General features: G+C 67.9%; 110 protein-coding genes and 1 pseudogene (2 of these 111 running past the window's edge). 69 read left to right on the plus strand and 42 right to left on the minus strand.

Annotated features, from left to right (window positions below):
- Nucleotides 1-7, plus strand: partial view of a hypothetical protein gene (locus ACWDTD_RS09550; protein WP_449746855.1) — the final stretch only. Its footprint begins 524 nt before the window's first position; the window shows 7 of its 531 coding nt (coding positions 525-531); its start codon lies beyond the left edge, outside the window; it ends in the stop codon at nt 5-7.
- 20 nt (nt 8-27) lie between these two features.
- Here ACWDTD_RS09550 and ACWDTD_RS09555 read toward each other — a convergent pair whose 3' ends face one another.
- The 4 genes from ACWDTD_RS09555 to ACWDTD_RS09570 all read right to left on the minus strand — a co-directional run bounded on the left by ACWDTD_RS09555 (nt 28) and on the right by ACWDTD_RS09570 (nt 3,691).
- Nucleotides 28-1,122: an NAD(P)H-dependent flavin oxidoreductase gene (locus ACWDTD_RS09555; RefSeq protein ID WP_449746856.1), complete on the minus strand. Its 1,095-nt coding sequence runs from the start codon at nt 1,120-1,122 to the stop codon at nt 28-30.
- On the minus strand, nt 1,119-1,913 hold the full coding sequence (locus ACWDTD_RS09560) for a CoA-transferase subunit beta (RefSeq protein WP_449746857.1): 795 nt from the start codon (nt 1,911-1,913) through the stop codon (nt 1,119-1,121). The genes ACWDTD_RS09555 and ACWDTD_RS09560 overlap by 4 nt, the downstream gene beginning before the upstream one ends.
- Before the next feature lie 67 nt (nt 1,914-1,980).
- On the minus strand, nt 1,981-2,919 hold the full coding sequence (locus tag ACWDTD_RS09565) for a CoA transferase subunit A (protein ID WP_449746858.1): 939 nt from the start codon (nt 2,917-2,919) through the stop codon (nt 1,981-1,983).
- 1 nt (nt 2,920) lies between these two features.
- Nucleotides 2,921-3,691 (minus strand): enoyl-CoA hydratase family protein, encoded by a 771-nt coding sequence (locus tag ACWDTD_RS09570; protein ID WP_449746859.1) that lies wholly within the window; start codon nt 3,689-3,691, stop codon nt 2,921-2,923.
- An 87-nt stretch (nt 3,692-3,778) separates the two neighbouring features.
- Between ACWDTD_RS09570 and ACWDTD_RS09575 the strand changes: the two genes are divergently transcribed.
- The 3 genes from ACWDTD_RS09575 to ACWDTD_RS09585 all read left to right on the plus strand — a co-directional run bounded on the left by ACWDTD_RS09575 (nt 3,779) and on the right by ACWDTD_RS09585 (nt 5,992).
- A complete protein-coding gene (locus ACWDTD_RS09575; protein ID WP_449746860.1) occupies nt 3,779-4,570 on the plus strand; it encodes an SDR family oxidoreductase in 792 nt (263 codons plus the stop codon).
- Nucleotides 4,571-4,666: 96 nt separating this feature from the next.
- The gene (locus tag ACWDTD_RS09580) at nt 4,667-5,572 is read left to right on the plus strand and encodes an SDR family oxidoreductase (protein ID WP_449747003.1); all 906 of its coding nucleotides are present in this window, start codon (nt 4,667-4,669) and stop codon (nt 5,570-5,572) included.
- A gap of 42 nt (nt 5,573-5,614) precedes the next feature.
- A complete protein-coding gene (locus ACWDTD_RS09585) occupies nt 5,615-5,992 on the plus strand; it encodes a hypothetical protein (protein ID WP_449746861.1) in 378 nt (125 codons plus the stop codon).
- A 13-nt stretch (nt 5,993-6,005) separates the two neighbouring features.
- Here ACWDTD_RS09585 and ACWDTD_RS09590 read toward each other — a convergent pair whose 3' ends face one another.
- Complete coding sequence (locus ACWDTD_RS09590; RefSeq protein ID WP_449746862.1) at nt 6,006-6,662, minus strand: GNAT family N-acetyltransferase; 657 nt, start codon at nt 6,660-6,662, stop codon at nt 6,006-6,008.
- Nucleotides 6,663-6,811: 149 nt separating this feature from the next.
- Here ACWDTD_RS09590 and fadD8 point away from each other — a divergent pair, with 149 nt between their 5' ends.
- Complete coding sequence (fadD8, locus tag ACWDTD_RS09595; RefSeq protein WP_449746863.1) at nt 6,812-8,449, plus strand: fatty-acid--CoA ligase FadD8; 1,638 nt, start codon at nt 6,812-6,814, stop codon at nt 8,447-8,449.
- Here the strand turns inward: fadD8 and ACWDTD_RS09600 are convergent.
- Nucleotides 8,405-9,616: an MFS transporter gene (locus ACWDTD_RS09600; RefSeq protein WP_449746864.1), complete on the minus strand. Its 1,212-nt coding sequence runs from the start codon at nt 9,614-9,616 to the stop codon at nt 8,405-8,407. The genes fadD8 and ACWDTD_RS09600 overlap by 45 nt on opposite strands.
- A 116-nt stretch (nt 9,617-9,732) precedes the next feature.
- Nucleotides 9,733-10,990: pseudogene (locus ACWDTD_RS09605) on the minus strand (cytochrome P450).
- Nucleotides 10,991-11,136: 146 nt separating this feature from the next.
- Between ACWDTD_RS09605 and ACWDTD_RS09610 the strand changes: the two are divergent.
- Nucleotides 11,137-11,751, plus strand: a complete 615-nt coding sequence (locus ACWDTD_RS09610) for a TetR/AcrR family transcriptional regulator (RefSeq protein WP_449746865.1) — start codon at nt 11,137-11,139, stop codon at nt 11,749-11,751.
- Here the strand turns inward: ACWDTD_RS09610 and ACWDTD_RS09615 are convergent.
- Together ACWDTD_RS09615 and ACWDTD_RS09620 are read right to left on the minus strand one after the other, a co-directional pair.
- Nucleotides 11,732-12,157: a nitroreductase family deazaflavin-dependent oxidoreductase gene (locus tag ACWDTD_RS09615; protein WP_449747004.1), complete on the minus strand. Its 426-nt coding sequence runs from the start codon at nt 12,155-12,157 to the stop codon at nt 11,732-11,734. The genes ACWDTD_RS09610 and ACWDTD_RS09615 overlap by 20 nt on opposite strands.
- 58 nt (nt 12,158-12,215) lie before the next feature.
- Nucleotides 12,216-13,379, minus strand: coding sequence for a steroid 3-ketoacyl-CoA thiolase (locus ACWDTD_RS09620; RefSeq protein ID WP_449746866.1), 1,164 nt, complete (start codon nt 13,377-13,379; stop codon nt 12,216-12,218).
- A 221-nt stretch (nt 13,380-13,600) separates the two neighbouring features.
- Here ACWDTD_RS09620 and ACWDTD_RS09625 point away from each other — a divergent pair, with 221 nt between their 5' ends.
- Nucleotides 13,601-14,824, plus strand: coding sequence for a cytochrome P450 (locus ACWDTD_RS09625; protein WP_449747005.1), 1,224 nt, complete (start codon nt 13,601-13,603; stop codon nt 14,822-14,824).
- Between the two features lie 21 nt (nt 14,825-14,845).
- On the plus strand, nt 14,846-15,295 hold the full coding sequence (locus ACWDTD_RS09630; RefSeq protein WP_449747006.1) for a nuclear transport factor 2 family protein: 450 nt from the start codon (nt 14,846-14,848) through the stop codon (nt 15,293-15,295).
- 150 nt (nt 15,296-15,445) lie between these two features.
- Here ACWDTD_RS09630 and ACWDTD_RS09635 read toward each other — a convergent pair whose 3' ends face one another.
- From ACWDTD_RS09635 to ACWDTD_RS09650, 4 genes are all read right to left on the minus strand, one after another.
- Nucleotides 15,446-16,438, minus strand: coding sequence for a hypothetical protein (locus tag ACWDTD_RS09635; RefSeq protein WP_449746867.1), 993 nt, complete (start codon nt 16,436-16,438; stop codon nt 15,446-15,448).
- 226 nt (nt 16,439-16,664) lie between these two features.
- Entirely contained in the window at nt 16,665-17,843 is a 1,179-nt protein-coding gene (locus ACWDTD_RS09640; protein WP_449746868.1) for a thiolase domain-containing protein, read from the minus strand.
- Entirely contained in the window at nt 17,843-18,898 is a 1,056-nt protein-coding gene (locus tag ACWDTD_RS09645) for a thiolase domain-containing protein (RefSeq protein WP_449746869.1), read from the minus strand. Before ACWDTD_RS09645 ends, ACWDTD_RS09640 begins: the two co-directional genes overlap by 1 nt.
- A gap of 50 nt (nt 18,899-18,948) precedes the next feature.
- A complete protein-coding gene (locus ACWDTD_RS09650; RefSeq protein WP_449746870.1) occupies nt 18,949-20,016 on the minus strand; it encodes a Zn-ribbon domain-containing OB-fold protein in 1,068 nt (355 codons plus the stop codon).
- A gap of 87 nt (nt 20,017-20,103) precedes the next feature.
- Between ACWDTD_RS09650 and ACWDTD_RS09655 the strand changes: the two genes are divergently transcribed.
- Entirely contained in the window at nt 20,104-21,141 is a 1,038-nt protein-coding gene (locus tag ACWDTD_RS09655; RefSeq protein ID WP_449746871.1) for an LLM class F420-dependent oxidoreductase, read from the plus strand.
- Between the two features lie 54 nt (nt 21,142-21,195).
- Here the strand turns inward: ACWDTD_RS09655 and ACWDTD_RS09660 are convergent, their stop codons facing one another.
- From ACWDTD_RS09660 to ACWDTD_RS09685, 6 genes are all read right to left on the minus strand, one after another.
- Nucleotides 21,196-22,338, minus strand: coding sequence for a glutamate--cysteine ligase (locus ACWDTD_RS09660; RefSeq protein WP_449746872.1), 1,143 nt, complete (start codon nt 22,336-22,338; stop codon nt 21,196-21,198).
- Nucleotides 22,339-22,342: 4 nt separating this feature from the next.
- Complete coding sequence (locus ACWDTD_RS09665; protein ID WP_449746873.1) at nt 22,343-23,005, minus strand: methionine ABC transporter permease; 663 nt, start codon at nt 23,003-23,005, stop codon at nt 22,343-22,345.
- On the minus strand, nt 23,002-24,033 hold the full coding sequence (locus ACWDTD_RS09670; RefSeq protein ID WP_449746874.1) for a methionine ABC transporter ATP-binding protein: 1,032 nt from the start codon (nt 24,031-24,033) through the stop codon (nt 23,002-23,004). Before ACWDTD_RS09670 ends, ACWDTD_RS09665 begins: the two co-directional genes overlap by 4 nt.
- 39 nt (nt 24,034-24,072) lie before the next feature.
- Complete coding sequence (locus ACWDTD_RS09675) at nt 24,073-25,044, minus strand: MetQ/NlpA family ABC transporter substrate-binding protein (RefSeq protein ID WP_449746875.1); 972 nt, start codon at nt 25,042-25,044, stop codon at nt 24,073-24,075.
- 131 nt (nt 25,045-25,175) lie between these two features.
- Nucleotides 25,176-26,627 (minus strand): cytochrome P450, encoded by a 1,452-nt coding sequence (locus ACWDTD_RS09680; RefSeq protein ID WP_449746876.1) that lies wholly within the window; start codon nt 26,625-26,627, stop codon nt 25,176-25,178.
- Nucleotides 26,628-26,680: 53 nt separating this feature from the next.
- Nucleotides 26,681-27,463: a crotonase/enoyl-CoA hydratase family protein gene (locus ACWDTD_RS09685; RefSeq protein WP_449746877.1), complete on the minus strand. Its 783-nt coding sequence runs from the start codon at nt 27,461-27,463 to the stop codon at nt 26,681-26,683.
- Nucleotides 27,464-27,533: 70 nt separating this feature from the next.
- Here ACWDTD_RS09685 and ACWDTD_RS09690 point away from each other — a divergent pair, with 70 nt between their 5' ends.
- Complete coding sequence (locus ACWDTD_RS09690; protein WP_449746878.1) at nt 27,534-29,180, plus strand: acyl-CoA synthetase; 1,647 nt, start codon at nt 27,534-27,536, stop codon at nt 29,178-29,180.
- 4 nt (nt 29,181-29,184) lie between these two features.
- A complete protein-coding gene (locus tag ACWDTD_RS09695) occupies nt 29,185-30,330 on the plus strand; it encodes an NAD(P)H-dependent flavin oxidoreductase (protein WP_449746879.1) in 1,146 nt (381 codons plus the stop codon).
- Nucleotides 30,331-30,573: 243 nt separating this feature from the next.
- On the opposite strand, the gene ACWDTD_RS09700 is transcribed toward ACWDTD_RS09695, so the two are convergent.
- Both ACWDTD_RS09700 and ACWDTD_RS09705 read right to left on the minus strand, forming a co-directional pair.
- Nucleotides 30,574-31,707, minus strand: coding sequence for an acyl-CoA dehydrogenase family protein (locus ACWDTD_RS09700; RefSeq protein WP_449746880.1), 1,134 nt, complete (start codon nt 31,705-31,707; stop codon nt 30,574-30,576).
- Between the two features lie 33 nt (nt 31,708-31,740).
- Nucleotides 31,741-32,943, minus strand: coding sequence for an acyl-CoA dehydrogenase family protein (locus tag ACWDTD_RS09705; protein ID WP_449746881.1), 1,203 nt, complete (start codon nt 32,941-32,943; stop codon nt 31,741-31,743).
- Between the two features lie 107 nt (nt 32,944-33,050).
- On the opposite strand from ACWDTD_RS09705, the gene ACWDTD_RS09710 reads away from it, so the two are divergent.
- From ACWDTD_RS09710 to ACWDTD_RS09765, 12 genes are all read left to right on the plus strand, one after another.
- A complete protein-coding gene (locus tag ACWDTD_RS09710; RefSeq protein WP_449746882.1) occupies nt 33,051-33,239 on the plus strand; it encodes a ferredoxin in 189 nt (62 codons plus the stop codon).
- Nucleotides 33,240-33,327: 88 nt separating this feature from the next.
- The gene (locus tag ACWDTD_RS09715) at nt 33,328-34,218 is read left to right on the plus strand and encodes a 3-oxoacyl-ACP reductase (protein WP_449746883.1); all 891 of its coding nucleotides are present in this window, start codon (nt 33,328-33,330) and stop codon (nt 34,216-34,218) included.
- 61 nt (nt 34,219-34,279) lie between these two features.
- A complete protein-coding gene (locus ACWDTD_RS09720; protein WP_449747007.1) occupies nt 34,280-35,044 on the plus strand; it encodes an MlaE family ABC transporter permease in 765 nt (254 codons plus the stop codon).
- Nucleotides 35,045-35,047: 3 nt separating this feature from the next.
- On the plus strand, nt 35,048-35,899 hold the full coding sequence (locus ACWDTD_RS09725) for an MlaE family ABC transporter permease (protein ID WP_449746884.1): 852 nt from the start codon (nt 35,048-35,050) through the stop codon (nt 35,897-35,899).
- Between the two features lie 2 nt (nt 35,900-35,901).
- Nucleotides 35,902-37,080 carry an MCE family protein gene (locus ACWDTD_RS09730; protein ID WP_449746885.1) on the plus strand — a complete coding sequence of 393 codons (1,179 nt, stop codon included), beginning with the start codon at nt 35,902-35,904 and terminating at the stop codon, nt 37,078-37,080.
- Nucleotides 37,073-38,137, plus strand: a complete 1,065-nt coding sequence (locus tag ACWDTD_RS09735; RefSeq protein WP_449746886.1) for an MCE family protein — start codon at nt 37,073-37,075, stop codon at nt 38,135-38,137. Before ACWDTD_RS09730 ends, ACWDTD_RS09735 begins: the two co-directional genes overlap by 8 nt.
- Nucleotides 38,134-39,279 carry an MCE family protein gene (locus ACWDTD_RS09740; protein ID WP_449746887.1) on the plus strand — a complete coding sequence of 382 codons (1,146 nt, stop codon included), beginning with the start codon at nt 38,134-38,136 and terminating at the stop codon, nt 39,277-39,279. The genes ACWDTD_RS09735 and ACWDTD_RS09740 overlap by 4 nt, the downstream gene beginning before the upstream one ends.
- A gap of 1 nt (nt 39,280) precedes the next feature.
- Nucleotides 39,281-40,552, plus strand: coding sequence for an MCE family protein (locus tag ACWDTD_RS09745; protein ID WP_449746888.1), 1,272 nt, complete (start codon nt 39,281-39,283; stop codon nt 40,550-40,552).
- Nucleotides 40,552-41,784 (plus strand): MCE family protein, encoded by a 1,233-nt coding sequence (locus ACWDTD_RS09750; RefSeq protein ID WP_449746889.1) that lies wholly within the window; start codon nt 40,552-40,554, stop codon nt 41,782-41,784. The genes ACWDTD_RS09745 and ACWDTD_RS09750 overlap by 1 nt, the downstream gene beginning before the upstream one ends.
- Complete coding sequence (locus tag ACWDTD_RS09755) at nt 41,781-43,205, plus strand: MCE family protein (RefSeq protein ID WP_449746890.1); 1,425 nt, start codon at nt 41,781-41,783, stop codon at nt 43,203-43,205. Before ACWDTD_RS09750 ends, ACWDTD_RS09755 begins: the two co-directional genes overlap by 4 nt.
- Complete coding sequence (locus tag ACWDTD_RS09760) at nt 43,202-44,014, plus strand: hypothetical protein (RefSeq protein WP_449746891.1); 813 nt, start codon at nt 43,202-43,204, stop codon at nt 44,012-44,014. The genes ACWDTD_RS09755 and ACWDTD_RS09760 overlap by 4 nt, the downstream gene beginning before the upstream one ends.
- Nucleotides 44,014-44,700, plus strand: coding sequence for a hypothetical protein (locus ACWDTD_RS09765; protein WP_449746892.1), 687 nt, complete (start codon nt 44,014-44,016; stop codon nt 44,698-44,700). The genes ACWDTD_RS09760 and ACWDTD_RS09765 overlap by 1 nt, the downstream gene beginning before the upstream one ends.
- A 33-nt stretch (nt 44,701-44,733) precedes the next feature.
- On the opposite strand, the gene ACWDTD_RS09770 is transcribed toward ACWDTD_RS09765, so the two are convergent.
- From ACWDTD_RS09770 to mhuD, 3 genes are all read right to left on the minus strand, one after another.
- Nucleotides 44,734-46,236 (minus strand): aldehyde dehydrogenase, encoded by a 1,503-nt coding sequence (locus tag ACWDTD_RS09770; RefSeq protein WP_449746893.1) that lies wholly within the window; start codon nt 46,234-46,236, stop codon nt 44,734-44,736.
- Nucleotides 46,237-46,330: 94 nt separating this feature from the next.
- Nucleotides 46,331-46,948, minus strand: coding sequence for an LON peptidase substrate-binding domain-containing protein (locus ACWDTD_RS09775; RefSeq protein ID WP_449747008.1), 618 nt, complete (start codon nt 46,946-46,948; stop codon nt 46,331-46,333).
- 52 nt (nt 46,949-47,000) lie between these two features.
- Nucleotides 47,001-47,309, minus strand: coding sequence for a mycobilin-forming heme oxygenase MhuD (mhuD, locus tag ACWDTD_RS09780; RefSeq protein ID WP_449746894.1), 309 nt, complete (start codon nt 47,307-47,309; stop codon nt 47,001-47,003).
- A gap of 68 nt (nt 47,310-47,377) precedes the next feature.
- Here mhuD and ACWDTD_RS09785 point away from each other — a divergent pair, with 68 nt between their 5' ends.
- The gene (locus tag ACWDTD_RS09785) at nt 47,378-48,235 is read left to right on the plus strand and encodes an alpha/beta fold hydrolase (RefSeq protein ID WP_449747009.1); all 858 of its coding nucleotides are present in this window, start codon (nt 47,378-47,380) and stop codon (nt 48,233-48,235) included.
- A 34-nt stretch (nt 48,236-48,269) separates the two neighbouring features.
- Here ACWDTD_RS09785 and ACWDTD_RS09790 read toward each other — a convergent pair whose 3' ends face one another.
- Together ACWDTD_RS09790 and ACWDTD_RS09795 are read right to left on the minus strand one after the other, a co-directional pair.
- Complete coding sequence (locus ACWDTD_RS09790) at nt 48,270-49,478, minus strand: hypothetical protein (protein WP_449746895.1); 1,209 nt, start codon at nt 49,476-49,478, stop codon at nt 48,270-48,272.
- Nucleotides 49,479-49,565: 87 nt separating this feature from the next.
- A complete protein-coding gene (locus tag ACWDTD_RS09795; RefSeq protein WP_449746896.1) occupies nt 49,566-50,477 on the minus strand; it encodes an A/G-specific adenine glycosylase in 912 nt (303 codons plus the stop codon).
- Between ACWDTD_RS09795 and ACWDTD_RS09800 the strand changes: the two genes are divergently transcribed.
- Nucleotides 50,476-51,168: a carbonic anhydrase gene (locus ACWDTD_RS09800; RefSeq protein ID WP_449746897.1), complete on the plus strand. Its 693-nt coding sequence runs from the start codon at nt 50,476-50,478 to the stop codon at nt 51,166-51,168. The genes ACWDTD_RS09795 and ACWDTD_RS09800 overlap by 2 nt on opposite strands.
- Nucleotides 51,169-51,311: 143 nt before the next feature.
- Nucleotides 51,312-52,043: a hypothetical protein gene (locus ACWDTD_RS09805; RefSeq protein ID WP_449746898.1), complete on the plus strand. Its 732-nt coding sequence runs from the start codon at nt 51,312-51,314 to the stop codon at nt 52,041-52,043.
- Nucleotides 52,044-52,047: 4 nt separating this feature from the next.
- On the opposite strand, the gene disA is transcribed toward ACWDTD_RS09805, so the two are convergent.
- Nucleotides 52,048-53,148: a DNA integrity scanning diadenylate cyclase DisA gene (gene disA, locus ACWDTD_RS09810; protein WP_449746899.1), complete on the minus strand. Its 1,101-nt coding sequence runs from the start codon at nt 53,146-53,148 to the stop codon at nt 52,048-52,050.
- Nucleotides 53,149-53,167: 19 nt separating this feature from the next.
- Between disA and ACWDTD_RS09815 the strand changes: the two genes are divergently transcribed.
- The gene (locus ACWDTD_RS09815) at nt 53,168-53,773 is read left to right on the plus strand and encodes a PaaI family thioesterase (protein ID WP_449746900.1); all 606 of its coding nucleotides are present in this window, start codon (nt 53,168-53,170) and stop codon (nt 53,771-53,773) included.
- A 9-nt stretch (nt 53,774-53,782) separates the two neighbouring features.
- Here the strand turns inward: ACWDTD_RS09815 and radA are convergent, their stop codons facing one another.
- Both radA and ACWDTD_RS09825 read right to left on the minus strand, forming a co-directional pair.
- The gene (gene radA, locus ACWDTD_RS09820) at nt 53,783-55,162 is read right to left on the minus strand and encodes a DNA repair protein RadA (protein ID WP_449746901.1); all 1,380 of its coding nucleotides are present in this window, start codon (nt 55,160-55,162) and stop codon (nt 53,783-53,785) included.
- 66 nt (nt 55,163-55,228) lie between these two features.
- The gene (locus tag ACWDTD_RS09825) at nt 55,229-55,909 is read right to left on the minus strand and encodes a hypothetical protein (RefSeq protein ID WP_449746902.1); all 681 of its coding nucleotides are present in this window, start codon (nt 55,907-55,909) and stop codon (nt 55,229-55,231) included.
- Nucleotides 55,910-56,237: 328 nt separating this feature from the next.
- Here ACWDTD_RS09825 and ACWDTD_RS09830 point away from each other — a divergent pair, with 328 nt between their 5' ends.
- The 5 genes from ACWDTD_RS09830 to rlmB are packed head-to-tail and all read left to right on the plus strand — an operon-like array spanning nt 56,238 to nt 60,296.
- Nucleotides 56,238-56,726, plus strand: coding sequence for a CarD family transcriptional regulator (locus ACWDTD_RS09830; RefSeq protein ID WP_419222544.1), 489 nt, complete (start codon nt 56,238-56,240; stop codon nt 56,724-56,726).
- Nucleotides 56,727-56,738: 12 nt separating this feature from the next.
- On the plus strand, nt 56,739-57,467 hold the full coding sequence (gene ispD / locus ACWDTD_RS09835; RefSeq protein ID WP_449746903.1) for a 2-C-methyl-D-erythritol 4-phosphate cytidylyltransferase: 729 nt from the start codon (nt 56,739-56,741) through the stop codon (nt 57,465-57,467).
- Nucleotides 57,464-57,928 carry a 2-C-methyl-D-erythritol 2,4-cyclodiphosphate synthase gene (gene ispF / locus ACWDTD_RS09840; protein ID WP_449746904.1) on the plus strand — a complete coding sequence of 155 codons (465 nt, stop codon included), beginning with the start codon at nt 57,464-57,466 and terminating at the stop codon, nt 57,926-57,928. Before ispD ends, ispF begins: the two co-directional genes overlap by 4 nt.
- An 11-nt stretch (nt 57,929-57,939) precedes the next feature.
- Nucleotides 57,940-59,328, plus strand: a complete 1,389-nt coding sequence (gene cysS, locus ACWDTD_RS09845; protein WP_449746905.1) for a cysteine--tRNA ligase — start codon at nt 57,940-57,942, stop codon at nt 59,326-59,328.
- A 14-nt stretch (nt 59,329-59,342) separates the two neighbouring features.
- Nucleotides 59,343-60,296 (plus strand): 23S rRNA (guanosine(2251)-2'-O)-methyltransferase RlmB, encoded by a 954-nt coding sequence (gene rlmB / locus ACWDTD_RS09850; protein ID WP_449746906.1) that lies wholly within the window; start codon nt 59,343-59,345, stop codon nt 60,294-60,296.
- A 25-nt stretch (nt 60,297-60,321) separates the two neighbouring features.
- Here the strand turns inward: rlmB and ACWDTD_RS09855 are convergent, their stop codons facing one another.
- On the minus strand, nt 60,322-61,092 hold the full coding sequence (locus tag ACWDTD_RS09855; RefSeq protein ID WP_449746907.1) for a LamB/YcsF family protein: 771 nt from the start codon (nt 61,090-61,092) through the stop codon (nt 60,322-60,324).
- 51 nt (nt 61,093-61,143) lie between these two features.
- On the opposite strand from ACWDTD_RS09855, the gene ACWDTD_RS09860 reads away from it, so the two are divergent.
- A complete protein-coding gene (locus ACWDTD_RS09860; RefSeq protein WP_449746908.1) occupies nt 61,144-62,781 on the plus strand; it encodes a carboxylesterase/lipase family protein in 1,638 nt (545 codons plus the stop codon).
- On the opposite strand, the gene ACWDTD_RS09865 is transcribed toward ACWDTD_RS09860, so the two are convergent.
- Nucleotides 62,723-63,550: an alpha/beta fold hydrolase gene (locus ACWDTD_RS09865; protein WP_449746909.1), complete on the minus strand. Its 828-nt coding sequence runs from the start codon at nt 63,548-63,550 to the stop codon at nt 62,723-62,725. The genes ACWDTD_RS09860 and ACWDTD_RS09865 overlap by 59 nt on opposite strands.
- 440 nt (nt 63,551-63,990) lie before the next feature.
- Between ACWDTD_RS09865 and ACWDTD_RS09870 the strand changes: the two genes are divergently transcribed.
- From ACWDTD_RS09870 to ACWDTD_RS09885, 4 genes are read left to right on the plus strand one after another with little or no spacing between them, the layout of a single operon-like run.
- Nucleotides 63,991-65,958, plus strand: coding sequence for a hypothetical protein (locus tag ACWDTD_RS09870; protein ID WP_449746910.1), 1,968 nt, complete (start codon nt 63,991-63,993; stop codon nt 65,956-65,958).
- Nucleotides 65,958-67,496, plus strand: a complete 1,539-nt coding sequence (locus tag ACWDTD_RS09875; protein WP_449746911.1) for a hypothetical protein — start codon at nt 65,958-65,960, stop codon at nt 67,494-67,496. The genes ACWDTD_RS09870 and ACWDTD_RS09875 overlap by 1 nt, the downstream gene beginning before the upstream one ends.
- Nucleotides 67,493-69,001 (plus strand): glycosyltransferase, encoded by a 1,509-nt coding sequence (locus ACWDTD_RS09880; protein WP_449746912.1) that lies wholly within the window; start codon nt 67,493-67,495, stop codon nt 68,999-69,001. The genes ACWDTD_RS09875 and ACWDTD_RS09880 overlap by 4 nt, the downstream gene beginning before the upstream one ends.
- Nucleotides 68,998-70,686 (plus strand): ArnT family glycosyltransferase, encoded by a 1,689-nt coding sequence (locus tag ACWDTD_RS09885; RefSeq protein WP_449746913.1) that lies wholly within the window; start codon nt 68,998-69,000, stop codon nt 70,684-70,686. Before ACWDTD_RS09880 ends, ACWDTD_RS09885 begins: the two co-directional genes overlap by 4 nt.
- 202 nt (nt 70,687-70,888) lie before the next feature.
- On the opposite strand, the gene ACWDTD_RS09890 is transcribed toward ACWDTD_RS09885, so the two are convergent.
- Nucleotides 70,889-72,022: a beta-mannosidase gene (locus ACWDTD_RS09890; protein ID WP_449746914.1), complete on the minus strand. Its 1,134-nt coding sequence runs from the start codon at nt 72,020-72,022 to the stop codon at nt 70,889-70,891.
- A gap of 41 nt (nt 72,023-72,063) precedes the next feature.
- On the opposite strand from ACWDTD_RS09890, the gene ACWDTD_RS09895 reads away from it, so the two are divergent.
- Nucleotides 72,064-72,591 carry a DUF2599 domain-containing protein gene (locus ACWDTD_RS09895; protein ID WP_449746915.1) on the plus strand — a complete coding sequence of 176 codons (528 nt, stop codon included), beginning with the start codon at nt 72,064-72,066 and terminating at the stop codon, nt 72,589-72,591.
- 15 nt (nt 72,592-72,606) lie between these two features.
- Here ACWDTD_RS09895 and ACWDTD_RS09900 read toward each other — a convergent pair whose 3' ends face one another.
- The 3 genes from ACWDTD_RS09900 to ACWDTD_RS09910 are packed head-to-tail and all read right to left on the minus strand — an operon-like array spanning nt 72,607 to nt 75,193.
- Nucleotides 72,607-73,500, minus strand: coding sequence for a metal ABC transporter permease (locus ACWDTD_RS09900; RefSeq protein WP_449746916.1), 894 nt, complete (start codon nt 73,498-73,500; stop codon nt 72,607-72,609).
- On the minus strand, nt 73,497-74,306 hold the full coding sequence (locus ACWDTD_RS09905) for a metal ABC transporter ATP-binding protein (RefSeq protein WP_449746917.1): 810 nt from the start codon (nt 74,304-74,306) through the stop codon (nt 73,497-73,499). Before ACWDTD_RS09905 ends, ACWDTD_RS09900 begins: the two co-directional genes overlap by 4 nt.
- Nucleotides 74,303-75,193, minus strand: a complete 891-nt coding sequence (locus ACWDTD_RS09910; protein ID WP_449746918.1) for a metal ABC transporter solute-binding protein, Zn/Mn family — start codon at nt 75,191-75,193, stop codon at nt 74,303-74,305. Before ACWDTD_RS09910 ends, ACWDTD_RS09905 begins: the two co-directional genes overlap by 4 nt.
- Nucleotides 75,194-75,298: 105 nt before the next feature.
- Here ACWDTD_RS09910 and mshA point away from each other — a divergent pair, with 105 nt between their 5' ends.
- The 9 genes from mshA (at nt 75,299) to ACWDTD_RS09955 (ending at nt 83,159) form a co-directional block, all read left to right on the plus strand.
- The gene (mshA, locus tag ACWDTD_RS09915) at nt 75,299-76,645 is read left to right on the plus strand and encodes a D-inositol-3-phosphate glycosyltransferase (protein WP_449746919.1); all 1,347 of its coding nucleotides are present in this window, start codon (nt 75,299-75,301) and stop codon (nt 76,643-76,645) included.
- A 45-nt stretch (nt 76,646-76,690) separates the two neighbouring features.
- On the plus strand, nt 76,691-77,242 hold the full coding sequence (locus ACWDTD_RS09920; protein ID WP_449746920.1) for a YbjN domain-containing protein: 552 nt from the start codon (nt 76,691-76,693) through the stop codon (nt 77,240-77,242).
- Between the two features lie 7 nt (nt 77,243-77,249).
- Nucleotides 77,250-77,687, plus strand: a complete 438-nt coding sequence (locus ACWDTD_RS09925) for a hypothetical protein (RefSeq protein ID WP_449746921.1) — start codon at nt 77,250-77,252, stop codon at nt 77,685-77,687.
- A complete protein-coding gene (locus ACWDTD_RS09930) occupies nt 77,684-79,291 on the plus strand; it encodes an AMP-binding protein (RefSeq protein ID WP_449746922.1) in 1,608 nt (535 codons plus the stop codon). Before ACWDTD_RS09925 ends, ACWDTD_RS09930 begins: the two co-directional genes overlap by 4 nt.
- Before the next feature lie 228 nt (nt 79,292-79,519).
- On the plus strand, nt 79,520-79,705 hold the full coding sequence (locus ACWDTD_RS09935; RefSeq protein WP_449746923.1) for a hypothetical protein: 186 nt from the start codon (nt 79,520-79,522) through the stop codon (nt 79,703-79,705).
- A 64-nt stretch (nt 79,706-79,769) separates the two neighbouring features.
- Nucleotides 79,770-80,513 (plus strand): phosphoglyceromutase, encoded by a 744-nt coding sequence (locus ACWDTD_RS09940; protein ID WP_449746924.1) that lies wholly within the window; start codon nt 79,770-79,772, stop codon nt 80,511-80,513.
- Nucleotides 80,514-80,581: 68 nt separating this feature from the next.
- On the plus strand, nt 80,582-80,917 hold the full coding sequence (locus tag ACWDTD_RS09945) for a GNAT family N-acetyltransferase (protein WP_449746925.1): 336 nt from the start codon (nt 80,582-80,584) through the stop codon (nt 80,915-80,917).
- A 131-nt stretch (nt 80,918-81,048) separates the two neighbouring features.
- The gene (locus ACWDTD_RS09950; RefSeq protein ID WP_449746926.1) at nt 81,049-82,476 is read left to right on the plus strand and encodes a sensor histidine kinase; all 1,428 of its coding nucleotides are present in this window, start codon (nt 81,049-81,051) and stop codon (nt 82,474-82,476) included.
- Nucleotides 82,473-83,159: a winged helix-turn-helix domain-containing protein gene (locus ACWDTD_RS09955; protein WP_449746927.1), complete on the plus strand. Its 687-nt coding sequence runs from the start codon at nt 82,473-82,475 to the stop codon at nt 83,157-83,159. Before ACWDTD_RS09950 ends, ACWDTD_RS09955 begins: the two co-directional genes overlap by 4 nt.
- 1 nt (nt 83,160) lies before the next feature.
- Here the strand turns inward: ACWDTD_RS09955 and ACWDTD_RS09960 are convergent, their stop codons facing one another.
- Nucleotides 83,161-83,988, minus strand: a complete 828-nt coding sequence (locus ACWDTD_RS09960; protein WP_449747010.1) for a hypothetical protein — start codon at nt 83,986-83,988, stop codon at nt 83,161-83,163.
- 186 nt (nt 83,989-84,174) lie between these two features.
- Here ACWDTD_RS09960 and ACWDTD_RS09965 point away from each other — a divergent pair, with 186 nt between their 5' ends.
- From ACWDTD_RS09965 to ACWDTD_RS10020, 12 genes are all read left to right on the plus strand, one after another.
- Nucleotides 84,175-85,134 carry a Ppx/GppA phosphatase family protein gene (locus tag ACWDTD_RS09965; RefSeq protein ID WP_449746928.1) on the plus strand — a complete coding sequence of 320 codons (960 nt, stop codon included), beginning with the start codon at nt 84,175-84,177 and terminating at the stop codon, nt 85,132-85,134.
- A 50-nt stretch (nt 85,135-85,184) separates the two neighbouring features.
- The gene (locus ACWDTD_RS09970; protein ID WP_449746929.1) at nt 85,185-86,951 is read left to right on the plus strand and encodes a DoxX family protein; all 1,767 of its coding nucleotides are present in this window, start codon (nt 85,185-85,187) and stop codon (nt 86,949-86,951) included.
- A gap of 46 nt (nt 86,952-86,997) precedes the next feature.
- The gene (locus tag ACWDTD_RS09975) at nt 86,998-87,870 is read left to right on the plus strand and encodes a sugar phosphate isomerase/epimerase family protein (RefSeq protein WP_449746930.1); all 873 of its coding nucleotides are present in this window, start codon (nt 86,998-87,000) and stop codon (nt 87,868-87,870) included.
- A gap of 16 nt (nt 87,871-87,886) precedes the next feature.
- Entirely contained in the window at nt 87,887-88,762 is an 876-nt protein-coding gene (locus ACWDTD_RS09980; RefSeq protein ID WP_449746931.1) for a thioesterase family protein, read from the plus strand.
- 51 nt (nt 88,763-88,813) lie between these two features.
- A complete protein-coding gene (gene proC / locus ACWDTD_RS09985; protein ID WP_449746932.1) occupies nt 88,814-89,674 on the plus strand; it encodes a pyrroline-5-carboxylate reductase in 861 nt (286 codons plus the stop codon).
- 187 nt (nt 89,675-89,861) lie between these two features.
- Nucleotides 89,862-90,092, plus strand: coding sequence for a helix-turn-helix domain-containing protein (locus ACWDTD_RS09990; RefSeq protein WP_449746933.1), 231 nt, complete (start codon nt 89,862-89,864; stop codon nt 90,090-90,092).
- Between the two features lie 303 nt (nt 90,093-90,395).
- Complete coding sequence (locus ACWDTD_RS09995; protein WP_003402602.1) at nt 90,396-90,497, plus strand: 30S ribosomal protein bS22; 102 nt, start codon at nt 90,396-90,398, stop codon at nt 90,495-90,497.
- 128 nt (nt 90,498-90,625) lie between these two features.
- On the plus strand, nt 90,626-91,675 hold the full coding sequence (locus tag ACWDTD_RS10000) for an NAD-dependent epimerase/dehydratase family protein (protein ID WP_449746934.1): 1,050 nt from the start codon (nt 90,626-90,628) through the stop codon (nt 91,673-91,675).
- Between the two features lie 180 nt (nt 91,676-91,855).
- Nucleotides 91,856-92,995 carry a lysophospholipid acyltransferase family protein gene (locus tag ACWDTD_RS10005; RefSeq protein WP_449746935.1) on the plus strand — a complete coding sequence of 380 codons (1,140 nt, stop codon included), beginning with the start codon at nt 91,856-91,858 and terminating at the stop codon, nt 92,993-92,995.
- Between the two features lie 54 nt (nt 92,996-93,049).
- On the plus strand, nt 93,050-93,475 hold the full coding sequence (locus tag ACWDTD_RS10010) for a hypothetical protein (RefSeq protein WP_449746936.1): 426 nt from the start codon (nt 93,050-93,052) through the stop codon (nt 93,473-93,475).
- Nucleotides 93,472-93,771 (plus strand): hypothetical protein, encoded by a 300-nt coding sequence (locus tag ACWDTD_RS10015; protein WP_449746937.1) that lies wholly within the window; start codon nt 93,472-93,474, stop codon nt 93,769-93,771. The genes ACWDTD_RS10010 and ACWDTD_RS10015 overlap by 4 nt, the downstream gene beginning before the upstream one ends.
- A gap of 79 nt (nt 93,772-93,850) precedes the next feature.
- Complete coding sequence (locus tag ACWDTD_RS10020; RefSeq protein WP_449746938.1) at nt 93,851-95,011, plus strand: zinc-binding dehydrogenase; 1,161 nt, start codon at nt 93,851-93,853, stop codon at nt 95,009-95,011.
- 320 nt (nt 95,012-95,331) lie between these two features.
- On the opposite strand, the gene ACWDTD_RS10025 is transcribed toward ACWDTD_RS10020, so the two are convergent.
- Nucleotides 95,332-96,459 carry an HAD family hydrolase gene (locus ACWDTD_RS10025; RefSeq protein WP_449746939.1) on the minus strand — a complete coding sequence of 376 codons (1,128 nt, stop codon included), beginning with the start codon at nt 96,457-96,459 and terminating at the stop codon, nt 95,332-95,334.
- A gap of 100 nt (nt 96,460-96,559) precedes the next feature.
- Here ACWDTD_RS10025 and ACWDTD_RS10030 point away from each other — a divergent pair, with 100 nt between their 5' ends.
- The 9 genes from ACWDTD_RS10030 to ACWDTD_RS10070 all read left to right on the plus strand — a co-directional run bounded on the left by ACWDTD_RS10030 (nt 96,560) and on the right by ACWDTD_RS10070 (nt 105,143).
- Complete coding sequence (locus ACWDTD_RS10030; RefSeq protein WP_449746940.1) at nt 96,560-96,814, plus strand: glutaredoxin family protein; 255 nt, start codon at nt 96,560-96,562, stop codon at nt 96,812-96,814.
- A gap of 80 nt (nt 96,815-96,894) precedes the next feature.
- Nucleotides 96,895-97,587, plus strand: a complete 693-nt coding sequence (locus tag ACWDTD_RS10035; RefSeq protein ID WP_449746941.1) for a redox-sensing transcriptional repressor Rex — start codon at nt 96,895-96,897, stop codon at nt 97,585-97,587.
- A 37-nt stretch (nt 97,588-97,624) separates the two neighbouring features.
- Nucleotides 97,625-98,977 (plus strand): glutamyl-tRNA reductase, encoded by a 1,353-nt coding sequence (locus ACWDTD_RS10040; protein WP_449746942.1) that lies wholly within the window; start codon nt 97,625-97,627, stop codon nt 98,975-98,977.
- Complete coding sequence (hemC, locus tag ACWDTD_RS10045; RefSeq protein WP_449746943.1) at nt 98,974-99,909, plus strand: hydroxymethylbilane synthase; 936 nt, start codon at nt 98,974-98,976, stop codon at nt 99,907-99,909. Before ACWDTD_RS10040 ends, hemC begins: the two co-directional genes overlap by 4 nt.
- A 52-nt stretch (nt 99,910-99,961) precedes the next feature.
- Nucleotides 99,962-101,740 (plus strand): uroporphyrinogen-III synthase, encoded by a 1,779-nt coding sequence (locus tag ACWDTD_RS10050; protein ID WP_449746944.1) that lies wholly within the window; start codon nt 99,962-99,964, stop codon nt 101,738-101,740.
- A gap of 11 nt (nt 101,741-101,751) precedes the next feature.
- Nucleotides 101,752-102,729 carry a porphobilinogen synthase gene (gene hemB / locus ACWDTD_RS10055; RefSeq protein WP_449746945.1) on the plus strand — a complete coding sequence of 326 codons (978 nt, stop codon included), beginning with the start codon at nt 101,752-101,754 and terminating at the stop codon, nt 102,727-102,729.
- A gap of 398 nt (nt 102,730-103,127) precedes the next feature.
- Nucleotides 103,128-104,036, plus strand: a complete 909-nt coding sequence (locus tag ACWDTD_RS10060; RefSeq protein WP_449746946.1) for a DUF3824 domain-containing protein — start codon at nt 103,128-103,130, stop codon at nt 104,034-104,036.
- A complete protein-coding gene (locus ACWDTD_RS10065) occupies nt 104,023-104,478 on the plus strand; it encodes a hypothetical protein (protein WP_449746947.1) in 456 nt (151 codons plus the stop codon). The genes ACWDTD_RS10060 and ACWDTD_RS10065 overlap by 14 nt, the downstream gene beginning before the upstream one ends.
- Entirely contained in the window at nt 104,475-105,143 is a 669-nt protein-coding gene (locus ACWDTD_RS10070) for a hypothetical protein (protein ID WP_449746948.1), read from the plus strand. Before ACWDTD_RS10065 ends, ACWDTD_RS10070 begins: the two co-directional genes overlap by 4 nt.
- Nucleotides 105,144-105,156: 13 nt before the next feature.
- Here ACWDTD_RS10070 and ACWDTD_RS10075 read toward each other — a convergent pair whose 3' ends face one another.
- From ACWDTD_RS10075 to ACWDTD_RS10095, 5 genes are all read right to left on the minus strand, one after another.
- Entirely contained in the window at nt 105,157-105,846 is a 690-nt protein-coding gene (locus tag ACWDTD_RS10075; RefSeq protein WP_449746949.1) for a hypothetical protein, read from the minus strand.
- A gap of 184 nt (nt 105,847-106,030) precedes the next feature.
- Nucleotides 106,031-108,466 carry a TPR repeat region-containing protein gene (locus tag ACWDTD_RS10080; RefSeq protein WP_449746950.1) on the minus strand — a complete coding sequence of 812 codons (2,436 nt, stop codon included), beginning with the start codon at nt 108,464-108,466 and terminating at the stop codon, nt 106,031-106,033.
- A 9-nt stretch (nt 108,467-108,475) separates the two neighbouring features.
- Entirely contained in the window at nt 108,476-108,847 is a 372-nt protein-coding gene (locus ACWDTD_RS10085; protein ID WP_449746951.1) for a hypothetical protein, read from the minus strand.
- 122 nt (nt 108,848-108,969) lie between these two features.
- The gene (locus tag ACWDTD_RS10090; RefSeq protein ID WP_449746952.1) at nt 108,970-111,153 is read right to left on the minus strand and encodes an acyl-CoA dehydrogenase family protein; all 2,184 of its coding nucleotides are present in this window, start codon (nt 111,151-111,153) and stop codon (nt 108,970-108,972) included.
- Nucleotides 111,154-111,211: 58 nt separating this feature from the next.
- Nucleotides 111,212-112,069 (minus strand): response regulator transcription factor, encoded by an 858-nt coding sequence (locus ACWDTD_RS10095; RefSeq protein ID WP_449746953.1) that lies wholly within the window; start codon nt 112,067-112,069, stop codon nt 111,212-111,214.
- 145 nt (nt 112,070-112,214) lie between these two features.
- Between ACWDTD_RS10095 and ACWDTD_RS10100 the strand changes: the two genes are divergently transcribed.
- On the plus strand, nt 112,215-113,522 hold the 5' portion of the coding sequence (locus tag ACWDTD_RS10100) for an AMP-binding protein (protein ID WP_449746954.1). The gene runs 372 nt beyond the window's last position; the window shows 1,308 of its 1,680 coding nt (coding positions 1-1,308); its start codon is at nt 112,215-112,217; its stop codon lies off the right edge, out of view.

Raw genomic sequence — 113,522 nt, forward strand, 5'->3', positions numbered from 1 at the left:
TGCCTGAGGCCGTCCGCGTCCGGCCGCTCAGCCCAGTGCGGCGAGCGTCTTGAGCCGTTCGTGCGCCTGCGTCATGATCGACTGGATCAGTTCGTCACAACTCGGCAGGTCGTCGATCATGCCGACCACCTGTCCCGACGCCAGCACCCCGGCGCGGGTGTCGCCCTCGACCAGTCCGGCGCGCAGCAGCATCGGCGTGTTACCCGCCATGATGATCTGCTGCCAGGTGCGGTCGCCGGAGCGTCGCATCGACCGTCCGTCGCGCAACATCGTGGTCCAGCGCATCCCGGTCAACTGCTTGAACTCGTTGGCGTTGCGTGCCGCGGCCACCAGAGCGCGACCCCGCGAACCGCTTTCCAGCGCCTCGACGAGCGGGGTCCGCAACACCCGGTGCGGCATCCCGTCCACCTTCACCGACACCACGGTGTCGGTCAGACCGCGCTGTAGGTACTCCTGCTTCACCGCGTCGGGCACCGCCGAGTCCGAGGTGAGCAGAAACCGCGTCCCCATCGCCACGCCTTCGGCGCCGTAGGCCAGTGCGGCGGTCAGTCCGCGGCCGTCGAAGAAGCCGCCCGCGGCCACCACCGGCATGTCGGAGCCGTTGGCGCGCAACGCGTCCAGCACCGACGGCAACAGCAGGGTGGTGGCCACCGGACCGGTGTGACCGCCGCCCTCGCCGCCCTGCACGATCACCGCGTCGGCACCCCAGGACGCCACCTTCACGGCGTGTTTGGCAGCGCCGATCGACGGGATCACCACCACACCGTGGTCCTTGAGCTCGGCGATGAGATCCTGTTTGGGGGCGAGTGCGAACGACGCGACCCTGACCTCCTCACGGATGAGGAGCTCGATCCGCGCCGCCGCATCGGTGGCGTCGGCGCGGATGTTGACACCGAATGGCTTGTCGGTCAACGACTTCGTCTTGGTGATCGCCGCCGCGAGCTCCTCGTAGGTCATCGTCGCCGACGCCAGGATGCCCAACCCGCCCGCGTTGGACGTGGCCGCCGTCAGCGAGGGTCCCGACACCCAGCCCATCCCGGTCTGCACGATCGGGTACTCGACGCCGACCAGCTCGGTGAACCGGGTGGGCAGCGCCGCGGCCCGCGCCGTGGAGGCGGTCATCGGATCTCCTTGTCGCGTATGCCTTTGGGGTCCAGGACGTCGCGGATCAGGGTCAGCTCCTCCTCGGTGGGCACCCGGGTAAGCGGCGCCTCGGCCAGCCCGGCCACCTCGAAGGCGGTGTTCTCGGCCACCTCGTCGGCGTCGACACCCGGATGCAGCGACCGCGCCCGCATGGTGTGGCCAGGTCCGCCGAAGTCGAAGACGCCCAGGTTGGTCACCACGCGGTGGATGTGGAGGTCGTCGAAGGCGGGGTTGGCCGGGTCCACCGCGCTGTAACCGACCCCGCAGACGATGTCGACGCGCTCGCAGAACACCCGGGCCGAGTGCCGCGGTACCCAGTAGCTGGTGGGATGGTTGATCGTGTTGCCCGGTGCGCCGCGCACCCCGAACATCTGCCTGCTGGGGTGTTGCAGCGGTCCGAAGGCCGACAGATTCTGATTGCCGAACCGGTCGATCTGGTTGGCGCCCATCACCACATGCCTGCGACCCGAGGCCACCACGTCGAACACCTTGGAGAACGGCATCCACCCCTCGATGGGACCGCTGCGGCCGATCGCGGGGGTATCGGCGAGGATCAGTGCCTCGCCGTCGGTGATGAGCAGATCGGGTTCGGTGGTCAGCCGGGCCAGCCGGGCCCCGAGCAGCGGAACCGGCGCCATCGGCGACGCCATGATCTCGCCCGCCCCGGCGAAGATGTCGGCGCATGCCGCCACACAGATCTCCGCCCGGGTGGTTTCGACAGGCTCAACCAGCGGAGATGCCGAAACCCCTCCGCGCGCCGATTCAGTCATGCTGCTCCTCCCGTTCGATGCGACAGGCTCAACCAGCGGAGATGCCGAAACCCCTCCGCGCGCCGATTCAGCCATGCTGCTCCTCCCGTTCGCTGCGCCAGGCGAGCACCTCGCGCTGGTAGGTGGTTTCGTCGACCTCCAGGAACCGTTTCGCGAACGCCGACCACGAGTCCGGATCCTTCGCCGACTCCACGTAGAAGCGTTGGAAAGCCTCGTCGCGGCCGTAGTCGCCGGCAAAGGTGAAGTGCGCACCGTTGGGGGCGTGCACCACACGGTCGACATTCATCCGGTTCAGCAGCAGACGTTGGGCGGGAACGGTTTTGACGAGCACCTCGGTGGACACCAACTGATCGGTCTGCACGTAGCGGCGTTCCGCGGCGGCGCAGAACAGGTCGTCCATGTACGGGTCCACACCGGTGTACGCGGCGTTGCCGCGCGCATCGGCGAGGTCGAGGTGCACGAACGCTGCGTCGAGACGCAGCGCGGGCATCGCGATCAGCGTCTGGGTGCGTCCGTCGGGGCCGGGGTAGGGCGAGTCGACGGTCTTGAGCTCGCCCTCCCAGAACGCCGGGACGTCGGAGCCGAGGCCGGCACGAATGGGCAGGAAAGGCAGTCGGGCGGCCGCGGCCTGCAGGCCGCAGCGCACCATTCCCTCGTCCATCTCGCGGGCCTCGATCCGTCCGCCGGTGCGTGCCGCGGCGAACCACGGATCGTAGAACGGGGCGGAGTCCAGCGACACGAATCCGTAGTAGGCGCGCCGCACCTTGCCTGCGGCGCAGAGCAATCCGAGGTCGGGGCCGCCGTAGGTCACCACTGTCAGATCCGTGATGTCCGAGCGTGCCAGGGCGCGCACCAGGGCCATCGGTTTGCGTCGCGATCCCCACCCCCCGATGCCGATGGTCATCCCGTCGCGCAGTTCGGCGACCACCTCGTCGAGGGTCGAGGTCTTGTCCTTCGGTTGCGCCGTCGCGGGTTTCGTGGTGGTTGTCGTGGCGGGGGTGGTCATGTCAGCGCTGACTCCCGTTCGTCAGTGGTTTGCCGGTGGAGACGAATGCATCGCGATGCTCGTCGGCGACGCCGGCGAGATTGAGTTCGAAGGTGTATCCCTGTTCGAGGCGATAGCTGGCCTTTACGTCCACCGGATCGATGTGGTTGATGGCCGCCTTGGCGGCCCGGATCACCCGGGTGTCCTTGGCGGCGATCTGTTCGGCCACCTCGAGGGCGGCTGCGTCGAGTGCGTCGGGGGCCACCACCCGGTACACCGAACCGAAGTGCAGCAGCTGCTCGGCGGTGACGTTCTGGGCGGTGTAGTAGAGGGTGCGCATCATGTGTTGCGGGACCAGTCGTGCCAGATGCGTCGCGGCGCCGAGTGCGCCGCGATCCACCTCGGGCAGCCCGAACACCGCCCCCTCGGCGGCGACGATCACGTCGGCGTTGCCGACGAGCCCCACCCCGCCGCCCACGCAGAAGCCGTTGACGGCCACCACAACCGGGACCGCACAGTCGTAGACCGCCGAAAAGGCCGCGGCACAACCGTGATTGGCGTCGATCAGCGCACCGAACCCGTCGGTGGCCTGCATCTCCTTGATGTCGACACCCGCGTTGAAGCCGCGGCCGTGTGCCCGCAGGATGACCACATGCGACGCAGGGTCGTTTCCGGCGGCGAGGATCGTGTCGGCCAGCTCGAACCACGCCGCCGAGGGAAGCGCGTTGACCGGCGGGAAGTCGACGGTGACCGTCGTGACCCCGCTGTCGCTGCGCGTGCTGGTGATCGGCACGCCGTGTCCTCTCCCGGGAAGTCCCGTGACGTCGAAGTGACCAAGTCCAACCAAGCAAATGCTTGGTTGTTTGGTAGGGTAGCACCCATGAGTCTTCGTTCACAGGTCACCGGCCTCGACCTCGGAATGGAGAAGAGTGTTGTCCTGGTCACCGGCGGGGTGCGGGGTGTCGGGCTCGGGATCGCCTCGGTGCTCGCCGATCTCGGAGCCGTTCCCATCGTGTGCGCCCGGCGACCCGGCCCCACCGCCGACGCCGTCGCGCAATACATCCCGTGCGACGTGCGTGACGAGTCGGCGGTGACCACGATGGTCGAGCGGATCGTCGACGAGCACGGCCGCCTCGACGCGGTGGTCAACAATGCGGGTGGGTCGCCGTTCGCACTCGCCGCCGGGGCGTCGTCGTCCTTCTCGAGCAAGATCGTCGAACTCAACCTGCTCGCGCCGCTTGTGGTCGCACGGACAGCCAACCGCGTGATGCAGCAGCAGTCGACCGGCGGTGCGATCGTCAACGTCTCCAGTGTCAGCGGACACCGGCCGTCGCCGGGCACGTCGGCCTACGGCGCGGCAAAGGCAGGCCTCGACAGCCTCACCGCCTCACTCGCGGTGGAATGGGCGCCGAGGGTGCGGATCAACTCCGTGGTGGTGGGGCCGGTGGAGACGGAGTCGGCGGATCTGCACTACGGCGACGCAGCGGGGATCGCCGCGGTGGCCCGCACCATCCCGATGGGACGGATGGCGCGCCCGGCCGATGTCGGCAACGCGGTGGCCTTCCTGCTCTCCCCGCTGGCGGCCTACATCACCGGATCGACGCTGACCGTGCACGGCGGCGGCGAGAAGCCGGCGTTCCTGGACGCGGCGAATGCGGGGAACGACCTGTGAGCCGCGACACAAGCTCATGAGCCTGGACGCGGCGAATGCTGGGAACGACCTGTGAGCCGCGCGCAGCGCCACCACATCTTCGAGAAGGGAATCAGGGTGCCCGACAACAGCACACCACTCAACGAGGGCCGCGTGGCCATCGTCACCGGGGCCGGACAGGGTATCGGCCGCGCGCACGCGCTCGCGTTGGCCGCCGACGGTGCCGCCGTGGTGGTCAACGACTATGCAGACGATGCGGCGGCCGAAGTGGTCGACGAGATCTGTGCCGCCGGTGGGCGCGCCGTCGCGTCGATCGGTGATGTTGCCGACTGGGAGTCGGGCGAGCAGATGGTGCGCACGGCGATCGACGAGTTCGGCGGTCTCGACATCCTGGTCAACAACGCCGGATTCGTCCGCGACCGGATGCTGGTGTCGATGTCCGAGGCGGAGTTCGACGCCGTGGTGCGGGTGCACCTCAAGGGGCATTTCGTCGGACTGCGCCACGCCGGCGCGTATTGGCGCGCACAGGCCAAGGCGGGTGCACCCCGCGCTGCCCGGGTGATCAACACCACCTCCGGTGCCGGACTCTACGGCTCTGTGGGACAAGGCAATTACGTTGCCGCCAAGGCGGGGATCGCAGCCCTGACCATCCAGGCGGCCGCCGAGATGGGTGCCTACGGCATCACCGTGAACGCCATCGCACCGGCCGCGCGCACCCAGATGACGTTGGGGGCCGGTGAGGCCATGGCAGCGCAGATGGCCGCACCCGACGACGGTTCGTTCGACGTCATGGCCCCGGCCAACATCTCGCCGCTCGTCGTCTGGCTCGCTTCCCCGGAGGCCGGGGCGGTCAGCGGACGGGTCTTCGAGGTGGAAGGCGGCAAGGTCTCGGTGGCCGACGGCTGGCAGCGTAGCGTGGAGCGCGACAAGGGATCTCGATGGGAGCCCGCCGAACTCGGTCCGGTGATCGAGGAGATCCTCGCCAAGGCGCCGGTGCCGATGCCGGTGTACGGCGCGCGCTGACATCGCGCCCACCGTGCCCCGGAGAGAGGACGTGGACAGTTGGTGGAAACTCCGGACAACGTTGCTGCACAACGCATTCAGGCTGCACGTGCGTACGTCGACGCGCTGGTCGACCATGACCCGTCGAAGGTGTCATTGCATCCGGACTGCACACGGGTGGAACTCGGCGTACGGACCGGGCGTAACGGTCGGCACATCGCGCGCAGCCTGGCACGCGGACCGCAGTTCCGGCTCATTCACCGGGTCAGCGACTTCGAGGCGACCGTCGACGGGCACAGTGTCTCCACGCGGTACCTCGTGCATGTGCGACCCAAGATCGCCCGGCTGGCGGCGCCGGTCTCCGAGAAGTTCGTCGTCGACGACGAGAACCGAATCCGCACCATCTCGGCGCGATTCGGTTTCCCGCGTCGTCAATCCTGATCGGGGCCCGGATTCAGGAGCTCGGTGCGCGCACCACCATCGGTACGCCGGGGAAAAAGGCGGCCATCTCCGAGCGTGACTTGCGCAGCGTGGCAGTGCCGTAGCCCTGCTTGCGATGGTCGGGGTGAATCCAGATGCGCACATCCACTTCACCGTTGGTGAGCTCACCGAAGACGAACCCCACCTTCGCCGAACCGTCCTCGGCCACCAGCCACACCGCCTCCTCCTGGTCGACGCGTTCGGCGGCCTGGGCGATCTCCTCGTCGATCTCGCGCGCGGGGTGTCCCGATCCGTCGCCGGCCACACCGAGTTCGGCGGTGCGAAGCGAGAACAGGTCGGCGTCGTCGACCGGCGAGAACACGCGCAGGATCACCGTGTCGCCACTGCTGGCCGGCCGTTCGGCGAGGGTGAAGGTCAGGCGCGAGTTCAGGTCGTCGAGTTCGGCCTGGTTCTTGCGGCGCTCTTCCTTGGTCAGCTGATCGAGCTTCATGTCGAGGATTGCCGAGGCGCCGAGTCGGGACTTGTCGAGCAGTCCGGCGAGAGCGGTGACCGCGGCGTCGTGATCATCGGCGTCGACGATGGCGTCGAGCACCTCGTGGCGACGCTCGAGCGCGGTGAGTAGGGCGTCGGTGATGTCGCGACGTTCGGTCTCCAGGTCAAGATCAGTCATACCTCCGATCGTAGAGAGCTACCGACGGGTAGGTAGTAGAACGTGTTCTAGGCGTTCTCGGGAGGGCCGTGCGGACCATTTGCGCATTTCACAGAGCTGATCGTGCCGACACGCTTCCCTGATTGTGAAACACGTCCTAATCTCGTGCCATGGCTGCTGACTCCTCCGACACCCACTTCGACCACCTGCGTGGCGGTACGCACATGGGTGACTATCTGGTGGCGGCGCTACGTCGTCATGCCGATCGCAACGTGCTCGAACTCGGCGGCACCACCCTGACCGGCGGACAGATGGCCGCCGCGATCAGCCGCTACGTGCAGGCCTTCGAATCGCTGGGGGCCGGTTCGGGTACCGCGGTGGGTCTGCTGGCACTCAACCGTCCCGAGGTGCTGCTGGTGATCGGTGCCGGACAGACGCAGGGCTGGCGACGCACCGCGTTGCATCCGCTCGGCTCGCTCGACGATCACGCCTACGTTCTGGCCGACGCCGGGGTGACCACGCTGGTGGTGGATCCGGTGCCCATGTTCGTCGAACGCGCGGTGGCGCTCGTCGAGCGCGTGGCCGGCCTCAAACAGGTACTCACCCTCGGCCCGGTGCCCGAAGCGCTCGCTGCGGTCGGTCGCGACGTGATCGCCGAGGCCGACACGTTTGCGCCCCGACCGCTCGTCGCGGCGCAACTGGCCCCGGATCACGCCGTGTCGATCACCTACACCGGCGGCACCACCGGAAAACCCAAGGGAATCATCGGAACCGCTCGCGCGATGGCCACCATGACCCAGATCCAACTCGCCGAGTGGGAATGGCCCGACCGGCCGCGCTTCCTGATGTGCACCCCGCTCTCGCACGCGGGGGCGGCGTTCTTCATGCCCACCCTGCTCAAGGGCGGGTCGATGGTGGTGCTGGCGCGTTTCGATCCGGCGGAGGTGTTGCGGGTGATCGAGGAGGAGAAGATCAGCGCCACCATGCTGGTGCCGTCGATGCTGTATGCCCTGCTCGACCATCCCGACTCGCACACCCGCGACCTGTCATCGTTGGAGACGGTGTATTACGGTGCGTCGCCGATCAATCCGGTGCGTCTGGCCGAGGCGATCGAACGATTCGGACCGATCTTCGCGCAGTATTACGGGCAGTCCGAGGCGCCGATGGTGATCACCTATCTGTCCCGTGACGACCATCCGCGGCCCGGTGAGGACCCGCGCAGACTCGCCAGTTGTGGCCGGCCGTCGGCGTTTTTGCGAACCGCGTTGCTCGGGCCCGACGACAAGCCGGTGCCGCGCGGCGAACCCGGTGAGATCTGTGTCGCCGGGCCGTTGCTGGCCGGCGGCTATCTCGGGCTGCCCGAACAGACCGCGGAGACGTTCCGCGACGGCTGGCTGCGCACCGGTGACGTGGCACGTGAGGACGACGACGGATTCTTCTACATCGTCGACCGCACCAAGGACATGATCGTCACCGGCGGTTTCAACGTGTTTCCGCGCGAGGTGGAAGACGTTGTGGCCGAACATCCCGCGGTGGGTCAGGTCGGTGTGATCGGGATTCCCGACGAGAAGTGGGGAGAGGCGGTCACCGCGGTGGTGGTGTTGCGTGGCGACGCCGACACGTCCGAGGCGGCCAGAGACCGGATCGGGGCCGAGATCCGGGCGGCGGTCCGGGAACGCAAGGGAGCGGTGCAGGCTCCCAAGGAGGTCATCTTCGTCGACTCGTTGCCGCTGACGGCGCTGGGCAAGCCGGACAAGAAGGCGTTACGCGCCCGGTACTGGGCTTCCGCCGGGCGTGGGGTTGGCTGACCGAGTGACCCAGTTCGACCGTCGATACAGCGGAATGCCGACCAGCAGGGCGACGAGCACAATGCCCGCGGCCAGCGCGGGAAGCGCCGGATAACCGAGCGCGTCGGCGACGAACGAGGGTGCGATCGCGCCGATCACCGCGCCCGCGGCGATGATCCCGTTGAGCAATCCCATCGCCGACCCCTCACTTCCGGGGGCCACCGTGACGATGATCATCGTGGCGCCCACCACGTTGAAGGCGTACGCGACGGCCGCGATCACCAGCGCCACCGATCCGATGACCGACTCCCCGGGCAGGTGGGCCGCGTGTGCTGTCGTCATCGCGACGAACGAGGCCAGGGTCAGGATCAGCCCGGCGGCCAGCACCACACCCGGTCCCCACTTGCCGGCGGCCGCTCCGCAGAACGGGTAGACCAGGGTGCCGATGGCCGCACCGATGAGGAACAGGATCGACGACGTCGAGGCCGCGACGGAGAACATGTCCCGCATGATGAGCGGTACGACGTTGAAGAATGTCTGGACGCCGGTCATCGTGAGCAGCCATGTCAGCAGGAAGATGCCGAAGCGGCCCCGTAGCGCGCGAATCATCGTCAAGCGCGAAGTGTCGTCGCTGTGGGTGGCGACCGCGTGCAGGTGTGGCAGCCGGATGAGCGCGGCCAGCAACCCGGCGGCGAGCAGTCCGGCGGTGATCAGCCATCCGAGTCGCAGATGCGACACGGTCACCGCGGCGAGAAGCAAACCCGCCACCTGCCCCGCCCCGTAGGCCATGCGGAACCAGCTCAGCCGATGGTCCCATTCGGCTTTCGGATGGGATTCGACGATGAACAGTCCGGCCACGGTACCGGCCAGCGATCCCGCCCCGCCGAAGATCAGGGCCAGTAGGGCCCACTGCCAGGTGTGCTCGGCAAAGGCGAAGGCGGCCACCGTCGCCGCCATCACCGGGAAGCACCAGAGGAACACCGCGCGCTGCTTGCCGGTGCGGTCGGCGAGTGCGCCGAACACGGGTACGAACAACGCGGCGACATAGAAGGCGGCGACGACGATGCCGACCGCCGTCGCGGTGCCGCCGTGGGCGTCGACGGTGACCGGGATGAGGATCGGCGCGACGCCGAGCACCATCACTCCGACGATCGCGTAGGCGAGGTACCACGGTTCCGTCCAGCGCATGGGTCAGACTCTAGGGTCGCCGCCGCTGCACGGAGCCACGTCTCCGTCTGTACGTCGCAGATTGTGACCCACGGTGCCACCACCGCGCGCCCGACACCGGGCCAGGTGCCCGGGGATCAGCCGACCGGGCACCGCCCGTAGCGCACCGGGAGGTCCTTGACGCCGTTGAGCCATCCCGATCGCACCCGCTTCATCTCACCGATGGCTTCGATGTCGGGCAGGGTGTCGGCGATCGCGTTGAACACCAGGTTCAGTTCCAGCCGTGCGAGATTCGCGCCGATGCAGAAGTGTGCACCGTTGCCGCCGAATGCCAGGTGGGGGTTGGGATCACGCATGATGTCGAAGGTGAAGGGATCGTCGAAGACGTCCTCGTCGTAGTTGGCCGAACTGTAGAACAGTCCGACGCGTTCTCCCCGGGAGATGGCCACGTCGTCCACGGTGGTGTCGACCAGCGCGGTGCGCTGGAAGGCGTGCACCGGACTCGACCACCGCAGGATCTCGTCGACCGCGGTCGGTGGCCGCTCACTCTTGTAGCGCTGCCACTGATCGGGATTGTCCATGAAGGCCCGCATCCCGTGACTGGTGGCATTGCGGGTGGTCTCGTTGCCCGCGGTCATGAGGAGGATCACGAAGAATCCGAACTCGATCTCGGTGAGCGACTCGCCATCGATATCGGCCTTGCACGAGCGTGGTGACGATGTCGTCGGTGGGGTTGCGCCTGCGTTCCTCGGCCATCGTGTAGGCGTATCCGAGGAGTTCGGCGTTGGCCGTTGCGGGGTCGATCGCCTGGTCGGGATCGTCGGTGTTGACGATCGAATCCACCAGCTCGTGGATCCGGCCCCGGTCGGCTTCGGGCACCCCGAGGAGATCCAGAATCGCCTGCAGCGGAAGGTGGATCGAGACATCGTCGACGAAGTTGCCGGTGTCCTTGTGCGCGGCCCGCGTCACTATGTCACGGGCGTACGACGAGAGATCCTCGCTGAGCGCACCCACCGCTTTCGGTGTGAACAGCCGCGAGACGATCTTGCGCAGGCGAGTGTGCTCCGGCGGATCGTGGTTGATCAGAAGGGCTTTGGTGAACTCCAGCTGATCCGGGGTGATGTAGTCGGGAAGCCGGATGACGGCGCCTTTGGCGTTGGTCGACCACACCTGGCTGTTGCGGGAGATCTCACGGACGTGTGCGTGCTTGGAGATCACCCAGTACCCGCCGTCGCTGAATCCCGACGTTCCCGGCGGCTGTTCGTTCCACCAGACGGGGGCGGTCTTGCGCAGATAGGCGAATTCGTCGATCGGCAGGCCTGCGGCCACGACGTCGGGGTCGGTGAAGTCGAATCCCTTTCCGAACGGGCAGGTCTGACCGGTGGTGGCTGTCATGCTCCCTCGTTTTCTCCCGCACGCTCGCGGCGCGCAGAGCAGGTGAGTGTCAGATGTCACTACACCATACAACGAGTGACCATGTGTATGGTGGCGGAGTCCCGGATTTCTGCCGCCGGCACCGAGACGGCCGGTAGGGTGAGGGCGTGCGTACCCACGGATGGGGTGGTCGGGTCCCACGAAACGACGACGAGGCCCGAGCCCGAATCCTGGCCGCGGCGCGCGAGGCGATCGACGAACACGGCGTGGCCGCCAGCATCAGCGACGTCGCGCGGAGCCTCGGGGTGACCCGCCAGACGGTGTACCGCTACTTCAGCGGGACCGAGGAATTGCTGCGTGCCACCGCACTTGACGCGGTGGGCGATTTCCTCGACCGGATCATCGAGCGCATCGCCGGCATCGCCGAACCCGATGTCGCGGTTGTCGACGGCGTGGAGGCGGTTCTCGAAGAGCTCACCACGGATCGCTACGTCGGCGTGCTGTTCGCCCAGGGGCATCTGAGTCTGCCGGCGGTGGGTGAGGTGACCTCGCAGGTGGGTCATGATTTCGTGCTCACGATGGTGACGCGGATGGACGTGGACTGGGCGGCCGCGGGCTACGGCGAACACGAACTCGACCTCGTGGCCGAGATGGTGCTGCGGACTCTGCAGTCGATGGTCCTCGATCCGGGCACGCGGGACCCGACCGGACGCCGCGCGTTTCTGGACGCGTGGCTCGGCGCGGCGATGCGCGCCCTGTCGGTCACGCCGGCGTGCAGATGACCACCGGGATGGTCCGCTGCGTCCAGGCGGCGTAGGTGTCGAAGTCGGCGTAGAGGTCCACCAGGTGCGGCCACAGCGTGGCGCGCTCGTCCTCGTCGGCCGTACGCGCGATGAAATCCTTTGTATCGCTGCCGATCTGGACGGTCACCGCGGGATTGTCGCGCAGATTCAGGTACCACGCCGGGTTGTTCTCCCGGCCACCTTGGGATGCCACCACCACGATGTCGTCGCCGCGCCGCAGGTAGAGCAGGGGTGCGGTGCGCGGCTTGCCGGACTTACGGCCGATGGTGGTGAGCAGACACACCTGGACCGGCTGTCGCAGGGCGGCGCCGACGCGCCACGTGCCCCCGAGACGGCCGCCGGTGAGCCGGTAGATCGCCGTGTTCGCCCGTGAACCCGCCTTCATGAGCGTGCCGACGATCGGCGAATCGAGTTGATCCGGACGGGATTCGGGCTTCACCGCCTCAGATCCGTTCCAGCACAGTGCCGGTGGCCAGTGCCCCACCCGCGCACATGGTGACGAGCGCGGTCTGGCCGTCGGTGCGCTCGAGTTCGTGCAGGGCGGTGGTGATCAGACGGGATCCGGTGCTGCCCACCGGGTGTCCGAGTGCGATGGCACCGCCGTTGACGTTGACGCGGTCGAGGTCGGCGTCGTGCACCTGCGCCCAGCTGAGCACCACCGAGGCGAAGGCCTCGTTGATCTCCACGAGGTCGATGTCCGACAGTGTCATCCCGGCCCTGGCGAGCACCCGTTCGGTGGCCTGAACCGGCCCGTCGAGGTGATAGTGCGGTTCGCTGCCGACGAGCGCGGACGCTCGGATCCGGGCGCGCGGTGTAAGGCCCAGCTCGCGGGCCCTGCTCTCGTCCATCAACAGCACCGCGGCCGCGCCGTCGGAGATCTGCGACGAGGTGCCCGCGGTGTGGATGCCGCCCTCGATCACGGGTCGCAGCGCGCGCAGTGATTCGGTGGTGGTGTCGCGCAGTCCCTGGTCGCGGCTCACGTCGATCACGTTGCCGGTGAACTCGCCCTCCTTGGTGCGCTCGGGAGCCTTCAGGGTCAGCACCTCGCGATCGAAGCGCCCTTCCTCCCAGGCGCGCCGGGCGCGCTGCTGACTCCGGACGCCGAGCGCGTCCACGTCGTCGCGGGTGATGCCGCGCCGCCGGGCGATGCGCTCGGCCGCCTCGAACTGGTTGGGCATGTCGACGTGCCACGAATCGGCGTGATAGGGCCCGGCGTCGACTCCGATGTTGGCGCCGAGCGGCACCTGGGACATCGCCTCGACCCCGCAGGCCATGCCCACGTCGATGGTGTCGGTGGCGATGAGTCCGGCGATGAGATTGACCGCCTGCTGCGCCGATCCGCACTGGCAGTCGACGGTGGTGGACCCGGTCTGTTCGGGTAGCCCCGCCGACAGCCACGCCTTGCGGGTGATGTTGCCCGACTGGGCGCCCGCCTGGGTCACGCAGCCGCCGATGGCCTGCTCGACCAGCGCCGGGTCGATGCCGGCTTGCTCGATGAGTCCGCGCTGCGCGAGACCGAGGAGTTCCTCCGCGTGCAGCCCGGAGAGCCAGCCGTTTCGCTTGCCGATCGGTGTGCGCACTGCTTCGACGATCACCGGTTCGCCCATACCCGACACTCCTTCTCGATGTACTTGCGTCGAGTGGCGACAAGCCGACCCGACATCGGGACAAAATTAGAACAAGTTCTCGTCCGCGTCTACGTCGCAGTGTACGGTGTTGCCTACCGAGACTGAAACACGTTCTCATTTCGAAGACAGGGGTGTGCGCAGTGATCAAGACCGAAGGAGTCGGCTCGTCGGGCACCGAAGCCGCGGCCACGTGCCCGTTCATGAACGAAGCCGGTTGGGACTTCACCAATCCCGACCTCCTCGAGCGCGGCATGCCGGTGCGCGAATTCGCCGAACTGCGTCGCACCGCACCGGTCTGGTGGAACGCACAGCTGCCCGGCAAGGGCGGCGGTTTCCACGACGGCGGCTACTGGGTGATCTCCAAGCATGCGCACATCCGCGAGATCTCCAAGAACAACAACGACTGGGCCACGTCGACCAACGGCGTGATCATGCGCTTCGACGATGAGATGACCAGCGACCAGCTCGACGTCACCAAGGCGTTGCTGATCAACCACGACCCGCCCGAGCACACCCGACTGCGCAAGATCGTGTCGAAGGCGTTCACGCCGAAGGCGGTGCAGGCGCTCGAGGACAAGCTCGACGATGCCGCGCGCACCATCGTTCGACGCGCCGCCGACCGCGGCACCGGAGACTTCGTCCACGACGTGGCCGTCGACCTGCCGTTGCTCGCGATCGCCGACCTGCTCGGCGTACCCGAAGACGACCGCGACAAGCTGTTCAATTGGTCGAACTCGATGATGAACTACGACGACCCGGAGTTCGACGAAGACCCACAGATGGCGTCCGCGGAGATCCTCGGTTACGGCTACACCATGGCCGAGGAGCGTCGGAAATGCCCGGTGGACGACATCGTCACCAAACTCGTCGAGGCCGACATCGACGGTCAGTCGCTCGACGAGACCGAGTTCGGGTTCTTCTTCATCCTGCTGACCGTGGCCGGCAACGAAACCACCCGGAATGCGATCAGTCACGGCATGAACGCGTTTCTCGAGCACCCCGACCAGTGGGAACTGTTCAAAAAGGAACGTCCCTCGACCGCCGTCGACGAGATCGTCCGCTGGGCCACGCCGGTGAACTGCTTCCAGCGCACCGCGAAGAACGACACCACGGTGGGTGGTGTCGACATCGCGGCCGGGCAGCGGGTGGGCCTGTTCTACGGATCGGCCAACTTCGACGAGGACGTGTTCGACGACCCGTTCAGCTTCAACATCCTGCGTGATCCCAACCCGCACGTCGGATTCGGCGGCAACGGCGCGCACTTCTGCGTCGGCGCGAACCTGGCCCGCATGGAGATCAACCTGATGTTCAACGCGCTCGCCGACATCGTGCCCGACATCTCCCGCCTGGAGGCGCCGCGGCGGCTGCGGCACGGGTGGATCAACGGGGTCAAGGAACTCCGCGTCGACTATGGCACCCGCTAGATGGCGCCGGACGGGCAGGCGATGACGGCGGCCGCCGATACCCCGGCCTATCTGAACATCGACCGCGACAACCATCCCGCCGTCGTGGCGGGTCGGCGCTCCCGGGCGGCGGTGGTGGCCCGCGACAAGGCGGCGTGGCTCGACAACTTCACCGACGACGCGAAGGTGGAGGACCCCGTCGGTCCGTCGATGTTCGACGCCGAGGGTGTGGGATTTCAAGGGCGAGAACGTATCTCGCAGTTCTGGGATCTCTCGATCGGCACCACCGAGAGCATCGAGTTCGTGTTCGACGAGGAGATCATCTGCGGCCCCGAGGTCGCCTACATCGGGAGCATCGTCACGCACATCGCCGGACATGTGTCGCAGGCACGAGGGGTGTTCACCTACCGTGCCGCCCCCGACGGCCGACTCGAAGCGCTGCGCGCGTTCTGGGAGGTCGAGAAGACCATCAACTCGGTGCGCAAGGCCTGATCTGCCGGGATACCGAAAGTAGGGGAAGGTTGGTCTTCCCCTACTTCTCGCACCTTCCCCCAGAAAGTTCTCGGGGAAGAGCACGAAAGTAGGGGAGGAATCGGTCGGGAGTGCCCCAGACAACCAAGGTCGGAGGGGCTCAAGATCGAGTCACCGGATGAGGCCGGCGCGGCGGAGCGCGGACCGGATCTTGCGAATCACCACCGCCGGCGTCATCAACTCTTGCCACGTCCATCGCACGACGATGATGTCGCAGTCTCGGATTGCGTCTTCGCGGAGTTTCTCCGCGTAGATCACGTCCTCGGGGAGTCGGTGGCCGCTCGCCGGAGCCGCGCGGTGGTACTTGAATCGCCCGTCGAACTCGCCGACCACCCGTAGCTGTCCATCGGAGTCGCGCCACCCTGTGTCACAACGTTTCACGTCGCCGCCGTCGACCTTCACCGCAACCTGCAAGTCCGGGAACGGAATCGAGCCGTCCTCGAGGAGGATGCAACAACTCAACGATTCCCCGATCGATTCGCAGAGATCTGTCGAATGGACATGCGCTGTTCTGAGGGTCTCGATCCCGTGGGTACCTTTGAGTGCGTCGATGACAGGCTCGAGCGAGATGGGCAGATCGCGTCGTCGGCTCTCGAACAAACCAGAGTTGAGCGCGCAGATCGCTTGCCGGATGGATCCGTCGCGCGCGACGTCGCACACTGTCCGGGCGATACTCGTGACCACGATGCCCTGGTACTCCGTCAGATGCTCGGGATCGACCGATGTCTGATGGATGACCAGTCCAGGCGACGTCCGTCCGGATTTCTCGGAGATGAAGTGCGCCGTCGACCTGTCGGGTTGGAGGAGCGGCACTTGCAGGAGTGCGGCTGCCGACTGGTGGCTCGGGTAGCGTCGGCTGCCACCGGTGCGGACCGCGGCCACGACCTTGTCGCGATATTTCGCTTCGCGCGCTGCGTAAGAGTCTTCGCCCTCCGGCGCCACCGTCGAAATGTAGGACCCCCAGTGGATTCGCTCGATGGCGTTGGTGCGCAGGGCATAACGAATATCGGCGTCGGTGCTGCCGGTGCGGATGGCCTCGCGACGCAGAATGAGACGGTCCGCTGCGGGCGGTTGGCGAAGGTCGAATTCGTCAGGATCGATCATGGGCCGATCTTGCCAAGCGCCACGTCGACCGCAGCTGCTCTATCCACAGACCATTGAGTGAGCAGAACCCTCCCCTACTTGTGGGCTCATCCGCGAGAAATTTCCAGGGGAAGGCGCCGAAAGTAGGGGAACGTTGTTCTTCCCCTACTTTCGGTGGGTAGGTAGGTCGGTGGGTGGGTCGGTGGGTGGGTCGGTGGGTCGGGTGGGTGGGCGGAAAGGCAGGCGGCTAGTGCGTCGGCTTGTCGGCGCCGACCAGCCACATCGAAAAGTACTGCGACCCACCGCCGTAGGCGTGGCCGAGTGCCTTGCGCGCGTCGGCCACCTGGTGTGCGCCGGCCTTGCCCATCACCTGGATGGCGGCCTCGGCGAACCGGATCATGCCCGACGCACCGATCGGATTCGACGACAACACCCCACCGGAGGCGTTGACCGGGATGCGGCCCCCGATCTCCGTCTCGCCGGCCTCGGTGAGCTTCCAGCCCTCGCCCTCCGGGGCAAATCCGAGGCTCTCGAGCCACATCGGTTCGAACCAGGAGAACGGTACGTAGATCTCGGCGGCATCGATCTCGTCGATCGGGTTGTCGATACCGCCGGCCTTCCACAGCGCCGCGGCGGCGTCGCGACTCGCCTGTGGGTTCACCACGTTGCGGTGGGCGAACGAGAGCGGTTCGGTGCGCATCGCGGTGGCGTGCACCCACGCGACCGGATCGCCTTGCGCCACAGCGGCATCGGCCGACTCCTCGTCGCCGATCACCACCGCGCAGGCACCGTCCGACGACGGGCAGGTCTCGTCGTAGCGGATGGGATCCCACAGCATCTGCGAGCTCATCACCTTCTCGACGGTCTGATCGGGCTGGTGCAGATGGGCCAGGGGGTTGAGCGCGCCGTTGCGGCGATCCTTGGCCGCGACCACCGCCCCGATGTGCTCGGGTGCGCCCGACTGCCGGATGTAGGCGCGCACGTGCGGTGCGAAGAAGCCGCCCGCCCCGGCGCCGACCGGTTTGGTGAACGGAACCGGAATCGACAACGCCCACATGGCATTGCTCTCCGACTGCTTCTCCCACGCCACCGCCAGCACCCGCCGGTGGATGCCCGCGAATACCAGCGACGCCGCCACGTTGGCCGTCGACCCGCCGACCGAACCGGCCGTGTGCACCCGGATCAGGCGCTTGCCCACCGCGCCGATCGCCTCGGCCATCGCCAGTTCGGGCATCATGACGCCCTCGAACAGATCGGGGGCCTTGCCGATCACGATGGCGTCGATCTCATCGATCGACACCTTCGCGTCGGCCAGTGCGGCGTCGATCGCCTCCCGGCACATTCCGGCCATCGTCACGTCCTGCCGTTTGGCGACGTAACGTGTCTGGCCGGTGCCCAGTACCGCGGCGCGGTTGTTGTGTGCCATCAGTTCTCGTCTCCCACCTGGGCTGCCTCGTCGGAACTCAGCGTGACCACCATGTTCTGTTGCAGCAGTGGACCGCTGGTGGCGTGCGCGACCGCGGTGCGCGCGCCGCCGGTGAGGATGGCGTGCGCGGCGTAGCCGATCCGCTGCAATCCCACCGAGAACAGGGAGTTGCCCGCCAGTGCGCCCCCCGACGGGTTGATGCGCACCGAATCGGGCAGGTCGAGGGCGTTGCGCACGATCAGCTCCTGGTGGGTGAAGGGCGCGCAGATCTCGGCCACGTCGACCGCGCGACCACGCTCCCCGAACGCGGTGTCGGCGGCCAGCCGTGTCGACGGCGACACGGTGAGGTCGCGGGCGCCGAAGTTGGGCGTGTCGATCCGGTGATCCCAGCCGGTCACGAACGCCGGATTGGCCACGAGTTCGCGAGCACGTCGCTCCGAGGCGATGATGACGGCCGCCGCGGCGTCGGTGTACGGCGCGATATCGTGTGCGCGCAACGGATTCGCGACGTACTCGGCGGCCAGCAGCGACTCCACCGAGGCGCCCGAGGTGCGTGCGGCAACGGCCGCCATGTCGGCCTCGGTCCATGCGCCCGAATCGATTCCGGCACGGGCCTGTAGCCCGGCGAGCGCGGTGGCGCCCGGCCGCAACGGCGCGACGGTGTAGGGGTCGGTCTGCAGCGACAGGGTGAGGTCCGCGTCTCCGGCCGACGGCTTGCCGAATCCGTAGGCCAGCGCCAGGTCGACCTCACCGGTGGCGATCTTCACCCACGCCTCGTACAGCGCCCAGGCGCCGTCCATCTCGACATGCGATTCGTTGATCGGCGGCATCGCGCCGATCGAGTCGATCGCGGAGATGAACGAGAAGGCGCGTCCGGCAAGGTAATCCGACGACCCACTGCACCAGAACTCGATGTCGGTGCGCTCGATGCCGAGTTCGGCGTAGAGCTTGTGGAAGCAGGGGATCAGCATCTCGACACCGTTGGTGGTGCCGTGCGTCCCGACGATGTTGGGACTGTGCGCGAATCCGACGATCGCGATCCGGGGAAGGGCCACAGGTTCTCCTAGACGGGTGCGGTGATACCGGGACGGACGTGTATTGGGACTCAGAGGAATTCGCGGTAGGACTCGTAGTCGGCGTCGGGTTCTCCGGTCGGTGCGAAATGGCTGATGCTGCCCAGCGACAGTTCGCGCTCGCCGTCGGGCACCCACACGGCGCGCACCCGCATACCCATGCGCACCTCGTCGGCCGGGCAGTCGAGGATCAGGTGCAGAAACGGGATGTCGGTGCCGTCGAGCAGCACATAGGCCGCCACGTACGGCGGTGTGATCCGCTGCCCCCTGAAGGGAACGTTGACGATGCAGAAGGTGGTGACCGTCCCGGCGTCGGACAGCTCCACACGTTCGGTCGCCGGTGCTCCGTCCGACGGGCTGACCGCACGCGGCGGGAAGTACACCCGCCCCGCGTCGACCCCCGAGCCGATGCGCGACCCGATGAGCTTGCCCTCGGCGAGCCCGCGCAGGTAGTCACTCTCCTCGGGGGTGGCCGAATGGGTGATGGTGGTGGTGATGGGGACGGTGATCACGACGAGTCCGTCCTCGGTCGCCGCAGGCTCGGATGCGTCCGTCTTACCGGGGGAGTCCTCCGGTGTGGCCGTTGCACGTGCCGGTTCGGGTGCGGCAGCGAAATGGGCGATGTCGCTGATCGCCCCGGTGCGTGCCGCTCGCCACACCGCGTGGACCCGCATCCCGGTGCTCAAGGCGTCGGGGCCGTCGGCCGCCACCACGTGCAGCAGCGCCGTGTCGGCACCGTCGAGCCTGATCAGGGCCCAGGCGAACGGAACGTCGCGGGGTTGTCCGTCGGCGGGTGAGCCGTTCCAGGACCACGCCGTGACGATGCCCGAATCGCCGACGTCGACGATGTCGGTCACCGGAGCACCGGTCGCCGGATCGAACTCGAGGGGCGGCACCGCGACCGTGCCGTCGCTGCACCGTGATCCGACGATGCGGGCCTCGCGCAGTGCCAGCGCGAACCGGCTCAACACCGGCCCCAGTGAGCGCGTGTAACCGAACGTGTTGGTCAGCGGGGCGGTGAGGATGTCGGTGCCCGGATCGGGGACGGTCGCGACCGGGCTCTGGGAGGCCGGACGCGTGGCGGTTGAGATGCTGCTCACACTTCGAGTAGAACACGTTCTAGTATTGGGACACAAGGTGCGCCCGTCAACGTCGCCGGAGGCGCGTCGGAGAGAGAGGTTGTTGGCGTGAAACTCGCACTGCAGCTTGGGTATTGGGGTGCAGGTCCGATCGATGACGCGCCGGCGCTGATCGCCGCGGCGGAGGCGGCCGGATTCGACGCCGTGTTCACCGCGGAATCGTGGGGCTCGGATGCGTACACACCGCTGGCGTGGTGGGGTGCGGCCACGACGCGTGTGCGGCTCGGCACCGCCGTCGCCCAGCTCTCCGCGCGTCCGCCCACCTCGCTGGCCATGCACGCGCTGACGCTCGATCACCTCTCCGGCGGTCGCCACATCATCGGCCTGGGCGTCTCCGGACCCCAGGTGGTGGAGGGCTGGTACGGGCAGCCGTTCGCGAAACCGCTGGCCCGCACCCGCGAATACGTGCGGATCGTGCGCGAGGTGCTCGCCCGGGAGGATCGGGTGACCAACGCGGGCGCGCACTACCCGCTGCCGTATCCGGCCGATGCCGCCGGGTCGACGGGACTGGGCAAGCCGCTCAAGTCGATCACTCATCCGCTGCGCGCCGACATCCCGATCTGGCTCGGCGCGGAGGGGCCCCGGAACGTGGCACAGACCGCCGAGATCGCCGACGGCTGGCTGGCGATCTTCTACTCGCTGCGCCTGGCCGACCGCTACGAGCAGTGGCTCGCCGAGGGCTTCGCGCGGCCCGGTGCCCGTCGCACCCGGGACGATTTCGAGGTGGCGGCCACCGTTCAGGTCGCCATCACCGACGACGTCGCCGCGACGATCGACGCCTACCGGCCGGCCACCGCGCTCTACGTCGGCGGCATGGGAGCCAAGGAGAAGAACTTCCATGCCGACCTGTACCGGCGTATGGGCTACGGCGAGGTGGTCGACGAGATCGGCAGCCTGTTCCTGGCCGGACGCAAGGCCGAGGCGCTGGCCGCCGTCCCCGACGAGATGGTCCGCGAGACGATGATCGTCGGAAATGCCGACGAGGTGCGCGAGCAGATCAAGCAGTGGGAGGCGGCGGGGGTGTCGATGCTCATGGTGACCGCGCGTGACACCGACACGATCCGGGAGCTCGGCACACTGGTGTGAGGACCGTGTGCAGTGGCCTGGGACGTGAGTGGCCGGGGGACTCGACGGGGGCCGTCAGCGCAGACTGGTGATCGTGTTGTCGCGGAACTCCGACACCAGCGCACCCACCACCGCGCGCAGGCTGCCCGAGTTGGCCTCGGCCACCCGCAGTTGCCGCAGATAGCTCGGACCCCGGTCGAGGATGGTGTGGATCCGCAGCAGTTCGTCCAGGTTGCCCAACTCGCGTGCGATCGGACCGAGGGTCTCGATGAGCTCGCCGATCACGTCGACCGCGAGTCGCTCGTCCCCGTCGGGACTGGTGATGACGATGGTGTCGATGCCATAACGGGCTGCGCGCCACTTGTTCTCGCGCTGATACCAGGCCGGAAACGGTGTGATCTCCCGTCCGGCGTCCAACTGCCGGGACAGATGTTCGGCCAGGCACTGGCCGAACGCCGCCACCGCACCGATCTCGTACGCGGTCGGGATGCCGTCGAACGCCCGTATCTCGATGGTTCCCCACTTCGGCGAGGGCCGGACGTCCCAGCGGAGATCGCCCACCCCGTCGATCACGCCGATGCGTAGTTCGTCGGCCACCATCTTCTCGTAACCAGCCCAGTCGTCGAATATCGGAGGCAGTCCCGCGGTGGGCAATTGCTGGAAGAGGAGGGCACGGTTGGATGCGTAGCCGGTCTCTTCGCCGGCCCAGAACGGACTCGACGCGCTGAGCACACCGAACAGCGGGAGATGATTGAGCAGGCCGTTGAGTATCGGGATCACCTTGTCGCGCCGATCGATTCCGATGTGGATGTGCACGCCCCAGATCATCATCTGACGTCCCCACCATTGTGTGCGGTCGATGAGCGTGTCGTAGCGCGGGTTTCCGGGTGTGACCTGTTGGCCGAACCACTGACTGAACGGGTGGGTACCCGACGACATGATCTCCACGCCGTCCGGTTCGGCGAGGTCGATGATCCTTTCCGACATCGCCCGCAGTTCGTCGACGGCCCCGCCGACGTGCGAGTGCGGAGCACTCACCAGTTCCAGTGTGTTGGTGAGGAGTTCACCGGTCACATGGGGGAACGAGGTGGCCGGCCCCAATTGCGCCAGCAGCGCGGGTGCGGCCGGGCTCAGTTCACCGCTGCGCCGGTCGACGCACGCGACTTCCCACTCGAGGCCGATCAGTGTGCGTGGGGATGCCGAGAACTGCAGTGCCACGACGTCAGCGCCGTAGGGCTTTGCCCGACAGCCAGTTTCCGAAGAACTGTGCCACCTGGACGATCAAGATGATGGCGAGCACCGCGATCCAGGTGACCCACCAGTTGAAGCGCTGGTAGCCGTACTGGATCGCGAAGTTGCCCAGCCCACCGCCGCCCACCGAGCCTGCCACCGCGGTCATGTCGACGATCGCAATGAACACGAACGTGTAGCCGAGGATCAGCGGTCCGAGAGCCTCGGGGAGCAGCACCCGGGTGATGATCCGAAAGGGGCTGGCGCCCTGGGCCTGTGCGGCTTCGACGACCCCGGGGTCGATCGAGACCAGATTCTGTTCGACGATGCGGGAGATTCCGAAGGTGGCGGCCAGGATCAATGCGAAGATGGCGGCCTTGGTGCCGATCGTGGTGCCGACCACCTTCAGTGTGAGGGGTCCGATGGCCACGATGAAGATGATGAACGGGATGGGCCGGACGAAGTTCACGATCACGTTGAGGATGTTGTACACCCATGTGTTCTGCAGGATTCCGCCGGCGCGCGTGGTGTAGAGCAATACCCCGAGGATCAGGCCGAAGAACCCGCCAACCACCAGCGTGGCCACCACCATTTGCAGTGTCTGCCAAACCGATTCCCAGAAGATCGGCCCGAGTGTGTTCCAGTCGATGTTCATCGGACGTCCTCCACTGCCGAGACCTCACGCAACTGTGCGATCGTCGATTCGATGGCGGCATCCGACCCGTTGAGCATGAGCGTGATGCTGCCGACGGACTTGCCGGCCAAGGCCGAGATGCCCCCGTAGACGAAGTCGAAGGAGAGGTCGGTGGTGCGGCTGGCCTCGGCGAGCACCGGACCGATCGCAGTGTCGTCGGTGACCGACACAGAGACCAGCCGTCCCGGATAGCGCGCCGACAGCAGCGCGGCATCGACTTCGGAGGGCTTGTCGTGCAACGAGTTCTCCACGATCCGCTTGGTGAGTTCCGCCTGGGGGTCGGAGAATATCTGATACACCTCGCCCTGCTCCACGAGCTTGCCCCGATCGAGCACGGCCACCCGGTTGGCGAGCTTGCGCACCACGTCCATCTCGTGGGTGATCACCACCACGGTGATGCCGAATTCCTCGTTGACGCGTTTGAGTAGCCGCAGCACGTCGTTGGTGGTCTGTGGGTCGAGCGCCGAGGTGGCCTCGTCGGCCAGCAGGATCTTGGGGTTGGCGGCCAGCGCGCGGGCTATCCCGACGCGCTGCTTCTGTCCGCCGGACAGTTGTCGTGGGTAGGCCCACGCCTTTTCCGCCAGTCCCACGAAATGGAGCAGTTCGGCGATGCGGTCTCGGTGGCGTTCCTTGGCCCATCCCGCCGACTCCAGCGCGAAGGCGATGTTGCCGTACACGGTGCGCGAGTTCATCAGGTTGAACTGCTGGAACACCATGCCGATCTCGGTGCGCAGCGAACGGATGGCCTTGCCGTTCAGCGTGGTGATGTCCGCACCGTCTATCCGCACACGCCCGGCCGACGGTCGTTCCAGCGCGTTGATGAGTCGAACCACGGTGCTCTTGCCGGCGCCGGACCCGCCGATGATGGCGAAGATGTCGCCCGCGTCGATGGTCAGGCTCACCCCGGAGACCGCGTCGAACGTCTCGGTGCGCGATCCCTCCACCGGATAGGTGACGGTGACGTCGTCGATGTCGATAATGGCGGTCATCTGAGCTCCTGGCGCCGGGGTTCGGGGGGTGAGGAGGCGTCACTTGTCACGGATCTGCTCCTCGAGCTTGGCGGTGATCGCCTCCAGCTGGTCGGCGGGCTTGTTGACGATCACTGCGGTCCCCTTCGAGGCGTCCACGACGGACTTGGTGACCTCGGGTGAGTGATACAGCTCGACGATCTCCTTGTAGGTGGGATTGTCCTTGTCAGCGGCACGGGAGACGAACGCGTTGATGTACGGCTCGGCGGCGGGACTGTCGGGGTCGTCCTTGTAGATCGCCGACTGCGGGTCGATGTTCGCGTCGTTCGCGAATCCGTTGTTGATGACAGCCCCGGCCACCGACGGCAGCGAGGTGACGGTCTGTTGGGCGCTCACCGGGACCACTCGTACCCGCGACTCGGGCAGGATGTCGGTGGGCGTCGAGATGATGCTGCCACCGCCCCGCAGGCTGATGAGTCCGGCCTGCTGCAGAACCAGCAGCGCGCGAGACTGATTGGTCGGGTCGTTGGGGATTGCGATCTGGGCTCCGGACGGAATCTGCTGAACAGACGAGTACTGCCGCGAGTACAGCGCCAGCGGCACCACCACCGTCGACCCGATGGGTGTCAGGTTCTGCGAGGACGAGACGTTGTAGTTCGCCAGGAAGACGAGGTGCTGAAACAGGTTGAGGTCGATCTGTCCCTGTGCCAGCGCAGGATTCGGCTGGGTGTACTCGGAGAAGTTGACCGTCTCGATAGTGATGCCCTTGTCCTTGGCGAGCCGTTTGAGGATCGGCCAGTAGTCGGCGCTGCCCTCGGTGGTGCCGATCGTCACCACTTTGTCGTTGTGTGAGGAGAGCAGGCCCGTGGAACTGAAGAGGGTGAATGCGAGACCCACCACCAGCAGGAGCGCCACCGCCGATCCGGCGATCACCAGGCTGCGGTCGCGCTTCGGCCTGGGCGGCAGCCAGTGCGGATCGGATGCGGCGGCGCCGTCCGCGGGCACCGATGGATCGGGCGTCGATGCACTCATGGACATTGATGATCCGCCAGCACTACATGGCGACGTGCCAGCCGCTTTGTCGGGTACCGCAAGTCCGCAGGCTGACGGTTAAATGCAACCCGATTGTAAGGGGAATGGTCGCGTCGGTTGCCCCGAACCGCTCAGTGAGCGCCCGCCGGGACCTGACTGGGCAGGACCGGCCGGCGTCGCAGGCCGAGTTCAAAACTTCTGGGCACCAGAGTCAATCGTTCGTCGATGCGCAATTCGTAGCCCGGGTCGGCGGCGATGTCGAAACGGTGCAGCAGGCCGGCGAGCACCAGGGTTGCCTCGTGCAGCGCGAACTGACGCCCGATGCAGGCGCGCGCCCCGGTGCCGAAGGGTTTGTAGCTGTGTGCCGGGCGCTTCTTCACGTTCTCCGGCAGAAACCGGTCGGGATCGAAGACGTCGGGGTTGTCCCAGACCGACGGGTCTGTGTGCACCTGGCCGAGAACCACCACCGCCCAGTCCGACGGCCGCATCGGGTATTTCCCGGCCAGGGTGGTGGTCTCGCGCGGGCTGCGCGCGAAGGCGGGCACCGTCGGCCAGATCCGTAGCGCCTCGTCGAGACACCGCCGTATGTAGCGGAACTTGGGGACCTGCTCGAACGTGGGCATCGCGTCGGGGTCGTCGCCGAGGATCTCGGCAACCTCCCGCTGGGCGGCAGCCAGGCATTCGGGATTCTGCGACAGGTAGTAGAGAGTGAAAGACAGCGCCCCCGAGGTGGTTTCGTGTCCTGCCACCAGGAAGGTGAGGATCTGGTAGCGGATGTTGAGCGGGGAGAGTCGTTCACCGGTGTCCGGATGTGTCACGTTGAGCATGATGCCGAGCAGATCGTGTTGGTCGGTGTCGTCCTTGCGTTCGGCGATCAGGTCGTCGAGCAGTGTGTCGACGTAGGCCTGCGGTTCGCTGTTTCGGCGGTCGAGATACCGGGCGAGCAGGCGACCGCCGGGTGCGGTCCGCAAACCGCCCTTGCGACGCCCCGTCTCAAGGGCCCGGATCATCGCCCCGACGAACGGATGTCGTTCGGCGCTCGAGAACGATCCGAAATCGTGGCTGAACGCGGTGCGGCTGAGGGTCTCCATCGTCAGTTTGGTCATGTCGCCGGTGACCTCCACGCGCCTGGTGCCCGACGCGTCGACCGGACGGCGGGTCCAGTAGTCGAACAGTTCGGTTGCGGTGCGCACCATGATCGGGTGATACGAGCGCATCGCCGACTTGGTGAACGCGGGCATCAGCAGGTCATGTGCGAGTTGCCAATTCGGCTCGTCGTTGTACGCGGTGAACAGGCCGTCGCCGGCGTAATCTCGCAGCGCGACGATGGCCGGCGGCAGCGCCTTGCAGAACCGGGTCTCGTCGCACAGCTCCGCGGCGATATCGGCCGACGAGACGAACACGAACTTCTGCCGGAAGATCTGCATCTCGTAGATGGGACCGAGTTGTGCACCGAACTCGAGCACGCTCAGCAGGGGGCTGCGCGGGTCCGCGACACCGAAGTCGCCGACGAATCGCCGGCGGCGACCCGCATGCGGGAACTGCTGACCCGACCAGTCATTGAGGATGTGGCGTCGCACCATCACCCGACGATGCCCTCAGGAACTCGGATGTGTCAAAGGTTTCGAACGGATTCTCATCGACCCGTGAAGATCGGGGTCTGCTTGTCGGCGAACGCCCGCGGCCCCACCTTGGCGTCGGCGCTGGCGAAGACCTTGGCGCCGAGATCGGCGTCGATCTTGAACGCGTCCTCCTCGTGCATGCCCTCGGTGTCGCGGATGGTCCGCAGGATGGCCTGCACCGCGAGGGGTCCGTTGGCGGCGATGCGTTCGGCGATCTCGAGGGCCTTGTCGAGTGCGGCGCCGTCGGGCACCACGTAGCCGATCAGTCCGTACTCCTTGGCCTCGGCGGCGGAGATGTGACGGCCGGTGAGCAGGATGTCGGCGGCGACGGTGTAGGGGATCTGCCGTACCAGCCGCACCGCGCTGCCGCCGAGCGGGAACAGTCCCCAGCGGGCCTCGGAGACGCCGAACTTTGCACTCGCCCCGGCCACCCGGATGTCGGTGCCCTGCAGGATCTCGGTGCCACCGGCGATCGCGGGTCCTTCGACGGCGGCGATCAGCGGTTTGGACAATCGTCTGCCCTTGAGCAGTGCGGGCAGTCGGGTGAGATCCCAGCCGCCCTCGGCGAACTTGTCACCCGGCGCCTTCTGGTTCATCGACTTGAGGTCGGCGCCCGCGCAGAAGTAGCCGCCGGCGCCGGTCAGGATGGCGACGCGGATGTCGGGGTCGGCGTCGACCCGATCCCATGCCTGCTCCATGATGGCCATCATCTCGGTGGAGAGCGCGTTGCGTGCCTCGGGCCGGTTCATCGTCACGATCAGCACGTGACCGCGTTTTTCCACCAGGCAGTCGGGCATCGGTACTCCTTGTGATCGATCCCACTTTTGCGTCTTGCCGAAAACGGTAACACGTTCTAATTTTGTGGGCATGGCCATGCACATCGCCGATCTCATCGAGCACGCCGTCGACCTCGTGCCCGAGCGGGTGGCGCTCGAATCCGACAACCAGGTGCTCACCTACGCGGAGGTGGAATCACAGGCCAACGCGCTGGCGCACACCCTGCGTCAGCTGGGCGTCGAACCCGGCGACGCGGTGGGCCTGTACAGCCGAAACACCATCGAATGCGTCATCGCGATGATCGCCGTCTTCAAGGCGCGCGCGGTGATGGTCAACGTCAACTACCGCTACGTGCTCGCCGAACTCGAGCACATCGTCGGCGACTCGGGCATGAAGGTACTCATCTACGAACGCCAGTACGGTGAGAACGCGGTGAACGTGTTCTCGAATGCGCCGGCGCTCGAGCACCTCATCATGCTCGACGACGACAGCGGCGTGCCCGTCCCGGAGGGCGCGCTCACCTACGACGAGGCGATCGCGCGGGGGTCGGCCGAACGTGACTTCGAGGAGCGGTCCAACGACGACCTCTACATGCTCTACACCGGAGGCACCACCGGTGCGCCCAAGGGCGTCGTGTGGCGGCAGGAGGACATCTGGCGGGTGCTCGGCGGCGGCATCGACTTCTACACCGGCGACCCGATCGACGACGAATGGAAGCTGGCCCGCGACGGTGCGCAGCACCCCCAGCTGGTGCGCTATCCCATCCCGCCGTTCATCCACGGCGGCTCCCAGTGGGCGGTGTTCCAGGCCTTGTTCGCCGGCGGAAAGGCGATCATCTACCCCGACTTCGGGGGGCGCCTCGCCTGGGAGATCGTCGAGCGACACAAGGTCAACGTCGTGATGATCACCGGCGACGCGATGGCCCGGCCGATGGCCGACGCGCTCGCGGAGAGTCTGGCCGGTGACCGTCCTTACGACACGTCGTCGATGATCACGGTGGCATCGTCGGCGGCGCTGTTCTCCGCGACCATCAAGGACCGGCTGCTCGACATGCTGCCGAATCTGATCGTGGTGGACGCGATCGGTTCGTCGGAAACAGGTTTCGCCGGAATGGATTTCGCGAAGAAGGGCCAGTCGCACGCCGGGGCACCCCGCGTGGTGGCCGACAAGGAGGCGGTGGTGCTGCGTGCCGACGGCACCCGCACGCAACCGGGCGGCGGCGAGGTGGGTGTGCTCGCGAGGTCGGGGCATATCCCGCTGCGGTATCACAACGACCCGGAGAAGACCGAACGCACCTTCAAGGTGTACGACGGTGTGCGCTATGCGATTCCGGGCGATCAGGCGGTGCTCGAGAGTGATGGCACCATCACCATGCTGGGACGTGGCTCGCAGTCGATCAACACCGGCGGGGAAAAGGTGTATCCCGAGGAGGTGGAGGCGGCGCTCAAGGCACATCCCGATGTGTTCGACGTGCTCGTCTTGGGAGTGCCCGATGAACGGTACGGTCAACGCGTGGCAGCGGTGGTGGCCACCCGCAATGATCGACGACCCACGGTGATCGACCTCAACAGCGTTGTGCGCGAGCACATTGCCGGATACAAGTGCCCGCGCAGCGTGTGGTTCGTGGATGAGGTGAAACGGTCACCGGCCGGCAAGCCGAACTATCGGTGGGGTACGCAGATCACCGAGTCCCGGCCGGCCGACGACTCGGTGCAGGTTCTCTCGGGAAGGGCGTGATCGGATGAGCGACAACATCGTCACCACGGCGCTGAGCGAACGGTTCGGCATCGACTATCCGATCTTCGGGTTCACGCCGAGCCAGGACGTGGCCGCCGCGTTGAGCCGGGCGGGCGGATTCGGCGTCCTGGGCTGCGTGCGCTTCAACGATCCGGCCGAGCTCGACGAGGTGCTCGAGTGGATGCACGAGCACACCGACGGCAGGCCGTTCGGGGTGGACGTCGTGATGCCGGCGAAGATCCCCACCGAGGGCAGCAAACTCGACCTCGAGTCGATGATCCCGCCGGAGCACCGCGCCTTCGTCGAACGCACTCTCGACGATCTCGGGGTGCCACCCCTGCCCGACGGGGAGCGCCTCGACGCCGGGGTGCTGGGATGGTTGCACTCGGTGGCACGCTCGCACGTCGACGTGGCGATGGAGCATGCGCGGAAGTACGGTCAGATCAAGCTCATCGCGAACGCCCTGGGGTCACCGCCGCCTGATGTGATCGCCGTGGCGCACGAGAACGGTGTGCAGGTGGCCGCGCTCGCCGGGGCGAAAGAGCATGCGCTGCATCATGTCGACGCCGGGGTCGACATCGTGATCGCGCAGGGATACGAGGGTGGTGGCCACACCGGTGAGGTGACCTCGATGGTGCTGTGGCCCGAACTGGTGGACGCGGTGGGGGATCGCGCGCCGGTGCTCGCCGCGGGCGGTGTCGGCAGCGGCAGGCAGATGGCGGCGGCGATCGCGCTCGGGGCCCAAGGCGTGTGGATGGGCACCTACTGGCTCACCGCGGCCGAGTACAAGCTGGGTGCGGTGGGTGATGGGCCGTCGACCGTGCAGAAGGCGCTGCTGGCGGCGTCGTCGCGAGACACCGTGCGACGTCGGATCTACTCGGGAAAGCCTGCGCGCCTGTTGAAGACGAAGTGGACCGATGCCTGGGACGCCGCGAACGCACCCGATCCGCTGCCCATGCCGCTGCAGAATCTCCTCGTCGCCGAGGCTCATTCGCGCATCTCGCACGCCGACGATCCCGATGTGGTCGCGATGCCCGCCGGGCAGATCGTCGGCCGGTGCAATGCCATCACCCCCGTCGCCGAACTCGTCGCCGATCTGGTGAGTGAGTACGAGGAATCGGTTGCGCGGCTGGGCAAGACGCTGGAGTAGCCGTTACCGTCGAGCGTGCCCGGATTCGCGTTGAGCGTGCCCGGTCTCGCGTTGAGCGTGCCCGGTCTCGTGTTGAGCGTGCCCGTCGGTGGTTTCGACAAGCTCAACCAGCGGATGTGGCTCAACCAGCGAAACTGGACACGCTCGACCAGCGGATGGGCACGCTCGACCGGCGGATGTGGGCGGGGGCGGGTGGATTCGACAAGCTCAACCAGCGAAACTGGGCACGCTCGACGGGGGCCGTCACGCAGGCTCGGTGGCCAGGGCATCTCCGATCCGGCGCAGCGCGGTGCTCGCCGAACCCAGGGTGAATTCGTTCTGCTTGGCGCGCAAGAAGAATCGGTGCGCGGGATGACTGGTGTCGAGGCCGACGCCGCCGTGCACATGCACGGTCGTATGCGCGACGCGGTGCCCTGCTTCGGCGGCCCAGAACTTGGCGGTGGCGATCGCGGTGCGCAGTTCGATGTCGGTCACCGCGGAGTCGGTGTGCGCCCCGGCCAGCAGCCATGCCGCCTGGGTGGTGGTCAGGGACAATCCCTGAGCGTCGATGTATCCGTCTGCCAGGCGTTGCGCGACCGCCTGAAAGGAGCCGATCGCCCGACCGAACTGTTCGCGCTCGCGCGCGTACTCGGCGGTGAGTTCGAGTGCGCGCGAGACGATTCCGGATTGCTCGGCACAGATTGCCAGGGTGAATCGATTCACGACGTCGTGTACCGCTGCCGCACCGCCGTCCAGGATGTCATCGCCGCCGATGCCGACATCGGCGAAATCGACCTGGGCGGTGGGGATGAGTCCGGTCGATGTGGTGGGCGTGACCGTCACGCCGTCCGCATCCGTGCGGACGACCACCACGACGGGGCCGTCGGCGCCGATCGCGTTGACGAGAAGAAGGTCGGCGGCCGGTGCGTAGGGGACATTCACCTTGGTCCCGGTGAGGACACCGTTGTCCGCGGTGGCCGCCGGCGAGGCGGGGTCGACGCCGAGGTCCTCCTCGAATGCGACGGTGACGATCAGCTCACCGCCGGCGCCGGGTCCGACGACCGTCTCGCGTAACGCGGTGCTGCCACGTGCGGCGATCAGCGGCATGGCGGTGAACGCGTGCGCCGCAAAAGGGACACGGGCCAAAGCGCGGCCCAATTGCTCGGCGACAACCATGTTCTCGACCGCGGTGAGATCGCCGCCGCGATCACCCGCGACGGCCGACGGCACCTCCAGGCCGAGAAGGCCCGCGGCGCCGAGTTCACGCCAGAGTTCGTGGTCGAGGGGCGCCCTGGTGACTTCGAGTTCGGCGACGCGCTCGGGCGAACTGATCTTGCCGACGATGTCGTGCGCCAGGCCGCGCACATCCTCGCCGGATTCGGGGAGAGTGAAATCCATTGTGTGGCTTCCTTCGAGGGTGAGGGATCTCGATCAGCGGCGCTGGTGGGGCAGCCCGAGGGCGAGCATCCCGATGATGTCGCGCTGGATCTCGTTGGTGCCGCCGCCGAACGTGAGGATCAGCGACGTGCGCTGATAGCGCTCGAGTCGGCCGGCCAGATGTGCGCCGACGCTGCCCTGCCGCAGTGTGGCGGCCGGGCCGAGGATCTCCATCAACAGCCGGTAGGCCTCGGTGGCGAATTCGGTGCCGAACACCTTGGTCGCCGACGCGTCGGCAGGGCTCGGCGACCCTCCGGATGAGGAGACCGAGGCGATCTTCCAGTTGATCAGTTTGAGGTACTCGACCTTCGCGTGGACGCGCGCGAGATTCGTCCGCACCCACGGGCTGTCGATGACGCGCTGCCCGTCGCCGGTCTTGGACTGCTGCGCCCACGCCACGGTCTCGCGCAGGGCGGTCTGAATCGGCGCCGCACTGCACAGCGCGACGCGCTCGTGGTTGAGCTGATTGGTCACCAGCGGCCAGCCGCCGCCCTCGTCGCCCACCAGCGCCGTGGTCGGCACCCGCACATCGGAGTAGTAGGTGGCGCTGGTGTCCACTCCCGACATCGTGTGCACCGGGGTGTAACTGAAGCCGGAACTGTCGGTGGGCACGATCAGCATGGATATCCCGCGATGCTTCTTGCCGCCGGGTTCACCGGTGGCCGGGTCGGTGCGACACGCCAGCCAGATGTAGTCGGCGTACTGCACCAGCGAGGTCCACATCTTCTGCCCGTTGACGACGTACTCGTCGCCGTCGCGCACGGCGGTGGTGCGCAGCGCGGCCAGGTCGGTCCCCGCGCCGGGCTCGGAGTACCCGATCGAGAAGTGCAGTTCGCCGGCGGCGATCCGCGGCAGGAAGAACGACTTCTGCTCCGGCGTCCCGTAATGCATGATCGTGGGCGCCACCGAGTTGATGGTCAGGAAGGGGACCGGCGCGCCGGCGATCGCGGCCTCGTCGGTGAAGATGAGCTGATCCATCATCGACCGGTTCTGGCCCCCGTATTCGGTGGGCCAGCCCAACGCCAGCCAGCCGTCGCGCCCCATCTGGGCCACCACGTCGCGGTAGGCGTCGCCCTCGCCCAGCTCACCGTCACCGCCGACGAGCGCGGCGCGGCGCTCCTCGGTCATCAGCCCGGCGAAATACGACCGGAGTTCCCGCCGCAACTGCGACTGTTCATCCGTGTATGCGATGCGCATGGGAACCCCGTCCGTCGTCGTGGGCACTCGCCAAGTTCTGAAACACGTTCTAACCTGTATCCACTCGGCCCGTCAACCATCGAGGCCGACAGCGAGGAGTGCTCCCAATGCGAATCAAGGCAGATTTCGACCTGTGCGAGTCCAACGCCGTGTGCGTGGGCCTGGCGCCGGACTTCTTCGACCTCGATGACGACGACTACCTGGTGATTCTCTCCGACGAGGTACCCGCCGACCGGGTGGAGGAGGTGCGGGCCGCAGTGGCCGGGTGCCCCAAGTCGGCGCTGTCGCTCGAGTGAGATCGATCGATCGAAAACCCACCTCCTCGTCCCGCCGCGCGGCTAACGTGTTAGAACAAGTTCTAGTTTCGTCGAGAGGGGTGTGGGGATGGTCGAGTCGCTCAGTGACCGGGTAGCGGTGGTGACCGGGGCGGGCGCCGGCCTCGGCCGGGCAGAAGCCATCGGACTGGCCACGGCCGGCGCGACCGTCATCGTCAACGACCTACCCGCAGCGCTCGCCGACAGCGACGTGACCGACGCCATCGCCGCGGCGGGTGGTACGGCCGTGCAGGTACCCGGTGACATCTCCGACTCGGCCACCGCCACCGAGATCATGCGGACCGCTACTGAGGACCTCGGACGACTCGACATCGTGGTGAGCAACGCCGGAGTGGTCCGCGACAAGATGCTCTTCAACCTCACCGACGACGACTGGGACCTGGTGATCCGGGTACACCTGCGCGGCCACTTCCTGCTCAACCGCAACGCCGCCGTGCACTGGCGGTCGGAGTCGAAGAAGGCGGGCGCCCCGGTCTACGGCCGGCTGATCAACACCTCGTCGGAGGCCGGTCTGTTCGGGCCGCCCGCGCAGGCGAACTACGGTGCCGCCAAGGCGGGTATCACCGCACTCACGTTGTCGGCGTCACGCGCACTGAAGTCCTACGGGGTGCGCGCCAACGCGATCTGTCCGCGCGCACGGACCGCGATGACCGCCGACGTCTTCGGCGCCGCACCCGACGACGGCGTCGATCCGCTGGCACCCGACCACGTCGTGCGTCTCGTCACATTTCTCGCATCCGAGGACGCCGATGCCATCACCGGTCAGGTGTTCGTGGTGCACGGTCGGCAGGTCACCCTGATGGCCGCACCCACCGTCGACAAGGTCTTTCGCGCCGACGGCGACGCGTGGGACGACGACGATCTGGCGAAGACCCTCGTGGCGTACTTCGCCGATCGTGATCCCGACCGGACATTCTCGGCGACGGGGCTGGTCAACTGACCCACTGGACATTCTGTGGCGTGCTAGTTTCGCGAGTGTCCGAAGGGTGAGGAGTGCTGGTTTGGTTGGCTGGCTTGCTGGCCCCATGGAGGGCGTGGGTGATTTCGTCGCACTTGGCGTCGATTCCTCGCGAGAACTCTTCCGCCGGCCGTTCCAGTGGCGCGAAACCGTAGAGCAGTCATGGGCCATCGCCCGGGTGTCGATGATGCCGACACTGCTCGTCGCCATCCCGTTCACCGTCCTGGTCAGTTTCACGCTCAACATCCTGCTGCGTGAGATCGGCGCGCAGGACCTCTCGGGCGCCGGGGCCGCATTGGGCACCATCACACAGATCGGCCCGATCGTCACCGTGCTGATCGTGGCAGGTGCCGGCGCCACCGCCATTTGCGCCGACCTGGGCGCCCGCACCATCCGCGAGGAGATCGACGCGATGAAGGTGCTCGGCATCGACCCCGTGCATCGGCTCGTCGTACCGCGGATCATCGCGTCGACCGGCGTCGCGGTGCTGCTCAACAGCCTTGTGTGCACCATCGGCATCGGCGGCGGGTTCATGTTTTCTGTCTATCTCCAGGATGTGAATCCCGGCGCATTCATCGCTAGTCTTACGCTCCTCACCGGCTTCAGCGAGCTGATGATCTCGATGGTGAAAGCGGCCCTGTTCGGGCTCTTCGCCGGGATGGTGGGGTGCTACCAGGGACTGAACGTGAAGGGCGGTGCGAAGGGTGTCGGTGACGCGGTCAACGAAACCGTCGTCTACTCCTTCATGGCCCTTTTCGTCGTCAACGTGGTGGTCACCGCCGTCGGTATCAAGGCGACGGCGGGCTGAGCGATGGTCCTTCCGTTCACCACCCGATTACAGACGGCCCGCGTCGCGGTGAAACGCGCGGGCGAGGACTGGAATCAAATCGGTGACCAAGCACTGTTTTATTGGGACAGCATTATCGCCATCCCGCGCGCCCTGAGGCAGTACAAGAAGGAGACGCTGCGGCTGATCGCGGAGATCTCGATGGGGTCCGGTGCGCTCGCCATGATCGGCGGAACGGTGGTGGTGGTGGGGTTCCTCACGCTGTTCACCGGCGGCACCATCGCGGTGCAGGGCTACAGCTCGCTGGCCAACATCGGTGTGGAGGCGCTCACCGGGTTCTTCTCCGCCTTCATCAACGTCCGCATCGCGGTGCCGGTGATCGCGGGTATCGCGCTCGCGGCCACGATCGGGGCGGGTGCCACCGCGCAACTCGGCGCCATGCGCGTCAGCGAGGAGATCGACGCGCTCGAGACGATGGCGATCTCGTCGATCCCGTTTCTGGTGAGTACCCGCATCGTGGCGGGGATGATCGCGATCATCCCGCTCTACTCCCTGGCGTCGCTGGCCGCGTTCCTCGCGAGCCGCTTCGCCACGGTGTTCCTGTACGGACAGTCCTCCGGCGTCTACGACCACTACTTCGACACCTTCCTGATCCCGTCGGACATCCTGTGGTCATTTGTGCAGGCCATCTGCATGGCGATCGCGGTGATGCTCATCCACACCTACTACGGCTACAACGCCGGCGGCGGTCCGGTGGGGGTGGGCGTCGCCGTGGGCAACGCGGTCCGCGCCTCACTGGTCGTCGTCGTCGCGATCACCCTGCTCACCTCGCTGGCCATCTACGGGGCCGACGGCAAATTCAACCTGGCGGGCTGACGATGGTGCGACGTGCCGAACGCAGCCCTCGGGTCCGCAAGACCGCCGCGGTCATCATGGTCGGCGCCATCGTCGCGGTGATCGTCGGCGCAGCCGCGCAGTTCCTCGGCTGGTTCGCCGACACCCAGCACGTCACGCTGATCTCCCCGCACGCCGGCCTGGTGATGAGTCCCGACGCCAAGGTGACACTACGTGGCGTGCCGGTGGGACGGGTGGGGTCGATCACGCAGCGTGACGGACACGCGGTGCTCGCACTCGACATCGACACCGCCCAGATCGCCCACATCCCCGGCAACGTGACCGCCGACATCAAGTCCAACACCGTCTTCGGCGCCAAGGCGGTGACTCTTGTGGTGCCCGAATCCGGGCCGCAGGGCCGGTTGCGTGGCGGCGACGTGATCGAGGCCGACCACGTGGTGGTGGAGCTCAACACCGTGTACCAGCAGCTGGTCAACGTGCTCGCCGACCTGCAGCCCGACAAGCTCAACGCCGTGATGGGCGCGGTCAACACGGCCCTGTCGGGACACGGCGCCCACATCGGTGCGGCGCTCGATCAGCTGTCGGATCTGCTGGCGACGACCAATCCGCACCTGCCCGCCCTCGACGAGACGCTGCGGCAGACCGCCGGCGCCACCGACGTGTACGCCGACGCCATGCCGGATCTGATGCGCACGGTGGACAACGCCACGTTCGTCGGTGACACCCTGGTGGCCAACTCACGCAACCTCGACGCGTTGCTCATCAACGCGACGGGGATGGCCGACACGATCGACGGGGTGCTGGCCCCGAGCAAGGCGACGCTGATCGCCGAGTTGCAGGATCTCAACCCGGTGTCGCAGCTGCTCGGTGCGCAGGCCCCCGGGATCAAGTGTTTCCTCACCGCGTCGGCCAGTGCGGCCGAGCTCGCCCAGCCGCTGCTCGGCGGCAAGAACGACAACCTCCTGCTGTATGCGGGCCTGCAGCCGGGCACCGACCCGTACACCTATCCGGAGAGCCTGCCGCTGGTGGCCGCCGCGGGACCCCCGACGTGTGCGGGCGCACTGGGCAACCCGACGACCAAGGAGCACACCGGCTTCTACGTGACCGATAACGCGCCGGTGCCCTACCAGCCTCGCACCACCCCAAAGCTCAACGGCCAGAAGCTCTTCCAGTTGTTGTTCGGGGAGCCGCCGCGTGGATAACCGTTCGCGCGCGTTCCGCGCCACCGCGATCAAGCTGGCCGCGTTCGCGGTGGTGATGATCCTCGTGTTCGTCGGACTCGTGGTGGTGTTCAGCAACTACCGGCCCGGTTCGTCCGACGACTACACCGCCGTGTTCACCAGCGCGTCGGAGATGAAATCGGGCTCCAAGGTGAAGATCGCGGGCGTCGAGGTGGGCACCGTCGACAAGGTGGCGCTCAACCGCGACAACGACGCCGTGGTGTCGTTCAGCGTCGACGAGAAATACCGGCTCCCCGCGTCGGTGCGCGCCCTGATCCGTTACGAGAACCTCACCGGCGACCGCTACCTCGAACTCGCGCAGGGCACCGGCGACCCCAGCGACGTACTGTCCGCGGGAGCCACCATCCCCATCGGCCAGACCGAACCCGCCCTCGACCTCGACAAGCTGCTCGGCGGATTCAAACCCTTGTTCCGCACCCTCGACGCCGACGAGGTGAACACGCTGTCGGCCTCGCTGATCGAGGTGTTCCAGGGCCGCGCACAGCGCGAGGCGCTGACCGACCTGCTCACCGAGACGGCGTCGTTCACCGGCGCGCTCGCCGACAAGGACCGCCTGATCGGCGAGGTGATCGACAACCTCAACGAGGCGCTCGGCACCCTCGACGGCGACAAGCACGGCCTCGACGTGAGCATCGACCAGCTCCAGCAGCTGATCACCGGACTCTCCGCCCAGCGCGGCGCCATCGGCAACTCGCTGACCCAGACCGCGCAGGCCACCACCGGTCTGGCCGACCTGCTCGGCGCCACCCGACCCGATCTGCAACAGATGATCACCAACACCGGATCGACGTCGGCCGAACTACTCAAGGCCGAGCCCTACCTGCGGTCACTGCTCGACCGGCTGCCCTCCGACTACAAGAAGCTGTCGAACCTCGGCAGCTACGGCGCGTGGCTGCAGATCTTCTTCTGCCGCATCCGGTTGCTGCTGTCGGGGCCCGACGGCAAGCAGTACTTCTTCACCGCGATCAACGTCATGGGCGACACCACCAAAGCGGGCGGGCGGTGCGCGGCCACATGAGCAGCAGGATGCGGATCGGTGTGATCGGGGTGGTGGTCACCGCGCTTGTGGTGATCGTGGCGATGCAGATGGACCGCCTGCCCTACCTGTCGCCGATCAGTACCTACACCGCCTATTTCGACGACGCCGGCGGCCTCGTCAGTGGCGACATCGTGACGGTGTCGGGGGTCAAGGTGGGCACCGTCACCAAGATCGCGCTGGCACCGACGCCGCAGGGCACCAAGGCCGCGGTGACGTGGACGATGGACGACACCGTGATCATGGGCACCGACACGCAGGCGGCCGTCAAGACCGAAACGGTGCTCGGCCGACGGAATCTGACGGTGGTGCCGCACGGCGGCGGCCGCATCAGGCCCGGGGGAGAGATCCCCAACCGCAACACCATCGCGCCGTACTCGCTGAGCGACGCGCTCGACGTCTCCACCAACACGCTCTCGCGCACCGACACCGACCAACTCAACAAGGCGCTCGACACCTTGTCGTTCACGTTCTCCGAGACACCCGACGGGGTGCGCGGCGCCGTCGACGGGGTGTCGAGACTGTCGAAGGCCATCGCCGACCGCGACAACACCCTGCGTGAGCTGCTCGCGAAGGCGAGCGGTGTCACCCGCATCGTCGGTGACCGCAGCAAACAGATCAACCAGATGCTCGTCGACGCCAACGCGTTGCTCGGCGAACTCGACTTCCGGCGGGCCGCCATCGCACAGCTACTCACCGGCACCCGGGACGTGGCCGCGCAGATCTCCGGATTCATCGCCGACAACAACGCACAACTCACCCCGGTGCTCGACAAACTCAACGCCGTCACGCGGATCCTCAACGACAACGAGGCGAACCTGAAGGAGACCATCGACCGGCTAGGCCCGTACGCGAACGCGCTCGGCGAGGCGGTGGCGTCGGGACCACGCTTCGAATCCCTGGTGGGCATCCCGACGTTCGGTGATTACACCGCGACGTTCATGAAGATCCTGCAGCAGAAGTACCCCGAGGTGGCCAAGGCGTTCTCCTACAGCGGTTTCCCGCTGCTGCCCCAGGCGTGGAGCGTCGCCCCGCCCACCCCGCAGTACCCGCCGGGCCAACCGGCCCCGTCGCCCACGTACCCGACGCCCCCGCCGGCCACCTCACCCCGGGGAGGTGGCTGACATGGCGATGCGACCGTCGGTGAGTCTGAGCCGGAAATCGTGGACGATCGCCGCGCTGGTGGTGGCGCTCGCGGTGGCCGCGGTGCTCGGCTACGCCGCCTACGGCCGGGCCACCACCAAGACGTTCACCGCCTACTTCGCGTCGGTCAACGGGCTCTACCAGGGCGATCCGGTCCGGGTGATCGGCGTCGACGTCGGCCGGGTGGCCGCCATCACCCCGCGCGCCAGCGATGTGAAGGTCACCCTCGAGGTCGACAAATCCACGCCGATCCCCGCCGACGCGCGCGCGGTGATCGTCGCCCAGAGCCTCGTGTCGGGCCGGTTCATCCAGCTTTCCCCGGTGTACGCCGGCGGAGCGCAACTCGGTGACGGGGCCGCAATCCCGATGGAACGCACCGCCGTCCCGATGGAGTGGGACGACGTGAAGCGCCAGCTCGGCGAACTCACTAAGGCGGTGGGCCCCGACGGCGCCGACAAGGGGTCGGCGGCGCGGGCCATCGACGTCGCCGACGCGAACCTCGAGGGCAACGGCCCGGGCATCAACAGCTCGATCACCGAGATGTCCGATGTGCTGACCACCTTGTCATCGGGGCGCGACGACCTCTTCGCCACCATCCGCAACCTGCAGAAACTCACCGACGCGCTCTCCACGAGCCACGAGGAACTCGTCCAGTTCAACGGGCGGATGGCGTCGGTGAACGATGTCCTCGCCGACAACACCACCGCCCTCGACGGGGCGATGCACAACCTCGACTCGGCGATGACCGACGTCCAGACCTTCATCGCCCAGAACAAGCAGGCGCTGACCTCCTCGGTCGCCGGCCTGGCCACCACCACCCGCATCCTCGCCGAGAAGGACGAAAAGCTGCGGGGGCTGCTGCACTCGGCGCCCAACCAGCTGGCCAACTTCTACAACATCTACAACCCCCTGACCGGTGCACTGTCGGGGGTGTTCGGCCTCGGCATGGGCAACAACCTCATCGCCCTGCTGTGCGGCACCATGGAGGCCAACAACCGCCCGGGTCAGAGTGAAGCCGACGTCGCCAAATGCGTCGACGTCCTCGCGCCCCTGCTGTCGAACATCGCGGTGGCCTATCCGCCGTTCCTCTCCGATCCCGTCGTCGGCATCAGCGCGCTGCCCAGCCAGATCACCTACCAGAACGCGGACGTGAAGGCGCGCGCGCAGCAGGGCATCCGCGACCAGGACGCGCAGACCCGCCGCGGCAACGGGCCGTTGGGCGCGCTGCTCGTGCCGTGGGGAGGTGAAGGCTGATGCGGTCCGGTGGCACACGGCGCGCCGACCGCGTCCGGTTGGGCCTGACGCTGGTCGCGGTGACCCTGATCGCGTCGGCGTGTGGCTTCTCCGGGGCGTCGAGTCTGCCGGTGCCCGGCGCCCAGGGCACCGACAACGGCAGCTACCAGATCAGCGCGGTGATCCCGACCGCCTCCGGGCTCACCAACAACGCGCCCGTCATGATCGACGACGTCACCGTCGGCAGCGTCGGGCGCGTCACCGTCGGCCCCGACTGGCACGCGAACGTACCCATCCGGCTCAACCCGGGCGTCAAGGTGCCCGTCGGGTCGTACGTGATGGTCGGGATGACCAGCGTGCTCGGGTCCACGCATCTGTCGATCGTGCCGCCACCGCGCCCCCGCCAGGGGTATCTGCGCCCCGGCGACCAGATCCCGTTGCCGAACTGTCCGGAACAGGACAACATTCCGCCACCCGCCGGCGCGGCCCCGGTCGCCGACATCAACTCCGCACAGCAGGTTCCCCAGTGCGCCTTCCCGACCACCGAACAGGTACTCAGTGCGCTGTCGGTGGTGCTCAACGGCGGTGGATTATCGCAGCTGGGCGACGTCACCCACGAACTGAGCGAAATCCTCGGCGGCAACGCGAAGTCGATCCGCGCGCTGATACCCCGGCTCAACACGCTGGTCACCAACCTCAACGGCCAGACCGACAACATCATCGCGGCCATGGACGGTCTCAACCGCCTCACCGGCACCCTCAACGAGCAGGCCCCCACCGTGGAGAAGGCGCTCGCCGACGGCCCGCAGATCCTCGGCCTGCTCAACGACGAACGGGAGAAGTTCGTCGCCACCCTGGTGTCACTGGGCAAATTGTCGGCGACCACCAACGACGTCCTCGACGCCAACAGAGAGGACATCAAGACCATCGTCGCCAACCTCAACCCCGCGCTCGGCGGGCTGGCGGCGGCAGGCCCGGCGCTGCCGTCCTCGCTCCGGATCCTGCTGACCTTCCCGTTCCTGGAGGACACCATCCCGGACATCGTCAAGGGCGACTACGTGAACTCCGACCTGGTGCTCGACCTGACGGTGAACAAACTCAAGAGCTCGATCCTGATGACCAGCGGACTGGTCAGCCCCGAGGCCGTGGCCGGGGCACCGGCGGGGGCGGCCAAACGTGGTCTCGACCCGTTCACGTCGCCCCTGGTTCCCGGCGGCGCGCAAACCCCGCCTGCGCAGGCCGGTGGCCGATGAAGATCACCCGTTTCGTGCGCATGCAGTTGACGATCTTCACCATCGTCACCGTGATCGCGGTGGTGGCGATGGCCGTGTACTACGTGCGGGTGCCCGCGATGGTCGGCGTGGGCCGCTACCAGGTGCAGCTGCTGCTGCCGAGCACCGGCGGCCTCTATAAGAACGCGAACGTCAGCTTCCGCGGCGTCAACGTGGGGAAGGTCAGCGAGGTGCGACTGACGCCCGACGGTGTCGCGGCGACACTGTCGATCCGCAGCGGCACCGAGATCCCCGCGTCGTCGCAGGCCTCGGTGCGCAGCCAGTCGGCCGTGGGTGAACAGTTCGTCGAGTTCACGCCGCCCCCGGGCGCCAACGGCGACGGCGGCCACCTCCACGACGGATCGGTGGTGCACAGCACCGACATCCCGGTGGAGATCTCGTCGGTCCTCGACCAGGCCAACGCGTTGCTCGCCAAGGTGGGTGACACGAAGCTGCGCAACGTGATGGACGAGGCGTTCGGGGCGTTCAACGGCACCGGTGAGGACCTGCGCAGGCTCCTCGATTCGATGACGCTGCTCGTCGACGACGCCACCAAGAACGTCGACGTCACCATCGACCTGGTGGAACAGGCCGGGCCGCTGCTGGCCACGCAGACCGCCACCGCCGGAGCGATCCGTGCCTGGACGTCGGACGTGATGAAGGTGACCGACCAGTTGCGCGCGAACAACCCGGAGATCACCGACATCCTCACCAAGGGGCCGACGACGGCGGCGGTGTCGCAGCAGTTGTTCGCCGCGATGGATCAGACCCTGCCGATGCTGATCAGCAACCTCGGGGTGGCGTCGAAGACGCTGGCGGTTTATCTGCCCAATCTGCAGCAGGTGCTGGTGATCTACCCGCGGCTGATGAGTGCGCTGCTCACCGCCGTGAACTCGGGGTCGCCCGAGTACGGTCCCAGCGTCCTGTTCTCGCTGGGTCTGCAGGATCCGCCGCCGTGCACGGTGGGCTTCCTGCCACCATCACAGTGGCGGTCCCCGGCGATCCAGACAGCCCGCGATCTGCCGCCGGGACTGCTGTGCCGGTTGCCGCAGGATTCGTCGATCGCGGTGCGCGGCGCCCGCAATTTCCCGTGCGCCGAGTTCCCGGGGCGTCGTGCGGCCACGCCGGAGGGATGCCGGGAGGGCTACAAGCCGCTGTCGAACAACAACGTGCCGTTCCCCAACGGCATCCCGGGGGTGATCCCGGCGCCCACCGGCCAGACCACACCGGGATCGCCGTCGTCGTATGAGCCCGGACCCGCCGTGTACGGCACCACGTACGATCCGGAGTCGGGGGATTTCATCGGCCCCGACGGAAAGACCTACAACGCCGGGACCGGCCGGAACGAGCAGGGACGAGACAGCACGTGGCAGAGTCTGATCACCGACGGAGTGGGCCGGTGACCGGGCGCGCCACCGGCGCCACACCCGTGCGGTCGGCTCCGCTGCGCCGCAAACGCAAACCCGATCGGCCGGTGCCGGACACGCCCGCGACAGCCGAGCCGGGCACGCTCGACGGGGATCTGGGCACGGTCGACGGGGAAGTGGGCACGCTCGACGGGGATCCGGGCACGGTCGACGAGGATCCGGGCACGGTCGACGGGGAAGTGGGCACGGTCGACGGGGAAGTGGGCACGGTCGACGCCGGGCTGAGCTACCGCGAGCGGCGGGCGCGCAGGCAGGCCGGGGCGCCGGTCACGCGCACGGCCCGGGTGTCGCGCAGCCGTGCGCTCGGCCCGATCCTCGCGGTCACCGCCGCCGTGGTGGTGATCGTGGCCGCGACGGTGGCGTCGGTGCTGTTCGCGGTCGGTACCGCCCGCATCGACCACCGCAACGAGCTGCGCGCGGAGTACTCGGCGTTCGCGCGACAGATGACGATCAACCTCACCTCGCTCAACCCGGGCAACGTCGACAAGGCGCTGCAAACCGTGCAGGACAAGACGAGCGGGGCAGCCCAGCAACGTATCCGGCAGTCGATGGCCCAGGTGGTCAGCCTCATCCGTGACCAGAAGCAAACGGTGAGTTCGCAGATCATCAGCGATGCGGTGACGCGCTCGACGCCCGACGAGGGATCGGTGATCCTGGTCTACGGCTGGGAGATGCAGCCCCAGGACCCCAAGCAGGAGCTGGTGGTGCAGACGTTCCGGTGGCGGATAGACATCACCCGCATCAACGGGGACCTCAAGATGACCGACTTCGAGTGGGTCACCTGATGGCCGCCCTCACCGCGCGGATCGGGCGTCGATGGCTGACCGGCGCGATTCTCGGGCTACTCGTGGTCGCCTCGCTGGCGTCGGCCGGAATCCTCGGTTTCCGCTACTGGGACGCCCGCAGCGTGGAGACCGCGCGTGCGACGTCGCTCGCGGCGGCCCGCGACTACGCCACCACCATGTTCGGCTACGACCCGGTGAATGTGGCCGACCACGTCCAACGGTCGAAGGAAGCGGTCACCGGATCGGCCAAGTCGGAGTACGACAAACTCATCGCCAAGCCGCTGTCGGACTCCTCCGACGACTTCGTCGAGGGTGTGCGCAAGCAGCGTGTGGTGTCGCAGGCGGTGATCCAGGATGCCGGAGTGGTCGCCAACACCCGCGACACGTCGACCGTGCTGATCTTCATGAACCAGTCGGTCACCCGCAACGGCAAGGAACTCGTCCGGGTGGACCCGAGCCGGTTGACCTTCTCGATGGTCCAGCGTGACGGCCGCTGGCTGATCGAGACCATCGACGTCATCACCGACGACTCGTTCCGCAGCCGCATCTCCCGCACCCAGACGCCGCCGCCGGGAGCCATCCCGCTACCCGCACCGGGTTCGGCATCGGCCGCACCGACCAGCCCACAGCCGGGCTCACAGACGGGGGCGCCGGCACCGTCCTCGTCGACGATGCCGGCGCCCTGACCCGCCCGGGGGTTCTTCGCGCCGATTCGGCGCTCAGTCGTGGGGGCTCACCTCGTAGCCCAGCGGCAGCATCGTCGACTTGTGTTCGACGAACGATTCCAGACCCTCCGGACCGCATTCGCGGCCGATGCCGGAGTTCTTGTAGCCGCCGAACGGCGAACCGGGGTCGATGGCGTAGAAATTGATGCCGAACGTGCCGGTACGGATCTTCTCGGAGATGGCGATCCCGCGTTCGACGTCGGAGGTCCACACCGTGCCGGCCAGGCCGTAGTCGGAATCGTTGGCGATCGAGATGGCCTCATCGACGTCGTCGTAGGCGATCACCGAGAGCACCGGGCCGAAGATCTCCTCACGGGCGATCGTCATGTCGTTGGTGACGTCGCGGAAGATCGTCGGCGTGAGGAAGTAGCCGTCGTCGAGGCCGGCCGGTCGGGCGCCCTCCAGCGCCGCGGTGGCCCCGGCCCGCTTGCCCGCCTCGATGTAGCCCTCGATCTTGGTGCGCTGTTTCTCGCTGATCACCGGACCGAGTTGCGCTTCGGGGTCGTCGGGCAGGCCCACCTTCATGCCCTGCGCGGCGGTCACCATCGCCGCGACGATCTCGTCCTCACGGCTGCGTGGCACCAGCACACGGGTCTGCGCCACGCACGCCTGGCCGGTGTTGAACAGCCCGAGGAACACCATCATGGCGATGTTGTTCACGTCGACGTCGTCGAGCACGATGGCCGCCGATTTTCCGCCGAGTTCGAGCGAGCACCGCTTGAGCGATTCGGCGCAGGCCGCGCCGATCACCCTGCCCGCCGCGGTGGAGCCGGTGAACGTGATCTTGTCGACGTCGGGGTGTGCCACCAGCGCCTTGCCGGTGTCGGGACCGCCGGGAACCACCGAGATCACGCCCTCCGGAACACCGGCCTCGGTGAAGATCTCGGCGAGCAGGTTCGCGGTGAGCGGCGTTTCCGGCGCCGGTTTGAGCACCACCGAACAGCCCGCCGCGAGCGCGGCGCCGAACTTGTTGCACACGAGGAACAACGGCACGTTCCAGGCCGTGATGGCGCCGACCACGCCCACCGGTTCCCGGGTCACCCGGGTGGTGCCGAACATGCCCGTCCGGTACTCCTGCCAGGCGTAGTCGCGAGCGGCGTTGGCGTAGGCACGCAGCACGCCGGTCCCGGGGAGTTGCTGCAGCGTCGTCACCGCACTCGGTGGCGCGCCCATTTCGGCCGACACGATCCCGGTGATCTGTGCGCTGCGCTCCTCGATGAGCGCGGCAGCACGGTCGAGCACGTCGGCGCGTTCGGCGGGCGGGGTGTTGGCCCACACCCCGGAGTCCAGGGCGGCGCGCGCCGTGCGCACCGCGGTGTCCACGTCGGTGTCGTCGGCCAGCGGCACCGATCCGACGCGCTGTCCGGTGGCCGGTGAGTACACCTCGAGGGTTTCGGTGGAATGCGGCGCCACCCAGCGGCCGCCGATGTAGAGCGAGGGCTGCTCGATGGGCGGGGACTGGTCGCTCGACGGTCGGGACTCGACGGTCTGGGTCATCCATGCTCCTCGGTTGTGAACTGCGGCAGATGTGAACTGCGGCACAACCGATACTAGAACACGTTCTAACTCTGCGGCAGGGGGTCGGCAGGGTTCAGTTGCCGAAACGCACCCGCGCCGCGATGCCGTCGACCGCGTCGGCCAGGACGAGCACCTGACTCGCACGATCAGGTGCCTCCAGCAGCGACTGACGGTCGGCCGGTCCGATGGGCAGCCGCGCTGCCCAGCCGAACACACCCACCTCGTCGAGGTCGGCGGCGTCGAAGGCGGGCATCGCCGCCGGCAGGTCCGCGCCGCGACGCGCGTACGCCTCACCGATCACCTCGCGGATCGTCGCGCCGATGGCCAGGAGCCGATCGCGGTCATCGGCCGTGCCCCGCCGACCCGGCAGCGAGCGGACCCGTGCCCGCGGATAGGGGTCGTCGGGCAACCATTCGATCACCTCGAACAGCCCGCCACCGGTGCAGGTCAGGAGGGCCTCTCCGTCGGGTTCGCGCGCCACCTCGTCGATCATCGCGAAGGTGCCCACATCGTGGCGCACATCCCCGCCGCCGACCTCCGAACCGCGAGCGATCAGCACGACACCGAAGCGCGGGGGGCCGAAGCGCCGCGGACCGTCGAGGCAATCGGTCAGCATCTGCCGGTAGCGGGGCTCGAAGATGCGCAGCGGCAGTTCCTCACCCGGCAGCAACACGGTGCCGAGCGGGAACATCGCCTCCGTTGTGATGCCGTCCACGGCGCGGTCGTTGCCGAGGGCGTCTGTGTCAGGCGGAGGGCTTGGCGTCGAGCACGACCTCGAACTCGAGGAGGTCTGCACCCGAGGCGACCGGCTTCGCGCGCTCACCGGCGTGCGCCTCGCGCGCCGGGCCGGCCGCCCACGCCTGGAAGTCTTCCTCGGACTCCCACTGGGTCACGACGAAGTATCGGTCGTCGCCCTTGACCGGGCGCAGCAACTGGAAGCCGAGAAAGCCCTTGGAGCCGTCGACGGAGTGCGCGCGGTGGGCGAACCGCTTCTCGAGTTCGGGGCCCGCGCCCTCGGGGACATGGATTGCGTTGATCTTGACCACTGCCATAGCGCCCACCCTATCGGCCTCACCGCGATGCGATGGTGGCTGCACTAACCTCGTGAGCTGTGACAGCGATGGTTTCCGCCGCCACCGGGCTGCTCGACCACGGTGGCCCCGACACGCGGGGTGGTGAGCGCCCCGCGCCCGATCGGGTTGCCGACGCCGACCAGGCGACCGCCACGTTCGCGGGCCTCGGTGTCGGCCCGATCGTCCTGCTGCACGGGCTGATGGGCCGGGGCCGCACCTGGCGACGTCAGATCCCGTGGCTGCGGCGATACGGGAGGGTGTTCACCTTCGACGCGGCGTATCACACCGGTGCCGATGCACCCGAACCCGCCGACGACGCGGAACTGTCCACCGAGCGCTTCGTCGGGGATCTGGCGGAGATCCTCACCTGGATCGACCTGGGACCTGCTGTGCTGGTGGGCCATTCGATGGGGGCGCTGCACGCGTGGTGCGCCGCCGCGGACTATCCCGAACTCGTCAGTGCACTCGTGCTCGAAGACATGGCACCGGACTTCCGCGGCCGCACCACTGCGAGCTGGACGCCCTGGTTCGATTCGTGGCCGGAGCGCTTCGAGTCGCGGCAACAGGCCGAGGAGATGTTCGGCGCGGTGGCCGGGCGCTACTTCTACGAGGCGTTCGACGACGGGCACCTGCACGGTCGGCTGCCCGTCTGGGCGGCGATCGCCGAGGAATGGGGCCGACGCGACTTCTGGGACCAATGGCGCGCCGTGGCGGTACCGACGCTGCTGATCGAGGCCGAACACTCGGTGACCCCGCCCGCCCAGATGCGAAAGATGGCCTCGGTCAACGACCATGCGCAGTACCTGCGTGCCGCCGGTGCCGGACACCTCGTCCACGACGACGCCCCCCAGTTGTACCGGGGGGCGGTCGAGGCGTTTCTGTCCGGTCTGCCGGACAGGGACTGATCCCTACTGGGACCGATCTACTGCATGCCTGCTGCTACTGGATGCCTGCTGCCGGGGGCGCGGCGGGACCCGGTGCGGGGACGACCGGTTCGCCGACGATCCGGCGGAACGCGTGCACCTGGAACAGGCCGGCCAGCGGCGCGGCGACGATCAGACCGATACCGCAGACGATGGCGCCGACGAGCATGGTCGCCCAGGTCACCAGCAGCGTGAGAATCGAATCGGAGACGCGATTCTTGGTCACGTCGACCGAGCGGCCCATCGCCTTACCCGGCGACAGTGACTCGCTGATGGTCACGAGCACCGCGAACTGCAGGAAGAAGATGGCGATGATGCCCGGGATGACGCACAGCGCATAGCCGATACCGGTGATGATGCCGACCAGGATCGCGGTGGCCAGCACCGGACCGAAGCGGATCGGCACCAGGAACGACTTCGCCGACACCGGCTCACCGTTGGCCACGCGCACGGCACCGGAGACGATGCTCGCCTGGATGTAGATCGCCACGAGGTACACGAGGATCTCGACGATGATCAGCAGGATGGTCGCGCCGACACCGAATGATGTTGTGGTGTAAGTGAGGTCGGCGCCGTAGGGGTTGGAGTACGTCTCGGTGGTGGAGGTGCCGGCCCACGACGTGGCCGTGGCGCCGAGAACCGCGGCGAGTACCGCCACGATCAGCATCAGCACGCCGGGCAGGATCATCGGACCGGGATTGGCCTTGAACTGATTCCACGCCCACCCGAACGACTCGCCGACGCTGAAGGTGTCGGGCGGAAGCTGCGCGGCGCCGTAGCCGGGAGCCGGCGCGCCCTGATACGGCGGCGGGGGAGGCACGCTTCCCGGCGGGACGCTGCCCGGGGCGGGGGCGCCGTATTCCGGTGTGCCGTATTGGGGTGCCCCGTATTGGGGCGTGCCGTACTGGGGTTCGCCGTATTGGGGTTCGCCGTATTGGGGCGTGCCGTACTGGGGTGGCTGTTGCTGTGGTCCGGGCGGGGTGCCGGGCTGCTGCGGGGGAGTCGGCTGGCCCGGTGCGCCGTACTGAGGTGACCCGTATTGAGGTGATCCGTACTGGGGTGATCCGTACTGGGGTTCGCCGTACTGGGGTGATCCGTACCGGGGTTCGCCGTACTGGGGTGATCCGTACTGGGGCGGCTGTTGCCCCGGAGCGGGCGGCGGTGTCGGCTGCTGCGGATCGGATTCGGGTGAGGGTGGCGTCGAATCATTCGGCGGCTCAGTCATGAGCAGACACGCTAGCAAGCTCGCGGGGTCTGGAGAAGACCACGATCAACCGACCGGGTGGCAACGGTGACGACTTCGGCATCGGGATCAATCCACGCGACGTCGATCTCCTTCACCGGCCAGACAGAATCGACCGTCGGTGGTGAGTTCCACCAGACCATCCACCAGCAGCGAGTCGAGTGCCCGATCACGTTGTGCCACATCGGTTGCCCACACGACGTCGAGTTGGGCCCGGTCCACCGCCGCGTCGGTGCCGCGCAGCACGTCGAGCAACAGTCCGCGCACCTGGCGATCGGTGCCCGCGAATTTCTGCGTCCGCCGAGGTTTTCCGGCATGGGCGGGGCGGCCGGCACGTACCCAGGCGCAATCGGTCAGCGGGCAGGCCGAGCAGTCGGGATTGCGGGCGGTGCACACCAGTGCCCCCAACTCCATGAGAGCCGCCGAGAAGCGGGGCGCGGCGGGCGCATACTCACCGTCTCCGGTGCGGGGCAGCAGCGCCTGGGCGTCGGTCAGATCCGTGCGCGACGGATTCCCGGGCTCCGCACGGCCGTGCACCGCACGCGCGATCACGCGCCGGACGTTCGTGTCGACGACGGGGACCGCCTGGCCGTAGGCGAAGCACGCGACCGCGCGTGCCGTGTAGTCGCCGATACCCGGCAGGGTCAGCATCGTCGTCACGTCGTCGGGCACCGCGTCGTCGTGTTCGTCGGCGAGCACGCGGGCGCACTCGTGCAGCCGCAGCGCCCGCCGCGGGTAGCCCAGCTTTCCCCACGCACGCAACACCTCGCCGGGGGTCTCGGCGGCCATCGCCGACGGCACCGGCCAGCGGCGCACCCAATCGGTCCACGGTGCGATCACCCGCACGACCGGTGTCTGCTGCAACATGATCTCGCTGATCAGGATCTGCCATCCGGACAGGCCCTCGCGGCGCCACGGCAGATCGCGTTCGTGGCGATCGAACCAGCCGAGTAGCGCTTGCGATGGCACACTAGTCCCCATGATCGGACTGACCCCGAAAAAGGCGTGGGACGTGCTGCGCGAAGGCAACAGGCGATTCGTCGAAGGCGTGTCTGAACATCCCAGTCAGGGTATCGAGGACCGCGCCCGGCTCGCCGCAGGCCAACACCCGCACGTGGTGCTCTTCGGTTGCGCGGACTCGCGTCTGGCCGCCGAGATCATCTTCGACCAGGGGCTCGGCGACATGTTCGTGGTCCGCACCGCCGGACACGTGATCGACTCCGCGGTCCTCGGTTCGCTCGAGTACGCCGCCGAGGTGCTCGAGGTGCCACTGATCGTGATCCTCGGACACGACAGCTGCGGGGCGGTGAAGGCCACCCTCGACGCGCTCGACGACCTACAGATTCCCGGCGGCTACATCCGCGACGTGGTGGAGCGGGTCACCCCGAGCATCCTCGCCGGCCGCAGCGAAGGACTGACCCGCGTCGACGAATTCGAGGCACGGCACGTGGTGGAGACCGGGCGACTGCTCATGCAGCGCAGCCGCATCATCGCCGACCGCGTGGCCAACGGGAAGCTCGCCATCGTCGGCCTGACCTACGCGCTGAGCGAGGGTGCCATCCAGCTTCGCGGTTCGTACGGCGACATCGGCCAGGGCTATGCCGGTGACGTCAACCCGGTGCACGTGGATCACCACGGACATCACGAGGTCGGTAGCGCCAAGTCCGCGTGACCCGACGGCCATGCGGTCGTGACCGGCGACCGGCCCGGGCCTGAACCCGAACTTTAGACTTTGCCCCGGTCAGACCCGTTTTCTTCGGCGACACGCCGATCGGGGTGAGCCGGGCGTCGGAAGCTGGCCGTTAGCGTGGACGCGTGATCGAACCGCAGGGCCCACTTCCACCCGAGATCTACTGGCGACGCCGTATCGTCGCCGGTGGCGTCGGGGTGGCCGTGCTCGCCCTCGTCGTCGGACTGATCATCTGGACCACCTCGGGCAGCAACGACTCCCCGTCGAACACCGCCGCGAACTCCTCGGTGACCTCGACCACCACGACGACATCGGAACCGGCGTCGGAGTCGTCGGAGGCGCCCGCAGGTGGCGGCACCTACGGCGGCGGCGGAACCCCGGCGTCGGAGTCCGTGTCGGTGCCCCCGGGATCGCCCGGTGCCCCCGCACCCGCCGGTGCCAACGGCGTGGCGCTGTGCCCCGACCAGAACGTCGCCGTGGTGCTCTACACCGACAAACCCACCTACACCACCGGCGATCAGCCCGTCTTCACGATCGTGACCACCAACGCCGGCCTCACCGCATGCACCCGCGACGTGGGCAAGGCGGCGCAGAACGTGGTGGTGCGCACCCTCGACGGAACACGCACCCTGTGGTCGGCGCAGGATTGCTCTCCGCTCAAGACCGTCAACAACGTGGTGTTGCAGCCGCAGCAGCAGGTCAAGGACACCATCACCTGGTCGGGGACCACCAGCAATCCCGGCTGCGACAAGCCGCGGGTGCAGGTGCCGCCGGGCTCGTATCAGGCCATCGGCAAGATCGGCGAGAAGGAATCCGCGCCGATCACCTTCAACGTGGTCGCTCCCGCCCAGCCCTGATCGACTAGTCGTAGCGTTCGATGCTCGTCTCGGCGAGCCGCGACAATCCCTCACGGATGTGTCGCGCCCAGATACTGCCGATCCCTTCCACGGCCTGCAGGTCGGCCGCCGACGACGCGAGCAGCGCCTGCAGCGTGCCGAAGCTGCGCACCAGACGGTCGATGTGGGCGAATTGCAGCCGCGAGATGCCCGCGAGCAGCCGGTAGCCACGCGGGCTCATCGCGGTGTCCTGGGCCTCGATCGTGGTGGGGTAACCGAACGCACCGGCGAGCAGCGTGAGGTCGAGCAGGTCGGCGTCGGAGAGACCCTCGACCGCCTCGAGGGTGGCGCGGACCTCTTCGGTGGTCGCCGGTTCGGGACCGGCGTAATAGTCGCGCACCAGCAGTTCGCGTTTCGTGTCGTTCTCGGCGATGAGCTCCTCGAGTTGCAGGCTCACCTGCCTGCCGTTCACGCCGAGTTCGAGCACGTACTCGTCGATCTCCACCGACACCCGGCGCACCATCTCCATCCGCTGGGCCGCCGACATCGCGTCGCGCAGCAACACGTAGTCCTCGATCTCCGCCCGCGACAGCGTGGCGCTCACCTCGTCGAGCCGGGCCTTGTACCGCTCGAGGGTCGACAGGGCCACGTTGGCGCGCGACAGGATCGGGTCGGGACTCTCCACCACCCGGCGCTGCCCGTCGACGTAGACGCTGACGATCGACATCGACGCGCTCACCGAGATCACCGGATGTCCGGTCTGGATGGCGGTGCGTTCGGCCGCCCGGTGCCGGGTGCCCGACTCCTCGGTCGGGATGGACGGGTCGGGCACGAGCTGCACGTTGGCGCGCACGATGCGCTTGCCGTCGGTGGAGAGCACCACCGCGCCATCCATCTTCGCGAGCTCGCGCAGCCGCGTGGGGGCGAATTCGACGTCCAGATGGAAGCCGCCGTCACAGATCTTCTCGACGTCGGAATCGTGACCGATCACGATGAGCGCGCCGGTGCCGCCGCGCAGGATGCGTTCGAGCCCGTCGCGCAGGCCCGTGCCGGGAGCCACGCGGGCGAGTGTCTCGCGCGTCAGCTCCGAGCGTGCGCCGTGTTCGGTCCGCACCACCTCGGGCATGCCCGGCCTCCCTTCACCGATGATCGCGAGACTAGGGTATCGGCACGTGAGAACAGAGTTCGCGGTGCCCGCCCACCTCGACCCGCTGCAGCGGCACCCCAAAGCGCCCGCGCCGGGCGAACCCATCCGTAGGCACAATCCGCTGTGCTTCGGCTGCGGGGCGGACTCCGCGCAGGGACTTCACCTGGTGGTGCGCGCGGCAGAAGAGAGTGCGCCAGAAGAGAGTGTGGCAGAGGAATTCGCCGTGGAGACCGAGATGACGGTGGAAGCGCGGATGGAAGGCGGTCCCGGCGTCATCCACGGGGGCATCCTGTCCACGGCGATGGACGAGGTGATGGGTACCGCCCCGCTGCTCGTGGGGCCTGCCGCGATCACCGTGCATCTCGAGGTCGACTTCATCGCACCCGTGCCCATCGGTTCCACGCTGCATCTGCGGGCGCGCATCCTCGGCAAACAGCGGCGCAAGATCTACGTCGAGGCCATCGGCCACCTCGGCGACCCGCAGCAGCCGGTTGCCGTGGGGCACAGCATTTTCGTCACCATCGACGCCCGCGACCACTTCGCCGACCACCTCGCCAACAGCGGACTCTCCGACGAGCACAAGCGACGGCTGTCGCGGCCGTAGCGCGACCGCTCAGAACGAGGCATCGACGACGGTGAGCGTGGCCGCCGCGATGGCCGATTCCACGTCGCGCGCCCGGCTGATCCGCATGCCCGACGGCAATTCGTCGTCGGTGGCCTCGGGCACGATCGCATGCCGGAAGCCGAGTCGTGCGGCCTCGGCGACCCGCCGGCCCACCGACGTCACCCGGCGCACCTCGCCGGTCAGACCCACCTCGCCGATCGCGACCGTCGTATGCGGGATCACCATGCCGCGCTGACCCGACGCCACCGACAGTGCGATCGCCAGATCGGCGGCGGGTTCGGTGACGCGCATGCCGCCGACGGTGGCGACGTAGATCTCCCGTTCGTGCAGCGGCATCTTCATCCGGGCCTGCAGCACGGCCAGCACCATCAGCACGCGCGGCTGATCCAACCCGGACACCGCGCGGCGCGGATTGGCCATCGTCGTCGGATTCGACAGCGACTGCACCTCGCCGACCAACGCCCGCCGGCCGTCCATCGTGACCATGTTCGCCGTACCGGGGGTATCCGAATCTCGTTGGTGCAGAAACATTCCCGACGGATCGGGCACTTCGTGGATGCCGTCGGAACGTTGTTCGAAGCAGCCCACCTCGTCGGCGGCGCCGAACCGGTTCTTGATGCCGCGCACCATCCGCAGCGCGGAGTGTTTGTCGCCTTCGAAGGAGAGCACGACGTCGACAAGGTGCTCGAGTGACCGCGGGCCGGCCACCGCGCCGTCCTTGGTGACGTGCCCCACCAGCACCACCGCGATCCCACGGTTCTTTGCCAGCGACACCAGGGCGGTGGTGACCGCGCGGATCTGGGTCACCCCGCCGGTCACGCCGTCGGTGCCCGCGGCCACGACGGTCTGCACCGAGTCGACGACGAGCAGGCTCGGCGCCACCGCGTCGACGTGTCCGAGGATGGTGGCCAGGTCGGTTTCGGCGGCCAGATAGACGTTCTCGTGCACGGCGTCGGTGCGCTCGGCGCGCATCCGCACCTGCCCGGCGGACTCCTCGCCGGTCAGATACAGCGCTCGTCGTCCGCCGCGCGCCCAGTGTTTGACCGTTTCGAGCAGCAGCGTGGACTTGCCGACGCCGGGTTCACCGGCCAGCAGGATCACCGATCCGGGAACCACGCCACGCCCGAGCACGCGGTCGAATTCACCGACCCCGGTCGGGATGGCGACCGAGCCGGCCGCATCCACCCGCGTGATCGGCAGCGCCGGACTCGACGGGGCCACCGCGGCGTGCCGCGACGCGGCCGCCGGGGCCGCGCTGACCGACTCGTCGACGGTGCCCCACTCGCCGCAGTCCGGGCAGCGGCCCACCCATTTGGCCACCTGATGACCGCAGGAACTGCAGCGGAAGGAGGTTTTCGTTTTGGCCACGGCGTCAGCCTAGAGGCGGCCACGGACAACTCGGGTCAAGCGCCCCCGAACGTCGGACATCGACGATCAGTGCCCGGGCAGTTCCTGCTCGTAGGCGTGTTCGTCGGCGGGCTGCTCGGCCTCGCGGACCTTGTCCTGCCGCGTCAGCAGGGTTCCGGAATCGACCGGCGTGGTCACGGTGACGTCGCCGGCGGGAACCGTCGACCCGTCGGGGTTGACCTGCGCGAAGGTGAATGTGAGCGGGGTGGTCAGTCCGACGGCGACGGTGTCGCCGGTGCCGTCGAGGGTGGCGGTCATCCGCTTCTCGGCGTCGGCGGCGTTCTCGGGCGCGATCAGCGCGGCGGGATAGCCGGCGCGCAGCGACTTGCCGGGCATGATGTCGTACTTGCCGCTCAGAGTGACCGTGCCCTGCTTGGCGGTGACGTTGAGCAGGCGATAGGTGTTGGTGTCGCTGCCGTTGGCGATGACCCAGGAGAGCTGGAACGGACCGCCCTTGTCGAACACCTCGGCCGCGTTGTCGGTGGGGTAGATGATCTGCACGTCGCGCAACTCGATCTGGCCCAGGTTGGCGTTGGCGCCGTTGACCGCGGGGAGCTGGTTGGCGGTCTGGGAGATCTGTCCGGCGCCGCACCCGGTGGTGCCGAGCGCGATGGCGATCCCGGCGGCGGCCACGGCGGTGGCCTGCGCCAGCCGGCGCACACGCCGACTGCCCGGCTGGGGCAACCCATTTCGAGATGACACAGACACCTGTTCCTCCCAGGAGATCGAAAGCCGAATCGCGCCCGCGCGAACCCTGCACTACGCAGCGTAGTGGGCCGGGCACCCAAAAGCCCGACGGGGTGCCAGATTGGTCCCGACGAGTCGTCCCGGCCCGCGTTCGGGTGCCGCCGCGAGGGCGGGTCAGGTGGCGTGTGCAACCAGGTCTTGCGCGTGACCTCAACCCCTGTTATGGGAGCGGCCCGCACCAGCCCGAACACCCACGCCGACGAGCGTGTAGGGCGTTGACCTGCACCGTTGGGTGTGCCCCAAAACACCCCCGTGCTAGACTGGCCCTACTCGAAAGGGGCATGGAACATTGAATTTCAAAGTTGGCGACACCGTTGTCTACCCCCATCACGGTGCTGCCCGGGTCGAAGACATCGTGACCCGGACCATCAAGGGTGAGCAGATCGAATACCTCGTCCTCAAGGTTGCCGATGGTGACATGACGGTCCAGATTCCCTCCACCAAGCTCGAATACGTCGGCGTACGCGACGTCGTCGGCGAAGAGGGACTCGATCAGGTCTTCCAGGTACTACGCGCGCCCCACACCGAGGAGCCCACCAACTGGGCCCGCCGATTCAAGGCGAATCAGGAGAAGCTGATCTCCGGCGACATCATCAAGGTCGCCGAGATCGTGCGTGACCTGTGGCGCCGCGAGCAGGACCGTGGCCTGTCCGCGGGGGAGAAGCGCATGCTGACCCGTGCTCGTCGCGTGCTGGTCGACGAGCTGTCGCTGGCCCAGAACACCGACGACGAGAAGGCGACCACCATTCTCGACGAGGTCCTGGCCGCCGCGTCCTGACGAGCGGCGTCGATGATGCCGACCGTCGGAGTGGTGATCCCCGCCGCGGGATCGGGCACCCGGCTCGGTGAGCCGGTACCCAAGGCGTTCGTCGACGTCGGCTCCCGCACCATTCTGCAGTGGTGTGTGGACGGTGTGCGGGCGGCCGGTGTCGCCTCGACCGTCGTCGTGGTGGTGCCCGCCGACCTCGTGGCCGACGCGTCACGCCTTGTCGGTGACGACGTGCTGGTGGTGGCCGGTGGTGCTCACCGATCCGAATCCGTCCGGGCCGGGATCGACGCACTCCCCGACGACGTCGACGTGGTGCTCGTGCACGACGCCGCCCGGCCGTTCACCCCGGCCGCGGTGTTCGAGCGTGTCATCGCCGCCGTCGCCGCGGGCCATCGTGCCGTGGTGCCCGGACTTCCCGTCGCCGACACCCTCAAGCAGGTCGGTGCTCCCGGCACCGACGGAGCCCAAGCGGTGATCCGGACCGTCGACCGCGAACCGTTGCGCGCCATCCAGACACCGCAGGGCTTCACCCGCGACGCCCTCGACCGCGCGCACGCGGACGCTTCCGGTCTGGCCACCGACGATGCCGGTCTGGCCGAACGCTGCGGCATCGCCGTGCACGTCGTCGCCGGTGATCCCCTCGCACTGAAGATCACCACGCCGTGGGATCTGCGGATCGCGCGAGACATCGTGGTGGCCGAGGCGAGCGCCCCGACCGCGACCGGGTCACGAGAGTGGGCGGAATCATGAGGGTCGGCATCGGTACCGACGCACACGTCGTCGACCCCGAGTCGCCGTGCTGGATGGTGGGCCTGTTCTTTCCGGACACACCCGGCTGCGCCGGACACTCCGACGGCGACGTGGGCGCCCACGCACTCTGCGACGCGGTGCTCTCGGCCGCGGGCCTCGGGGACGTCGGTTCGGTATTCGGCACCGGGCGACCCGAGTGGGCGGGCGTGTCGGGGGTGCGGATGCTCGCCCACGTGGCGCAACTCGTCTCCGAAGCCGGATACACGGTGGTCAACGGGGCCGTCCAGGTGATCGGCAACCGACCGAAGATCGGTCCCCGCCGCGCCGAGGCGCAGCAGGTGCTCGGTGACGCGCTCGGCGCGCCGGTGTCGGTGTCGGCGACCACGACCGACGGGCTGGGCATGACCGGTCGGGGCGAGGGTGTCGCGGCCGTGGCGACCGCCCTGCTCGACGACCGGTAGAATCGCACGTCGTGACCCTGCGCTTGTACGACACCGCTGCCCGCGAGGTGCGCGACTTCGAGTCGCTGCGCCCCGGACGAGTGACGGTGTACCTGTGTGGCGCCACCGTGCAGGGCGTTCCCCACATCGGTCACGTGCGCAGCGGCATCGCTTTCGACGTGTTGCGCCGTTGGCTCGAATACCGCGGCAACGACGTGCTGTTCGTCCGCAACGTGACCGACATCGAGGACAAGATCCTGCGCAAGGCCGCCGACGCGGGACGTCCGTGGTGGGAGTGGGCGGCCACCCACGAGCGCGAGTTCACCGCGGCCTATGACGCCCTCGGGGTGCTGCCGCCGTCCGGCGAGCCGCGAGCCACCGGCTTCATCACGCAGATGGTGGAGTACATGGAGCGGCTCATCGACCGCGGCCACGCCTACGCCGCGCAGGGCAACGTCTACTTCGACGTGCTCAGCCAACCCGACTACGGCCAACTCTCCGGCCATCGCCTCGACGACGTGCACCAGGGGGAGAGTGCCGGGGAGGGCAAACGCGATCCCCGCGACTTCACCCTGTGGAAGGCGGCCAAGCCCGGCGAACCGTCGTGGCCCACGCCGTGGGGCCGGGGCCGGCCGGGCTGGCATCTCGAATGCTCCGCGATGGCCACGTCGCTCCTCGGTCCTGAGTTCGACATCCATTGCGGCGGAATGGATCTCGTGTTTCCGCACCACGAGAACGAGATCGCGCAGGCGCACGGCGCCGGGGACCCGTTCGCGCGGTACTGGCTGCACAACGGGTGGGTCACCATGGGCGGCGAGAAGATGAGCAAGTCGCTGGGCAACGTGGTGTCGATCCCGGCGATGCTCCAACGGGTGCGGGCCGTCGAACTGCGGTACTACCTGGGCAGCGCCCATTACCGCTCGATGCTGGAGTACTCCGACGGCGCCCTCACCGAGGCGGCCGCCGGATACCGTCGGGTCGAGTCGTTCATCGACCGCGTCGCCTCGCGTGCCGGTGACGTGTCCGTCGGCGAGGTGCACCCCGATTTCGCGGCCGCACTCGACGACGACCTCGGGGTGCCGGCGGCACTGGCGATCGTTCACAACGTTGTGCGACAAGGTAATACGGCACTGGAATCCGGTGACGGCGAGGCCGCGTTGGCCGCGGCCGCCTCGGTACGCGCGATGATGGGTGTGCTCGGCGTCGACCCGCTCGACGCGCACTGGGCCGAAACCGGCGACGACTCGTCGGCGATGTCGGCGCTCGACGTGCTCGTCGACGCCGAGTTGCGTCGCCGGGTGCAAGCGCGTGCGGAGAAAGACTGGGCGACCGCCGACGCCGTGCGGGATCGGTTGTCGGAAGCGGGAATCGAGGTCACCGACACTCCCGACGGGCCCACCTGGGCACTCAAGGGTCAGTAGGGCAGGGGTACGCAATGGCAGGCAACTCCAGGCGCCGCGGTGCGGTACGCAAGTCGGGTTCCAAGAAGGGGCAGACCGTCGGCTCCGGCGGTCAGCGCAGACGCGGGCTCGAGGGTCGCGGCGCCACGCCGAAGGCCGTCGACCGTCCGTATCACCCGGCGCACAAGCGGGCCAAGGCCAACTCGAAAAACGTTGCGGGGCGGCCCGGTCCGCGACGCAAGGACGACGGTCCCGAATACGTGCTGGGTCGCAACCCGGTGCTCGAATGCCTGCGCGCCGGGGTGCCCGCGACCGCGTTGTATCTGGCGACCAACTCCGAACCCGACGACCGCGTGGCCGAGGCGGTGAAGATCGCCGGTGACCACGCCATCGCGATCCTCGAGGTGGGCAAGCCGGAGCTGGACCGGTTGTCGGCCAACGGGTTGCATCAGGGCATCGCCCTGCAGGTTCCCGAATACTCCTACGCGCACCCCGACGACCTCATGGCTGCCGCGATCGAGAGTGGCACGCCGCCGCTACTGGTGGCGCTCGACAACATCACCGACCCGCGCAACCTGGGTGCGGTGATCCGCTCGGTGGCCGCTTTCGGCGGTCACGGTGTGCTCATCCCGGCGCGCCGCAGCGCCAGTGTCACCGCCGTGGCCTGGCGCACCAGTGCCGGCGCCGCGGCACGGCTGCCGGTGGCGCAGGCACCCAATCTGACTCGGACACTGAAGGATTGGGCGGCAACCGGCGCTCAGATCGTCGGCCTCGACACCGAGGGCGCGATGAGCCTCGACGACTATGACGGAACCGGGCCGACGGTGATCGTCGTCGGCTCCGAGGGCAAGGGGCTGTCGCGGCTGGTCCGCGAGACCTGCGACTCCATCCTGTCCATCCCGATGGCCGGCGACGTGGAGAGCCTCAACGCGTCGGTGGCCGCGGGCGTGGTGCTCGCCGAGTTCGCCCGCCAGCGCCGCCACGTCTGAGGACCGCCCGGCCCTTCCCCGGGCGTCACGCCGTCCGCACTCCGATTCCGGCCCCGACCAGCGCGTCTCGGACCGCACGGGCATGGGCCACCGCGCCCGGGGTGTCGCCGTGCAGGCACACCGACTCCGCACGCACCCGGATCGTCGACCCGTCGACGGCCGTCAACGTTCCGCGTTGCACCAGCTCCACCACCCGGCCCGCGATCTGCGCACTGTCGGCGAGTACCGCCCCGGCCTCGGTACGCGGCACCAGCGTGCCCTCGGGCGTGTAGGCGCGGTCGGCGAATGCCTCGGTGATGATGGGGATACCCGCGTCCGACGCCGCGCGCAGCACCTGCGATCCGGGCAGGCCCATCAGCGCCAGCGACCCGTCGTACTCGCGCATCGCGGCCACCACCGCAGCGGCTTGCCGTTCGTGGTTGACGATCGTGTTGTACAGCGCGCCATGGGGTTTCACGTAACTGACCGACCCGCCGGCGGATCGTGCGATCGCCTCGAGCGCACCGATCTGATACAGCATGTCGGCGGTGAGTTCGGCGGGCGCGATGTCCATGAAACGTCGACCGAAACCCGCGCGGTCGGGGTAGGACACCTGCGCCCCGATCCGCACCCCGGACTCGACGGCCGCGCGGCAGGTGGCCAGCAACTCGGCCGGGGTGCCCGCGTGGAAGCCGCACGCGATGTTCGCGCTGGTCACCAGCGTCAGCATCGCCTCGTCGTCGCCGACGCCCTCACCGAGGTCGGCGTTGAGGTCGATGGACGTCCCACCGTCATCGGTGATCGCGCCGTCGGTCATGCCGCCATGGTAGGTGGCTCACACCGGATCGGCGTTCGTTAGGTTGGAACGATGACCTTGCTCGACATGACGGTGCGCACCGCAGACGGACTCGTACGCGGCCGGCGGGGCCGGCGCCTGCGACGCGGCACCATCAGCTGGCGCGGCATTCCCTTCGCGGCGCCACCGGTGGGTGGCGGCCGGTTCGCCGACCCGCAGCCGGTGCTGGCCTGGCCCGGGGTGCGTGACTGCACCCGTTTCGGCGACGCAGCGATTCAGGAGCGACGCTTCGCGGCCATCGCGCCCGGCCGCTACCAGCCGATGAGCGAAGACTGTCTCACCCTCAACGTGTTCTCCCCGGAGACCGCCTCCACCGCACCCCGGCCGGTGATGGTGTTCATCCACGGTGGCGCGTACATCCTGGGCACCACCGCCACCCCGCTTTACGACGCCTCGCTGCTGGCACGGTCACAGGACGTGGTGGTGGTGACCGTGCAGTACCGCTTCGGCGCCTTCGGGATGCTCGACTTCAGCGGGTACTCGACTCCTGAGCGCACCTTCGCCGAGAACCCAGGTCTCGCCGACCATCTCGCCGCATTGCGCTGGGTGCAGCGCAACATCGACGCCTTCGGCGGCGACCCCGACAACGTGACGGTGTTCGGCGAGAGCGCGGGCGCCAGTTCGGTGCTGGCCCTGCTGTCCACCCCGGCCGCGGCGGGACTGTTCCACCGGGCCATCGCCGAGAGCCCGGCACCCGACCTCATCGTCGCCAAACACGAAGCCGCCATCTACGCCGACGAGTTTGTGCGTATCCTGGCCGATCCCACGCGGCGTGCCTCCTCCGTCGCCGACCGTGGCGAGCCGATCGACCCAGCGCGGGCACGCGAATTGCTCGACGGCGCCGAACCGGCCGAGATTTTCCGCGCGGGCAATCGGCTGATGCGTTTCGCGCGTCACGCCGACCTGATGGCACCGGTTCCGTTCGGACCGGTGGCCGGAGGTGAACTGCTGCCCGCGCTGCCGCTGGTGGCGGCGCGCCACGGCGGCACCCATCCGGTTCCGCTCGTGATCGGCACCAATCGCGACGAGGGCAAGCTGTTCGACAAGTTCTTCAACATGCTGCCCGATGCCGAACGAGCGTTGGTGCGGGTGGAGGACGCCGGTGCCCGCGACGAGGTGATCGGCGAGTACGAGGGTGGCGCCGCCGACCGGCTGCGGCTATCCGCCGACGCCACCTTCTGGGCGCCGACCATCACTTTCGCCGACGCGCACAGCGCCACCGCACCCACCTACGTCTACCGCTTCGACTTCTCGACCCGGGCTCTCGACCTCGCCGGCGTGGGGGCCACACATGCCACCGAACTGTTCGCCGTCTTCGGCGCATACCGGCTCCCGCTCGGCGTGGGACTCGCGGTGGGCGACTGGCGTGATGCGGGGCGCGTCACCGCCGACGTGCAGTCGCGGTGGGGCGGATTCGCCCGCACGGGCATCCCCGGCGACGACTGGCCGCGCTACGTCGACGCCGACCGCGAGATTCTCGTGATCGACCGGCACGACCAGGTGGAAGCCGACCCCGATGCCGGTCGCCGCGCGGCGTGGCAGCGGGCACACGCCACCCCGCCCGGTGGTGACACCGGGCGGGAACCGGTGGTCACGGTTCCCAGTGACTCGGCGGATCCGCAGCGAGAAACGACAACACCAGGGGATTGAACAACTCCGGCGATTCCACCGGGAGGATGTGGGTGCCGGGCAATACCGCCAGCCGACCCCGGGGCATGACCCGCGCCAGCGCGGTGGCGTGCTCGAGACGTACCACCCCGCGGTCGGCGGCGACGACAAGGGTCGGCGCGCTCACCCCGGCGAAGTCGTCGACCCGATAGTGCGGGCCGGAGCTCAGCAGGTCCAGCGTCTTGTCGTAGATCTCGTCGAACTCGGTGAGTCCGTCCGGTGACGATTCGAGGAATCCGGCCCGCACGAAGTCGACGATGGACGGCTCGCGCCGCGCGGCGCGCTCTATGAAGTCCGACGGCGCGGCGCCGTCGAGGTTCACGTAGCTGCAGGTGGCGACCACCCGGCGCACCAGGTCGGGGCGCAGCAGCGCGATGCGTAAGACCACGACGCCACCGTCGCTCCAGCCCACCAGGTGCGCCGGTCCGCCGATCACCCGGTCCAGATAGCCGATGACCTGATCGGTCATGTCGTCGAACGTGTACGGCCCGGACCGGTCCGGACTGTGCCCGTGTCCGCTTCGCTCGGGCACGAAGACGTGCAACCCGGAGTCGGCGAACTCCGAGATCTGTGCTCCCCAAGTGGCCGCCGACGCGTAGGCGCCGTGCACCAGGACCGTCGGGTGACCGTGCGGATCACCGGACTCGAAGTGCCAGACGAGGCGACCGTCGATGTCGAGATAGCTGCCGCCGTCGATGCGTTCACCCGCTCGCAGCGCCGAATGGCCAGAACCGGGTCGCGTTCCGATCATGTCCGCACCACCACCGGGAGGTGCGTGTTCCGCGGGGCAGCGCTCGGCCTCCGGACACGACGAAACCAGGTGTGGCTGAGCGCAGACATGGCGCCCATGGTCCCAGAGTAATCGCAGCCGAACGGACACGGATCGGACTCGAAACGGCAACGCTGCGCACGCGAAAGGCACGAAACGACCGTGCCGCCGCCCGCGGAGCGACAGTTGCGCTACGCCATCAAGCCGCGTTGAGTAGCGTGGGGACGAAGGACTTTGGTTGCATGCGGTTTCGTGGATATGCCGACGTGTGAGTTCACCAATAGATGGGTGAAGCCTCTGGTCAGGGAAACAGCGGTTTTGTGAAGACTGGTTTTGTGAAGACAGGTTTGTGAAGCACGGGCTCATCAGCGGCGGTAAGTGGGTTGTCGACGATTCCGTGTTCGGCTTCGACAGAGGACTCGATGACCATTCGACGCGCGCGACACTCACTCAAGATCCCCACGGCACTGTCCGCGGTCTTCCTGCTCCTCGGCGCAATGGCGCTCGCCGGCGTTCCACGTGCATCGGCCGCACCGGGCGACCCGCCACCGCCGCTGTCGCTGCAGGCCGTCGGGGTGTCCCCGACCTTGACCTTCAGCGGTCAGCAGGGTCAGGCCAGCCTCACGTTGCCGGTGCCGCAGGATCTCTCGCCGGATGTCCTGAGCGGCGTGACCGATGTACCCCCGTTCGTCACCGGCGGCGAGGTCGACGTGGTGCAGGGTGACCGGGTTCTCTCGCGCACACCGATCTCGCGGGCACCCAATGCTCCGATCGCGTTGCCCCTGCGCGGTGTCGATGTGGAGCAGAATGCGGCCGCATTGACTCTTCGTTCGTACCTGACGGTGGACGGGACCTGCCAATTCGACCCCGACCAGGGATTCCGCATCCGCAATGCCACCGTCGCATTCACCGGGCGCGAGGCGATTCCGCAGACCGTGGCCTCGTTCCTGCCGCCGATCCTGCGGAATCTGGCGATCTACCTGCCCGACGACGTGCAGCAAGTGGAGGGGGCCGCCGCAGTCCAGTTGGCCACCGCCGTCGCCGGCAATTACGGAACCGCGGACTTCGGCATCGAGGTGCGTTCGCTGCCTCGCGGCACCCTGACACCACCGGACACCCCGGGACCGCTGGAGCGTCAGATCGTCGTCAACACGTCGGCGCCGCCCGGTCTCACGCTGCGGACATCGCCGGGCGGTGCGCCCTACCTGTTGCTGGGTGGTCCGGCGTCCCAACTCTCGGCGCAGGCGCAGTTCCTCACGTCCAACCTCGCGCCGATCGCTCAGAGCTCCGCGGCGGTCGCCGGCACGCTGAACCTCGCGCCGCAGTTGGCGCCCAATGTCCAGACGCTCGCCGACCTGGGTATCACCAACCAGACGGTGACATCGGCGGCGTGGCCGTCGGTGTCGATCGGGATCGATCAGACCCGCCTGGCGCGACCTTCGCGCAACATCCGGGTACAGCTCACCGGCTCGTACACGCCTGGGCCGTCGGGGTCGACGGGTGTGCTGTCGGTGACACTCGGCGACGATGTCATCGCGACCATCCCCACCGACAGCTCGGGCACCTTCAATCAGTGGGTGACCCTTCCCGACAACCAGCTCGAGCGGTTCAACAATCTCACCGTCACCCTGCAGCGCGGTGATCTACGCGAAGGCTGTGGCAACGGGGTACGCAGTTCGCTGAGCCTGTCGGCGTCGGGCGAGATCAGATCCGAGCCTGCCGACCCGCCGGTGCCGCCGGGGTTCGGTTCGCTTCCGCAGGCCCTGATGCCCCGGACCCAGGTGGCGTGGACCAAGGGTGACGTGCCCGACGTCTCCCGCGCCGTATCGATCATGACTGCCCAGCAGCGACTGTCGGCGGTCCCGGTGGGCGTCGACGTGGTGTCGGTGTCCGACGCCGCGTCGTCGTCGCAACCCGCCCTGATCATCGCCGCCGACGGCACCGGCCTGCCCGGCGGGCTGAACCTCCCGGTCACCGAGAACTCCGGGACGGTGTCGGTGTCGTCGGGGTCGGGAGCCACCAGCAAGGTGACGCTGTCGCCGCAGGTCGAGTTCGGTTCGGTTCAGGTCACCCGATCCGGTGATCGCAGCATCGTGGTGGCCACCTCGACCAACGATGCCGCCGACCTCGACGCGCTGCTGGTGTGGTTGGGATCGAGTGACCGGTGGTCGACGGCGATCGGTGATGCCGCACTCAAGATCGCGGGCAACGATCCGGTCTACCTGTCGAGTGACGCGCTGGGGCAAGCCCCGTCGTCGTCGCACGACTGGGGCTGGGCGGTCGCGGTCGGTGTGGTGGCCGGCGGATTGGTGCTGGCCGCATTGGTCGCGGCGCTCACGCTGCGGCGACGGCGGGCCGACGAGCCCGACACCCCCGACGACGCAGCGTGATGACGGCGGCGACAGCCCCGGTCGAGGCGTCCCACGATCCGCCCGACCACGGCCATCGGCAGGGTGAACACACCGTCCGGGTCTTGGCCGTCCGCTGGGTGATCCTCGTGGCGGCCACGGTGATCGCCTACTGGAGCCACCTGGACTCGGTGCTCCAGGGAATACGGTCGCAGACGGTGATCACCTACGTGCCGGCGGCGCTGCTGCTGACCGCGATGGCCGCCTACGGTGTGACCCTGCGCCGTGGTCCCGAGCTGCCGATCTACGACCGGCAGACCGATGTCATCGTCGGCGTCATCCTGCTGGGCCTGTCGCTGAGCACCGACGCACTGCTGGCCCCACGGTTCACCGGCGGAATCTATTTCGTCACCCACCTGGACCTGCTCGGACTGTGGGGATTCGTCCTGGGCGCCTCGGTCCTGCTGTTCGGACTGCGACCGGTGGCACGGTACCGCTGGGTGTGGCTCCTCGGGCTGTCGGTGTTCCCGATCCCGATGCGCATCCTGGCGCTGCTCATGTTGGGGGGCACACCGTTCGCCGCGGGAGCGGCGATGGTCATCCTCGCCGTCATGGCATCGATGATCGCGGTTGGTCGCACGCGCCGCCTGGCGGTGGCCGGCGGGCTCATCGCCGGCGGGGTGGGCGTCATCCTGCTCTTCGCCGTCCAGCTCGTCCATCCGAGCGCGCCCACCTGGGTCTTTCAGACCCTGCCGCCCGTGGGCTGCGTGCTCGTCACCGGGGTGGTCGCCTATGTCGCTCGGCGGCGCAATGCTTCGCCCCGTCCGTTCGACAGGCCCCTCTACCCGCCGGCCGTGGCGCAGGTGGGCCGCGGACCGTGGGCCTGCCTGCTGGTGGTCACCGTGCTCTCGTTCTTCGTCCGGGTACCACCGCTGGACGGGCCGCCGAGTGTTTACGTTCCCGGACTGAACACCCGCCCACCCCTGACCGTGCCGTCCGACTGGGTGCAACTCACCGGAGCGCGGGAGTACGACTGGGTGTCCCGGCTCTACGGGCCGAATTCGCTGCTGGTGCGCCAAGAACTGGTACAGCGCGACGGGGATCCGGCGTTCGACAAGTTCGCACGACCCCGCAAGGTGGTGGCCGACAGCATCGAGACCGCCAGACCGGTTGCGCTGCAGTTGTATCCGCTGATCTTCATTTACGACCTCGTCGGCGACCGGATCAGTCCGCGCAAGCAGATCCCGCTGGCGCACAACGTCACCGGCCGCGTGTTCACGGTCGTCGACGACACCAACTATCTCACCTACAACCTGCTGTGGTGGGAATGGAACAACGGTACTTACACCCAGCAGGTGACCCTCTGGGCCGTCGACAACCACGAGACCTGGGCGCCGTTCCCCGAGCCGAAACTCACCGTGGTGCAGAACCTCAACACGCTCGTCACCGCCGTGTTGCGCGGCAATTCGGTGGTCGAGGACCTCAAGCCGAATCTGAAGGACGAGGCACTGCTGGTCGGTGCCGCCAACGACCTCATCGACGCGCAGGTGGCGTCCATACCGCAGGCAGGGGCATCGTGACCGACAAACAGTCCGGCGCGCGCTCCGAATCCGTGGTGGACGTCAATTCGACTGTCGCGCAACGTCTGTCCGACGAATCCTACCGGCAAGCCGCGCTCGACGACGCGGTCAACGGGCTGCGTACGCGCAACCCGCAGAAGTCGGCGTCGATCGCGTTCAGCCGCGGCCAGAAGATCATCGGCGCGGCGATCGTCGTCGTGCTGGTGATCTGCTTCGTGTTCTGGACCGTCGGCACCGCCGCCACGCTGGTCTCCATCGCCACCGTCGGCTACATTCTGTCGCTGCTCGACCGGCTGGTGATCTTCCGGCGCGGTCTGGTCAACGGCGCCATCAAGATCTCCGACGAACGGGCGCGGGCGATACCCGACGACCAGTTGCCGCCGTACACCGTCCTCGTTCCGGCCTACGGTGAACCCGAGGTGGTGGGTCAGCTGATCGCGGCTGTGGAATCGCTCGAGTACCCCGCCGACAAACTCCAGGTGCTGCTGCTCCTCGAGGAAGACGACGAGCCGACCATCGCGGCGGCAAACGAGGTGTCGCGCAACAACTCCGTCACCGTCGTGCTGACCCCGCCCGCACAGCCGCGCACAAAACCGAAGGCCTGCAATTACGGTCTGCATTTCGCCACCGGCGACATCGTGACCATCTACGACGCCGAGGACAAACCCGACCCGTTGCAGTTACGTCGGGTGATCGCGGCCTTCGCCGACCTCGACGACGACTCAGTGGTCTGTATCCAGGGAAAGCTGAGTTTCCACAACGTCTACGACAACATCCTCACCCAGTGGTTCACCGCGGACTACGGCATCTGGTTCGGCTACCTGCTGCCCGGGATGATGGCGAGTAAGGCGCCGATCCCGTTGGGCGGCACGTCGAATCACTTCCGCCGCGCGGTGCTCGACGAGATCGGCGCGTGGGACCCGTTCAACGTCACCGAGGATGCCGATCTCGGGGTGCGGATCGCCGGCTACGGTTATCGCACCGCGGTGCTGGATTCGGTGACGCTCGAAGAGGCCAATGTCGATCCCATCAACTGGATTCGGCAACGATCCCGTTGGTACAAGGGCTACATGCAGACCTGGCTGGTGCACATGCGCACACCCAGGGAGCTCTACCGCACCCTCGGCTTCATGGGATGGCTCCGGTTCACCCTGCTGATCGCCGGCACCCCGGTGATCGCGTGCCTCAACATGGTGTTCTGGCTGATCCTGCTGGTGTGGTTGGCCGGTCAGCCCGCGGTGATCGCCGACCTGTTCCCCGGGCCGATCTACTATCTCGCGCTGATCTCGCTGATCGTCGGCAACAGTGCCGCGATCTACATGACCCTGATCGCGATCCGTGAGGACGGGCGCCCGGGCCTGATGTGGTCGGGTCTGATCGTCCCGCTGTACTGGGTGATGATGAGCGTGGCCGCCATCAAGGGCATGTGGCAGATGCTGTTCAACCCGTCGTACTGGGAGAAGACCGCACACGGCTTGTCGTCGAACGACGGGACGTCGACGTGAGCAGGCGCCCGGGCTTGTGGATCTTTCTCGGAGCGTGGCTGGTCTACCTCGCGATCGGGGTGTATTTCGCCGCCTTCGCCCACGTGTACTTCGGCGATTCGCTGTCGCGGGTGCAGTCCGCGCAGAGTGTGTTGTTCAGTCGCGACCCCCACCTCGCGGCGATCGGATTCATCTTCACGCCGCTGACCGCGGTGGTGCAGTTGCCGCTGATCGCGCTGTCGCCGTGGTGGCCGCAGGTCACCACGGATTCGTTGTCGGCGGTGATCATGTCGTCGGCGTTCATGGCGGGCGCAGTGGTGCAGGTGACCGGCATCGCGCGCGACCGGGGAGTGCCGCGATACCTGACCGCCGCGGTGGCGATCTGCTTCGCCATCGACCCGATGATCGTGATGTACGCCGCCAACGGGATGAGCGAGGCCCCGTATCTGTTCTTCCTCGCGTGGGCCATCCGACGCCTCATCCGCTGGGTCGACACCGACGACGTGCACGAACTCATCGTCGCGGGCGTCGCGTTGGGGCTCGCCTATCTCACCCGGTACGAGGCCGCGGCCGCCGCGCTGGTCACCGGGATCTTCGTCGCGGCCCTCACCTACCGGCGCGCCGCACGCGGTGGAGAGTCGCGACGGCGCGATCGGGTCCAGGCGGGTCTACTCGACATGGTGCTCGTCGCGGCGCCCAGCGCGGTGGCCTTCATCGCGTGGGCATTCGCGAGCTGGCTGATCACCGGGAACCTGTTCGCCCAGTTCACCTCCGAGTACGGCAACGTGGCGATCATCCGCGAATCCGGTGGCTCCGGATCGACAGGTGGGCTGCAGGCACTCGGGTTCTCGGCGACCGAGTTGCTCATCCTCGCCCCGCTGTACGGGTTGTTGCTCGTCCTGGTGGTCTGGGTTCGCGCACATCGCAATCGGTTGATCTCGCTGGCGGTGCCTGTGTTGATCATCGGCGCGGTGCTGGGGTTCCAGATCTACAGTTACGCACGGGGTTCGACGTTCGGTTTCCTCCGCTTCTACCTGACCGTGGTCCTGCTGTCGGCGGTCACGGCCCTGCTCGTGGTGCCTGCGCGTCGTGCCGAACCGGTGCGCCGTCCCGGCCGAAGTGCGCAGCAGCCGGCCGTCGATCCCGGAGCAGGCCGCGGTCGCCGCTACGTCGCCGCGGCGGCGGTCGCGATCACGGTCGTCGCCGTCGCGATCCCGGTGACCCTGCTCGGCATGAGATCGCCGAAATTCGCGCCGCAGGAGTTCGCGTACACGGCGGTGGTCCGTCCACGACCGGATTCGACGAGCAAGCGTTACCTCGACTCCCAGCAGATCTTGCGATCGTTCTCCACCGAACGTCTTCTCGCCGAGTACTTCGACAGCCTCGACCTTCCCGAGGGGAGCGTGCTCACCGACACGGTCTACGGGTTCGGCGTGGTGGCCCAATCACGGCACCCCAAGCAATTCGTGATCCCCTCGGATCAGGATTTCACCGAGATTCTCAACGACCCGGCCGCGCATGGGGTGCGCTACATGCTGGCGGTCCCGTCGGACGGCCGCGGCACTTCCGACGCACTCAACGTCCGCTTCCCGACGCTCTACGAGAACGGTGCCCAGATCTCGGCGTTGGTGCTGGAGGCGCGCAATCAGGGCGCGGACCTGCCCGACTGGCGGGTGTATCGGGTGACGTCGCCGGTGCCGCGCTGAATGGTGGCGTGGTGGTGAATGGTGGCGTGGTGCCGCGAAATCTGTACAGAATGGGCGCCTCTCGTGAACGCGACCCGCGCTGGTGCGGGCCGAGTGTCTGAGAGCCGCCCGTTCTGTACGTCCCCCGACTGCTGTGTGTGACGCAGCTCCCGGTGATGGCCCTCCCGCACGGCAAACATGAGGTCGGATTCGCACCGCCTACTCAGGTGATTGTCTTGTCCACGACGTCCCACGCCGGGTCGTCGGGTCCGATGTCGAAGGTGCACTCGTCTGCGCGCGGGTCGGGGACGAACGCCCACAGCAACGCTCCCGCGACTCCTGCGGAACGATAGTTCTCCAGTCGTGACCGGAACATCTGTGCACGTTGGGCGACCCCGCGGCAACTCCCGGCGTTGACGCCGACCTCGTTGACCACCAGTGGTTTTCCGAGTTCTCGGGCCTGGGCCAGGCGTGCCGGGAGATCGCTGCCCGCCGGGCCGGCGGCGCCGTCGACGCTGTAATCATGAAAGTCGAGCACATCGAGGCCGTCGGAGGCGGCCACCCGCGCGAACTCGGCGCCGGCCAGCCCGCACTGATCACCGCCGACGAAACCGGAGAAGATCGGGCGATCGGGATCGATCGCACGCAACTGTGCACCGACCGCGTCGAAGAAGTGACGGAGGACCTCGGCCCCGCCCGGCGGGCACAGCCGGTCGTGCCAGTGGCAGCCGGCGGGGCCGCAGATGCTGGCCTCGGGCTCGCCCACCGGCTCCCAGCCCGCGATCACCGGTGAGCCCTTCCAGCGGTCAACGGCGGTGGTCACCCAGTCGGAATACGTCACACCACCGGGACCGCGCGCAGTGCGCCATCGGCTCTCGTACCAGGAGCGGTCCTTGAATTTCTCGTCCTCACAGTCGCCGCTGCTGCCTGCCAGCACGGGCAGCACCATCTGGTGGTGGCGTTCGGCGGCGGCGAAGACGGCGTCGAGTCGGGAGAAATCGAGTAGTCCGCTGTCGCGGTGGACGGCGAAGGCCGAATAGAGATTGAACCGCGTCAGGGCTCGCGGCGGCAGTTTTCCGAAGTAGTCGTCGAGATCGACCATCGCGCCGCAACCCACGTTGATCGACCAGTCGGTGCCCAGCTGGTAGGCGTTGAAACCGCTGGGCCACCACGGCGATCCGTCGAGGACGAGGCCGGTCGAAGTGGTGGTCACCCGACCCTTGAGACGGTTGCCACCCGAGGTCGCCGACCCCTGCGGTGTGGTGGGGCGGGTGCAGGCGACGGCCATGCACAGCACGCCGACGATGCACAACACCCCGGCCACATTGCGCCACCGGCGCAACGAATACCCGACCATGTGCCGGAGCATACGCCCGGCCGTCGGCTACGGTCGGTGCAATGACCTCCCGTCGGCGGCTGGGCGCGACCGCCCTTGCCATCGCCGTCTGCGCGGCCACCGCGGCCGGGTGCTCGTCGTCGGACAACACGTCGTCGGACAACACCGCGTCGCCGGCCGGTTCGACGGGCACCAGCTCGCCGCAGACCCGCAGTGCGGTGGTCACGGCACCCTCGCCGGCCGTCGTTTCGCCCCCGATACCCTTCGTCGACCCGTTCCACCGGCCGCCCTACATCGACCACGTCACGTGGGTCGACACGGCTGTGGGCCCGAGCCTGCAGATCTATCCCACCCCGTCGGGCCGGGCGAGCACCTCCTACGACGGGGCTTCGGTGGCGTGGTCGGAGGTGCTGGCGCTGGCGCCACGGGCGAACACCCCCGGCATGCAGGCGCAATTCGACTGTCACTGGGATTTCGCCCGGGCGGTGGAGCCGGACAAGCCGAGCTGGAACATCGAACCCGGCCGGCCCGTGGTGGATCGCCAGCAGATGATCGCCACGCGCTGCAATCCCGGCGGCCCCGAGGAGTGAGTTTGGTCGTGCGGCTTACGAAGCGGCGGTGGCGGATTCGCGTCGGGTGATGTGGCGGCGGCGGCCACCTACCCAACGGCAGATCAGGTAGATCACGAACGAGATGGTGGTGACGAACACCGAGACGGGCAGTTTGGGGGCCAGCGAGAGCAGCAACCCGCCGACCGCCGCGATCTCGGCGAAGAGCACCGACCACAGCACCGCCCGCGTCGGGTTGGCGGTGATGCGTGCCGCCGCGGCACCCGGCGTGATCATCAGCGACATCACCAGCAGGGCGCCGATGATCTGCACGCCCTGCGCGCACGCCAGGCCCATGATGATCGCGAAGACCACCGACAGCGTCCGCATCGGCACACCGCCGGCCTGAGCCACCCGCGGGTCCACCGATGCGAACAGCAATGGCCGGTAGATCACGCTCAATACCGCCAGCACCACGACGGTGGTGATCGCGATCGCCCGCAGACCCTCGACACCCACGCTGACCACCTGGCCGGTGAGCAGTGCGAAGCCCGTGCCGATCCGGCCGTAGAGCGCCAGGAACAGCACACCGAGTCCGAGGCCGAAGGCCATCACCACGCCGATCACCGAATCACGTTCGCGGGCGCGATTTCCCATCAAGCCGAACACCGCGGCGGCGATCACCGCGCCGATCACGCCTCCCACATTGACGCTGACGCCCGCGAGTAGCGCGGCGGCCGCGCCGGTCACCGACAGTTCGCTGGCCCCGTGCACCGCGAACGACATCTGCCGCACCACGATCAGCGGTGCCAGCACCCCGCCGAGCAGGCCCAGCAGGGTCAGCGCGAGCAGCGCCTGCAGCACGAAGTCGTAGTGCAGCAATTGCGCGGTCACCGAGAAGTCCCAGAAGTCGCTCCAGGAGACGTCGGTGGCCAGATGGGTGGTGGTCATGATGCCGGCGAATCCGGTGCCGCGCAGTGATGGGCGTCCTCACCGCCGATCACCACCAGGCGGCCGTGGACGCGCAACACCTCGACGTCGCTGCCGTAGAGCTCGGTGAGCGTTTCGCTGGTCATCACCTCGGCGGTGGTCCCGATGCGGAAGCGCCCGCCCACCAGGTAGAGCACGCGGTCGACGTAGGGGAGGATCGGATTGATCTCGTGGGTGACGAACACGACCGCGGTGCCAGCCTTCTTCCGGTGGGCGTCGATGAGTTCGACCACCCGTTCCTGATTGGCGGGGTCGAGACTGGCCAGCGGCTCGTCGCACAGCAGCAGGCGCGGGTCGGTGGTGAGCGCCTGCGCGATGCGTAACCGCTGCTGTTCGCCGCCGGAGAGCAGGCCCACCGGGGCGTCGGCGTAGGTGGTGGCGCCCACCTCGGCGAGCGCCGCGTCGACGCGTTCGCGTCGCCGTCGCCATCCCCGCAGTCCCATACCCCAACGGGCGCCGTCCACGCCGAACCCCACCAGGTCACGACCTCGCATGGCCATCGGGTCGGCGTCGTCGGCGTGCTGCTGCGGGATGTAACCGATCGCATCGGTCACGGTCAGTTCCCCGGCGTTGAGCGGGTACTGGTGCAGCAGCGTACGCAGAAACGACGTCTTGCCCGAGCCGTTGGGGCCCAGGACGGCGACGAACTCACCGGGCGCGATGTCGAGGTCGAGGTCGTCCCACAGCACACGGTCGCCGAATGCGAGCCGCGCATGGGAGAACCGCGCGACCGGTGTCGTGCTCCCGGCCGGGGTCGGGCCCGTCACTTCGCCAGGGCCGCCGACAGCGCGGCGATCTGCTTCTGCTGCCAGGTGATGTAGTCGGTCACGCCCTCGGGGAGGGTTTCGGTGAAGTCCACCACCGGAACGTTGGCAGACTTTGCCACCGCCAGCAACGCCTCGGTCACCGAGTCCACCGCCTGGGTGTTGTAGATCAGGGCACTCACCTTGCGTTCGGTGAGCAGATCCTGCATCGCGGCGCGGTCGGCCGCCGAAGGCGATTGACCTTCTTCGACCGCGGCGGTGAACCCGGCCGGCGCCGCGTCGACGAGTCCCGCCTCGGTCAGTAGGTAGGCGGCCAGCGGTTCGGTCTGGGCCACCCGGGTTCCGTCGTGGGCGGCCTTGATGGTGGCGAGTTCGGTGCGCAGGCCGTCGATCTTGCCGTTGAATGCGGTGGCGTTGGCCCGATAGGTGGCGGCATGCGACGGGTCCTTGTCGGCCAGCGCGTCGGCGATCTTGGTGGCCGCCTCGCCGACCACCGGCAGGTTGTAGAAGACGTGCTCGTTGGCGTCCTTCGCGCCGCCCATCACCTCGAACGCGTTGATCACGGTGCCCGAGGTCTGCTGCGACGCCTTCTCCATGTACTCGTCGTAGTGGCCGCCGTTCATCACCACCACGTCGGCGTCGGCGACCTTCGCGGAGTCGACCGCCGAGGGTTCGAACTCGTGCGGGTCGCCCGACGGGTCGGAGTAGAGCGCGGTGACCGTCGCGTCCTCGCCGGCGACCGCGGACGCCACCGCAGCCCAGACATTCGTGGAGGTCACCACGGTGGGCTTGCCGTCCGACGCGGTACCCGAACCGCTCGAGCATCCCGCGACGATCACGACCAGCAGACCGGTCGCCAACATCGCCACCGCACCCATCACACGCTTCATCTTGTCCATCTTTCGCTAATGACAATCGTTACCGAAAGGAGTGTAACACCGCCCGGACATGCGGCCATCGGCATCGCCGCGAGCGGGTTTCTCTAAGCTGGAGTGATGACGTCCCTGGTGCCGCGGCGAGTCGCGCTGATCTCGGTACACACCTCTCCGTTGGCGCAGCCCGGCACCGGCGACGCGGGGGGCATGAACGTCTACGTCTGGCAGACAGCGCAACGTCTCGCCCGCCGCGGCGTGGAGGTGGAGATCTTCACCCGCGCCACGTCGTCGTCCGACGCGCCGGTGGTGGAGGCGGCGCCCGGTGTGACCGTGCGCCATGTGGCGGCCGGACCGTTCGAGGGACTCGACAAACAGGATCTGCCCGCCCAGTTGTGCGCGTTCACCGCGGGCGTGCTGCGCGCCGAGGCCGTGCAGCGGCCCGGCTACTACGACTTGATCCACTCGCACTACTGGTTGTCGGGGCAGGTGGGCTGGCTGGCCCGCGACCGGTGGGGCGTGCCGCTGGTGCACACCGCGCACACGCTGGCCGCGGTGAAGAACGCCGCGCTCGCGGTCGGTGACACCGCCGAGCCGATGCTGCGGGTGATCGGCGAGCAACAGGTGGTCGACGAGGCCGACCAGCTCGTCGCGAACACCCGGACCGAGGCGCACGAGTTGGTCTCGATGTACCGGGCCGAACCCGCTCGGGTGGATGTGGTGACGCCCGGCGCCGATCTCGATTGCTACACACCGGGTTCCGCGGATGCGGCACGCCGGGCACTGGGCCTGCACCCCGATTCGATGCTGCTGACCTTCGTCGGCCGCATCCAGCCGCTGAAGGCCCCCGACATTCTGCTGCGCGCGGCGGCGCCGCTGATCGAGCGGACCCGTGACGCGCGGCGGCCGGTTCGACTGCTGGTGGTCGGCGGTCCGTCGGGCAGCGGGGTGCAGACGCCGTCGGCGATGGTCGACCTCGCCGCGGAACTGGGGATCTCCGACGCCGTCACCTTTCTGCCGCCACAGCCCGCCGGCCGCCTGGCCGACGTGTATCGGGCATCGGATGTTGTTGCCGTGCCGAGTTATTCGGAGTCGTTCGGCCTGGTTGCGATCGAAGCGCAGGCGTGCGGTACCCCGGTGATCGCGGCCGACGTCGGCGGGCTGGGAGTTGCCGTCGCCGACGGACGCAGCGGGGTGCTCGTCGACGGGCATCGGATCGACGACTGGACGAACGCGCTGGAGAAACTGGTGTCGTCGCCCGACGAGTTGTCGGCGATGCGTGCGCACGCACGCGCACACGCGGAGCAGTTTTCCTGGGAGCGCACCGTCGACGCCTTGCAGGACAGTTACGCACGCGCGATGGCGTCGTTCGCCGTTGCCCCGGGGACACGTCCGGCACCCGGCGCGGGCTCCGTGCCCGGCCGGTTGTCGGGGATGCGCTGGCGCCGGCGCAGCAGGGCCACCGCCTGATCGAGGAGATCGGGTGCCAACGCACACGGACAGGAGTGATGCTCGATGAGTCACACCGATAATCTCGCCCTGCTCGAAGAGGTACTCACCGAGCGCGAGATCGCTTTCACCCGAAAGAGTTCGGGCGGTGCGCAGTCGGAGCACGTGGTGCTCGAACTGCCGGGGGAGAAGAAGCTCAAGACCACGGTGCTGTTGACCGCCGGCACGCACGGGGTCCGTGTGGAGGCGTTCGTGTGTCGTCACGCCGACGAGAACCACGAGTCGGTGTATCGCTATCTGCTCAAACGCAATCGGCGCCTCTACGGGGTCGCCTACACCATCGACAACATCGGCGACATCTATCTGGTGGGTCGCATCTCGAACGACGCACTCACCCCCGATGAGGTGGATCGGGTTCTCGGGCAGGTCCTCGAGGCCGCCGACGGCGACTTCAACACGCTGCTCGAACTCGGTTTCGCCAATTCGATTCGGCGCGAATGGGCGTGGCGGGTAGCGCGCGGCGAGTCGCTGCGCAACCTGCTCGCCTTCGAGCACCTCATCGACAAGGAGTCGCTGCCCGAGCCCACCGGTGAGCGGAGCGACGAGCTCCCCATCTGAGTCGAGCGTGCCCACTTTCGCGTCGAGCGTGCCCGGATCGGCGTTGAGCGTGCCCGGTTTCCCGTCGAGCGTGTCCACTTTCGCGTCGAGCGTGCCCGGACCGGCGTTGAGCGTGCCCGGTTTCCCGTCGAGCGTGCCCGGTTCGGCGTTGAGCGTGCCCGGTTCGGCGTTGAGCGTGCCCGGTTCGGCGTTGAGCGTGCCCGGTTCGGCGTCGAGCGTGCCCGGTTTCGCGTTGAGCGTGCCCACTTTCTCGTCGAGCGTGCCCGGATCGGCGTCGAGCGTGCCCACTTTCGCGTCGAGCGTGTCCACTTTCGCGTCGAGCGTGCCCGGATCTGCGTTGAGCGTGCCCGGCCAATCGGTCAATTCCGACGGAGATGCGCGTCACAAGGTGGCAACCAGTGTTGATACGCTCATCCCCACAGACCGGCCAACGGAGGTGCCATGAGCTTCAAGAGTCCCTACCCAGATGTCGACATCCCCAACGTCAGTGTCTATGACTTCCTGTTCGGCGACATCGACGAGGCCGATCTCGATCGCGTGGCGCTCATCGATCCCAAGACCGACACCAAGACCACTTACCGGCAGCTGATCGGCAGCATCAACGCGGCCGCCGGTGCCCTTGCCGCCCGGGGTATCGGGGTGGGCGACGTGGTGGGCATTCTGTCGCCCAATCTCCCGGTGTTCGCCACCGTCTTCCACGGCATCTTGCGCGCCGGTGCCACCGCAACCACGATCAACGCGCTGTTCACCGCTCCCGAGATCGCCAAGCAGCTCAAGGATTCTGGCGCCAAGACGCTGGTCACCATCTCGCCGATGGCGCCGCAGGCACTCGAGGCCGCCGCCGAGGCGGGCATCGCCGACGACAGTGTGTACATCCTCGACGGTGAGGGGCTCGCGGCTTCCGGACACCCCAACGCCGCCGACCTGATCGGTCCCAACCTGCCCGCACCCGATGTTTCGTTCGACCCGAAGACCCACGTCGCGGTGCTGCCCTACAGCTCCGGAACCACCGGAAATCCCAAGGGCGTCATGCTCAGTCACACCAACCTGGTGGCCAATGTCGCGCAGATCGCGCCGCTGCAGGGGATGGCCTCCGACGACGTGATCATGGCCGTGTTGCCGTTCTTCCACATCTACGGCATGACGGTGCTGCTCAACGCCGCGCTGCGCGTGCGCGCGAGCCTGGTGGTGATGCCGCGATTCGATCTCGTCGAGTTCCTGGAGAGCATTCAGAAGTACAAGGTCACCTACGCGTTCATCGCGCCGCCGGTGGCCGTCGCGCTGGCCAAGCACCCCATCATCGACAAGTACGACCTGTCGTCGCTGCACACCATGCTCTCCGGTGCCGCGCCGCTCGACGACGAACTCGGCAAGGCGGTGGCCAAGCGACTCAACCTGCACATGCTGCAGGGTTACGGCATGAGCGAGTTGTCGCCGGTGAGCCACCTGATTCCCTTCGACACCACTGCCGCGCTCGGCCTCGAAGAGCCGCCGTTGTCGTCGACCGGATGGGCGATTCCCAACAGCGAGAACAAGATCGTCGACCCGGCCACCGGCGCGGATCTGCCGCTGCCGACCGAGGGCTTGTCGGAGCCCGGTGAGCTGTGGGTGAAGGGCCCGAACGTGATGCTCGGCTACCTCAACAACGAGCAGGCCACCGCAGACACCATCGACGCCGACGGCTATCTGCACACCGGCGACATGGCACAGGTGGACCCCACCGGCTGCGTCTACATCGTCGACCGGCTCAAGGAACTCATCAAATACAAGGGCTACCAGGTGCCGCCGGCCGAACTCGAGGCACTGCTGCTCACGCATCCCAAGATCGCGGACACGGCGGTGGTCGGCGTGATCGAGGAGGAGTCGGGCGAGGAGATCCCCAAGGCCTACGTCGTGGTGCAGGCGAAGGTGGAACTCACCGAGGACGAGGTGATGGAGTTCGTCGCGACAAAGGTGGCCCCGCACAAGAAGGTGCGGGAGGTCGAGTTCATCGAGGCCATCCCGAAGTCCGCGTCGGGCAAGATCCTGCGCAAGGATCTCCGCAAGTAGCCGCGCGCCGGCCCGCTGGTTGAGTGTCTTCCCGCTGGGTGCGGGTCTGTCGCGCTGGTTGAGCGACGCCCGCTGGTTGAGCGACGCCCGCTGGTTGAGCCCTCCGCGCTGGTTGAGCGACGCCCGCTGGTTGAGCGACGCCCGCTGGTTGAGCGCCGGCCCGCTGGTCGAGCGACGCCCGCTGGTTGAGCGCCGGCCCGCTGGTCGAGCGACGCCCGCTGGTTGAGCTTGTCGAAACCACCATCCGCGGGCACGGTCGACGGCAAAGCGGGCACGCTCGACGGCAAAGTGGGCACGCTCGACGGCAAAGTGGGCACGCTCGACGGCAAAGTGGGCACGCTCGACGGCAAAGTGGGCACGGTCGACGGCAAAGTGGGCACGCTCGACTCGCGGCGACAGCCGAACACGCGATGAACTCTCCAAACGGGTGACACGTTCATCGCGATGGCGGCGGGTGGCCTGTGCGAAACTGACGGGTATGAGCAACGGCACCCTGATCCTGATGCGGCACGGCGAGAGTGAATGGAACGCGTCGAACCAGTTCACCGGATGGGTGGACGTCGCCCTCACCGACAAGGGCAGGGCCGAGGCCAAACGCGCGGGCGAGCTGCTCGTCGAACACGACGTGCTGCCCGACATCCTCTACACCTCGCTGCTGCGTCGTGCGATCACCACCGCCGACATCGCGCTCGACGCGGCCGACCGGCTGTGGATCCCGGTGGTCCGTGACTGGCGGCTCAACGAGCGGCACTACGGCAAGCTGCAGGGACTGAACAAGGCGGAGATCAAGGAGGAGTTCGGCAACGAGCAGTTCATGTTGTGGCGCCGCAGCTACGACACGCCGCCGCCGCCGATCGACCCGGACTCCGAGTACAGCCAGACCGGCGATCCGCGCTACGCCGACATCGAGGTCCCGTTGACCGAATGCCTCAAGGACGTCGTCGAACGGTTCACCCCGTACTTCCTGGACACCATTGCGGCCGACATCACGTCGGGCAAGACCGTGCTGGTGGCCGCCCACGGCAATTCGCTGCGCGCTCTCGTGAAGTACCTCGACGGCATCTCCGACGCCGACATCGCCGAACTCAACATCCCCACCGGCAACCCGCTGCGCTACGACCTCGACGACGATCTCAAGCCGCTCAATCCCGGTGGCACCTATCTCGATCCCGAGGGCGCGGCGGCCGGGGCCGCGGCGGTGGCGGCGCAGGGTCAGAAGTGACTGTGTGGTACAAGCTGTAACGCAATCGTCATGGCAAGCAAAGTGTGACGCGCGCTACATTTGAGTGCATGGTGAACGACGACGAGGTCCGAATCGATCATTCGCCTGCTCAGGAGCGCTACCAGGCGGTGCTGGTTGCCGCGGCGGATCCGGACGGATTCGATGTCGCCGAATCGCTCGTCGGATACCTCGACTACGTGTCCGAGCCCTATCAGGTGGTGCTGACGCACACCGTGATCCTCGACAGCCACTCGGGACGCGGATACGCGGCCCGGTTGGTGCGGGCCGTGCTCGACGACATTCGGCCGACCGGAAAACAGGTGGTGCCGGTGTGCAGCTACGTCCGCCGCTTCATCGAGTCGCATCCCGAATACTCCGACATGGCGGTTCCCGTCCCGCAGTGACGCACTCGCGGACGGGCGTCGGGCCGGGCCGAAACCAACCCGAACGCGGTGTGAACAGCGGTCGAACACTTCTTCGCCGTGTGTGCTGGCCGTTTGACGGCCCGTAAGCTGGAATTGTGACCGGTGGATTCGTGAGCGGCGCTGTTTTCGTCGTCGTGATCGTCGTGGCACTGGCCATCGGTGTGCTCATCGGCATCCGTGTCCATCAGCGAAGCCAGCGACCGCACTCGCGTCGTCCCGGTCGGCCCGCCCCGGCATTACAGCAGGCAGCAGCGCGCATCGAACCCGCAGAGCTCGCCGACAAACCCCGGGTGGTGCCCGAGACCGCCGAACTGCGGGCTTCGGATGTGCGGGTGACCACCGACGACGGGCGGATGACCACCGCGGGTCTGCTCAGTCTCATCGTCCGCAACTCCGAGACCGCGATCGCCGTGGTGGACCAGTTCCGCGACGTGGTCCTCTACAACCACCGCGCCGTCGACCTCGCGATGGTCCGCGACCGTCTCCTCGCCGACGCCGTGTGGGACGCCGCGAAGGAAACACTCGACACCGAGGCCGACAAACGTTTCGACTTCGAGCCGCCCGCCTCGGCGGCAGGCTTCATCTCCACCGGCCGCACGCGCGCCAACTCGGTGGAATCGGTCCGATGCGTCGCCCGCCTGGTGCGGCACGCCGACGAGCGTTATGCCGTCGTCTACGGCTTCGACGACACCGAGCACTCCCGTGTGGAGGCCACCCGGCGCGACTTCGTGGCCAACGTTTCGCACGAACTCAAGACGCCGGTCGGTGCGATCGGTCTGCTCGCCGAGGCGCTGCTGGAATCGGCCGACGACCCCGATTCCGTCGAGTACTTCGGCCGCAAGGTGGCGGCCGAGGCCACCCGGATGGGCAACATGGTGAGCGAGCTGATCGCCCTGTCGCGGCTGCAAGGCGGCGAGACCGCCGACTTCACCGAGGTCAACGTCGACCGGTTGATCGGCGAGGCCGTCGATTCGGCCACCGTGCCCGCCGAGGCCGCAGGCATCGCGCTGCGCACCGACGCACCCGCGGGACTCGTCGTGCGCGGAGACCGGGTGCTGCTGCTCACCGCCCTCAACAACCTGATCGTCAACGCCATCGCCTACTCACCGGCCAACACGATCGTCTCGATCAGCCGCCGCGTCACGCGGGTCGACGGCAGACCCATGGTGGCCATCGCCGTCACCGACCGCGGCATCGGAATCGCACAGGCCAACCAGCAGCGGGTATTCGAGCGGTTCTTCCGGGTCGACCGGGCGCGCTCGCGACAGACCGGCGGCACCGGATTGGGGCTGGCCATCGTGAAACACGTCGCCGCCAACCACGGCGGTTCCATCAGCCTGTGGAGCAAACCGGGCACGGGCTCCACGTTCACCCTCTGCATTCCGCAGGACCTCACCGCGCGTGGGTCGTGGGATGCGGACCGACCGGCCGCGGATACCGACATCGACGCCTCGCTGCCCGATTTCGGCTCCTCCGCGGTCCCCGACCCGGCACTCCCGCCGGTGCTCGCCACTCAATCAAAGGACATCGACAGGTGACTCACGTTCTGATCGTCGAGGACGAGGAATCGCTGGCCGATCCGTTGGCCTTCCTGCTGCGCAAGGAAGGTTTCGAGGCCAGCGTCGTCAACGACGGCGCACACGCGCTCGCGGCATTCGACCGGGTCAGCCCCGACATCGTGCTGCTCGATTTGATGCTGCCCGGCATGTCGGGCACCGAGATCTGCAAGTCGCTGCGGTCGCGGTCGAGCGTGCCGGTCATCATGGTCACCGCCCGCGACAGCGAGATCGACAAGGTGGTGGGCCTCGAACTCGGTGCCGATGATTACGTCACCAAGCCCTACTCCGCGCGGGAGCTCATCGCGCGCATCCGTGCCGTCCTGCGGCGCGGGGGAGAGGGTTCCGACGAGGACCTGTCCATCGGCGTGCTGGAGGCCGGACCGGTGCGGATGGACGTGGAACGGCACATCGTCGCCGTCAACGGTCAGCCGATCACGTTACCGCTCAAGGAATTCGACCTGCTCGAGTATCTGCTGCGCAACGCCGGCCGGGTACTCACCCGTGGGCAGTTGATCGACCGGGTATGGGGCGCCGATTACGTCGGCGACACCAAGACGCTCGACGTGCACGTCAAACGTCTGCGCTCCAAGATCGAACCCGACCCGGCCAACCCCAAACACCTCGTCACCGTCCGCGGGCTGGGTTACAAGCTCGAACCCTGAGCTATTCGTCGAGCCGTTCGTACTTGATGTCGGTGTCGCGGCGGCTGGTGGCCGCCGCGGTGGCCGGATGAACTGCGATGAGCCCCATGCCGTTTCGACCTCGGCACACCCGGGCGAGTTCGTCGTAGGCGGCCGCGCCGAGCAGTTCGGTGAGTTCGGGCGCATACGATTCGAACACCTGCGTGGCACCGACATGCGCGTCGGGTGATCCCGAGCAGTACCACTTGAGGTCGTGGCCGCCCTCGCCCCACCCGCGCCGGTCGTACTCGGTGATCGTGGTCTGCAGCACCTGGGTGTCGTCGGGACGCGTCACCCACTCCTGCTCCCGCCGCACCGGAAGTTGCCAGCACACATCGGGTTTCACGGTCAGCGGTTCGAGCCCGCGGCGCAGGGCCATGGCGTGCAGGGCGCAGCCGGGACCGTTGGCGAAGTCCGGGCGATTCAGAAAGATACACGCGCCCTTGTGAAGTCGGGTCTTGAGCGCCGGTTCGTCATCGAGGTCACCCTCCTCGAGGTACCCCTTGTTGCCCAGCGGGTCCTTGCCCGACCCCTTGTCGAAGAACTGCCAGTCGGAGCGCGTGAGCATCTTGACGCCCTTGGCCAGGCGTTTGCGGTCGTCCTTGTCGGAGAGATAGGCCCCGTGGCTGCAGCAGCCGTCGTCGGGGCGGCCCTCGATGATCCCTTGGCAGGCGGGGGTGCCGAACACGCAGGTCCAGCGCGACAACAGCCAGGTCAGGTCGGCTCTGATCAGGTGCTCGGCGTTGGCCGGGTCGAAGAACTCGTACCACTCGCGGGCGAAGTCGAGATCGACCTCGGGAGCAGGCGCGATGCGCGCGGGACGTGGGGGGCTGGACACGACGTCCACCGTAACCCGCCACGCAACCGGCGGTCGGTCGGCGCCGGGCACCTGCGCCCCGTGCCGAAGGCACCCACGCCCCGTGCCGAAGGCACCCACGCACCGTGCCGAAGGCACCCACACACGGACGGCGAATCGGACACGCACTACCGTGGATTCGTGCGTTTAGGAGTCCTCGACGTGGGCAGCAACACGGTGCACCTGTTGGTGGTCGACGCCCATCGCGGCGGACATCCCACCCCGATGAGTTCGACGAAGTCGGTGCTGCGACTCGCCGAACAGATCGACGGCAAGGGCCGGCTCACCGAGCGCGGGGCGCGATCGCTGGTGGAGTCGGTCGACGAGTTCACCCGGATCGCGACCAGTTCGGGGTGTGAACAAACCATGGCGTTCGCGACGTCGGCGGTACGCGACGCCACCAACAGCGACGCCGTCCTCGACCGGGTGGAGGCCGAGACCGGTCTGCGGGTGGTGGTGCTCTCCGGCCGCGACGAGGCACGACTCACGTCACTGGCGGTGCGGCGCTGGTTCGGGTGGGGCGCCGGGCGCATCCTGGCCCTCGACATCGGCGGCGGGTCGCTAGAGATGTCGAACGGGGTCGACGAGGAACCCGACGTCGCACTGTCGCTTCCGCTGGGCGCCGGACGCCTGACCCGCGAGTGGCTGCCCGACGACCCGCCGGACCGGCGCCGCATCGGGGTGCTGCGTGACTGGCTCGACGCCGAGCTCAAGGCGCCGGCGAAGGAGTTGCTCGAACCCGGCCGGCCCGATGTCGCGGTGGCCACCTCCAAGACGTTCCGCAGCCTGGCCCGGCTCACCGGTGCCGCGCCCTCGGGTGCGGGTCCGCGGGTGCGGCGGCAGTTGACCGCGAGCGGACTGCGGCAGGTGATCGCCTTCATCTCGCGGATGACCCGCGACGACCGCGCCGAACTCGAAGGGGTCAGCGCCGACCGTGCCGGACAGCTGGTTGCGGGGGCACTCGTCGCCGAGGCGGCGATGCGCGCGTTGTCGGTGGATACACTGGAGATCTGTCCGTGGGCTCTGCGTGAGGGAGTGATCCTGCGTCGTCTGGACAGCGAACCGGCCGACACGACCGAGCCGATGGCTCCCACCCGGTGACCGCGGGCGACAGCATTACATGACGAGTTGAGGACGGAGTACGCGTTTCGATGGCGAACCAACCTGGGGCGGGCAAGCCGCAATCGAACACGGGATCGGGCGGCGATGCCCCCGAGTCGCGGCCGATCTCGGTGGCCGAACTGCTGGCGCGACGCGACGCGGCGGCCGCGGAAGCGGCACAGGGGCGGGGCTCGGCCGAGGGCCGACGCTCGGCCGACGGTCGGGGTCGACGGCGCGCCGGCCGCGACGGGGCCGTCTCGGTCTCGGAACTGACCGGTGAGATCCCACGCATCACCACCGATCCCGCCCCGGCCACACCGGTGTCGAAAACACCGGCCCCGGCACCGCAAACCTCCCGGCCGGCAACCCCGCAACGTGAGACGCCGGTTCGCCCGGCGTGGGGTAACTCGCAGCCCGGTCCTTTCCCGCGGTCGAGCAGTCCGATCGCACGTCGCGCGTCACAGGACGGACCGGTGCCCGACACCGACACCGACACCTCGGCGTCGGCCTTCCGCGGCGCCACCCCCGGTGACACGCCCACCCCCACGCGGCCGTCGTTCCGGGCGCCGGAAACCCGTGACTTCCATGCCGGTGCCGTCGCCTCGCGACTGGCCACGCCGGCCGCCGAGCAGGCATCCGACGATCTCGTGGAGGCCGATCTCGAACACGCGAACGCGGTGACCGGGATCATCCCGGTGGTGGGCGACGAGCCCGACGGGGTGAGCGTGGTCGACGCCGACGACGTGGACAGCGTCGAACTCGCTGCGCCCCCGGCCCCGGCCGGCCGGACCAGCGCATTCGCCGAGGTGATGGACGACGATTTCGAGGCCTACCGAGCCTTCGCCGACGTCGAGGACGACGAGGAGCCCAAGCAGAAGCGACGCTGGTTCCGGCGGCGCGGCGCCAAGGCCGCCGGGAGGGGTGCTGCCGCCAAGGCGGCCGCCGTCGCCGACGGCACCGACGCCGAAGCCCCGACCGTCGACAAGGCCACCGGCCCCGATGTACCCGAGCCGGCGACTGCCGACTTCCCGGGCGACGAGGCGGTCGCGCTGACGCCCGCGGCGACCGAACAGTTCTCTGCCGCCGATCGCGAGGAGGCGACGGACGCGTCGCCGGCTCCCGGCACCCCGGCGCTCGAGGACCCGGCAATCGAGGCCGAGGAGAACACGTCGATGGAGCTGGTCGAGGATCTGCTCGACGTGCAGCCCGCCGCCGACGACGTGATCGCGGATTCGGAGGCACCCGTCCCGGCGACCGACACCGCGGATGTCGACGAGGACGTCGAGGGCACCGAATCTTCCTCCGCAGCCCCCGTCGTCGACGATGTAGCGGGCGAGAGGGTTCCCACTGCCGACACGTCGGCCGCGGACACAGCCACCGCCGACACGTCGGTCACCGAGACGGCAGCAGCCGGGAAGACCGACACCGCAGACACTCACGCCCCAGACACCGACACCGCAGACACCGACACCGCAGACACCGACACCGCAGACACCGACACCGCAGACACCGATACCCCAGACACCGACACCGCCCCCGCGAAGAAGGGTCGTTTCGATTCACCGCTGGCCGCGTGGCTGCTGGTGATCGGCGAGTCGATCGTCGGCCTGGCCGTGGGCGTCGGACTGTTCTGGGGCTTCACCGAGCTGTGGAAGTGGAATGTGTACTTCGCGCTCGTGCTCGCGGTGCTGGTGATCTTCGGCGTCGTGACGCTCACCCACGCGGTCCGCCGCTCCCGCGACCTGCCCACCACGCTGCTCGCGCTCGGCGTCGGCCTGATCGTGACGATCGGTCCGCTCGTGCTCCTGGCCACGTGAGCGCGACCGCGCGTCACCCATCGTCCGGCCGCGTGAGCGCAACCCGATGAAACCTGTCTCCGACATCCCGGTGGGCCTGTCCACGGCGTCGGTCTATCCCCAGAACACCGAGGCCGCGTTCGCCTACGCCGCCGACCTCGGATACGACGGTGTGGAGCTGATGGTGTGGGGGGAGTCGGTGAGCCAGGACATCCGGCACGTCGAGTACCTCTCCGAGCGCTATCAGATGCCGGTCCTGTCCATCCACGCACCGTGCCTGCTGATCTCCCAGCGCGTGTGGGGCCGCGATCCGCTGGCGAAACTGGCGCGGGCCGTGCAGGCGGCCGAGGACCTCGGCGCGAGCACCGTGGTGGTGCATCCGCCGTTTCGCTGGCAGCGCGCGTACACCGCAGCGTTCGACGACCTCGTCGCCGATCTGGAATCGTCGAGTGACGTCGACGTCGCGGTGGAGAACATGTTCCCGATGCGCGCCGACCGCCTCTTCGGGGCCGGTGATCGTTCGGCGAAACGCCTGATCACCCGGGGCGGACCGGGGTTGGCGGCCTCGGCGTTCGGCAAATCGACCGACCCCACCGACGACGGATACGCCCACTACACACTCGACCTCTCGCACACCGCCACCGCGGGCGTCGACGCCGTCGCCCTGTTCGAGCGGATGGGATCGCGGCTTTCTCACCTGCATCTCGCCGACGGCAGTGGCGCGGCCACCGACGAACACCTCATCCCCGGCGACGGCTCTCAGCCGTGCGCCGAGATCTGCCGGCGCCTGGCGGCCTCCCACTTCACCGGCGCGGCGATCCTCGAGGTCGGCACCGGCGCGGCCCGCACCAAACCCGAACGAAGCGCCCTGTTGTCGCGCGCGCTCGAGTTCGCCCGGCAGCATCTCAAACGCGAGACCATACCCACCGCTTCGACATGAATCCCAGGAGCAGGCGATGAGCAAGCTGTCGGAGTTGTCGACCCTCACCAGAGACGACACGGCCACACCGCGCATCGGTGACGGCGAGCGGCCCCACCTCGTCTACACCGCGACGATCGATCCGGTGTTCACCATCGGCCCCAAGGTGCACGGCGGTTCCATGCAGATGCTGGTCGCGCACGCCGCACGCCGGGCGTTCGACGAACTCGCCGCACCCGATGACCGGACCGTCAGCGGCAGCGAGCTGGTGCCCGTCGCGATCGCCAGTGACTATCTGTCGGCACCCGACCCCGCCGAGGTCCAGCTCGAGGTGACCCTGCGCAAACGCGGACGCACCGTGTCGCTGCTGCATGTCGACCTGTGCCAGAACGGGCGCACCATGGTGTCCTCGTCGGTCACACTGGCCCGGCCGGAGACCGGACGGCCGCATCACTCGGCGCCGACGCTGCTCGACGGCGTGCCGGTCACCCCGGTGGACGGCGGCATCGACATCGACTCGTCGCCGGTGTCGGAGGTGATGCATCTGGGGCCCGCGCTGGACCTGGTGCTCGATCCGCAGACCTTCCCGGTGGTCAGCGGCGACACCGGCGAGCCGGTGGTCCGGGGCTGGACCAGACCCAAGGGCTGCGACCCCGACGCCGACTTCACGGTCCTGATCTGCGACATCTCGCCACCGGTGGTGATGAACCTCGCGTTGTTCGGCTGGGCACCCACCCTTCAGCTCACCACCTACGTGCGCCGCGAACCGGCGCCGGGATGGCTTCGGTTCGCGGCGACGAGCTCCGAGGTGGGACCCGGGATGTTCGAGGAGGATCACCTCGTGATGGACTCGACGGGGGCCGTGGTGGCCCAATCCCGGCAGCTCGCGTTGGTGCCCCAGCACCGGCACTGACCCCCCGCGGCACCACCGGATCGCACCGCACCGACGAAAGGCTCGAAGGACGTGACCGAACGTATCGCCATCATCGGCGGCGGAAAGATCGGCGAGGCATTGCTGGCCGGCCTGATGGGCGCGGGCACCCCGGCCAAGAACCTGGTGATGGCCGAGAAGAACGAGAAACGGTCCACCGAGATCGCCGACGAGTACGGCGTGCTGGTCAGCGACATCCGGGCGGCAGCCGAGGGCGCACAATACGTGTTCCTCGCCGTCAAACCCGAGGACGTCGACGCCGTGCTTCGTCAACTGTCGTCGGCCGACGACCCGGGCGAATCCGAACGCGTCACGGTGAGCCTGGTGGCCGGGTTGCCGACGGCCCGCTACGAGCAGGTCCTGCAGGCCGGTTCCCCGGTGGTGCGGGTCATGCCGAACACCCCGATGCTGGTCAACGAGGCGATGTCGGCGGTGTCGGCCGGACGCCATGTGGACGCCGAGCAACTCGGCGCCGTGGTGCGGCTGCTCGAGTCGGTCGGCAAGGTCACCGTGATCCCCGAACGACTGATGGATGCGGTCACCGCGCTGTCCGGGTCGGGACCGGCGTATGTGTTCCTGATGGCCGAGTCGATGATCGACGCGGGCGTCGCGCTGGGCCTGTCACGACAGCAGGCCACCGAGATGACCGTGCAGACGATCCGCGGCGCGGGCATCCTGATGAGTGACTCGGGGTTGTCGCCGGTGGATCTGCGGGCGGCGGTCACCTCGCCGGGCGGAACCACCGCGGCCGCGATCCGCGAACTGGAGTCCGGCGGGCTGCGGGCCGCGATGTACCGTGCCACCGAGGCCGCCGCCGCAGCGAGTTCGCGGGCCGGACATCGAGCCGATGTTGAGGGTTTGGGTGGTGGACGCGCCGAACGCGGGACCCTATGAATAGTGGGTTACCGGCCAGAAAACCCCAGCATGTTGTGGTCGACGCGAAGAATCCGTCGGTTTCCTGGCAACTCACGTCGCTTTTTTCACATCTGCCACGCTAAGCTCCTTTAAGCACGTGCGTGTCTGGTGTCCGCCGGAGGGGAAGCCGGCGGCCGCGACGCGTGCTCCGGAGGTATGAGTTTTTATGGCTGCTGAGACTCCTGGTGACAGGACAGGCGCGGTGGGCAACACAGGCTCGGGTTCGCAGTTCCTGACCGTCGCCGAAGTCGCGTCGCTGATGCGCGTATCGAAGATGACCGTCTACCGCCTCGTCCACAACGGGGAACTGCCCGCCGTTCGCGTCGGCCGGTCGTTCCGCGTGCATGCCAAGGCCGTGCACGACTATCTGGAGACGTCTTACTTCGACGCCGGTTAGACCCGCAGGCACCCGGCCACCGCGTCGCGCCGCGGGAAGATGTGCATCTCGGCTCCCGCCCACCAACGGCTCCGTCCGGCCGGTGGGCGGGAGTTCTCGTGTCCTGTGGGCACCCCGCAGCCCGTCATGCGTCGACCTGATTTCGCTGTATGAGGGGGCGGCCGGTAGTGTTGATCCTCGCGTACCCGACCTCCCGGCATGGTGACGGTGGGTGTGACGGCCCAGTTCCGTATGGTGCGGAATTTTCCGTACTCGGCGGAACCCCCGGGCCGATGAGACAGCGTGAAGTGAGGAAGTGGCCCGATGGGTTCTGTGATCAAGAAGCGCCGCAAGCGCATGTCGAAGAAGAAGCACCGCAAGCTCCTTCGTCGTACCCGCGTGCAGCGTCGCAAACTCGGCAAGTGAGTCACCCGCCCCGCGACCCGGGGCGAGTGTGACCCACGGTCGGAAGAGAACCCGCGTACGCGCGGGTTCTTTTCATGTCGGGACGTTCCCGATCACCTCGTGGCGCGTGCCGGGATAGCCTGAACCCCATGTCCGACACTGCGCAGGTGCCCAGAACCGTCCTGGTGACGGGCGCATCGACCTTCCTCGGCGGCTACCTGGTCGCGCGGCTCGCCGCGAACCCCGAGGTCGAGCGTGTGTTGGCGGTCGATTCGCGCGTCCCGCGCAAAGATCTCATGCGGCGCATGGGTCGGGCGGAATTCCTGCGACTCGACATCCGGCGGCCGGTGATCGCCAAGGCGATCGCGCACTACGAGGTCGACACCGTGGTGCACGCCGCCACGTCGATCATGGACACCGCGGCGCACTCCGCGGCGATCAAGGAATTCACTCTGCTCGGGGCGATGCAGGTGTGTGGTGCCTGCCAGCGCAGTCCGTCGGTCAAACGCCTCGTCCTGCGCTCGAGCGGCATGGTGTACGGGTCCAGCGCGCGCGATCCGTCGCACTTCGCCGAGGAGACCCCTGCGGTGCGTGAGCCGCGCTGGGGTTTCGGCCGGGATCTGCTCGACGTCGAGGGTTACGTGCGTGGGCTGGCGCGACGCCGCCAGGACATCGACGTCACCATCCTGCGTCCGCAGGCGATGCTGGGGCCACGGATCACCACGCGGATGGGTTCGTATCTCTCGATGCCCGTGGTGCCCACGGTCATCGGATTCCAGCCGCGCCTGCAGTTCCTGCACGAGGAGGACGCGCTGGCCGCGATGGAACACGTCGCGCTGGCCGGCCGGCCCGGAACGTTCAACATCGCCGGCGACGGAGTGGTCACGCTGACGCAGGCCGTGCGCCGCCTCGGGCATCTCGAGTTGCCGGTGCCCAGCGGACTGCTCGCACCGGTCACGGGCGTGCTGCAGGACCTGCGGTCAGCCAGGTTGCGCTCCTCGCAGACCGAATTCCTCACCTACGGCCGGGTGCTCGACACCACCCGGATGCGAACCGAACTCGGCTTCGCGCCGCGCTACTCCACGAAGGACACCCTCGACGACTTCATCGAGCGCAGCTCGGTGTCGCCGGTGATCAGCGTCGATACGTGGCGGAGTCTGGAGCGGCGCGTGGTGTCGGCGGCACACCGGCTGGCGTGATGGTTTCTGGCAGGTCCGGCATTAACGATTTGCTCAACTGTATCGGCGCTGCGCAGGTGCACAGCGACGTCGTACCGCCTAAACTTGGGCGGTAGTCCAAGTCCGACGCGAAGCAGACCGCGAGGCTTGTGAACTTCTTCGGAATCTGCGCAGGGCGCATCGTTGTTGGGGGTGGCCTTTATGTCGAATCGCTCGTCAAGCGATGCTCGAACGGCAAAGGTCATCCAGCTCTACGCCAGCCCGTCCGGTGCCGTCGCGTCCGATCCGCGCGAGAGCGGCCGGCGGCGTCACCCGAGTCAGACGATGGAGCGACCGCGACGCGATCCCACACTCGGGCACCCCAACACCGACGGGTTCGGCGGTACGTCGGCACAGATCACCCCCATCAGTGACAACGTCGCGCTCACCGCGGACTCGCTCGGCGTCGAACAGCGCGGCCCCGCACGCAGCCCGCTGTTCAGCCTCGGTGGCATTCGCGGTGCAGTGGCCGATTCGCTCACCGCCACCGCCGGATTCATCCGGGAACGCATGACCGGCGATTACGAGGTCGACGACTTCGGTTTCGACCCGCACTTCACCGAGGCGGTGTGGTACCCCGCGATCCGGCAGCTCTACGAGAACTGGTTCCGCGTCGAGGTGACCGGCGTGGAGAACCTCCCCGACTCCGGCGGTGCGCTGCTGGTGGCCAACCATGCCGGCGCGATCCCGGTGGACGCGATGATGACCAGCCTCGCCGTCCACGACAATCATCCCGCCGGACGCTACTTGCGAATCCTCGCCGCCGACATGGCTTTTGACATTCCCGGTGTCAGCGAGGTGGCACGCCGGATCGGCGCCACACTGGCCTGCGCCAATGACGCCGACCGCCTGCTGAAGGCCGGCGAGCTCACTGCGGTGTGGCCCGAGGGCTACAAGGGAATCGGCAAGCTCTACCGCGATCGGTACAAGCTGCAGCGGTTCGGCCGCGGCGGCTTCGTCACCACCGCGCTGCGCAACGCCGCCCCGATCATCCCGGTCTCCATCGTGGGGTCCGAGGAGATCTACCCGATGATCGCCGACCTCAAACCGATCGCGCGCATCCTCGGCATGCCGTATCTCCCGGTGACGCCGACCTTCCCGTGGCTCGGTCCGCTCGGGTTGGTACCGCTGCCGTCGAAGTGGCACATCCACTTCGGGCGCCCCATCGAGACCGGCGGGTACGACGAGTCGGCCGCCGACGACCCGATGGTGATCTTCGACGTCACCGACCACGTCCGCGAGGAGATCCAGCAGACCCTGTTCCGGATGCTGAGCCGCCGCGGAAGTGTCTATTTCGGCTGAGCGGGTGGCCGAGCCGGTACCGGTGTGCCCAGCCGGCAGGAATAGAGTTGTGTGGTGAGCTTCGACGCCGATCTCGGCCCCATCAGTTTTGTTGTCGTGCAATTTCCTTCGAGTCCGGTCGGCCCGGCTGGGTTCGACACGCTGCGAGCGCTGGTCGCCGCCGGGCGTATCAACGTACTTGACGTGGAGTTCGTGGGCCGTGACGCCGACGGTGGGCCCGCGCGGCTCGACGCGGCGCAACTCGGTGTCGCCGACCTGGCCGGCGCCGACAGCCACCTGATCGATGACGACGACGTCGCCACCGCGGCGGCCGGATTGTCGGCGGGTGAGGTCGCGGCCATCGTCGTCTACGAGGACCTGACCTTCCTGCAGGTGATCGAGGGCTGGCGGGCCGACGGAGGCTCGGTGATCTCGGAGGGACCGGTGCTTCTCGACGATCTGATCGGCGCGCTCGATGCCACGGAAGGAGACCGGCGATGAGTCTGTTGAAGACGGCGGCGAGGGCCGCGGTGGCCAGTTCGGTGCACGGACGGGTGCAGCGCCGTCAGCAGGAACGCTGGGCCGCCCAACCCGTCGCGCAGGCACCTGTGCAGCAGGTGCCGGTACAACAGGCACCGGTACAACAGGCACCGGTACAGCAGGCACCGGTCCAGCAGGCGGCTCAGCCTGCCGCCGACCCGAGGACCGAGCTGATGAACTCGCTGACCGCGCTGCGGTCGGCCGGTGTGGTCTCCGACGCCGAGTTCGCCGACATCTCGTCGCGCATCTTCGCCTGACCTCGCCGAGCCGGCGATCCGGTCGGCGGCCGCCACGTAGGCTGTCCGCAGATCGTCGGCGGATGCAAGGAGGCATCGGGTGCGTGCAGTGGTGTGTCACGAGGGCGAACTGCGTGTCGAGGAGATCGACACACCCCGACCCGGTCGGGGACAGGTGCTGCTCAAAGTGGTTCGCACCGGAATCTGCGGCTCCGACCTGCACGCCCGCACCCATTGCGACGAGACCGCCGCGGTGACCGCCGCGGTGGGCTACGACTTCATGCGGTCCACCGATCGGGTGGTACTCGGCCACGAATTCGTCGGCGAAGTGGTGTCCTACGGCCCCAAGTGCCGTGAGAAGTGGACCCCGGGCACCCTGGTGGCCGCGCTGCCGATCATCACCCAGGACTCCGACGCGCACCTGATCGGCTTCAACACCGCCGCACCCGGTGCGTTCGCCGAGTACGTGGTGGTGGCCGAGGACATGACCCTGTCGGTGCCCGACGGTGTGCCCGTCGAGCAGGCCGCGCTCACCGAGCCGCTGTCGGTTGCGGTGCACGCGGTGAACCGCGGTGATGTGGGCAAACGCGACGTGGCGGTGGTGGTCGGCTGCGGGCCCATCGGGCTGTCGGTGATCCTGGTGCTCAAGGCGAACGGCGTCAAGACCGTCATCGCCTCCGACCTCTCGGCGGGCCGCCGCGACCTGGCCCGGCGCTGCGGCGCCGACGTCGTGGTGGATCCGACCGTCGACTCCCCGTGGGACATCGCCGCCGCCAAGGGCAAATACATCACCCGTACCGGCGATCTCCTCGGCGCGGCGTTCGACGCCATGCGGATACTGCGGCGCATTCCCGGCCTGCCGTGGTGGCGGGTGATCCCGCTCGGTGATCGGCTCGGTGCCACCCCGAGCGGTCCGGTCGTATTCGAATGCGTCGGCGTGCCCGGGATGATCGAGCAGATCGCCACCAACACGCCGATGCGCTCACGGATCGTGGTGGTCGGGGTCTGCATGCAGACCGACACCTTCCGTCCGGCGATGGCGATCAACAAGGAACTCGATCTTCGGTTCGTGATCTACTACGACCCCGCCGAATTCCGCACCGCGCTGCACCTGATCGCCGGCCGCAAGGTGGACGTGACGCCGCTGCTCACCGGCACCATCGGATTGCACGCGGTGGCCGAGGCGTTCGAGACCCTCGGTGCGGCGCAGCACCACGCGAAGATCCTCATCGACCCGTCGAGCTCCGTCTCGACGCTGTAGCGCACGGCCGCGCGAAGCAGGCCCGCGTCCGGACGCCGGGGGGCTGGGGGCCGGGCGGGAGGCGTGGGGGCAGGCCCGGCGTCGAAAGTAGGGGAGGAATATCCTTCCCCCACTTTTGCGACCTTCCCCGAGAAAAAACCCGGGGAGGAGGCCGAAAGTAGGGGAGGAATATCCTTCCCCTACTTTCGGCAGGGCAGACGCCGGGAGCAACCCTACTTTCGGCAGGCAGGCGCCGGGAGCAACCCAGGGCGAGCGGCAGGCAGGCGCCGGGGAGCAACCCAGGACGACACGCAGGCCGGGAGCAACCCCGGCACACAGACTCAGCCCTTGTTCCGCCACAGCTTCACCGCAGTGGCGGCGGCGCCGGTCGCCGCGCCCACCACCAGGGCGGTCGACGCCCCGTACTTCGCCGCCTTGCGGGCGGTGCGGAAGTCGTACATCTCCCAGCCGCGCACCTTCGCCACCTCCTTGAGGTCGGCGTCGGGATTGATCGCCACCGCCGTGCCCACCAGCGAGAGCATCGGCACGTCGTTGTGCGAGTCGGAGTAGGCGGTGCACCGTTTGAGGTTGAGGCCCTCGCGAATTGCCAACGCGCGCACCGCATGTGCCTTACCCGGTCCGTGCAGGATGTCGCCGACGAGGCGCCCGGTGAACTTGCCGTCGACGCTTTCGGCCACGGTGCCCAGCGCGCCGGTCAGCCCCAGATGGTCGGCGATGGTCTGCGCGAGTTCCAGCGGGGTGGCGGTGACGAGCCACACCTGCTGGCCCGCGTCGAGGTGCCGCTGCGCCAGTGCCCGGGTACCCGGCCAGATCTTGTCGGCGATGTAGTCGTCGAAGATCTGCTCGCCCAGATCGGCCAGTTCGGCGGTGGATCGACCGGCGATGAAGCTCAGCGCCTTGTCGCGGCCCTCGGCCACGTCCTGCGCGTTCTCCTTGCCGGTGATGCGGAACTTGGCCTGCGTCCACGCGAAGTCGAGGACGTCGGAGTAGGAGAAGTACTTGTGTGCCGCGAGGCCGCGGGCGAAATGAACGATGGAGGCACCCTGAATCAGGGTGTTGTCCACGTCGAAGAACGCGGCGGCGGTCAGGTCGACGGGGGTGTCGGGTTCGGTTTCGGTGGGCGGCCGCGATCGCAACGAGTCCACGGCGGCCTTGGCGCTGGCCTCGCCGGCCAACGTCTGCCGCAACTCCTGGGCGGTCTGGCGAAAGCGTCCCGTCGCAGCCGTCGCACGTTCGGAGATCCAGGTGGTCACCCGGCCCGACTCGTCCTCCTCGACCACCTCGAACTCCGCGTCGGGGTCGAGCTCATCGGCATGCAGACCGCCCAGCGGGCCGTCGACCTCGGCGGCGTGACCCTCCCAGTCCTCGCCGCTTCGCCCCGATTCCGGTTCGGCCCCGTCGGCCTGGCTCTCCGAGCCCGGAACCCCATCCTCAGAGGTCACACCCACATTCCACCTCTCACGCCCGCGCTTGCTGCCCAACCCGGTCTCATCCAGATTAGCCGTGGTGTCAGACTGAACTGGCCCCGATACCGAAGGAGTTCCGCCGATGATCACCTTGCTGACCCGGGCCGGGTGTTCGGCCTGCGAAACGGCCTTGCACGACCTCCAACGGATCTGCGGCGAATTGTCCGAACCCCTCGAAGTGGTGGACGTCGACCGCGCCGCCGCCGACGGTGACCGCGAATTGCGCGCCGAGTTCGGCGACCGGTTGCCGGTCATCCTGCTCGACGGCTCCGAGCACGGCTACTGGGAGGTCGACGAGGCGCGGCTGCGCGAGGATCTCGCGGCGCGCAGCGCCTGACGGGGTCGCCGACCCCGCCCCGACGCGGGAGGGCTAGGCTGACACGCATTCGCTGATCTGGTGAAAGTGGGTGTGCGGGAATGAGCGTCGGTTCGGAGGTCGACCACATACCCGAACCGTCGGTTGCCCGTCTCGCGACGTATCTGCACGTGCTGCGCTCGTTCACCCAGCGCGGCGCCCTGGTGGCCTCGAGCAATCAGGTCGCCACCGCGGCCGGGGTCAACCCGGCGATCCTGCGCAAGGACCTCTCGTATGTGGGGGCCAACGGCGTGCGCGGCGTGGGCTACGACGTCAGCAGGCTGATCGCCCGCATCGCCCTGGCACTGCACACCGACAACGTCCACAGCGTCGCACTGGTCGGAGCGGGATCGCTGGGCCGGGCGTTGGTCGCCCACACCGGATTCGGACGGGGATTCCGTGTCGTGGCGATGTTCGACGATGACCCACACCTGATCGGCACCACGATCGACGACGTGCAGGTGCTCCCGCTCGCCGACATCGCGACGCTGACCGATCACGCCGAACCGGTCGCGATCGGGGTCATCGCCACCGCACCCGAGGCGGCGCAGGCGGCCTGCGATGCGCTGACGGCGGCCGGGGTGCGACAACTGCTCAACGTCACCACGGCCACCTTGTCGACGGAGTCCGATGTCGTCGTGCGTCAGGTTGATCTAGCCTTGGAGATGCAGGTGTTGGCGTTTCACGCGTCACGTAGCCCGCTGCCCGCCCCGCAGGGCGTGCCGCGGCCCGGCGGCCTGCGGACGGTCGAGTAGGGGCGGACGGTCGAGTAGGGATGGAAACGGTGACGGTGTGAGTGTTCTGTTGTTCGGGGTCAGCCATCGAAGCGCGCCCGTCGACGTGCTGGAGCGGCTCGCGGTCTCCGACGACGACCGGCCCAAACTGGTCGACGACCTGCTCTCCTCCCGTGCGGTCTCCGAGGCGATGCTGGTCTCCACCTGCAACCGGGTGGAGATCTACGCCGTCGTCGACGCCTTTCACCCCGCGCTCGAAGCAGTGGGGGCCGTGCTCGGCGACCACTCCGGCATGACCATCAACGAACTCACCCGCCACGCCTACGTCCGCTACTCCGAGGCCGCCGTCGAACACCTCTTCACCGTGGCCGCGGGACTCGATTCGATCGTCGTCGGCGAACAGCAGATCCTCGGACAGATCCGTAACGCCTACCTCAACGCCGACGCCAACAAATCCGCCGGGCGCGCGCTACACGAGCTGGCCCAGCAGGCGCTGCGTGTGGGCAAACGGGTCCACACCGAGACCGGCATCGACCGGGCCGGTGCGTCGGTGGTTTCGGTGTCGCTGCACCGGGCGAAGGGTCTGCTCGGCGGCGACACCGCCACCCTGCGTCGCGCCGTGGTGATCGGCGCCGGCGCCATGGGCGGGCTGGCCACCGCCCATCTCGCGCGGGAGAACGTGGAACGGCTCGTGGTGGTCAACCGGACCGTCGCCAACGCCGAACACCTGGCCCGCAACGTCGCCGCCAACCACGGCATCGAGGTCGACGGCATCGGATTCGACGGCCTGCCCGAGGCGATGGCTACCGCGGACGTGGTGGTGGCCTGCACCGGGTCGATCGGCACCGTGGTCAGCGTCGGCGACGTGCACTCGGCACTCGCCGCGCGCACACCAGGCTCGCCGCCGCTGGTCATCTGCGACCTCGGTCTGCCCCGCAACGTCGACCCGGCCGCGGCCCGCCTCCCCGGCGCCCACATCGTCGACATCGACCAACTGCGCGGCGACTCCGCGGCCAAGGCGGCCGCGAACGATGAGGCGGCCGCCCGGGCGATCGTGGCCGCCGAACTCGCCGACTACCTCACCCTGCAGCGTCAGGCGGAGGTCACCCCCACCGTCGCGGCGCTGCGCCAGCGCGCCGCCGACGTGGTGGAGGCCGAGATCCTGCGGCTCGAGACCCGGCTGCCCGACCTCGATGACCCGCAACGCGACGAGGTGGCCAAGGCGGTGCGCCGCGTCGTCGACAAACTGCTGCACGCGCCCACCGTGCGGGTCAAGCAACTCGCGTCGACACCCAACGGCGACCACTACGCCGAGGCGCTGCGCGAACTCTTCGAGCTCAAGCCGGGTGCCGCCGAATCGGTGTCGGCGCCCGAGAGCGGACTCGAAGAGACCGAGCAGGGTGACCGTTGACCCAACCTGACCCGATCCGGATCGGCACCCGCGGTTCCCTGCTGGCGCGCACCCAGTCGCAGACGATCGCCGACGCGCTGACCGCCGCCGGACATCCCGCCGAACTCGTCATCATCCGCACCGACGGGGACGCGTCGGCGGCGCCGGTCACCGAAATCGGTGTCGGGGTGTTCACCACCGCCATCCGCAACGCGCTGCACGCGCGCGAGATCGACGTCGCCGTGCACTCCTACAAGGACCTGCCCACCGCACCCGATCCGGGCCTGCTGATCGCTGCCGTCCCGCCTCGCGAAGATCCGCGAGATGCGCTGGTCAGCAGGGGTAACCTGGTGTTGGGAGCGCTTCCGCCGGGATCGGTGATCGGCACCTCGTCGCCACGGAGGGCGGCGCAGCTTAGAGCATTGGGTCTCGGTTTGGAAATCCGCCCCCTACGAGGCAACCTTGATTCTCGGTTGGGCAAAGTCGCCGGCGGCGAACTCGATGCAGTCGTGGTCGCCCGCGCCGGACTCGTTCGTATCGGTCGTGCCGCAGAGGTCACCGAGGCGTTCGACCCGGTGGTCCTGCTACCGGCTCCGGCACAGGGCGCACTGGCTGTGGAGTGCCGCTCCGACGATGCCCGACTGGTGAGAATTCTCGCCGAGTTGGACGACGAGTCCACCCGCGCGGCGGTCGACGCCGAACGTGCGGTGCTGGCGGCACTCGAGGCCGGTTGCACCGCGCCGGTCGGAGCGATCGCCGAGGTGGTCGAGTCGATCGACGACGACGGGCGCATCTTCGTCGAACTGTCGCTTCGCGCGGCGGTGGCGGCCGAGGACGGATCCGATGTGATCCGCGCTTCGGTGGTGGGACCCGTCGCGCGTGCAGACCAACTCGGCAAGGACCTCGCCGCCGAACTGCTGGATCTGGGAGCGGGCGAACTGATCGGCTCCTAGCAGCAGAGAACGAACTGCAGCCCTCGCCGCGAGGGCAGGAGAGTGCGAACGCATGAGCCGTACGAAGAAGGCCAACCCTGGGCGCATCTTGTTCGTGGGATCCGGTCCCGGGGATCCCGACCTGCTCACCGTGCGTGCGCGGACGGTGATTCACAACGCGACCACCGCCTACATCGACCCCGACGTCCCGGCCGCGGTCGTGGAGATGCTCGGAGCCGCGCACCGATCGGAGTCCGACGACACCGGACGCCGCAGCGACGCCGGGCGCAAGAACGCGGCCGGCAAGACATCATCGGCGTCCGATGCCGGTACACCTGCGGGGTCTGATTCTGCGGGGTCTGATTCTGCGGGGTCTGATTCTGCTGCGCGGGAGTCCACTGCGTCCGAGCCGGACCAGAACCCCGCCGACAGCACCACCGTCGACAACACCACTGCCGACGACGCGTCCGAGGCCGCCGATCAGGTGGTGCATCCGGCGCTCGGCGATCCCACCGAGGTGGCCAAGACGCTGGTTGCCGCCGCCAAGGCCGGCCGCGACGTGGTCCGCGTCGTCTCGGGCGATCCGCTGACCACCGATTCCGTGCTCGCCGAGGTCCACGCGGTGGCGCGCACCGCTCTCGCCTTCGAGGTGCTGCCCGGGCTGCCCGCCGCCTCGGTGGTGCCCAGTTACGCGGGTATGCCGCTCGGTTCGAGTCACACCGAGGCCGACGTGCGCGCCGAGGGTGTCGACTGGGCGGCACTGGCCGCCGCACCCGGCCCCCTGGTGTTGCACGCGACGTCGGGTCACCTCGCCGAGACCGCGAGCGCGCTGACCGAGCACGGGCTGGCCCCGCAGACCCCGGTGGCCATCACCATCAACGGCACCACCTGCGCACAGCGCACCATCGAGGCCACGCTGGCGTCGGTCAACGAACTGGGCAATGCGCTCACCGGGCCGCTGGTCCTGACCATCGGCAAGGTGGTCAGCCAGCGCAGCAAGCTGTCGTGGTGGGAGTCGCGTGCGCTGTACGGCTGGACCGTGCTGGTGCCGCGCACCAAGGATCAGGCCGCCGACATGAGCGAGCGTCTCGTCGGGCACGGCGCCATCCCCAAGGAGGTGCCGACCATCGCGGTGGAACCGCCGCGCAGTCCGGCCCAGATGGAAAGGGCCGTCAAGGGATTGGTCGACGGCCGCTACCAGTGGGTGGTGTTCACCTCCACCAACGCGGTGCGTGCCGTGTGGGAGAAGTTCGCCGAGTTCGGCTTGGACGCGCGTGCCTTCTCGGGCGTCAAGATCGCCTGCGTCGGCGAGGCCACCGCGGAGAAGGTGCGGGCCTTCGGCATCAACCCTGAACTCGTGCCGTCGGGCGAGCAGTCCAGCCTGGGCCTGCTCGAGGATTTCCCGCCTTACGACGACGTGTTCGATCCGGTGGACCGAATCCTGTTGCCGCGCGCCGACATCGCCACCGAGACGCTGTCCGAGGGGCTGCGCGACAGGGGCTGGGAGATCGACGACGTGACCGCGTATCGCACCGTGCGCGCCGCACCGCCGCCCGCCGAGACCCGCGAGATGATCAAGACCGGCGGCTTCGACGCGGTGTGCTTCACGTCGAGTTCGACGGTGCGCAACCTGGTGGGCATCGCGGGAAAACCGCACGCGCGCACCATCGTCGCCTGCATCGGACCCAAGACCGCCGAAACCGCAACGGAATTCGGCCTGCGGGTGGACGTGCAGCCGGAAACCGCCTCGATCCCCGATCTGGTGGACGCGCTCGCCGAGCACGCCGCACGCCTGCGTGCCGAAGGCGCGCTGCCCCCGCCGCGTAAGAAGTCGCGCCGGTCGCGCTCGTAGGAGGTGTGCCGATGGCACCGGTGATCCGACCCCGACGGCTCCGCACCACGCCCGCCATGCGGCGGCTGGTGGCGGAGGCGACGCTGCGTCCCGCCGACCTCGTGCTGCCGATGTTCGTCGCCGACGGCATCGACGACCCGCGCCCCATCTCGTCGATGCCCGGCGTGGTGCAGCACACCTACGATTCGCTGCGCAAGGCCGCCGACGAGGCGGTGCGCGCCGGAGTGGGCGGGCTCATGCTGTTCGGGGTGCCCGCCGCCGCCGACAAGGACTCCCGGGGCAGCGGCGCCGACGACCCGGACGGCGTGCTCAACCGGGCGCTGAGTCTGCTCGCCGACGATCTCGGTGACGCCACCGTGCTGATGGCCGACACCTGCCTCGACGAGTTCACTGACCACGGTCACTGCGGCGTGCTCGACGCGGCGAACCGCGTCGACAACGACGCCACGCTCGACCGCTACGTCTCGATGGCGCTGGCGCAGGCGCGCGCGGGCGCGCACCTGCTCGGGCCGTCGGGGATGATGGACGGCCAGGTGGCCGCGATCCGCGGCGCACTCGACGCCGAGGGCCACACCGACACCGGAATCCTCGCCTACGCGGCCAAGTACGCGTCGGCGTTCTACGGGCCGTTCCGCGAGGCCGTCGGGTCGTCGCTGCAGGGCGATCGGCGCACCTACCAGCAGGACGGCGCCAACCGCATCGAGGCGCTGCGCGAGGTACGCCTCGACCTCGAGGAGGGCGCCGACATCGTGATGGTCAAACCCGCGATGAGCTACCTCGACATCGTGCGCGACGTCGCCGAGATGTCCGACGTCCCGGTGGCCGCCTACCAGATCAGCGGCGAGTACTCGATGATCACCGCCGCCGCCGAACGCGGCTGGATCGACCGCGACGCCGCCATCCTGGAATCGCTCACGTCCATCCGCCGCGCCGGCGCGTCGATCATCCTCACGTATTGGGCAGCCGAGGTCGCGACCCGCCTCACCTGACCGTCGAGCGTGCCCAGTTCCGCGTCGAGCGTGCCCACTTCCGCGTCGAGCGTGCCCGCGGATGGTGGTTTCGACAAGCTCAACCAGCGGGGGAGTACTCAACCAGCGGGGGAGTGCTCAACCCAGCGGGGGCGGCGGGTCGAGCGTGCCCAGTTCCGCGTCGAGCGTGCCCGGTTGCGCGTCGAGCGTGCCCGCGGATGGTGGTTTCGACAAGCTCAACCAGCGGGGGAGTGCTCAACCAGCGGGGGCGGCGAGTCGAGCGTGCCCACTTCCGCGTTGAGCGTGCCCAGTTCCGTGTCGAGCGTGCCCGGTTCCGTGTCGAGCGTGCCCACAACCGGGGCTCGGTGCGTACCGGACACTCCCCACCGCCTCGGATCGGAGTGTCTACCCTGGTAGCCATGTCCGCATCCACCGACCCGACGCAGCGCTCGGGTACGCCCGAGCCCGACGATGGCGGGGTGGGCCGCAAGCGGCCGAAGCTCGTCGACTCGATGGCCATCGCCACCGAACTCTGGATCGTCGTCATCATCGCGCGGACCGTGGCCTTGGGAGCGCAATACCCCACCGCCCGCAGGCTCATGGACGAACGCATCGCGGGATTGCCGGCCGATACCCCCAAGTCGGAAGTCGACGTCCTCGGTGCGCCTTGGCTGCTGATCACGGTGATGGCGATCATCGCCGCCGTGCTGGTCGCGGCCTCCCTGACCGTGGTCTTGTTCGCCCGACGCGGATACTCCTGGGCCCGGTTCGTGCTCGGTGCGATGGGCTTCTACATCGTCGTCGACCTGGTGTTCTCGTTCTTCGCCGACATCGACCCGCGATGGTCGATGATCCCGCTGGTGATCGGGGGGATCGCCGCGCTGGGCGCCACCGTGCTGCTGCTGCGCCCCGAGTCGGATGCCTACTGCAAGCAGATGGCGCAGTACCGCAAGGGCCCATCGGTTCCACCCCCGACATACCCGTACCAGGGTCAGTACCCGCCCCCGTATGGTCCCGCCCAATACGGTCCGCCCCAGCAGGGGCCCTACGGCGGTCCATACCAGCCGAATCCCCCGACCTACCAGAACCCCCCGACCTACCAGAATCCCCCGGCGGACCAGGGGACAACCCCCTACCAGGGCTATCCGTACCATCCCGGTGAGTGGTCCTATCCGCAGAACCCGTCCGACGACTACTCTTCCGGTCAACGCCGCGACGATCAGACCGCCGAGCCCGACCCCACCGATCCCTCGACTTCGCCTCCGTCCACCAGGCCGTCGTCACGAGAACGCTCGTCTAGAGAAAGCGACAGCAGTGATCCTTCCTGACCCGGCCAAACGCCCCAATCTCGTGGTGTGGGCGTACAGATGCTGGTTGATCTCGGCGGTGCTCCTGGGTCTGCTGGGTGTCGGGTACATCCTGATCGGCATCTTCGCGGACGGCGCGACGTTGGTGCCCGTGGGTCTTGGTGCGTTTGTGCTGGCCATCGGGGTCGCGGTCGCGATGATGGGCACCAAGTCGTACACCGGCGACGTCCGCTGGCGGTCGTCGCTCGCGGCGCTCACCCTGGTCGCGACGCTGATGCTGGTGTTCATCTCGCTGGTGTGGAATGTGATGGCGTTTGCGCTGCTGGCCGCGGTGGTCGGGCTGGTGGGGTCACTGCTTGCCTATCGTCCGGAATCGGAGACCTGGTACACCGAGACCCCTGACACCGACAAGCCACGCGGGGACCGGGCAAACCGGAAGAAGACCGGCCGGGACAAGGCGTGACCTCGGGGCCCGCCGACGCGGCCGCAGAAGGCGAGGAGCCACCCACCGCCGACACCCCACCGCCCGCCGACACAGCAGACGCCGACACCTCACCGGCCGACACCTCACCCGTCGACCCAGACACCCCCGTCCCCGAAACCCCCGTCCCCGAAACCCCCGTCCCCGACGAGACACCCGTCGAACCGGGCGAGGTGCTGTTCTACGAACCCGGCGGCAGTTGGTGGGTCGTCTCCATCGGTCCGGTCCTCGTTGCCGCCGTGCTCATCATGGAGATCAGCGGTCCCGGTCAGGTGCATTGGGCCGTCATCACGATCTTCGCGCTCATCCTGATCGGCTTCTCGGTGGTCCAGGTCTATGCCGCTCGCCGCCACGTCAGCGTCGAGCTCACCGACACCACGCTGCGCCAAGGCACCCGGACTCTAGCCCTCGCCGACATCGCCACCGTTATCCCGGAGAACACCGGCTCCGAGCACGAGAAGTGGGAAAGCGCTCCCGCACTCGGCGAACTCCACGGCGTCCCGCGGCGACGCAAAGGCGTCGGCGTGAAGCTTTCCGACGGTTCGCTGGCGCAGGCGTGGGCGCGCGACGTCGACCGTTTCCGCCGAGAGCTCACCGACGCGCACCTCGCCGTGAAACTCGGCCTGCCGCCCCGCGACGCCGACTGACACCACCGACGGTTCACGGTTCCCCGACGCGCGTCCATCCGGGGTACTGGGTCAAGGTCGGTGGGGTACCGTCGGGGTACATGCGGCGTGGTGGCGGACCGGGGTCGACGATGCCGGGGTTGTTGTGCAGAGCCCATGTGTTGCAATCGATCACCGACTGTTGCTGCTCGCGGGTGTAGCGATAGTGGTTCTGTTCATCGAAGAACAGGAGGTCATGCTTCTGGAATTGCCAGCCGGAGAAGGGGTTCCAGTTGGGCGCGCGTGCGGTGCCACGGTCGACGACCTTCGGTATCCCGGTGGGGGTTCCGGTGCTCGAGAGGCTGACGGTGATCACGAACAGATCATTCAGGACGTAGGGGCGTCCGCCAGGGCCATAGAGGTCAGGGTCCGGGTGCGGCGGGGTAGACGTCGGAGCCGGGCGTGGCTGCCCGAGAACATAGATACCGGCTTGGTCGTTGCAGATCGAAGCCTCGAGCCGGTCTCCGTCGCGGTGGATGGATTGCAGCAGCATTCGTCGGGTTCCACCGAACCGGTATGAACGGTAGGAGTCGAGGATCGGTTTCCCGTTATGGCCGAGGAAGTCGACGAATCCGGGGAAGCCGTCAGCGGGGTCCCAGGTGGCGATGAAGTACGACTCGGCGAAAGCACGTACCACGGTGGCGTCCGGAGCGATGAGGTCGATGCCGTCCGTGGCCTGCCACACGGTGGTGGAGGTACCCAGCAGGCGGGTGGGATATGTGTAACCCCGGGTCGGATCGGCGGGCGCGGGGATGCTCGACGTGCCTGTGTCGTTGCCAGGGGCGCATGCGGCGGTGAGAAGAAGGACAAGCGCCCCTAATGTTCCGTTCCTCAGCCGGCGTAGCGCAACGCTTGCGCGGCCCGCCACGCTACTTGTCACGAAGAAGCCGATCCCGGTAGGTGTTGTAGTCGATGGGGTCTCGCTCATCGCCGGTGGTGTCGTGATACGTGTCGTCATAGCTGCTGAGGTCGAGGTTCTGCCTGCGCAACTCGCCCGCTAGCTGGGTTATCAGCTGGTTCATACTCGGTGCGATCCCATCGTGATCCGGCGGCGACAGCACGTCGGCCAGCGACTTGAGATTTCCGTGCGCGTCGAAGTAGCCCCGCATTTGCGGCGAGACCGAATCCACGCTCGGGTGGGTCGCCGCCCACGCCGACCAGTGTTGCTCCAGCAGCGTGTCGTGCAGGTTGACGTAGGTGGGATATACCCCCTGATCGGGGAACTGGGTCGGCGGCGGATGCGCCCAGTCGATCACCAGGCCTGCGCCGGTAGCGGCGTAGGAGCTGCCCGGGAACGGCAAGAGCTTGATGCCTTCCTTGACCAGCGTATTCACGTTCGATTTCATCGAGTTGAAGTCGGCCGGGCTCATGCTGTCCGAACCCGGATGCTGGTCGTGCCAGGCGTCGAGCTGCGCCCCCATGATGCCGTCGCGAGCGAAATACTGGAGCCAGCCGTTGCGGGCGGCCAGGTCGCCGTCGAATCCGCTTCCGGATCTGATCGCGTCGGGCACGTGTGACGCGTTGACGGTCTGCTGCATCCCGATGTCGGCGATCAGGTGCGACCGCGCGTCGCCGTCGGTGGAGATCAACGTGAACAGGCGCCGCACGCGGTCCTGCATGTCGCCGTCGTCGGCGATGTCGATCGGGTTGCCGTTGTGGTCGAGATGGCGCAGATCCAGATGCTCGACGGCCGCCGGATTGAACCCATAGGTCGTCGGGTCACCGCCGGCGAGCACGTTGAAGTAGGGGCGCGACGCACTTTCCAGCGCCCGGGCGAGCAACGGATTGACCTCGCCGAGTGACGGTTGGTGCGGGCCGCCGATCTCCATCAACGACTTGAAGTTCGACGGGTCGGTGCCGAAGTCGTACAAACCGTGAAATGCCTCGGCGGACAGCCCCGCACGGTAGGCGTTGTGCTGATCACCGGCGAAATCGTCGATCCAGTCGGTGATCCCGCCGACTGTCTTGCCGTTGTCGTGCCACCCGTAGTCGTACAGCGATCGGAGGGTGGCATCGCGGTTGTAATCGGTGGGCAGCCCGGCGGTTTCGCCGCCGTGGCCGGTGAGTACGGCGGTCATCGACTGCTGGTTGAGCGAACCGGCGTGCACCAGGCTTTGCATGGTGTCGTCGAATCGTGTCTCGAAATCCCGGCCGGGTGGAATGTGGATTCCGAGGCCGCCGTCGTTGGCGAGCGCACGATCCATGTAGGTCTGGATACCGTGGCGCAGATTGGGGTTCTCCAGTGCCGCCTGCCCGAGGTTCGAGGCGCGCAGCGTCAGCTGGGTACCGGTCTGCACTCCCGGCGGTAGCGTCGCCCCGGCGAAGAGCTGACCGAGCGCATACGCGTGCACCAGCGCCGGCGCATTCTCCGGGGTGAATCGACCCAGATCGGTGGGGATCGTCTCGCCCAACCAATCCTGTGCCCAACCGGGGAGTTCGTTCCTCCCGCCTGCGGTGCCGCCGCCCCCGACGTGCTCGTTGCTCAGCGTTGCCAGGCCGTTGGCGAAACTCGTTCCCGCCGCCGGACTCAGCCCGTCGAGGCCGTAGCGCAGCGAGAGCGCCTCGCCGGGGTCGGGGCCGCCGAACAGGTTGCGCAGATAAGAGATCACGCCGGGCGGCACATCGGCCGTCTGCCCGTTGAGGAGCGCGTTGATCTGTTCCGGGGTGAGTTGGGCGTCGCCCAGGTGTGTGGCGATCGTGCGCAGTTCCTCGGGGGTCCAGCCGTCCTTGGCCATCTGCGCGTCGCGACGCCCCATCGTCCCATTGAGTGCAAGCGATGCCGGCGTCAGCGTGGTGAGGTTGCCCAGTTCGGTCTTCAGCGAGTTGGCAGCGGCCTGCACGGCATGAAACGTCTCGTTCGCCTGCGCGACGAGTCGCTGACTCCACGACGCCATCGCTGCCCCGTCGCCTGCCTTCGATTTCACCCCCTGACGTCGCTGCAACGTCCACGTCACGTCCCCGGTGGACACAAGTTCGTAGCCCGCGTTGAACGCGTCATTCTGCAGCGAGATGAGAAAGGACTTGTGATTGGCGATGTCTTCGCAACCCTTCTCGATCGCGGTCGCCACGTCGTCGAAGTTCGCGGCGAGATTGCTCAACCACCGACCCTCGGCGTCGGCACGATCATCGGCACTGTTGCGGCCGACCCCCACCCATTGGTCGGTGCGGTCGAGGCCGACGACGCTGTTGCGCACCGGGCCCGACTTGTCGAGGATTGAGCCGGCCACCGTCCGCAGGGCAGCGGCCACTGGCAACATGTCGTGCGGGTGCCAGGCGTCGACGTCGACGCGTGCCGGTGTGCTCACGCGAGTTGCCTATTCGTGCGGCTTGGCCGGCCGCTTCGTGTTGCCGGGGTCCCACGCCGCGACAGTCGGCAACTGTCCGGCGTCGTCGAATCGGGTGGCATTGAAGTCATCGGTGTCGACGCTGGAAGTGGCCGCCACACGCACCAGCGCGCCGAATGCCTCCACCTGGCCTCCGCAATGATCGATGGCGGTGGTCACCGTCGCATCAGCACCATTCGCGACGGGAACGATCGGTGATGTGACGTTTGCTGTGTCGGGGATCGCAGTCGCCAGCGTCGCTATCTTGGTGGACAGGGTCAACGCGCGAATCTGGCCGGCCAGGCCGTCCAGAGTCGTCGCGGCCGCGGTGACCGCGCCCGGGTCCATTGCGAACTTCGCCATCGAGCCCCCCTTGCTCCGGTGATCGTGGCGTCACTATACCGAGGCCATGCGGTACCCCGTGCCATGAGTCCGCCAGGCGAACGACCATGAGCCGATCACCACGACGGTGGCCGCCACCGGCGTCAGTGATTCTCCAGCATCGGTGCCGCCATCAGCGCCTCCGGAATCCCGAACGCGTCCACCAGTTCACGCGCATACGGCCGCAATTCGAGGCACAGATCGTTGACGCCCCGGCGAATCGCCTTGGCGCGCTCCACCGATACGTGACGGTGCATCATGAACCACGAGAGGTCGTCCTCGATCGCGGCGAACACGAACAGGTCGCACACCTTGCCCAGCAGTTCGGCGGCCGCCCGTGAGTCGCAATCGTTGATGGCCTGCACAAACGCCTCCAACACCATGCGCTCGGTGCGTGCGCGTCCCACCTTCAGCAGGTGATCCTGCGCGTTGTTGAACACCTCGAACGCGTCGTTGTCGTCGTCGGTGGCCCGGCGCAACCGCTGCGCACACGTGCGTACCAGGTGTGCTTCCCGGTTACGGAACAGCCGAATCTGTGTGCCGCGGTTACCCAGTGGCGACTTCTCGGTGTCCTCGTCGGAGCTGTCCAGCAGCGTCTGCACCACCTGCCGCACCGCGGTCTTCTCCACCACCACATCGCGTGCCATCGACGCGATGAAACGTACCCAGCCGCCCGCCGACAACCCTTGCACGTCTTCGGCATACGCCGACAAAACCTCCTTGGCCACCAGCTGCGTCAGCACCGTGTTGTCACCCTCGAAGGTGGTGAAGACGTCGATGTCGCCGCGGATGATCGAGATCTGGTTCTCGTCCAGATAGCCTGCGCCGCCGCAGGCTTCGCGTGCCACGTTGATGGCGTGCGACGCATGCCACGTGGCGTACGCCTTCAATCCGGCGGCATCGGCCTCGAGCTGCCGCTGCCGCCCGGCATCGGAATCGTCGGGTGATCCGCTCTGCACCTCGTGCAGCTCCTCGGTGAGCTCATTCTGCGCGAAGGCGACCGCATACGATTTCGCGATGAGCGGCAACAGCTTTCGCTGATGCCCCAGATAGTCCATCACGACGATCTCGTCGTCGTCGCCGGGCGCCTCGAACTGCTTGCGCACCAACCCGTACCGGGTGGCCAGCGCCAGCGACTTGCGTGCCGCGGCACCTGCGGTGGCCGCCACCGAGATCCGGCCGCGGATCAGTGTTCCCAGCATCGTGAAGAAGCGACGGTTCGGGTTCTCGATCGGCGACGTATAGGTGCCGTCGGCGTCGACGTCGCCATAACGGTTGAGCAGGTTCTCCGCGGGGATACGCACGTGATCAAACATGATGCGGCCGTTGTCCACCCCGGCCAGCCCACCCTTGTACCCGCAGTCGCTGGTGGTCACGCCCGGCAGGTCGTTGCCGTCCTCGTCCCGGATGGGCACGACGAAACAGTGCACGCCGTGACTGATCGGCCCGCTCGCTTCGCTCCCGGCGCCGTGACTCGTCGGCCCGCTTGAGTCGTCCGCGCCGTGACTCGTCGACCCGCTCGCTTCGCTCCCGGCGCCGTGACTCGTCGGCCCGCTCGCTTCGCTCCCGGCGCCGTGACTCGTCGGCCCGCTCGCTTCGCTCCCGGCGCCGGGCGTGATCAGCTGCGCGAACACCGCCGCCACCCGCGCGTGCTCGGCGGCACCGCCGATGTAGTCCTTGCGCGCCGACGGGGTGGGAGAGTCGATCACCAATTCCCGCGTCGCCACGTCGTAGGTCGCGGTGGTCTCCAATGCCTGCACATTCGACCCGTGGCCCGTCTCGGTCATCGCGAAACACCCCAACAGGTCGAGGTCGATGATGTCGGCGACGTAGCGTTCGTGGTGGCGAGCGGTGCCCAGGTTCTCCACCGCACCACCGAACAGACCCCACTGCACCCCGGCCTTCACCATCAGCGACAGGTCGGCGTAACCCAGCATCTCGATGGCGGTGATCGACGCCCCCACATCGCCGGTGCCCCCGTGATCGGCCGCGAAACCCGCCGCGGCGAAACCCTGACCGGCCAGCTCACGCATCTCGTCCAGAATCCGCGTGCGCGCCTCGTCGAGCGTGCGTGACGGATCGGGCAGCAGGTCGGGACGGTCGGCGCGGCCACGGACCTCGTCGCGCGTACTCCGCCATCGTCCGTCGAGCGTGTACCGCAGATTGTCGACGAGCAGCGCCTGCTCGTCGGCGGACAATTCGGTCGAGATGTCGGGAGTTGCGGTCTGCGGGGCCGTCAGATCGCCGACCTCGGACGCCGGCGTCGAGGGGCTTTCGGTGGTGGACATGACTCCACGGTACGGACCAAGCCGTCACGGGAGGCCGGAATCGCCACGCACCCGCCGATCAGGGCAGCAGGCCTTGCCTGCGTGCCGCCACCACGGCTTCGCGCCGGTTGTGCACCCCGAGCTTGCTCATCAGGTTGCGCACGTACCCCTTCACGGTCTCGCGCCGCAGGCCGAGGCGTTCGGCGATCTCGGCGTTGCCGCACCCCAGGGCGAGATGGGCCAACACGTCGTTCTCCCGCGCCGACAACCGCACCGCGTCGCCGACCCGACTGCCCGACCCGAGGCCCGCGAGCCGATCGGAGATCCCCCGCAATCGCTCCGCGAGCGCGGGATCGGCGGTGTTCGCGGCGATCGTGCGCAGCGCCAGATAACTTTCGACGATCCCGTCGGCCACCGCCGGCGCGATGGGCGCGGGATCGGTATGTGCCCTGCCAAGCGTCGCCATCCGGCGATCCACCTCGTCGCGCACCTCGATCTCACGCGCGACGCGTCGCGCCGCGAGCACCATGCGCGTGAAGACGGCATCGCCGAAGTCGGTGGGCGCGCGTAATCCGCCGTAGAGCACTGCACGGGTGCGTCCACCCACCACCGCCGGGGCCGCCAGCAGCGATTCGATGCCCTCCGCGGCCACCTCACGGTCGTATTCGTGGCTGATCTCACGTGATCGTGCGTAGTCGACCACCGCGCCCGCCCGGCGCTCGGCGACGGTGCGCCCGCCGAGCCCGCACTCGGAACTGATCAGCAGATTGCGCAGGATAGAACTGCGTGTGCCGACGAATCCCGACAGCACCAGGTCGCCACCGGCCACCACGCCACCGAACAGCACCGGCAGCCCGGTGGCCCGGAAGCCGCGGCGCAGTTCGGCGCGCACTGCGTCGGCGTCACCGGGACGGTGGGCGACGACAGGTGACGCCATCGACGGCTCCTCTCGGCTCGGCTGGGGCAGAACTGCGGCACCACCCCTTTTCGGGGGTGGTATCCCTCCAGTGTGATCCATACCGTGGGTGGCACGCCAACGTCGCGGACATCACGCGTCCGCGCGCCGACCCACGGAGAAGACGATGTCCGTCTCGACCCCCACGCAGCCCTCGACTACCGCCGACAACGAGTTCGGCCGCATCGACTGCGGCACCGCCAACCGGTCCGAACTCACCCCGCTGCGTTTCCTGGAACGATCCGCGGAGGTCTTCGGAGACCGCGTCGCCGTCCGCTACGGTGCCCGCACCGCCACCTACACCGACCTCGCCGACGAGGTACAGCGGCTTGCCCGGGTGCTGCGCGCTCGCATCGCCCCCGGCGAACGCATCGCCTACCTCGCGCCCAACCTCCCGGAGATGCTGGTCGCGCACTTCGCGGTCCCGCTCGCCGGCGGCGTGCTGGTGGCGCTCAACTCGCGACTGGCCGGACCAGAACTGGTCTACATCCTCAATCACGCGGGCGTCACCACCCTGTTCTTCGACGCCGAGTTCCGGCACACCGTGGCCACGATCGCCGACGAGGTGGCCGAGCTGACCACCACCGTCGAGATCACCGACGCCGAGTTCGGCGTCGTTCCCGGTGCCGTCGAGGCGTCGGGCATCGCGCGGCTCGTGAGCTACCCCGATTTCCTCGCACTCGACCCCGGCGGCGACCCGCTGCCGTGGACGGTCGACGACGAGAACGCCGTCATCACCATCAACTACACCTCGGGTACCACCGGAAAACCCAAGGGCGTCATGTACACCCACCGCGGTGCCTACCTGAACTCCTTCGGTGAGACCTTCCACAACCAGTTCACCGGGCACACCCGGTATCTGTGGACACTGCCGATGTTCCACTGCAACGGCTGGTGCACGCCGTGGGCGGTCACCCAGGCATCGGGCACCCACCTCTGTTTGCGGGCGGTGCGCGCCGACGCGGTGTGGGACGCCATCGACGATCTCGGTGCCACCCACATGTGCGGTGCGCCGACGGTGTGCACCACGATCGCGGGATCGCCACGCGCACACCAACTCGACCGTCCCCTGCGCATCACCACCGCGGGTGCGCCCCCGTCGCCGACGGTCATCGGCGCCCTCGAGGCCTTGGGCATCACCGCGGTGCACGTCTACGGACTCACCGAGGTGTACGGGCCGTACACCATCTGCGAATACCAGGACGCGTGGGATCATCTGGCTCCCGCCGAGCGCGCCGCCAAGCTGTCGCGGCAGGGCGTCGGCATGGTCCAGGCGGAGCAGGCGCGGGTGGTGCGCCAGGGGACGGTACCGCTGGTCGACGTCCCCGCCGACGCAAACACCATGGGCGAGATCGTGTTACGCGGCAACAACGTGATGGCCGGATACTTCCGCGATCCCGACGCCACCCGGCAGGCCTTCGACGGAGGCTGGTTC

The organism is Gordonia sp. NPDC003425 (assembly GCF_053588635.1).

What these genes read in the sequence shown, in the direction of transcription:
- ACWDTD_RS09640 (WP_449746868.1), bottom strand. Translation starts at nt 17,843, where the DNA reads ATGGCACACAACAACCGCGCCGCGGTACTGGGCACCGGCCAGACACGT.
- ACWDTD_RS09920 (WP_449746920.1), top strand. Translation starts at nt 76,691, where the DNA reads ATGAGTCACACCGATAATCTCGCCCTGCTCGAAGAGGTACTCACCGAG.
- ACWDTD_RS09705 (WP_449746881.1), bottom strand. Translation starts at nt 32,943, where the DNA reads ATGCGCATCGCATACACGGATGAACAGTCGCAGTTGCGGCGGGAACTC.
- ACWDTD_RS09620 (WP_449746866.1), bottom strand. Translation starts at nt 13,379, where the DNA reads ATGGGCGAACCGGTGATCGTCGAAGCAGTGCGCACACCGATCGGCAAG.
- ACWDTD_RS09560 (WP_449746857.1), bottom strand. Translation starts at nt 1,913, where the DNA reads ATGACTGAATCGGCGCGCGGAGGGGTTTCGGCATCTCCGCTGGTTGAG.
- ACWDTD_RS09910 (WP_449746918.1), bottom strand. Translation starts at nt 75,193, where the DNA reads ATGAAGCGTGTGATGGGTGCGGTGGCGATGTTGGCGACCGGTCTGCTG.
- ACWDTD_RS10090 (WP_449746952.1), bottom strand. Translation starts at nt 111,153, where the DNA reads ATGTCCACCACCGAAAGCCCCTCGACGCCGGCGTCCGAGGTCGGCGAT.
- ACWDTD_RS09750 (WP_449746889.1), top strand. Translation starts at nt 40,552, where the DNA reads ATGCGGTCCGGTGGCACACGGCGCGCCGACCGCGTCCGGTTGGGCCTG.
- ACWDTD_RS09785 (WP_449747009.1), top strand. Translation starts at nt 47,378, where the DNA reads ATGGTTTCCGCCGCCACCGGGCTGCTCGACCACGGTGGCCCCGACACG.
- ACWDTD_RS09980 (WP_449746931.1), top strand. Translation starts at nt 87,887, where the DNA reads ATGAGCAAGCTGTCGGAGTTGTCGACCCTCACCAGAGACGACACGGCC.
- ACWDTD_RS09800 (WP_449746897.1), top strand. Translation starts at nt 50,476, where the DNA reads ATGATCGGACTGACCCCGAAAAAGGCGTGGGACGTGCTGCGCGAAGGC.
- ACWDTD_RS09795 (WP_449746896.1), bottom strand. Translation starts at nt 50,477, where the DNA reads ATGGGGACTAGTGTGCCATCGCAAGCGCTACTCGGCTGGTTCGATCGC.
- ACWDTD_RS09710 (WP_449746882.1), top strand. Translation starts at nt 33,051, where the DNA reads ATGCGAATCAAGGCAGATTTCGACCTGTGCGAGTCCAACGCCGTGTGC.
- ACWDTD_RS09855 (WP_449746907.1), bottom strand. Translation starts at nt 61,092, where the DNA reads ATGACCGACGGCGCGATCACCGATGACGGTGGGACGTCCATCGACCTC.
- ACWDTD_RS09690 (WP_449746878.1), top strand. Translation starts at nt 27,534, where the DNA reads ATGGCCATGCACATCGCCGATCTCATCGAGCACGCCGTCGACCTCGTG.
- ACWDTD_RS09975 (WP_449746930.1), top strand. Translation starts at nt 86,998, where the DNA reads ATGAAACCTGTCTCCGACATCCCGGTGGGCCTGTCCACGGCGTCGGTC.
- ACWDTD_RS09945 (WP_449746925.1), top strand. Translation starts at nt 80,582, where the DNA reads ATGGTGAACGACGACGAGGTCCGAATCGATCATTCGCCTGCTCAGGAG.
- ACWDTD_RS09900 (WP_449746916.1), bottom strand. Translation starts at nt 73,500, where the DNA reads ATGACCACCACCCATCTGGCCACCGACGTCTCCTGGAGCGACTTCTGG.
- ispD (WP_449746903.1), top strand. Translation starts at nt 56,739, where the DNA reads ATGATGCCGACCGTCGGAGTGGTGATCCCCGCCGCGGGATCGGGCACC.
- ACWDTD_RS10095 (WP_449746953.1), bottom strand. Translation starts at nt 112,069, where the DNA reads ATGGCGTCACCTGTCGTCGCCCACCGTCCCGGTGACGCCGACGCAGTG.
- ACWDTD_RS10035 (WP_449746941.1), top strand. Translation starts at nt 96,895, where the DNA reads ATGAGCGTCGGTTCGGAGGTCGACCACATACCCGAACCGTCGGTTGCC.
- ACWDTD_RS09685 (WP_449746877.1), bottom strand. Translation starts at nt 27,463, where the DNA reads ATGCCCGACTGCCTGGTGGAAAAACGCGGTCACGTGCTGATCGTGACG.
- ACWDTD_RS10005 (WP_449746935.1), top strand. Translation starts at nt 91,856, where the DNA reads ATGTCGAATCGCTCGTCAAGCGATGCTCGAACGGCAAAGGTCATCCAG.
- ACWDTD_RS09940 (WP_449746924.1), top strand. Translation starts at nt 79,770, where the DNA reads ATGAGCAACGGCACCCTGATCCTGATGCGGCACGGCGAGAGTGAATGG.
- ACWDTD_RS09555 (WP_449746856.1), bottom strand. Translation starts at nt 1,122, where the DNA reads ATGACCGCCTCCACGGCGCGGGCCGCGGCGCTGCCCACCCGGTTCACC.
- ACWDTD_RS09600 (WP_449746864.1), bottom strand. Translation starts at nt 9,616, where the DNA reads ATGCGCTGGACGGAACCGTGGTACCTCGCCTACGCGATCGTCGGAGTG.
- hemB (WP_449746945.1), top strand. Translation starts at nt 101,752, where the DNA reads ATGGCACCGGTGATCCGACCCCGACGGCTCCGCACCACGCCCGCCATG.
- fadD8 (WP_449746863.1), top strand. Translation starts at nt 6,812, where the DNA reads ATGGCTGCTGACTCCTCCGACACCCACTTCGACCACCTGCGTGGCGGT.
- disA (WP_449746899.1), bottom strand. Translation starts at nt 53,148, where the DNA reads ATGCCCGAGGTGGTGCGGACCGAACACGGCGCACGCTCGGAGCTGACG.
- ACWDTD_RS09815 (WP_449746900.1), top strand. Translation starts at nt 53,168, where the DNA reads ATGATCGCGAGACTAGGGTATCGGCACGTGAGAACAGAGTTCGCGGTG.
- ACWDTD_RS09875 (WP_449746911.1), top strand. Translation starts at nt 65,958, where the DNA reads ATGACGGCGGCGACAGCCCCGGTCGAGGCGTCCCACGATCCGCCCGAC.
- ACWDTD_RS09700 (WP_449746880.1), bottom strand. Translation starts at nt 31,707, where the DNA reads ATGGATTTCACTCTCCCCGAATCCGGCGAGGATGTGCGCGGCCTGGCG.
- ACWDTD_RS09740 (WP_449746887.1), top strand. Translation starts at nt 38,134, where the DNA reads ATGAGCAGCAGGATGCGGATCGGTGTGATCGGGGTGGTGGTCACCGCG.
- ACWDTD_RS10030 (WP_449746940.1), top strand. Translation starts at nt 96,560, where the DNA reads ATGATCACCTTGCTGACCCGGGCCGGGTGTTCGGCCTGCGAAACGGCC.
- ispF (WP_449746904.1), top strand. Translation starts at nt 57,464, where the DNA reads ATGAGGGTCGGCATCGGTACCGACGCACACGTCGTCGACCCCGAGTCG.
- ACWDTD_RS10085 (WP_449746951.1), bottom strand. Translation starts at nt 108,847, where the DNA reads ATGGCGAAGTTCGCAATGGACCCGGGCGCGGTCACCGCGGCCGCGACG.
- ACWDTD_RS09995 (WP_003402602.1), top strand. Translation starts at nt 90,396, where the DNA reads ATGGGTTCTGTGATCAAGAAGCGCCGCAAGCGCATGTCGAAGAAGAAG.
- ACWDTD_RS09730 (WP_449746885.1), top strand. Translation starts at nt 35,902, where the DNA reads ATGGTGCGACGTGCCGAACGCAGCCCTCGGGTCCGCAAGACCGCCGCG.
- ACWDTD_RS09625 (WP_449747005.1), top strand. Translation starts at nt 13,601, where the DNA reads ATGAACGAAGCCGGTTGGGACTTCACCAATCCCGACCTCCTCGAGCGC.
- ACWDTD_RS10050 (WP_449746944.1), top strand. Translation starts at nt 99,962, where the DNA reads ATGAGCCGTACGAAGAAGGCCAACCCTGGGCGCATCTTGTTCGTGGGA.
- ACWDTD_RS10015 (WP_449746937.1), top strand. Translation starts at nt 93,472, where the DNA reads ATGAGTCTGTTGAAGACGGCGGCGAGGGCCGCGGTGGCCAGTTCGGTG.
- rlmB (WP_449746906.1), top strand. Translation starts at nt 59,343, where the DNA reads ATGGCAGGCAACTCCAGGCGCCGCGGTGCGGTACGCAAGTCGGGTTCC.
- ACWDTD_RS09755 (WP_449746890.1), top strand. Translation starts at nt 41,781, where the DNA reads ATGAAGATCACCCGTTTCGTGCGCATGCAGTTGACGATCTTCACCATC.
- ACWDTD_RS09970 (WP_449746929.1), top strand. Translation starts at nt 85,185, where the DNA reads ATGGCGAACCAACCTGGGGCGGGCAAGCCGCAATCGAACACGGGATCG.
- ACWDTD_RS09670 (WP_449746874.1), bottom strand. Translation starts at nt 24,033, where the DNA reads ATGACCGCCATTATCGACATCGACGACGTCACCGTCACCTATCCGGTG.
- ACWDTD_RS09775 (WP_449747008.1), bottom strand. Translation starts at nt 46,948, where the DNA reads ATGTTCCCGCTCGGCACCGTGTTGCTGCCGGGTGAGGAACTGCCGCTG.
- ACWDTD_RS09890 (WP_449746914.1), bottom strand. Translation starts at nt 72,022, where the DNA reads ATGGTCGGGTATTCGTTGCGCCGGTGGCGCAATGTGGCCGGGGTGTTG.
- ACWDTD_RS09665 (WP_449746873.1), bottom strand. Translation starts at nt 23,005, where the DNA reads ATGAACATCGACTGGAACACACTCGGGCCGATCTTCTGGGAATCGGTT.
- ACWDTD_RS09765 (WP_449746892.1), top strand. Translation starts at nt 44,014, where the DNA reads ATGGCCGCCCTCACCGCGCGGATCGGGCGTCGATGGCTGACCGGCGCG.
- ACWDTD_RS09930 (WP_449746922.1), top strand. Translation starts at nt 77,684, where the DNA reads ATGAGCTTCAAGAGTCCCTACCCAGATGTCGACATCCCCAACGTCAGT.
- ACWDTD_RS09575 (WP_449746860.1), top strand. Translation starts at nt 3,779, where the DNA reads ATGAGTCTTCGTTCACAGGTCACCGGCCTCGACCTCGGAATGGAGAAG.
- ACWDTD_RS09790 (WP_449746895.1), bottom strand. Translation starts at nt 49,478, where the DNA reads ATGACTGAGCCGCCGAATGATTCGACGCCACCCTCACCCGAATCCGAT.
- ACWDTD_RS09725 (WP_449746884.1), top strand. Translation starts at nt 35,048, where the DNA reads ATGGTCCTTCCGTTCACCACCCGATTACAGACGGCCCGCGTCGCGGTG.
- ACWDTD_RS10000 (WP_449746934.1), top strand. Translation starts at nt 90,626, where the DNA reads ATGTCCGACACTGCGCAGGTGCCCAGAACCGTCCTGGTGACGGGCGCA.
- mhuD (WP_449746894.1), bottom strand. Translation starts at nt 47,309, where the DNA reads ATGGCAGTGGTCAAGATCAACGCAATCCATGTCCCCGAGGGCGCGGGC.
- ACWDTD_RS09895 (WP_449746915.1), top strand. Translation starts at nt 72,064, where the DNA reads ATGACCTCCCGTCGGCGGCTGGGCGCGACCGCCCTTGCCATCGCCGTC.
- ACWDTD_RS09590 (WP_449746862.1), bottom strand. Translation starts at nt 6,662, where the DNA reads ATGACTGATCTTGACCTGGAGACCGAACGTCGCGACATCACCGACGCC.
- ACWDTD_RS10060 (WP_449746946.1), top strand. Translation starts at nt 103,128, where the DNA reads ATGTCCGCATCCACCGACCCGACGCAGCGCTCGGGTACGCCCGAGCCC.
- mshA (WP_449746919.1), top strand. Translation starts at nt 75,299, where the DNA reads ATGACGTCCCTGGTGCCGCGGCGAGTCGCGCTGATCTCGGTACACACC.
- ACWDTD_RS09680 (WP_449746876.1), bottom strand. Translation starts at nt 26,627, where the DNA reads ATGGTGCGACGCCACATCCTCAATGACTGGTCGGGTCAGCAGTTCCCG.
- ACWDTD_RS09615 (WP_449747004.1), bottom strand. Translation starts at nt 12,157, where the DNA reads ATGAAGGCGGGTTCACGGGCGAACACGGCGATCTACCGGCTCACCGGC.
- ACWDTD_RS09865 (WP_449746909.1), bottom strand. Translation starts at nt 63,550, where the DNA reads ATGATCGGAACGCGACCCGGTTCTGGCCATTCGGCGCTGCGAGCGGGT.
- ACWDTD_RS09695 (WP_449746879.1), top strand. Translation starts at nt 29,185, where the DNA reads ATGAGCGACAACATCGTCACCACGGCGCTGAGCGAACGGTTCGGCATC.
- ACWDTD_RS09860 (WP_449746908.1), top strand. Translation starts at nt 61,144, where the DNA reads ATGACCTTGCTCGACATGACGGTGCGCACCGCAGACGGACTCGTACGC.
- ACWDTD_RS09990 (WP_449746933.1), top strand. Translation starts at nt 89,862, where the DNA reads ATGGCTGCTGAGACTCCTGGTGACAGGACAGGCGCGGTGGGCAACACA.
- ACWDTD_RS09870 (WP_449746910.1), top strand. Translation starts at nt 63,991, where the DNA reads ATGACCATTCGACGCGCGCGACACTCACTCAAGATCCCCACGGCACTG.
- ACWDTD_RS09630 (WP_449747006.1), top strand. Translation starts at nt 14,846, where the DNA reads ATGACGGCGGCCGCCGATACCCCGGCCTATCTGAACATCGACCGCGAC.
- ACWDTD_RS09715 (WP_449746883.1), top strand. Translation starts at nt 33,328, where the DNA reads ATGGTCGAGTCGCTCAGTGACCGGGTAGCGGTGGTGACCGGGGCGGGC.
- ACWDTD_RS09770 (WP_449746893.1), bottom strand. Translation starts at nt 46,236, where the DNA reads ATGACCCAGACCGTCGAGTCCCGACCGTCGAGCGACCAGTCCCCGCCC.
- ACWDTD_RS09675 (WP_449746875.1), bottom strand. Translation starts at nt 25,044, where the DNA reads ATGAGTGCATCGACGCCCGATCCATCGGTGCCCGCGGACGGCGCCGCC.
- ACWDTD_RS09565 (WP_449746858.1), bottom strand. Translation starts at nt 2,919, where the DNA reads ATGACCACCCCCGCCACGACAACCACCACGAAACCCGCGACGGCGCAA.
- ACWDTD_RS09635 (WP_449746867.1), bottom strand. Translation starts at nt 16,438, where the DNA reads ATGATCGATCCTGACGAATTCGACCTTCGCCAACCGCCCGCAGCGGAC.
- ACWDTD_RS09745 (WP_449746888.1), top strand. Translation starts at nt 39,281, where the DNA reads ATGGCGATGCGACCGTCGGTGAGTCTGAGCCGGAAATCGTGGACGATC.